Annotated in this window: 62 protein-coding genes and 3 pseudogenes (1 of these 65 cut by a window edge); 38 read left to right on the forward strand and 27 right to left on the reverse strand. The window is 70.7% G+C overall.

The genetic code is table 11. The annotated features are described in order from the left end of the window. Nucleotides 1-498 carry the 5' portion of an NADP-dependent oxidoreductase gene (locus ACX28W_RS23140; protein WP_459001084.1) on the reverse strand. It extends 525 nt beyond the left edge of the window, so only the first 498 of its 1023 coding nucleotides appear in the window; its start codon is at nucleotides 496-498; the stop codon falls past the left edge of the window. A 141-nt stretch (nucleotides 499-639) separates the two neighbouring features. Here ACX28W_RS23140 and ACX28W_RS23145 point away from each other — a divergent pair, with 141 nt between their 5' ends. After that, entirely contained in the window at nucleotides 640-1095 is a 456-nt protein-coding gene (locus ACX28W_RS23145) for a MarR family winged helix-turn-helix transcriptional regulator (RefSeq protein WP_459001086.1), read from the forward strand. Between the two features lie 56 nt (nucleotides 1096-1151). On the opposite strand, the gene ACX28W_RS23150 is transcribed toward ACX28W_RS23145, so the two are convergent. After that, nucleotides 1152-1424: a hypothetical protein gene (locus ACX28W_RS23150; protein WP_459001088.1), complete on the reverse strand. Its 273-nt coding sequence runs from the start codon at nucleotides 1422-1424 to the stop codon at nucleotides 1152-1154. After that, a complete protein-coding gene (locus ACX28W_RS23155) occupies nucleotides 1412-2197 on the reverse strand; it encodes an SCO2400 family protein (protein WP_459001090.1) in 786 nt (261 codons plus the stop codon). The genes ACX28W_RS23150 and ACX28W_RS23155 overlap by 13 nt, the downstream gene beginning before the upstream one ends. A 265-nt stretch (nucleotides 2198-2462) precedes the next feature. On the opposite strand from ACX28W_RS23155, the gene ACX28W_RS23160 reads away from it, so the two are divergent. From ACX28W_RS23160 to ACX28W_RS23200, 9 genes are all read left to right on the forward strand, one after another. Then, a complete protein-coding gene (locus tag ACX28W_RS23160) occupies nucleotides 2463-3620 on the forward strand; it encodes a mandelate racemase/muconate lactonizing enzyme family protein (protein WP_459001092.1) in 1158 nt (385 codons plus the stop codon). Next, nucleotides 3617-4621 (forward strand): zinc-dependent alcohol dehydrogenase, encoded by a 1005-nt coding sequence (locus tag ACX28W_RS23165; RefSeq protein WP_459001094.1) that lies wholly within the window; start codon nucleotides 3617-3619, stop codon nucleotides 4619-4621. Before ACX28W_RS23160 ends, ACX28W_RS23165 begins: the two co-directional genes overlap by 4 nt. A 128-nt stretch (nucleotides 4622-4749) precedes the next feature. Continuing rightward, entirely contained in the window at nucleotides 4750-5718 is a 969-nt protein-coding gene (locus ACX28W_RS23170; RefSeq protein WP_459001201.1) for a hypothetical protein, read from the forward strand. A gap of 142 nt (nucleotides 5719-5860) precedes the next feature. Next, the gene (gene chvE / locus ACX28W_RS23175; protein WP_459001096.1) at nucleotides 5861-6973 is read left to right on the forward strand and encodes a multiple monosaccharide ABC transporter substrate-binding protein; all 1113 of its coding nucleotides are present in this window, start codon (nucleotides 5861-5863) and stop codon (nucleotides 6971-6973) included. A gap of 32 nt (nucleotides 6974-7005) precedes the next feature. Beyond that, on the forward strand, nucleotides 7006-8556 hold the full coding sequence (mmsA, locus tag ACX28W_RS23180) for a multiple monosaccharide ABC transporter ATP-binding protein (RefSeq protein ID WP_459001097.1): 1551 nt from the start codon (nucleotides 7006-7008) through the stop codon (nucleotides 8554-8556). Next, complete coding sequence (mmsB, locus tag ACX28W_RS23185; RefSeq protein WP_459001099.1) at nucleotides 8553-9800, forward strand: multiple monosaccharide ABC transporter permease; 1248 nt, start codon at nucleotides 8553-8555, stop codon at nucleotides 9798-9800. Before mmsA ends, mmsB begins: the two co-directional genes overlap by 4 nt. A gap of 136 nt (nucleotides 9801-9936) precedes the next feature. Continuing rightward, on the forward strand, nucleotides 9937-11085 hold the full coding sequence (locus ACX28W_RS23190; RefSeq protein WP_459001101.1) for an aldose epimerase family protein: 1149 nt from the start codon (nucleotides 9937-9939) through the stop codon (nucleotides 11083-11085). A 137-nt stretch (nucleotides 11086-11222) separates the two neighbouring features. Beyond that, complete coding sequence (locus tag ACX28W_RS23195; protein WP_459001103.1) at nucleotides 11223-12917, forward strand: pyridoxal phosphate-dependent aminotransferase; 1695 nt, start codon at nucleotides 11223-11225, stop codon at nucleotides 12915-12917. 214 nt (nucleotides 12918-13131) lie between these two features. Beyond that, entirely contained in the window at nucleotides 13132-14397 is a 1266-nt protein-coding gene (locus tag ACX28W_RS23200; protein WP_459001105.1) for an extracellular solute-binding protein, read from the forward strand. On the opposite strand, the gene ACX28W_RS23205 is transcribed toward ACX28W_RS23200, so the two are convergent. After that, nucleotides 14309-14854, reverse strand: coding sequence for an ATP-binding protein (locus ACX28W_RS23205; RefSeq protein WP_459001107.1), 546 nt, complete (start codon nucleotides 14852-14854; stop codon nucleotides 14309-14311). The genes ACX28W_RS23200 and ACX28W_RS23205 overlap by 89 nt on opposite strands. Before the next feature lie 130 nt (nucleotides 14855-14984). Between ACX28W_RS23205 and ACX28W_RS23210 the strand changes: the two are divergent. Both ACX28W_RS23210 and ACX28W_RS23215 read left to right on the forward strand, forming a co-directional pair. Then, nucleotides 14985-15820 (forward strand): annotated as a pseudogene (locus tag ACX28W_RS23210) (helix-turn-helix domain-containing protein). After that, on the forward strand, nucleotides 15817-15999 hold the full coding sequence (locus ACX28W_RS23215) for a DUF397 domain-containing protein (RefSeq protein ID WP_459001109.1): 183 nt from the start codon (nucleotides 15817-15819) through the stop codon (nucleotides 15997-15999). Before ACX28W_RS23210 ends, ACX28W_RS23215 begins: the two are co-directional and overlap by 4 nt. A gap of 1190 nt (nucleotides 16000-17189) precedes the next feature. On the opposite strand, the gene ACX28W_RS23220 is transcribed toward ACX28W_RS23215, so the two are convergent. Further along, on the reverse strand, nucleotides 17190-17327 hold the full coding sequence (locus tag ACX28W_RS23220; protein WP_459001111.1) for a hypothetical protein: 138 nt from the start codon (nucleotides 17325-17327) through the stop codon (nucleotides 17190-17192). A gap of 83 nt (nucleotides 17328-17410) precedes the next feature. Between ACX28W_RS23220 and ACX28W_RS23225 the strand changes: the two genes are divergently transcribed. Beyond that, nucleotides 17411-17578: a hypothetical protein gene (locus ACX28W_RS23225; RefSeq protein WP_459001113.1), complete on the forward strand. Its 168-nt coding sequence runs from the start codon at nucleotides 17411-17413 to the stop codon at nucleotides 17576-17578. A 63-nt stretch (nucleotides 17579-17641) separates the two neighbouring features. Next, on the forward strand, nucleotides 17642-18409 hold the full coding sequence (locus tag ACX28W_RS23230) for an intradiol ring-cleavage dioxygenase (protein WP_459001115.1): 768 nt from the start codon (nucleotides 17642-17644) through the stop codon (nucleotides 18407-18409). A gap of 230 nt (nucleotides 18410-18639) precedes the next feature. Here ACX28W_RS23230 and ACX28W_RS23235 read toward each other — a convergent pair whose 3' ends face one another. The 4 genes from ACX28W_RS23235 to ACX28W_RS23250 all read right to left on the reverse strand — a co-directional run bounded on the left by ACX28W_RS23235 (nucleotide 18640) and on the right by ACX28W_RS23250 (nucleotide 22460). Then, nucleotides 18640-19671 (reverse strand): LacI family DNA-binding transcriptional regulator, encoded by a 1032-nt coding sequence (locus ACX28W_RS23235; RefSeq protein WP_459001117.1) that lies wholly within the window; start codon nucleotides 19669-19671, stop codon nucleotides 18640-18642. 68 nt (nucleotides 19672-19739) lie between these two features. Next, the gene (locus ACX28W_RS23240; protein ID WP_459001118.1) at nucleotides 19740-20762 is read right to left on the reverse strand and encodes a GNAT family N-acetyltransferase; all 1023 of its coding nucleotides are present in this window, start codon (nucleotides 20760-20762) and stop codon (nucleotides 19740-19742) included. A 137-nt stretch (nucleotides 20763-20899) separates the two neighbouring features. Further along, nucleotides 20900-21811 carry a sulfite exporter TauE/SafE family protein gene (locus tag ACX28W_RS23245; protein WP_459001120.1) on the reverse strand — a complete coding sequence of 304 codons (912 nt, stop codon included), beginning with the start codon at nucleotides 21809-21811 and terminating at the stop codon, nucleotides 20900-20902. Between the two features lie 190 nt (nucleotides 21812-22001). After that, nucleotides 22002-22460, reverse strand: a complete 459-nt coding sequence (locus ACX28W_RS23250) for an RrF2 family transcriptional regulator (RefSeq protein ID WP_362073234.1) — start codon at nucleotides 22458-22460, stop codon at nucleotides 22002-22004. Nucleotides 22461-22527: 67 nt separating this feature from the next. Here ACX28W_RS23250 and ACX28W_RS23255 point away from each other — a divergent pair, with 67 nt between their 5' ends. Further along, nucleotides 22528-25437 (forward strand): beta-galactosidase, encoded by a 2910-nt coding sequence (locus tag ACX28W_RS23255; RefSeq protein ID WP_459001122.1) that lies wholly within the window; start codon nucleotides 22528-22530, stop codon nucleotides 25435-25437. 5 nt (nucleotides 25438-25442) lie between these two features. Here the strand turns inward: ACX28W_RS23255 and arfA are convergent, their stop codons facing one another. The 9 genes from arfA to ACX28W_RS23300 form a co-directional block, all read right to left on the reverse strand. Continuing rightward, a complete protein-coding gene (gene arfA / locus ACX28W_RS23260; protein ID WP_459001125.1) occupies nucleotides 25443-26948 on the reverse strand; it encodes an arabinosylfuranosidase ArfA in 1506 nt (501 codons plus the stop codon). A gap of 23 nt (nucleotides 26949-26971) precedes the next feature. Continuing rightward, nucleotides 26972-27937, reverse strand: coding sequence for an arabinan endo-1,5-alpha-L-arabinosidase (locus tag ACX28W_RS23265; protein ID WP_459001126.1), 966 nt, complete (start codon nucleotides 27935-27937; stop codon nucleotides 26972-26974). 20 nt (nucleotides 27938-27957) lie between these two features. Continuing rightward, on the reverse strand, nucleotides 27958-28821 hold the full coding sequence (locus ACX28W_RS23270) for a carbohydrate ABC transporter permease (protein WP_459001128.1): 864 nt from the start codon (nucleotides 28819-28821) through the stop codon (nucleotides 27958-27960). Further along, a complete protein-coding gene (locus ACX28W_RS23275; protein WP_459001130.1) occupies nucleotides 28818-29759 on the reverse strand; it encodes a carbohydrate ABC transporter permease in 942 nt (313 codons plus the stop codon). Before ACX28W_RS23275 ends, ACX28W_RS23270 begins: the two co-directional genes overlap by 4 nt. Beyond that, nucleotides 29756-31126 carry an extracellular solute-binding protein gene (locus ACX28W_RS23280; protein ID WP_459001132.1) on the reverse strand — a complete coding sequence of 457 codons (1371 nt, stop codon included), beginning with the start codon at nucleotides 31124-31126 and terminating at the stop codon, nucleotides 29756-29758. The genes ACX28W_RS23275 and ACX28W_RS23280 overlap by 4 nt, the downstream gene beginning before the upstream one ends. A 180-nt stretch (nucleotides 31127-31306) precedes the next feature. Continuing rightward, a complete protein-coding gene (locus ACX28W_RS23285) occupies nucleotides 31307-32164 on the reverse strand; it encodes an SMP-30/gluconolactonase/LRE family protein (protein WP_459001134.1) in 858 nt (285 codons plus the stop codon). Beyond that, nucleotides 32161-32937 carry an IclR family transcriptional regulator gene (locus ACX28W_RS23290; protein ID WP_459001136.1) on the reverse strand — a complete coding sequence of 259 codons (777 nt, stop codon included), beginning with the start codon at nucleotides 32935-32937 and terminating at the stop codon, nucleotides 32161-32163. The genes ACX28W_RS23285 and ACX28W_RS23290 overlap by 4 nt, the downstream gene beginning before the upstream one ends. A 160-nt stretch (nucleotides 32938-33097) precedes the next feature. Beyond that, on the reverse strand, nucleotides 33098-34315 hold the full coding sequence (locus tag ACX28W_RS23295) for a helix-turn-helix domain-containing protein (RefSeq protein ID WP_459001193.1): 1218 nt from the start codon (nucleotides 34313-34315) through the stop codon (nucleotides 33098-33100). 29 nt (nucleotides 34316-34344) lie between these two features. Next, entirely contained in the window at nucleotides 34345-34497 is a 153-nt protein-coding gene (locus tag ACX28W_RS23300) for a hypothetical protein (protein WP_459001137.1), read from the reverse strand. Nucleotides 34498-34735: 238 nt separating this feature from the next. Between ACX28W_RS23300 and ACX28W_RS23305 the strand changes: the two genes are divergently transcribed. From ACX28W_RS23305 to ACX28W_RS23350, 10 genes and pseudogenes are all read left to right on the forward strand, one after another. Beyond that, the gene (locus ACX28W_RS23305; RefSeq protein ID WP_459001139.1) at nucleotides 34736-35713 is read left to right on the forward strand and encodes a DUF3068 domain-containing protein; all 978 of its coding nucleotides are present in this window, start codon (nucleotides 34736-34738) and stop codon (nucleotides 35711-35713) included. 288 nt (nucleotides 35714-36001) lie between these two features. Further along, entirely contained in the window at nucleotides 36002-37198 is a 1197-nt protein-coding gene (locus ACX28W_RS23310) for a glycosyltransferase family 4 protein (RefSeq protein ID WP_459001141.1), read from the forward strand. Then, complete coding sequence (locus ACX28W_RS23315; protein WP_459001143.1) at nucleotides 37195-37956, forward strand: class I SAM-dependent methyltransferase; 762 nt, start codon at nucleotides 37195-37197, stop codon at nucleotides 37954-37956. The genes ACX28W_RS23310 and ACX28W_RS23315 overlap by 4 nt, the downstream gene beginning before the upstream one ends. Then, nucleotides 37953-42575: an alpha-(1->3)-arabinofuranosyltransferase gene (locus ACX28W_RS23320; RefSeq protein ID WP_459001195.1), complete on the forward strand. Its 4623-nt coding sequence runs from the start codon at nucleotides 37953-37955 to the stop codon at nucleotides 42573-42575. The genes ACX28W_RS23315 and ACX28W_RS23320 overlap by 4 nt, the downstream gene beginning before the upstream one ends. Further along, on the forward strand, nucleotides 42572-43993 hold the full coding sequence (locus ACX28W_RS23325) for a condensation protein (protein WP_459001145.1): 1422 nt from the start codon (nucleotides 42572-42574) through the stop codon (nucleotides 43991-43993). The genes ACX28W_RS23320 and ACX28W_RS23325 overlap by 4 nt, the downstream gene beginning before the upstream one ends. Further along, entirely contained in the window at nucleotides 43990-44724 is a 735-nt protein-coding gene (locus tag ACX28W_RS23330) for a class I SAM-dependent methyltransferase (RefSeq protein WP_459001147.1), read from the forward strand. Before ACX28W_RS23325 ends, ACX28W_RS23330 begins: the two co-directional genes overlap by 4 nt. A gap of 15 nt (nucleotides 44725-44739) precedes the next feature. Further along, nucleotides 44740-45645 carry a hypothetical protein gene (locus ACX28W_RS23335; RefSeq protein WP_459001197.1) on the forward strand — a complete coding sequence of 302 codons (906 nt, stop codon included), beginning with the start codon at nucleotides 44740-44742 and terminating at the stop codon, nucleotides 45643-45645. Further along, complete coding sequence (locus tag ACX28W_RS23340; RefSeq protein ID WP_459001149.1) at nucleotides 45642-45869, forward strand: Trm112 family protein; 228 nt, start codon at nucleotides 45642-45644, stop codon at nucleotides 45867-45869. The genes ACX28W_RS23335 and ACX28W_RS23340 overlap by 4 nt, the downstream gene beginning before the upstream one ends. After that, nucleotides 45866-46697: pseudogene (locus ACX28W_RS23345) on the forward strand (FkbM family methyltransferase). Before ACX28W_RS23340 ends, ACX28W_RS23345 begins: the two are co-directional and overlap by 4 nt. Next, nucleotides 46666-47262, forward strand: a complete 597-nt coding sequence (locus ACX28W_RS23350) for a hypothetical protein (RefSeq protein WP_459001151.1) — start codon at nucleotides 46666-46668, stop codon at nucleotides 47260-47262. Before ACX28W_RS23345 ends, ACX28W_RS23350 begins: the two are co-directional and overlap by 32 nt. Here ACX28W_RS23350 and ACX28W_RS23355 read toward each other — a convergent pair. The 6 genes from ACX28W_RS23355 to ACX28W_RS23380 form a co-directional block, all read right to left on the reverse strand. Continuing rightward, nucleotides 47246-47518 (reverse strand): hypothetical protein, encoded by a 273-nt coding sequence (locus ACX28W_RS23355; protein WP_459001153.1) that lies wholly within the window; start codon nucleotides 47516-47518, stop codon nucleotides 47246-47248. The two genes, ACX28W_RS23350 and ACX28W_RS23355, sit on opposite strands and share 17 nt — an antisense overlap. A gap of 193 nt (nucleotides 47519-47711) precedes the next feature. Beyond that, entirely contained in the window at nucleotides 47712-48638 is a 927-nt protein-coding gene (locus ACX28W_RS23360) for an ATP-grasp domain-containing protein (protein WP_459001155.1), read from the reverse strand. A gap of 42 nt (nucleotides 48639-48680) precedes the next feature. Further along, nucleotides 48681-50117 (reverse strand): FAD-dependent oxidoreductase, encoded by a 1437-nt coding sequence (locus ACX28W_RS23365; protein ID WP_459001156.1) that lies wholly within the window; start codon nucleotides 50115-50117, stop codon nucleotides 48681-48683. After that, nucleotides 50114-51331 carry an MAB_1171c family putative transporter gene (locus tag ACX28W_RS23370; protein WP_459001158.1) on the reverse strand — a complete coding sequence of 406 codons (1218 nt, stop codon included), beginning with the start codon at nucleotides 51329-51331 and terminating at the stop codon, nucleotides 50114-50116. The genes ACX28W_RS23365 and ACX28W_RS23370 overlap by 4 nt, the downstream gene beginning before the upstream one ends. Before the next feature lie 6 nt (nucleotides 51332-51337). Next, on the reverse strand, nucleotides 51338-51964 hold the full coding sequence (locus ACX28W_RS23375) for a toxin-antitoxin system, toxin component family protein (protein WP_459001160.1): 627 nt from the start codon (nucleotides 51962-51964) through the stop codon (nucleotides 51338-51340). After that, nucleotides 51961-52587, reverse strand: a complete 627-nt coding sequence (locus ACX28W_RS23380) for a transcriptional regulator (RefSeq protein WP_459001161.1) — start codon at nucleotides 52585-52587, stop codon at nucleotides 51961-51963. The genes ACX28W_RS23375 and ACX28W_RS23380 overlap by 4 nt, the downstream gene beginning before the upstream one ends. Nucleotides 52588-52917: 330 nt before the next feature. Here ACX28W_RS23380 and ACX28W_RS23385 point away from each other — a divergent pair, with 330 nt between their 5' ends. Together ACX28W_RS23385 and ACX28W_RS23390 are read left to right on the forward strand one after the other, a co-directional pair. Next, nucleotides 52918-54435: an acyl-CoA synthetase gene (locus tag ACX28W_RS23385; RefSeq protein ID WP_459001162.1), complete on the forward strand. Its 1518-nt coding sequence runs from the start codon at nucleotides 52918-52920 to the stop codon at nucleotides 54433-54435. Then, complete coding sequence (locus tag ACX28W_RS23390) at nucleotides 54428-55771, forward strand: carboxyl transferase domain-containing protein (protein ID WP_459001163.1); 1344 nt, start codon at nucleotides 54428-54430, stop codon at nucleotides 55769-55771. Before ACX28W_RS23385 ends, ACX28W_RS23390 begins: the two co-directional genes overlap by 8 nt. Nucleotides 55772-55829: 58 nt before the next feature. On the opposite strand, the gene ACX28W_RS23395 is transcribed toward ACX28W_RS23390, so the two are convergent. Further along, nucleotides 55830-59468, reverse strand: a complete 3639-nt coding sequence (locus ACX28W_RS23395) for a S8 family serine peptidase (protein WP_459001165.1) — start codon at nucleotides 59466-59468, stop codon at nucleotides 55830-55832. A 230-nt stretch (nucleotides 59469-59698) separates the two neighbouring features. On the opposite strand from ACX28W_RS23395, the gene ACX28W_RS23400 reads away from it, so the two are divergent. From ACX28W_RS23400 to fxsT, 10 genes are all read left to right on the forward strand, one after another. Next, entirely contained in the window at nucleotides 59699-60067 is a 369-nt protein-coding gene (locus ACX28W_RS23400; RefSeq protein ID WP_459001167.1) for a CU044_2847 family protein, read from the forward strand. Beyond that, nucleotides 60064-61725 carry a VMAP-C domain-containing protein gene (locus ACX28W_RS23405; RefSeq protein ID WP_459001169.1) on the forward strand — a complete coding sequence of 554 codons (1662 nt, stop codon included), beginning with the start codon at nucleotides 60064-60066 and terminating at the stop codon, nucleotides 61723-61725. Before ACX28W_RS23400 ends, ACX28W_RS23405 begins: the two co-directional genes overlap by 4 nt. Nucleotides 61726-61769: 44 nt before the next feature. Next, nucleotides 61770-62792 (forward strand): AAA family ATPase, encoded by a 1023-nt coding sequence (locus ACX28W_RS23410; RefSeq protein ID WP_459001171.1) that lies wholly within the window; start codon nucleotides 61770-61772, stop codon nucleotides 62790-62792. Continuing rightward, nucleotides 62782-67746: an SAV_2336 N-terminal domain-related protein gene (locus tag ACX28W_RS23415; RefSeq protein WP_459001173.1), complete on the forward strand. Its 4965-nt coding sequence runs from the start codon at nucleotides 62782-62784 to the stop codon at nucleotides 67744-67746. The genes ACX28W_RS23410 and ACX28W_RS23415 overlap by 11 nt, the downstream gene beginning before the upstream one ends. Before the next feature lie 138 nt (nucleotides 67747-67884). Beyond that, on the forward strand, nucleotides 67885-68922 hold the full coding sequence (locus ACX28W_RS23420; protein ID WP_459001175.1) for a rod shape-determining protein: 1038 nt from the start codon (nucleotides 67885-67887) through the stop codon (nucleotides 68920-68922). A 41-nt stretch (nucleotides 68923-68963) separates the two neighbouring features. Next, on the forward strand, nucleotides 68964-70484 hold the full coding sequence (locus ACX28W_RS23425; protein ID WP_459001177.1) for a sensor histidine kinase: 1521 nt from the start codon (nucleotides 68964-68966) through the stop codon (nucleotides 70482-70484). A 424-nt stretch (nucleotides 70485-70908) separates the two neighbouring features. Beyond that, the gene (gene fxsBH / locus ACX28W_RS23430; protein WP_459001179.1) at nucleotides 70909-73080 is read left to right on the forward strand and encodes a radical SAM/SPASM protein FxsBH, inactivated beta-hydroxylase extension form; all 2172 of its coding nucleotides are present in this window, start codon (nucleotides 70909-70911) and stop codon (nucleotides 73078-73080) included. A gap of 58 nt (nucleotides 73081-73138) precedes the next feature. After that, entirely contained in the window at nucleotides 73139-73837 is a 699-nt protein-coding gene (locus ACX28W_RS23435; RefSeq protein WP_459001200.1) for an AAC(3) family N-acetyltransferase, read from the forward strand. Nucleotides 73838-73957: 120 nt separating this feature from the next. Continuing rightward, nucleotides 73958-75292 (forward strand): TIR-like protein FxsC, encoded by a 1335-nt coding sequence (locus ACX28W_RS23440; protein ID WP_459001181.1) that lies wholly within the window; start codon nucleotides 73958-73960, stop codon nucleotides 75290-75292. Beyond that, complete coding sequence (fxsT, locus tag ACX28W_RS23445) at nucleotides 75289-79233, forward strand: FxSxx-COOH system tetratricopeptide repeat protein (RefSeq protein ID WP_459001182.1); 3945 nt, start codon at nucleotides 75289-75291, stop codon at nucleotides 79231-79233. The genes ACX28W_RS23440 and fxsT overlap by 4 nt, the downstream gene beginning before the upstream one ends. A 253-nt stretch (nucleotides 79234-79486) precedes the next feature. On the opposite strand, the gene ACX28W_RS23450 is transcribed toward fxsT, so the two are convergent. Then, nucleotides 79487-80377, reverse strand: coding sequence for an alpha/beta fold hydrolase (locus ACX28W_RS23450; RefSeq protein ID WP_459001184.1), 891 nt, complete (start codon nucleotides 80375-80377; stop codon nucleotides 79487-79489). A gap of 311 nt (nucleotides 80378-80688) precedes the next feature. Beyond that, nucleotides 80689-81051: pseudogene (locus ACX28W_RS23455) on the reverse strand (SDR family oxidoreductase); the annotation flags it as partial. 704 nt (nucleotides 81052-81755) lie between these two features. Here ACX28W_RS23455 and ACX28W_RS23460 point away from each other — a divergent pair. Then, entirely contained in the window at nucleotides 81756-82811 is a 1056-nt protein-coding gene (locus ACX28W_RS23460) for a glycoside hydrolase family 5 protein (protein WP_459001186.1), read from the forward strand. The last annotated feature ends 328 nt before the right edge of the window (nucleotides 82812-83139 follow it).

Raw genomic sequence — 83139 nt, forward strand, 5'->3', positions numbered from 1 at the left:
ACCCACGGCACCGGCGGCACCGGACACGAAGACGGAGTCGCCCTCCTTGAAGGAGGCGGTGCGCAGCAGACCGGCGTAGGCGGTCAGGCCCGTCATGCCGAGGACGCCGAGGTACGTCGACAGCGGCGCGGCCTGCGAGTCCACCTTGACGGCCTGCTTGGCGTCCACGACGGCGTACTCGCGCCAGCCGAAGAAGTGCAGGACGTGGTCGCCGACCTCGATCCCCTCGGCCTTGGAGACGACGACCTCGCCGACCGCGCCGGCCTGCATGACCTTGCCCAGCTCGAAGGGGGCGACGTACGACTTCGCGTCGCTCATGCGGCCGCGCATGTACGGGTCGACGGAGACGTACTTGTTCCGCACCAGGACCTGTCCCTCGCCCGGCTGCGGGATCTCCGCCTCGACCAGGGCGAAGTCCTCCGGCTTGGGCCAGCCGACCGGGCGGGCGACCAGGTGCCATTCGCGGCTGACGGCGGGGAGCTGAGGGGTCTCGGACATGAGGGGGGCGCCTTTCGTGGTGACCGGCGAGCGGCTCGGACTGCTCCTGATACTTCCAGATACCTCAAGATACTTCAGTACCTGAAACAACCATGCGTCTTAATATTTCATGGTGTCAAGTAACACGGTAGCCTGGAGTCCATGGCCACGCAGAAGACACCTCGGACACCTCGGAAGACGCCGCACATAGACCCGCTGACCCTGGAGGTCGTCGATCTCATCGGCACGGTGGTGGCCCGCTACCACGAGGAGTACGAGGACGCCGCCGCCGAGCACGCGCTGACCGGGGCGCAGGCGCGGCTGCTCAGCCTGCTGTCGCTGGAGCCGCTGCCGATGCGGCGGCTCGCGCAGAAGCTGAAGTGCGAGCCGTCGAACGTCACCGGGATCGTGGACCGGCTGGAGGCGCGCGGCCTGGTCGAGCGCCGGCCCGACCCCTCCGACCGCCGCGTCAAGCTGGCCGCCGCGACGGAGGAGGGGCGGCGCGTCGCCCGATCCCTCCGCGACTCCCTCCGCTTCGCCCGCGAGCCGCTGGCGGGACTCTCCCACGAGGAGCGGCTGTCCCTGCGGGGGCTGCTGCTGCGGATGCTCGACACGTAGGCGCAGAGGCGGAGAGATCGACGCCCCTTGGGCCCCGGTCCCCTATTCGCTATGCGCTATTCGCTATGCGCTTGTTCGCTGAAGTAATGGCCCGCTTCGAGGTCCGGGACGAGCCCGGGCTGCTCGGGATGCCGGCCCAGTTGCTTCTGGGTCAGGGCGCTCGACGTCGGATTGCCGAGCGGCGACGCGGCGGCCCGGACGAGTGCCGCCGTGGCCGTCGAACGGGACTGCTGTGGCCAGGCGATGACGAGGGCCGCGTTGCGGCGCGTCCTCGACCGGCCGGTGGCCCCCCAGGTGCACCACCAGCCGTCCCGGCTCAGGTGCACCACCACAGGAACTTACTGCACGTCTCCGACGGCGTGGGATCCGCGGTCGGCGTGGGTGTGGTCGGCGTGGTGGTGGCGGGCGCGGATGTTTCCGGGGCCGAGGTGGAGGCGGGGGCCGACGTGGAGGTGTCCGGCGCTGTGCCCGTGGTCGCGGACTGTGCGTCCTGGGTCTTCTTGTCGTCCTCCTCGGAGGCGGACGCGGAGGCGGACGCGGAAGCGGAAGCGGAGGGCGATGTGGAAGAGCCGGGAGAGCCGGAGGCGGACGCGCTGCCCGTGCTCTCCGTGTCGCTCAGCGGCTGGCCCGTCTCCGTGACCTCCGAGTCCGCCGAACCGTCGGCCGACTCGCCCCCGGCGGCGGCCGGTTTCGGAAGCAGCCCGGGCCCGTCCATGCCGAGCTCGGCGAGGCTCAGTCCCCCCGCCGCCAGGACGAAGCCCGCGGCGATGAACAGCGTCCGGCGCCGTCGCCGACGGTGCGCCGCGGCCTTCCGGTCACGCCGGCCCACACTCGGGCCGGCCGGACCGACCGGCTCCTCGGCAGCGGCGGCCGTCCCGCGTGCCCGGCCGCGACCCCGCTCCCGTCGCCGGGCCCGTCCGGGGCGTTCGTCCTCGGCCCCGTCGTCGTCATCCTCGTACGGCGCGTCGGTGTCGGCCGCGTCCGATTCGGGAGGCGTGTCGGTCCGCTCCGCATGTCTGCGGAGCTCTTCGGCTGATGTGCCGCACCCCGGGCAGGCAAGGGCGCCATTGAGGTGCCTTCGGCACGGGTCGCAGTAGTCCATGACGCCGGAAGACTAAGTTCCTCACAGGTAACGTTCATAGTCACATCTGTGAAAGTTATGTGCTGAACAGCCTGTTCCGGCGTGCCGGACCCGCTCTTCGCACGATCGCGCGCGCGACGACTCGAGGCATACCGGCAAAATCCGTCGCCGACCGTTGTGTTCGACCCATTGACACCCCCGGCGCCACGTCCTTACTGTCACGCCAGCATTTCGAACGTGTGACGAAATTTCGAACAGAGCCGCAAGAGCACAGGGGGCAACTGCCGTGCGCATCACGGGAATCAGCACGCACGTGGTCGGGACGCCGTGGCGGAACCTGACGTACGTCCAGGTGCACACCGACGAGGGCGTCACCGGAGTCGGCGAGACCCGCATGCTGGGCCACACCGACGCGCTGATCGGCTATCTGCGAGAGGCGGAGGCCAATCACATTCTCGGCTCCGACCCGTTCGCTGTCGAGGACTTGGTGCGCCGGATGAAGTACGGCGACTACGGGCGCGCCGGCGAGATCGTGATGTCGGGCATCGCGGTCATCGAAATGGCCTGCTGGGACATCAAGGGCAAGGCGCTGGGCGTACCGGTGTGGCAGCTGCTCGGCGGCAAGGTCACCGACAAGGTCAAGGCCTACGCCAATGGCTGGTACACCACCGAGCGGACCCCCGAGGCCTACCACAAGGCCGCGCAGGAGGTCGTCGCCCGGGGTTACCAGGCCCTCAAGATCGACCCCTTCGGGACCGGGCACTTCGAGCTCGACCACGAAGCCACCCTCTACTCCGTCTCCCTCATCGAGGCTGTCCGCGACGCGATCGGCCCCGAGGCCGAGCTGATGCTGGAGATGCACGGCCGGTTCTCACCCGCGACCGCCATCCGGCTCGCCCGCGAGCTGGCCCCCTTCAAGCCCGCCTGGCTGGAGGAGCCGGTCCCGCCGGAGAACCTCAAGGCTCTGGAGAAGGTCGCCGCCAAGGTGGACATCCCCGTCGCCACCGGTGAGCGCATCCACGACCGCATCGAGTTCCGCGAGCTGTTCGAGAGCCAGGCGGTCGACATCATCCAGCCGGACGTCGGTCACATCGGCGGCATCTGGGAGACCAGGAAGCTGGCCGCGACCGCCGAGGCGCACTACGTGCTCGTCGCGCCGCACAACGTCGGTGGGCCGGTCCTGACCGCCGCCTCGCTCCAAGTCGGCTTCACCTCACCGAACTTCAAGATCCTGGAGCACTTCAACGACTTCGCGGACGCGGAGATCAAGAAGGTCGTGAAGGGCGCCCCGCAGGTCGTCGACGGCTACTTCCAGCTGTCTCACGAGCCCGGCCTCGGGGTCGAGCTGGACGTCGACGCGGCGGCCGAATTCCCGCAGCAGCAGGCCCGGTTCGACCTCTGGGCGGACGGCTGGGAGCAGCGCAAACCGAAGGGGGCGCAGTGAGCAGCGCGGTCGTCATCGAGGCGCCGGGCGAGCACCGGCTGACCGATCACGAGCCCGCGCGGCCCACCGCCGGCGAGGCCCTCGTCCGCGTCCACGCGGTCGGCATCTGCGGCAGCGACCGCGAGGTCTACCAGGGCAACCGGCCCGATGGTTACGTCCGTTACCCGCTCATTCCGGGCCACGAGTGGTCCGGGACGGTGGAGGCGGTCGGCGCCGGGGTGCCTTCAACTCTTGTAGGGCGCAAGGTGGTCGGGGAGGGCTTCCGCAACTGCCAGGTCTGCGACCGCTGTCACGCGGGCGAGACCACGCTGTGCACGGCGGGGTACGAGGAGACCGGCTTCACCCAGCCGGGCGCCATGGCCACCACCGTGACCCTCCCGGCCCGTCTCCTGCATGTCCTGCCGGACGACGCCGACCTGACGGCGGCGGCCCTGCTCGAGCCCGCCGCCTGCATCGCGGCCGCCGCGCTCAAGGCGAACGCACGGCCCGGCGAGCGGGTCGCGGTCGTGGGCACGGGCACCCTCGGAATGTTCGCCATTCAGTTCCTGAAGGCAGGCTCCCCGGCGGAGCTGCTCGTGGTCGGCACCCGCCCGGACCGGGCGGCGCTCTCCAAGGACTTCGGCGCCAGCGACTTCCGCACCAAGGACCAGGAACTCCCCGACGACTTCGACGTCGTGATCGAGACCGCCGGGTCCGCGTCCGCCGCGCGCACCGCCGCCTCCCTGCTCAGGCGCGGCGGGCGCCTGGTCCTCACGGGGATCCCGGCGCCGGGCGCCGAGGGTCTCGACCCCACCGATCTCGTCGTACGGCAGTTGGAGGTGCACACCGTGTTCGGGGCGCCGCCGGAGGCCTGGGCGCACACGGTGCGGGTGTTCGGCGCCGGGCTGCTGAGTCCGTTGCCGCTGGTCACGCATGAGCTGCCGCTCGCCGAGTTCCCCCAGGCCATCGAGCTGGTGGGGTCCGGTGATCCGAAGGTCGGAAAGGTCCTGCTGAGGCCGTAACTCACCCGAGCCGTACGCCGGTACGGGGTTCCTGACGACTCCGTACCGGCGTACACCCACCGACACGAACTCTGTTCGAGATATCGAACGCATCGCATTGCACCGCCAACGAACGCGAAGGACAGCTAGTGACCGACGCCTCCCCTACGGCAGCCCGTCGACCCGGTGAGCAGGCGCTCGCCGCGCTCGGCCTGGGCGCGCCCGCTCTCTCTCCCGCCGACGCCTCGCCGCACACCTTCCCGGGGGGCGGCCGCTGGCGCACCGAGGTCCCGTCCGTCGAGGGGCCCGAGGCCCTTGCCGTGGTCCTCAAGGAGTCCTCGCGGCTCGATGTGCCGATCCACCGGATCAGCCAGGGCAGCGGTGTCTGGATGCTGACCGACGCCGAGATCACCGAGATGGTCGAGGGGACGGACGAACACGACATCGAGCTCTGCCTGTTCACCGGCCCGCGTGGCACCTGGGACATCGGCGGCTCGGTGCGCTCCGACTCACGCGGCGCCGGGTTGCGCGCCCGGGGCCACGACGCGGTCGCCGGCTGTGTCGAAGACGCCGTCCGGGCAACGGAGTTGGGCGTCAAGTGCCTGCTCGTCGCCGACGAGGGTGTGCTGTGGACGCTGCACCGGGCGCGCGTGGCCGGGATCATCCCGGTCGACACGACCCTCAAGCTCTCGGCGCTGGTGGGTCCCGTCAACCCGGCCTCGTACGCGGTGTACGAGCACCTCGGCGCGGACTCCCTCAACGTGCCGAGTGATCTGACGCTCGATCACCTCACCGAGATCCGGCGGGTTTCCGCCGCACCCATGGACATGTACATCGAGGCCCCCGACGATCTCGGCGGGTACGTGCGGATGTACGAGGTCGCCGAGCTGATCCGGCGCGGCGCACCGCTCTATCTGAAGTTCGGTCTGTCCAAGACGCCCGGGATCTACCCGTACGGACACCACCTGCGGGACCTGACCCTGTCCACCGCACGGGAAAGAGTGCGGCGCGGCCGGCTCGCCCTGGACCTGCTCGCACGGCACGGAGCGGACGGTGACATGGCGCCGCTCGGTTCGCGGTTGCCGGGCGCGCTGAAGCGGTTCGGAACGCCCTCATAACGTTCCGCCGAATCCCCTTCACAAAAGACGACGCAGCCGCACACAATCCCACACGCCTCTTCTCGGTCTCACCTCGCACCGCCCTTCGGGAGCGTCCCCGCACCGCCAGACCGAACCGGCCCACACATCAAGGATGATGATCATGCGTAACCGCAGAGCCGCACTCGCCGCCATAGCCGGAGCCGCTTCCCTCGCCCTGACCCTCTCCGCCTGCGGGCAGAGCGGTGAGGGCGGCAGCGAGGAAGGCGCGGGAGACGCCAAGGACGCCACCGTCGGCATCTCCATGCCCACCAAATCCTCCGAGCGCTGGATCGCCGACGGCGCCAATGTCGTCAAGAACCTGGAGTCCAAGGGCTTCAAGACCAAGCTGGTCTTCGGCGAGGACGAGCCGGACCAGCAGGTCTCGCAGATCGAGAACATGATCACGCAGGGCGTGGACGCGCTGATCGTCGCCGCGATCGACAACAAGTCGCTGAACAACGTGCTCCAGCAGGCCAAGGACGCCGACATCCCGGTGATCTCCTACGACCGACTGATCCTCGGCACCGAGAACGTCGACTACTACGCCTCGTTCGACAACGAGAAGGTCGGCGAGCTCCAGGGCAGCTACATCGTCGACAAGCTCGGGCTGAAGGACGGCAGCGAGAAGGGGCCGTTCAACCTCGAGCTGTTCGCGGGCTCGAACGACGACAACAACACCCGGTACTTCTTCCAGGGCGCGATGAACGTCCTGCAGCCGTACATCGACGAGGGCAAGCTCGTCGTCAAGTCCGGCCAGACCGAGCTGACCCAGGTCACCACCCTGCGCTGGGACGGCGCCACCGCGCAGCGGCGCATGGACGACATCCTCACCAAGTCGTACAAGAGCGGCAAGGTCGACGCGGTGCTCTCGCCGTACGACGGCATCTCCATCGGCATCCTGTCGGCGCTGAAGTCGGACAACTACGGCTCCGCGAGCAAGCCGCTGCCGATCGTCACCGGCCAGGACGCCGAGGTCGCCTCGGTGAAGTCGATCATCGCGGACGAGCAGTCGATGACCGTCTACAAGGACACCCGTGAGCTCGCCAAGGTGGCCTCGAACATGGTCGACGCGGCGCTCAACGACAAGGAGCCGGAGACCAACGACACCAAGACGTACGACAACGGCTCGAAGGTCGTGCCCGCGTACCTGCTGGTGCCGGTGAGCGTCGACAAGGCCAACTACCAGAAGGTCGTCGTCGACTCCGGTTACATCAAGGAATCCGACCTCAAGTAACCGCCCCACCCTAGGGATTGGAAGGCACGACCATGGCGGGACTCGTCCTGGAAATGCGCTCGATCGTCAAGACCTTTCCCGGCGTCAAGGCGCTGTCGGACGTCTCACTGACCGTCCGTCAGGGCGAGGTCCACGCCATCTGCGGGGAGAACGGCGCCGGCAAGTCGACCTTGATGAAGGTCCTCTCCGGCGTCCACCCGCACGGGAGTTACGAGGGAGACATCCTCTTCGAGGGAGAGGTCTGCTCCTTCAAGGACATCAGGGCCAGTGAGCAGCACGGCATCGTGATCATCCACCAGGAGCTGGCCCTGGTGCCGTACCTCTCCATCGCGGAGAACATCTTCCTCGGCAACGAGCACGCCACGCGCGGGCTCATCAACTGGAACGAGACCCTGCGGCACGCGTCCCAGCTGCTGCGCCGGGTCGGTCTCGACGACCACCCGGAGACCCGCGTCACCGACATCGGCGTGGGCAAGCAGCAGCTCGTGGAGATCGCCAAGGCGCTGTCGAAGAGAGTGAAGCTGCTCATCCTCGACGAGCCGACCGCGGCGCTGAACGACGAGGACAGCGGCAAACTCCTCGATCTCATCCTGGAGTTGAAGAACCAGGGCATCACCTCGATCATCATCTCCCACAAGCTGAACGAGATCCGCAAGGTCGCCGACTCAGTCACGATCCTGCGCGACGGGCGGTCCATCGAGACCCTCGACGTGAAGGCGGCGGAGACCACCGAGGACCGGATCATCAGCGGAATGGTCGGCCGCGACCTCGACCACCGATTCCCCGAGCGCACCCCGTACGAGGGGGAGGTGGGCGCGGCCCCGGCCCTGGAGGTCCGCAACTGGACCGTGCACCACCCGATCGACCAGCAGCGCAAGGTGGTCGACGATGTGTCGATCACCGTCAAGCGCGGCGAGATCGTCGGCATCGCGGGCCTGATGGGCGCCGGGCGCACCGAGCTCGCGATGAGCGTCTTCGGACGCGCGTACGGCCGGTACGCGGGCGGCACGGTCCTCAGGGACGGCAAGGAGATCCGTACGAAGTCCGTGCCCGAGGCGGTCGGACACGGGATCGCGTACGTCACCGAGGACCGCAAGCACTACGGCCTCAACCTCATCGACACCATCAACCGCAACATCTCGCTCAGTGCCCTGGGCAAGGTCTCCAAGCGCGGTGTCGTCGACGAGCACGAGGAGCGGCAGGTCTCCGAGGGCTTCCGCAAGTCCATGAACATCAAGGCGCCGACCGTCTTCGAGCCGGTGGGCAAGCTGTCGGGCGGCAACCAGCAGAAGGTCGTCCTCAGCAAGTGGATCTTCGCTGGGCCTGAGGTGCTGATCCTGGACGAGCCGACCCGCGGAATCGACGTGGGCGCCAAGTTCGAGATCTACACGGTGATCGACAAGCTGGCCGCCGAGGGCAAGGCGGTCGTCTTCATCTCCTCCGAGCTGCCCGAACTGCTCGGCATGTGCGACCGCATCTACACCATGGCCGCCGGGCGGCTCACGGGCGAGGTCCCGCGGGCCGAGGCCACGCAGGAAGTGCTGATGCGCCAGATGACGAAGGACAAAGAGGTATCCCGATGAGCACGGATGTGACCGCCAAGACCCCGGCCCCGGCGCCGCCCGGGAAGTCCGGCGGCTCGGCCACCCGCGGCGGCCTGCTCCAGTTGATGCTGGACGGCCTGCGCCGCAACATGCGCCAGTACGGCATGCTGATCGCCCTCGGCCTGATCGTCGCCCTCTTCGCGGTCTGGACCGACGGCGACCTGCTGCTGCCGCGCAACGTCTCCAACCTGGTCCTGCAGAACAGCTACATCCTGATCCTCGCGATCGGCATGATGCTGGTGATCATCGCGGGCCATATCGACCTGTCGGTCGGCTCGCTGACGGCGTTCGTGGGCGCGTTCGCGGCCGTACTGACGGTGCAGCACGATGTGCCGTGGCCGATCGCCGTGGTGCTGTGCCTGCTGATGGGCGCGCTGGCGGGCGCGGTGCAGGGATTCTTCATCGCGTACGGCGGCATACCGTCGTTCATCGTCACCCTCGCCGGCATGCTGATCTTCCGCGGTCTGACGGAGATCCTGCTGGAGGGGCAGACCCTCGGCCCGTTCCCGGGCGGGCTGCAGGATCTCGGCAACGGCTTCCTGCCGGAGACAGGTCCCGAAACCAACTACCACAACATCACGCTGCTGCTCGGCCTCGCCCTGATCGTCTTCGCGGTCCTGCAGGAGGTCCGCGACCGAAAGCGCCAGCAGGAGTTCTCGCTGGACGTGGTGCCCAGGAACATCTTCCTGCTCAAGCTCGTCTCCATCGGCGCCGCGATCCTGGTCGTCACGATGCTGCTCGCCAGCTACAAGGGCGCGCCGATCATCCTGCTGGTCCTCGGTGTCCTGGTGGTCGGCTACGGCTACGTCATGCGCAACGCCGTCTTCGGCCGCCACATCTACGCGATCGGCGGCAACCTTCCGGCGGCGAAGCTGTCCGGCGTCAGGGACAAGAAGGTCACCTTCCTGGTCTTCCTGAACATGGGCGCGCTCGCGGCCCTGGCGGGTATGGCGATCGCCGCCCGCCTCAACGCGGCCTCACCGAAGGCGGGCCTGAACTACGAACTCGAGGCGATCGCCTCGGCGTTCATCGGTGGCGCGTCCATGAGCGGCGGTGTCGGCACCGTCCTCGGCGCGATCATCGGCGGTCTCGTCCTCGGTGTGCTGAACAACGGCATGAATCTCCTCAGCGTCGGCTCCGACTGGCAGCAGGTCATCAAGGGCATGGCCCTGTTGGCCGCGGTCGGCTTCGACGTGTGGAACAAGCGCAAGGTCGGTTCGTAAGTCAGCGAGGACGCTCCGCTGGGAAGCCGTATTCACGCTGCGGGCCGTACGAGGCTGGTCGCGCAGTTCCCCGCGCCCCTTTGGGGCGCGGGTGCCCAGCGGGGCTCCCTTCAACCCACTTCTCGGGAGCCGCTACATGGAACTGAACAGACGTACGGTCATCGCTGGAGCCGCAGCAGCGGGAATGGCCGCCACCGCACTCGGCGGCACGGCACACGCCACGGGAGGCAGGAAGCCGGTGAAGTCGCTCTTCGGCAAGCTCGCCGACGGCACCAAGATCTACAGCTGGTCCCTGGCGAACGGCGGGACGAAGCTCAAGGTCCTGACGTACGGCGGAATCGTCCAGTCCCTGGAGATCCCCGACCGGCACGGCAAGTACAAGAACGTGTCGCTGGGCTTCGACAACATCGAGGACTACGTCGCCTCCAGCCCGTACTTCGGCGCGCTCATCGGCCGCTACGGCAACCGCATCGGCAAGGGTCAGTTCACCCTCGACGGCAAGAGCTACCAGCTCTCCGTCAACGACGGCGCGAACAGCCTGCACGGCGGCGCGAAGGGCTTCGACAAGCGCGTCTGGGACATCGAACCCTTCACCAAGGGCTCCGACGTCGGCCTCTACCTGTACTACACCAGCGTCGACGGCGAGATGGGCTACCCCGGCACCCTCAAGGTGAAGGTCACGTACACCCTCACCAAGGCCGGCGACTGGCGCATCGACTACGAGGCCACCACCGACAAGGCCACCGTCGTCAACCTCACCAGCCACGTCTACTGGAACCTGGCCGGCGAGGGCAGCGGATCGATCTACGACCACGAGCTGAAGATCGCCGCCGCCCGCTACACCCCCGTCGACTCCGGCCTGATCCCCACCGGTGAGCTGGCCAAGGTCGCGGGCACCCCCTTCGACTTCCGCCGCACGAAGACCGTCGGCGAGGACATCCGAGTCGCCCACCAGCAGCTCCTGTACGGCAAGGGCATCGACCACAACTGGGCCCTCGACAAGGGCATCACGGCGAAGCCCGAGCACATCGCGACCCTCAAGGACCCGTCCTCGGGCCGCACGCTGAAGATGGCGACGACCGAGCCGGGCCTGCAGTTCTACTCCGGCAACTTCCTCGACGGCACCCTGGTCGGCACCGGCGGCGCCATCTACCGCCAGGGCGACGCGCTGTGCCTGGAGACGCAGCACTTCCCGGACTCGCCCAACCAGCCGTCGTTCCCGTCGACGGTGCTGCGTCCCGGCCAGACGTACCGGTCGACGACGGTCCACTCGTTCGGCGCCTGACGCCGCCGAGGCCCGTTCGGTTCCCGCCGAAACAGAACTCTTACTAAAGTCACACGAGTTGAACAGCGCCACCTCCGTATCCGTATGGAAGGGCGGCCCGTGCTCCCCCGCACGGGCCACCCAGAGACGGAGGTTCCATGGCCGACAACGTCACCTCGCTGTTCCGCGGCACTGCGGCGCACAGCCCCTCGATGGCTGCGCTGGCACGCGAGAGCGACGGAGTCGGCCCGGTCGACTTCTGTATCCCGTGCAACCCGTACTTCCCCACGCCCGGCATGTTCGACGAACTGTCGGGCCGGCTGCGCGAGATCATCACGTACTACCCGAGTAGCGCCGACACCATCACGGCCGAGCTGTGCGCGCTGCTCCAACTCCCGCCGAGCTGCGTGGCGATGGGCAACGGCTCCACCGAACTGATCACCTGGATCGACCACTTGCTGGTCCGCGAGTCCCTCGCCATCCCCGTCCCCACCTTCGGCCGCTGGACCGACCAGCCGATGGAGACCGGCAAGCGCGTCGACATGTTCCCGCTCCAGGAGTCCGCGGGCTTCGCCCTGGACCCGGCGCAGTACATCGAGTTCATCCGCGCCCGGGGCACCCGTGCCGCCGTCATCTGCAACCCGAACAACCCCGACGGCGGCTTCCTGACCCGCCGCGCCCTCGTCAACTTCATGGACCAGCTCCAGGACCTGGACCTGATCGTCATCGACGAGTCCTTCCTCGAATTCGCCGACGCCGAGAGCGACCCGAGCGTCGTCGAGGAGGCCGTACTGCGGCCCAACGTCATCGTCCTGCGCAGCCTCGGCAAGAACTTCGGGCTGCACGGCATCCGCTTCGGCTACATGGTCGCCAACCCGGCGCTCGCCGGCAAGGTCCGCTCCATGCTGCCCAAGTGGAACCTCAACTCCTTCGCCGAGTTCGTGGTGTTCATGCTCAAGAACCACGGGCAGGAGTACATGGAGAGCCTGCACCTGGTGCGCCGCGACCGGCTCGACATGGCCCGACAGCTCACCGCGCTGCCCGGTCTGACGGTCTACCCCTCGCAGGGCAACTTCCTCTTCGTACGCCTTCCCGTGGGCGCCGAAGGCACCGTGGTCCGGGACCGGCTGCTCACCGAGCACCGGATCCTCGTCCGCGAGTGCGGCAACAAGATCGGCTCGTCCAGTCGCTTCCTGAGACTCGTGGTGCGCCCCCAGACGGACGTGCGTCGCCTGGTGTCCGGCATGGAGCAGGTGCTCTACGGGACCAGGAGGGGAGCCGCCGTACCCGAACTGGGCAACGGGACCAGCTACAGCTCGGGTACGGCGGCCGTCGACAGACTGGTCAGCGAGACGAACGGGGCGGGCATACCGGGACTGGCCGCGCAGGCCGCCGCGATGCAGAGCCTCCCGCCCGCGCAGACCTGGCCGGGTCCGGCCCCGGCCCAGGCCCCCATGGGCATGCCGGGTCTGGTCCCGGCCCCGGCTCCGGCCGCCGCGGCACCGCCCATGATGCCGCCGCAGCCCGCGGCACCCATGCCGATGCCGATGCCGGCGGCCGCGCAGATGCCACAGGCGCCCATGCCACAGGCGCCGATGCCCGCGGCGGCCCAGATGCCGGGGTCGCCGATGTCCGCGGTCGCCCAGGCGCCGGCAGCGGCACCGGCCATGCCGCCCGGTATCGCCCCCGCCCCGGCCGCCGGACTCGGGGCCTTCCAGACCGGCATGCCGGGCCTGCGCAACGGCGGCCTGACCGCCGCCCAGGTCCGGGGCCGCACCCAGCCGGAACCCCAGCCCGCATCCCAGCCCACGGGCTGGCCGGCGGCGGGCGCGGCGTACAACCAGGTCGGCTGAGGCAAGGACTTGCGGTCGAGTACGGCGGTACTCGACCGCAAACCATCCCCCACCCAACTCCCGTCACACGCCTGTGACTTCAGGCCACTCGCGTCACATCCCCGGAACCAGAACGCAACGGCGGCAGCCCTGCGACCCGCCCCCTCCCCCACCTACGATCGAAGCGCTTCGTCTACGCGCGTCATCGCGAGTGGCTGGAACAGAGGTGGGAACCATGCACCGCAGATCCCGGATCATGAGGACGATGACGGCCGCCCTGGCTCTCACGATGGGTGTGAGCGGCTGCGGCGCGGACTCGGCGACGGAGTCGTCGGGCGTGACCCTCACCGTCGTGGCGACGAACTACGGCGACAGCGTCCACAAGAACTCCAGCGGCTACTGGGACCGGGTCGCCCTCGCCTTCCAGGCCGCCCACCCCGACATCCGCGTCGAAACGAAGGTCTACCCCGCCGACACGGTCGACGAGAAGGTCGCCGAGCTGGTGAAGCAGGGCAGGGCACCGGATGTCGTACAGACCGACAGCTATGCCGAGTACGCGGCGAAGGGCCGGCTGTACAGCGCGGACGAGTTGCTGTCGATCTCCGTCCAGGGCGGGTTCGTACCGAGTCTCGCCGAGGCCGGGCAGGTGCGCCGGGTCCAGTACGGTCTGCCGTTCACCGCGAGCACCCGCCTTCTCTACTACAACAAGGACCTCTTCACGACGGCGGGCCTCGAACCCCCCACCACCTGGGACGAACTCGTCGCCTCCGCCCGGGTGTTGAAGGCGCAGGGCGTGCGGTACCCGATCGCGGTGCCCCTCGGCCCGGAGGAGGCGGAGGCCGAGACCCTGATGTGGCTGCTGGCCGGAGGCGGCGGCTACACCGACGACACCGGCGGCTACGCCCTCACCTCCGACGAGAACATATCGACGCTGGAGTGGCTGCGGTCCGCTCTCGTCGCCGAGGGGCTGACCGGCCCGGTCCTGCCCGGCAAACTGAACCGCACCGAAGCCCTGCAGGCCTTCATGGACGGCAACGCCGCGATGGTCAACGCCCCGCTCTCCCTGATGCGCCAGATCGAGGACTCGACACTGAGCGTCTCCTACGGCACCGTCCCGCTCCCGAGCCGTACCGGCCGGGCCGTCCCGACCATGGGCACCACCGACTGGACCATCGCCTTCCGGGAGGCCGGGCACCGCGAGGAGACGGGCAAGTTCCTCGACTTCCTGTACGGCGACAAGTACGTCACCGAGCAGGCAGCCGAGTACCAGTTGCTGCCGGTCACCACATCGGCGAGCACGGCCCTGCGCGCCGACAAGAAGTACCGCCCCCTCTGGAACGGCCTCGACACCCTCGACAACATGGACCTCTACCCCCTCTCCGAGACCAGCTGGTCCCGGGTGACGGAGGCGCTCAGGGCCCAGATCGGCACGTCGGTGGCGCCGGGCGGGGATCCGGCGGCGGTGCTGTCGTCGATCGCGCAGGCGGCGGGCCGAGCCTGACCAGGGACAGCCACCCCGGCAGATCGATCTCGGCCCGGACGGTCTTGCCGGGCGGCTCGCGGTCCAGCACCTCCCAACGGTCGGCGAGCGCCTCGACGAGGACCAGCCCCCGGCCGCTGTCGCCGAGGGGGTGCGGAGGCGGTACGTCACCTGGCCCCGGCGGACGCGGCCCACTGCGGGTGTCGGTCACCTCGATACGGAGGCTGCCCGTGACGAGGGAGAGCCGCAGCTCGAAGTCCCGGCCGGGCACCCGGCCGTGGGTCACCGCGTTGGCGGCCAGCTCGGCGACGATCACGGCGGCGGCGTCGGAGGCGTCCGTGCCGTGCGCGATACCCCAGGCGTCCAGCTGGTTCAGGGCCAGGTGACGGGCGAGGCGGGCACCGCGCGGGGTGGCACTGAGACGCTGAGTGAACGTACGTACGGTAACCGGGTGGTGGGGGGTGGATGGTGCGGTCATGCGTCCAATCTGGCGGTCCGTACCGGGACTTCACCAGGTCGGCGCCGCGTACGCTACTTCGGCGTACACGGTAACGGGGTGGACGGTACTCGTCACTGGGCGTGACCATTGCGGGTGGGAGGTGACCGTGGTGGTCGATGGCGTGGTGGGCACGGGCGGGGAACCGGAGTCGTCCGACAGTCTGCGGACGTTCGGTGCGGTGGTGCAGGCATTACGGGAACACGCGGGCCTGAGCCGCGAGGAGTTCGGGGACCTGGTGCGGTTCTCCAAGCACACGGTGGCGTCCGTGGAATTGGGGCGGAGGATGCCGGATCCGGCGTTCGTGGAGCGTGCGGAGGAGGTGCTGGGGAACACGGGGGCGTTACGGAGGGCGGCGGGGCATCTCGCTCGGCAGCCGGGGTTGGCGGCTTGGTTTCGGCAGTGGGCGCGGTTGGAGGCGATTGCGATCGCCCTGTACACCTATGAGTGCCGGTTGATTCCAGGGCTATTGCAGACCGAGGCGTACGCGCGACAATTGTTCGTCGACGAGTTGCCTCCGCTGGACGACGCGCAGATCGAGGCCCAGTGGGCGGCACGGGCCGAGCGGCAGCGGTTGCTTCGGGAGCGCCCGAACACCGCGTTCAGCTTCATCCTGGAGGAGTACTTGTTCCTTCGGCGCACCGGCGGAGTGCAGGTCACACATGAACTCATCGATCACGTACTGGAGATCGCGCAGTTGCGGCACGTCGAGATCCAAATCATGCCGTTGGTGCGCGAGTCTCACGCCGGGCTGCACGGCCCCATCCGTCTGTCGGAAACCCCTGAGAACAAGTGGTTCGCCTACAACGAAGGCCAGGAGAGCGGGCAGTTGATCTCTGACCCGAAAGTGGTCAGCGTGCTTCAGAGGCGGTATGCCAGGATGCGTCGCAGGCTCTCACCATCCCGGACTCCGTGAGCCTGTTGGAGCGCATGCGAGGAGACCTATGAACACCACCGAACTGACCTGGTTCAAGAGCAGCTACAGCAGCGGCTCCGGTGACGACTGCGTCGAGGTAGCCACCCGCCCCCACACCATCCACGTCCGCGACTCCAAGGACACGCAGGGCCCCCAGCTCACCCTCTCTCCCTCCACCTGGGCCGACTTCATAACGTACGCCGCCAAGTGACCGTCGGGGCCGCCCGCTTCTTTGTCAGTGTCGTGCTTCCACGACCCGAGTAAAGGGCGCTCCGCGTCGGCTACGCCGATCGGCCTGCGGCCGACCCTTGACTCGGCTCGCTCCAGCACGGGTGAGAAGCGAGCGGGCGGCCTGGGGAAAGCGGGGCCCGGGCGGGGTTTGCCGTGAGGCTAGTTGCCCTGCCGGCGGGGGTTGACGGCCGCGATCGCGCCTCGGCGGCACGCCGGGTGGGCTTAGCGACAGACGGCAAGTGGTGGTGCGCGTCGGCAGGGCGGCGGCACGCCGGGTCGGCTCAGCGGCAGACGGCCGGTGGGACTGCGCGATCGCGAGACGGCGGCACGCAAGGTGCGCTTGGGGGCAGACGGCGAGTTGGGGGGTGCGCGCCGACGGGGTTGCGGCACGCCGGGCGGTTCGCGACAGACGGCCGGCGGGGGTGGCACTCCAGCAGAGTGGCGGCACGGCGGGCCCACTTGGCGACTTGCAGCCGGTGGGAAGCTGCGCACGGACGGACGGGCGGCACGCCGGGATGGAGTGGCGGCGGATGGCAGGTGGTCGGGGTGGGCGATGCTCCGGACGGCCAGGAGTCCCCTCCGGGGTACGGTGAGCGGCCCATGTCCCAGTAATTGGCAGATTTGGGCCAGGCCCCGCGAGGAAAACCCCAGGTCAGCAGCCATAGGCGTGGCCCAAATTCCCCAATTGCCCCCCGAAGGCACGGTCAGTGAGGCCGGTGTGGCAGATGAGGGGCCACATCCCTCGTGCTCCAGTCCTCCGCGTGCACCCCGCCCCCCTCGAACCCACCAGCCGCAAGCGGGCAAGCCCACTCGGCGTGCCATCACCCCGCCGACGCGCACCACCCACCGCCCGTCCACCGCCAAACCGCCCCGGCGTGCCGCCACTCTGCTGCAGCGCCGCCCCCACCGGCCGTCCGCCGCTAAGCCCGCCCGGCGTGCAGGCGAGGCGCGACCGCGTCTCCCGTCCACCCCGGCCCGCAGCCCAACCCACCTCACCCGTCGGCAGACCTGGGCCACCCGTCTCTCCGGGCCGCCCGCTCGCTTCTCACCCGTGCTGGAGCGAGCCGAGTCAAGGGTCGGCCGCAGGCCGATCGGCGTAGCCGACGCGGAGCGCCCTTTACTCGGGTCGTGGAAGCACGACACTGACAAAGAAGCGGGCGGCCCCGACGGTCACTTGGCGGCGTACGTTATGAAGTCGGCCCAGGTGGAGGGGGAGAGGGTGAGCTGGGGGCCCTGCGAGGCCAGTTCGGCGGCGTTCATCGCGGCGGGTTTCGGACTGGTCCACGGGCCGGCGTTCGTCTCGCTCATCGGCGACCTCGGCCCGGACCGGCGCCTACCCCGCGTTCCGCATCGGGCCGGCCCTCCTCGGCCCGCTCTTCTCGACGTCCTGGATGCTGGAGCGCGCGACGCTGACCGCCTCCGACCCGTTCGAGGGCGTGCAGTCGTGGCTGGTCGGGCACCCGCTGCTGGTCGCCGTCGTGGTCGCGGTACTCGCCGCGTTCGCCCGGGGCGTCGCTCCACGGGCCGCGGCGCATCAAGCTGTCTCACAAGTAACTTGACGGCCTGTCACTTTGCCGAACTGACAGCCTGCCGACAGCATCCCTTCCTACGGTGCCGTGTCCATGACAGACACTTCGAGAGCAGCACACCCGGTCGGACGCCGCACCGTACTGATCGCCACGGGCGCCACGGCCGCCACCCTGGCCGTGGGCGCCGCCGCGCCCGAAGCCCCCACATCCACCGGGGCGGACACGACGCCCGTCGCCGCGGCGGCCGTCTGCACCCTCACCAAGGAGATGACCGAAGGCCCCTACTACCTCGACGGACAATTCGTCCGCGCCGACATCACCGAAGGCAAGGCGGGTGTCCCCCTCAAGCTGGCGCTCACCGTCGTCGACGACGACACCTGCGCTCCCCTCAGCAACGCGCTCGTCGAGATCTGGCACTGCGACGCGCTCGGCGAGTACTCCGGGTTCGTCGGCAACAACGGCCACGACGAGCCGGACAGCGGCACCTTCATGCGCGGCGGCGTCCTGACGGGCACGGACGGGGTGGCGAAGCTGACCACCATCTACCCCGGCTGGTACCGAGGCCGCTGCATCCACATCCACCTCAAGGTGCACACCGGCGTCACCCTCACCTCCGACGGCTCCTTCACCGGCGGCCAGGAGCTGCACACGGGCCAGCTCTTCTTCAACGAGACGATCACCACGGCGGTGGCCAAGATCTCCCCGTACTCCACCAACACGGTCACCCGCACCACCCTCGCCCAGGACTCGATCTACGACGAAGGAGGCGCCGCCTCCGGCCTCCTCACCCTGACAGCCCTGGGCAGCTCGGCGTCGTCCGGCTACGCGGGCACACTCACCGTCGGCGTCGAGACGAGCTGACCCCGCGCACCTCCCCCCACGGAGACAGGGGCGGCCCCACCCCCATACGGCCTCACCAACCGCCGTACTCGGTAGGGTCGCCCCGCCCCCCAGGCGCACAATCGGCGGACCCGCATCGGTCCCGGTGACCTCGCAGTGGTCCGCAGCATGACGGACCGGATCGCCGACATCCTCGACGTGGCACAAATCTGCCAATCGCCGGTCCACCCGTCCCCGGCCCCCGGCCCGGGTCAGGTGGACTGGCGTACCACCAGGTGAGGTTCGAAGATCACCTTTTGTTCCGGGACGGGGTCGCGGCGGAGGCGGGCGATCATGAGGCGGGCGGTTTCGCGGCCCATCCTCTCGATCGGCTGGTGGACCGAGGTGAGCGCGGGCTCGGAGGCGACGGCGATCGCCGTGTCGTCGAAGCCGATGACCGCGACGTCGCCCGGGACATGCCGCCCGGACTCCCGCAGCACTTCCAGCGCGCCGGCCGCCATGAGGTCGTTGGCGGCGAACACGGCGTCGAGGGTGCCGTCACGGGCGAGCAGGTGCCGCATGGCGGTGACGCCGGAGTCACGGCTGAAGTCGCCGTGTGCGACCGGGCCCTGCGCAAGCCCCGCCTCGGCGAGGACATCGCGGAAGCCCGTCCAGCGGTCGATGCCGGACTGGATGCCCAGCGGGCCGGTGATCACGGCCATCCGGCGCCGCCCGCGCTCGATCAAGTGCCGGGCGGCGTGCCGGCCGCCGTCCTCGTTGTCGAGGTCGACGCCGTAGTCGGGCGTGTAGCCGGTCGGCATCCCGACCATGACCGTGGGCATGCCGGAGGCGTTGAGCCGCTCGGGCAGCGGATCACCCTGGTGCAGCGAGCTGAGCAGGACCCCGTCGACGTGACGTGCCGTCAGGAAGGCCGTCAGTTGCGCGTGTTCCTGTCGGGACTGCGCGATGGCCAGGAGCAGCTGGATGCCCTCGGCGGCCAGCACCGACGTGGCGCCGCGCACCAGGGGCGAGTAGAACGGGTCGTCCCAGAAACCCCGGTCCTCGCTCACGGCCATGACGAAGGCGACGGTGTCCGTGCGCTGGCGCACCAGGGCGCGGGCGGCTTGGTTCGGTACGTAGCCCAGTTCCGCCACGGCGCGCAGCACTGCCTCGCGGGTGGTCTGGCTGACGGGTCCGGAGCCGTTGATGACGCGGGAGGCCGTTCCCCGGCCGACGCCCGCGCGTGCCGCGACTGCCTCAAGAGTCGGCCTGTGCCCCTCGTGCCCGTCGGGTCCCTCCACCATCCAGCCCCCTGCCCCAGTCGTGCCCACCGCCACAAGCTAATCCATACCGACCCGTCGGCACGAGCCCTTCACTGGCCACTTGGCGCATCACCCATGGGGTGGACCGGGCGGATCAACTCCCAGGTGTCGACCGCGAAGTCGAGGGTCATGCCGTGCCGTTCGTACAGAGCGAGGGCGCCGCTGCTGTTGTCGGTGTCCACGCCGAGGCCGATCCGTCGGCGGCCCAGGTCCGCGTAGTGCCCGAAGGCGTGGCGCAGCAGGAAGCCGCCGAGGCCGCGTCCTCGGGCCCGGCTCAGGACACCGAGGTTGCCGATCCAGGCCGTGGTGGCACGGTCGTTGTGGGTGCGCAGCACGGCGGCGTCACCGAGACCGTCGACATGCGCGATCCAGATCAGTGACCAGTCGGCGCGTTCGGCGTCGATGTCGTGCAGCCACTGTTCGTACGTGCGCGGCTGGAAGTCGAAGTGGTCGGCGAAGGATTCCTGGAGCAGTGCGTGGGCGCGTCGGCGGTCCGGTTCGGTCAGACAGGGGCGCAGTGTCACGCCCGGCGGTGGGGGCGGCGACGGGTCGGCGGGGGCGGAGAGGGGACGGGTCATGACGTTGTAGCGGCGGACCTGGCGCCAGCCTCGTCCGCGCAGTGCGTCCAGGTCCGTCGTGGGGGCGATGTTGAGGTGCAGGTGTGTCACCGCTCGCGCCGCCCCGTTGGCGGCTGCCCGCTCGGCGGCCCGGGTCTCCATCAGGTCGAACAGGTGCAGCGCGCCTTGCGGCTGGTCGGGCAGCGCGTAGTGGTCCATGTCGATCCGCTCGCCGCCGGAGTCGTCCCACAGCAGGCCGTACCCGATCAGCCGGTCACCGTCGAGCAGCAGCCAGGAGTCGCGCTCCAGGTCCACCTCGGGATGCTTCAAGTCGGACTGGATCTCGGTCAGTTCGGTTTCCTCGCGGCCGATTTCCAGCAGGTCGATCTCGTTGAGCAACGTGCACACCGCCGCCGCGTCGTCGAGCGTCGCCGGGCGCACGGTCAGGCCGGGAGGAAGAGGAACGGGAAGGGGAAGGGGGATGGCGGGCGTGGCGGGGATCGTCGGCGTCGTCATGGGGCCACTGTCCGGCGCCGCGTGCCCCGCCCGCAACGGAATTCCCGGGGGCCGCCCTCAAGGACGGCACTCTGGCCGAGTGCCCCCTAGGTGACCGTCACCGCCCTGTCCGCGGCGAAGCCCGCCCGACCCGCGCCTCAGGCCGCCACCGGCTCCCGCTCCTCGACAGCGCTCGACTCCTCCGCCTTCTCCTTGCGGTACGCGCGGATGGAGTACGTCAGGGCGGCGGCCCACAGGGCGTAGAGGAGGACGTAGACCGGGGTGCTGACCGCCCCGGACGCGTCGAGCCAGTCGCTCTTGAGGAGCGTACGGACGTTGGTGACGATGATGACGCCGCCGACGGCGGAGCCGAGAACGCGCGGCGGGACCAGGCGGACCAGCCAGGCGGCGACGGGCGCGGCGACCAGGCCGCCGAGGAGGAAGGCGAGAACCCAGCCCCAGTTCAGGCCCTGGGAGCCGAGGGAGAAGAGGAAGCCGAGGCTGGCGGCGATGGCGACCAGGAACTCACTGGTGTCGATGGAGCCGATCACCTTGCGTGGCTCCATCCGGCCGCTGGCCAGCAGGGCCGGGGTGCCGACCGGGCCCCAGCCGCCTCCGCCGGTCGCGTCCAGGAAGCCGGCGACCAGGCCGAGGGGCGCGAGGAACCGCTTGCGCAGCGGCTTGCCCAGGTTGCCCTTGGGCATGCCGCGGAAGGTGAAGCGGGACATGACGTACAGGCCGAGGCCGAACAGGATCAGGGACATCGCGGGCTCCGCGACCTCCGTCGACAGCTTGGAGAGGACCGTCGCGCCCAGGAAGGAGCCGACCGCGCCCGGTACGCCGATCTTGGCGACGACCTTCCAGTCGACGTTCCCGAAGCGCCAGTGCGAGGCGCCGGACATCAGCGTGGTGCCGATCTCGGCGAGGTGGACCGTGGCCGAGGCCATGGCCGGGTTGGTCCCCATGGCCAGCAGCAGGGTGGTGGAGGTGACGCCGTAGGCCATGCCCAGGCTGCCGTCCACCAGCTGGGCGCCGAGGCCCGCGAGGGCGAGCAGTATCAGCGTGCGCATGGGATCCGTTCCGTCGCTCCTGGATTCCCTACCGGTCCGGTAGGGATGAACGGGAGGTGACGGTAGGCGCCGAAACTGAGGACAGCCTGAGGATGGGATGAGGAACGTTCACAGGCGGAGCGAGATCGTCCGCAGAAAGCCGCTGTCCAGGAAGCGGTACGGAAAGCTCTACGCCAGCTCTACGGCAAGACTACGGGTTCTCCCACGACGCCGGCTCCGCCGCCAACTCCCGTACCGGCTCCGGCAGCGCGTCCGCCGCGATGTCCGCGAGCGTGACGCCCTCCAGGATCCGCCGCACATTGGCGCGCACCGCGATCCACAGCGGCAGCAGCGGTTCGGCGGGGCCGGTGTAGGTCAGCTGGGTGGGCCGCTCGCCGCGTACCGAGACGATGGGCCCGTCGACCGTACGGATGACATCCGCGACGGTGATCGTGTCGGCCGCCCGCGCGAGCAGATAGCCGCCGTTGCCGCCCCGTCGGCTGGTGACCAGTCCGCCACGCCGCAGATCGCCCAGAATTCCCTCCAGGAACTTGTGCGGAATGGACTGCGCGAGGGCGATGGTCTCCGCCTTCACGGGCTCCCCGTCCTGTCTGAAGGCGAGCTCCAGAACCGCCCGTACCGCGTAATCCGCCCGCGCCGAAATCCTCATACGACCATTGTGAACGTATCGCTGTGGACAATGACCACACCCGCGCCGCTGTCCCTGGGAGCCCCGCATGGTGTTGAGCAGACGTACCTTCAGCGCACTCGCCGGCACCGCCGCGCTCGGCATCTCCCTCGGCAGGAGCGGGGGCGGAGCAGGCGGGGGCGGTAGTGCGTACGCCGCCGACCGGCACACCGTCGGCTTCGACAAGTACTCGATGCTGATCGACGGAGAGCGCGTCGTCCTGTGGTCCGGCGAGGTCCACCCCTTCCGCCTGCCGAGCCCCTCCCTGTGGCGGGACGTGCTGCAGAAGCTGCGCGCCCACGGCTACAACGCGATCAGCATCTACGTGTCCTGGAACTACCACTCCCCCGCCCCCGGACAGTACGACTTCACGGGCGTCCGCGACCTCGACCTGTTCCTGCGCACCGCCGCCGAGACCGGCCTCTACGTCATCCTGCGTCCCGGCCCGTACATCAACGCCGAGGTCGACGCGGGCGGCTTCCCCGGCTGGCTGACCGTCACCAAGGGCACCGCCCGCACCTCCGACCCGACCTATCTGTCGTACGTCGACGAGTGGCTGACCGCCGTGAACCGCATCGCGGTCCGGCACCTCCACACCGACGGCGGCGGCACGATCGTCCTCTACCAACTGGAGAACGAGTACGGGAACCACATCACCAGCCCCCTCGGCCTCGACTACATGGCTCACCTCTACGCCAAGGTCCGCGCCGACGGCATCGACGTGCCGCTGTTCCACAACGACAAGGGCCGGAACGGGCATTGGACACCCGGCACCTTCGACACGGGCGGGGAGAGCGGGCGTTATCTGTACGGCTTCGACGGCTATCCCTCGCCCTTCGCCCCGCCGCCCGACTGGGGGTACTTCGGCATCGGCGGTACGAAGGGCGGGTCGACGGCGAGTCCCGACACCCCGGGTTTCGTGCCCGAGTTCGGCGGCGGCTGGTTCGATCCGTGGGGCGGAGTGGAGTTCGACGGGAAGGGGTACGCCGAGTCGGCCCGGACCCGCGACGCGGCGTACGAGCGGCGTTTCTACCTCACCAACCTCGCCAACGGCATCAAGGTCCACAACGTCTACATGACCTACGGCGGCACGTCCTGGGGCTGGCTGCCCGCACCATGCGTCTACACGTCGTACGACTACGGTGCCGCCCTGGACGAGGCCCGCAGGCCCACCCCGAAGCTGGTCCCGATGCACCAGATCGGGCAGCTCCTGCACTCCGTGCCCGACCTCGCCAAGCTGGACCGGGCCGAGGACGTGGCGGCGACGGACCCGAACATCAAGGTCTACCACCTGGTCAACCCGGACACCGACGCGCATGTCTACGTGCTCCGCAACGACGGTACCCAGCAGGCGAGTTCGGCTCTCCCCTTCTCCGACCTGCCGGTCACGCTCCCCGGCCTCGACGCCCGGCTGCTCGCCACGGGGATCACCCTCGGCCGGCGAAAACTGCGCCACTCCACCGCGCAGCCCATGCTGTGGCTGGCCGCGGGGCGCCAGGACATCGCCGTACTCACCGGCCCCGCGGGGACGACGACGGAAACCGCCCTGGAGTGCGCGAACGAGCCGACGGTGACCGTGCTGGAGGGGTCCGCGACGTGCACGTACAAGGGTGGGGCGCTGCGTGTCGTGGCCCAAGTCGACGGACTGACACGGGTGTTGATCGAGGGCGGCGGCGCCTCCGCGCCCCTTCTGCTGCTGCTCGCCGATGACGAGACCTCCGCGCGGCTGTGGCGGTACGACACCCCGTCGGGCCCGGTGCTGGTGTTCGGCCCGGCGCTGCTGCGCACGGCCGCCCTGCGCGGCACCACCGTCCACCTCACCGGGGACACGGTCGAGGCGGCGGACCTGGAGGTCTGGGGGCCGCGCGGGATGAGTGAAGTGGTCTGGAACCAGGGGACGTCGCGGACCCGCACCACGGCGTCCGGGAGCCTTCGGGTCGAGCAGCGGCTGCCCGGCGTGCCGAGCGTGCCGCTCCCCGCGCTGGGAAGCTGGCGCCACCGCGCCGAAAACCCCGAGTCCGCCGCCGACTTCGACGACTCGGCCTGGAAGGTCGCAAACAGGACGTCCTCGTACAGCACCACCCCCGTACCGGCCGGGCAGCCCGTCCTCTTCGCCGACGACTACGGCTTCCACTACGGCGACGTCTGGTATCGGGGGCACTTCGCGGACGCGGGCGGCGCCGAGTCGGTGTCCCTCTCGTATGTCTCGGGTACGCAGGGGCTGCTGATGGCGTGGCTGGACGGGAAGCCGCTGGGCACGCACCGGATGCCGGTGCCGGACAAGAAGACGGTCCGGCAGGGGACTTGGACGGGTACGGCCACCTTTCCCGTACAGGACGGGGACGGGCCACGCGTTCTCTCCGTCCTCGTGCGCCGTATGCAGCACGACATGGACGGCGCGGTGCGGGACACGCACAAGGCGGCCCGCGGACTGACCGCCGCGACCTTCGACGGCGCCGCCCCCGAGGTCACCTGGCGGATCCAGGGGGCGGCGGCGCCCGATCCCGTGCGCGGGCCGCTCAACCACGGCGGGCTGTACGGGGAGCGGCACGGCTGGCATCTGCCGGGGTTCGCGGACGGCGGCTGGCAGATCGTCGACTTCCCGCGGGCGGCACGGGGGCAGGGCGTGGCCTGGTACCGGACCGGGTTCCGGCTCGCCGTCGACCCGGCCGTGGACGCGTCGATCGGGCTCACGTTCACCGACGATCCGGGCCGCGCCTACCGCGTCCAGATCTTCCTGAACGGCTGGAACATGGGTCAGTACATCAACGACGTGGGCCCCCAGCGCACCTTCGCCCTGCCGAACGGCATCCTGAACACACGGGGGCTCAACACGCTCGCTCTCGCCGTCCTGTCCGACGGAACCACGCCCTCGGGTCCGGGCGGGGTACGGCTGACGCTGATGGGCAGCGCGGCCGGAGGAGTGCCGGTGACGGCGGTGGACTCCCCCGGCCGATGACCCCTTCAGCCGAGCCTGATCACATTCCAGGACAGCGGCTCCAGGACGGCGGTCAGGGTGCCGTCCTGGAGGGTGGTTCCCTCGACGGGGTGCGGGGTGACCCGGTCCTGGTCGTCGAGGGTGTTGGTGGCGTCCGGGTCGGCGTCGGCGAGCGCGCTGTGTTCGACGACCGTCGTCAACCCGAGCCGGTTCAGCGCGACTTCGAGTGGCAGCGGCTCGGTCTGGCTGCGGTTGACGGCGAAGACGGTGACCGAGCCGTCGTCGGCGCGTACGGCGGTGGCGTGCAGCAGGTCCGTCTCGCCGTACTTCTTCGTCTCGTACGTCGGTGACTCGACGCGTACGTCGAGGACCTGGCCCCGGCCGTACTTCGAGGCCTGGGAGAAGGGGAAGAACGTCGTCTGGCGCCAGGCGGGGCCGCCCGGCTCCGTCATGATCGGGGCGATGACGTTGACGAGCTGGGCCAGGCAGGCGACGGTCACCCGGTCCGCGTGCCGCAGCAGCGCGATGAGCAGGGAGCCGAAGACCACCGCGTCCGTGACGGAGTAGACGTCCTCCAGGATGCGCGGGGCCTCCTGCCAGTCCTCGACCGGGTGCGGGTTGGGGCGGCTCTGGTACCAGACGTTCCACTCGTCGAAGGAGAGGTTGATCTTCTTCTTCGACTTCAGCCGGGCGCCCACGTGGTCGCAGGTCGCCACCACGTTCTCGATGAACGACTCGGTGTCGACGGCGGAGGCGAGGAAGGAGTCCCGGTCGCCGCCTGTCTCCTCGTAGTAGGCGTGGAGGGAGATGTAGTCGACCAGGTCGTACGTCTCCTGCAGTACGGTCGCCTCCCACGCGGCGAACGTCTCCATGTTCTGACCGGAGGAGCCGCACGCGACGAGTTCGAGGTCCGGCTCGATCTGGCGCATCGCCCGCGCGGTCTCGGCGGCGAGACGGCCGTACTCCTCGGCGGTCTTGTGGCCGGTCTGCCAGGGGCCGTCCATCTCGTTCCCGAGGCACCACAGCTTGATGCCGAACGGATCCTTGTCACCGTGCGCCACCCGCAGGTCCGAACGGGCCGTTCCGGCGGGGTGGTTGGCGTACTCCTGGAGTTCCAGGGCCTCGGCGACTCCGCGGGTGCCGAGGTTGACGGCCATCATCGGCTCGGCCTGTGGGCCGACCTTGTTCACGAAGGCGATGTACTCGGACAGGCCGAAGCGGTTCGTCTCCGTCGAGCGCCAGGCGAGGTCCAGGCGGCGGGGGCGGTCCTCCACCGGGCCGACCGAGTCCTCCCAGTTGTAGGCGGAGACGAAGTTGCCGCCGGGGTAGCGGAGGGCGGTGACGCCGAGTTCGCGGACCAGCTCCAGCACGTCCGTGCGGAGGCCTTCGGCGTCGGCCGTCGGGTGGTCGGGCTCGTAGATGCCGGTGTAGACGCAGCGGCCGAGGTGCTCGACGAAGGAGCCGAAGAGACGGGGGTTGACCTCGCCGACCGAGAAGGCGGGGTCGAGGGTGAAGCGGGCGGTGCGGGACATGGGTTCCTTTCCGAAGAGGTCGGTCACTTGAGGACGGGCCAGCCGTCGCTGCTCCAACTCAGCTTGTTCAGCCCGAGCTTGGGGGTGCCGTTGTCGTCGCCGTCGTAGTAGTGGTACGCGAGCCAGTCCTGGCCGTTGGCGCGGAACACCGACTCCCCGCCGGTGCCGAAGTACTTGCCGTGGCCGGCCAGGAGGAGGTCGCCGCCGCCTTGGAGCAGGGGCGTGCCGGTGCTGTCGACGTACGGGCCGGTCACCGACGTCGACCGGCCGACCTTGATCTTGTAGGTGGAGTTCACGCCCGCGCAGCAGGCGTCGTACGAGGCGAAGAGGTAGTGGTAGCTGCCGTGTTTGACGATGTACGGGCCCTCGACGGCGTACGGAGCGTCCGGGCGCGTCGCCAGGTGGTGGACCGTGGCGCCCGCGACGGCCTTTCCGGTGCTTTCCTTCAGTTCGACCATGCGGATGCCGGTCCAGTACGAGCCGAACGTCATCCACAGCTTGCCGTCCGCCCTGATCAGGGCCGGGTCGATGGCGTTCCAGGAGTCGGTGGTCTCGGACGTGAAGACCTTGCCGTGGTCGGTCCAGGTGCCGGGCATACCGGTGGTGGAGGTGGCCACGCCGATCGCGGAGTGGTTGGTGCCCCAGGAGGAGACGGCGTAGTAGAGCCAGTAGCGGCCGTCGCGGTACGAGATGTCGGGGGCCCAGGGGTCGCCGGTGTCGTTGTACTCGTACCACCAGGAAGGCGGCTCGGCGAAGGCGTTGCCCGCGTCGTCCCAGTGCCGCAGGTCCTTGGAGAGGCGGGCTCCGATGATGCCACCGGTGGAGTACGCCACGTAGTCGCCGGACTTGAGGTGGATGACCGTGGGGTCATGGATGATCTGTTGGCCGGTGAGGGGCAGCGGGTCGGGGTGGTCGGCGGCCTGGGCGGTGGCCGGGAGGAGGGCGAGGAGGGTGGCGGCCAGGACTGCTGCGAGTCTGAAGCGCTTCAACTGCGTATCTCCTGACGAAGTTACTGGCCCGCGAGGCCGGTGTGCGCGACACCGGCCACGATCTGGCGCTGGAAGAAGACGAAGACGATGATCAACGGCAGGCCCGCCATCAGGCCGCCGGCCATGAGCTGGGCCCACTGGATGCCGTAGGAGTTCATGACGGTCGCGATGCCGTTGGGCATGGTCATCAGGTCGGGGTTGTTGGTCACCATGTACGGCCACAGGAAGTTGTTCCAGGACGCGATGAACGTGAAGATGCCGACGGCGGAGAGGGACGGGCGCGACAGCGGGACGATGATGGTGAAGAAGACCCGCCAGCGGCCCGCGCCGTCGATGAAGGCGGCCTCCTCCAGCTCCCTCGGAATGCCCTGGAAGAACTTGTAGAGGATGTAGACCATGGCGGCGGGCGCGCACTGCGGCAGGATCATGCCCCAGTAGGTGTCGACCATCCCCATCTGCTGGACCGTGGTGAAGAGGGGCACGCCGAGGACGGCGGGGGACACCATGAGCCCGGTCATGACGAGGCCCATCAGAACGCCCTTGAAGCGGAACTCGGTGCGCGCGAAGCCGTATCCGGCGAGTGCGCTGACCAGCAGCACGATGGCCGTGACGCAGATGGAGACGACGAGCGAGTTCACGAACCAGTTGGTGATGTTGCCGGTCTCGAAGATGGCCTTCCACCCCTGTACCGTCCACACCTCCGGCAGCCAGTGCGGCGGCACCTCGACGGCCTCGGTCTCCGACTTGAGGGAGGTGAACAGGGCCCAGGCGAGCGGTGCCAGAAAGACGACGGAGACGGCGACGCCGAGGAGGGTGAGGACGATCTGGCTGGGCGTCCACGCCCTGCGGGGCTTGGTACGTATCTGCGCTGCGGCGGTGGTCATCGGCCACCCTCCTCACGGTTGCGCAGCAGCCACATCCGCGCGAGGGCGACGGCCGCGATGATCACGAAGAAGATGATGGAGATCGCGGAGGCGTAGCCCACGCGGTAGCTGGTGAAGCCCTCTTCGAGGGTGTACTGCACGAAGGTGCGGGTCGATCCCTCGGGGCCCGGCCCGAAGTCCTGGATCACGACGGCCTGGTCGAAGACCTGGAGCGAGGCGAGGATCTGCAGCGCGATGACGAGGCCCGTGATGTTGCGCAGCATCGGCAGGGTGATGTGGACCATGCGGTGCCAGGCGTTCGCGCCGTCCAGCTTGGCGGCCTCGTAGAGGTGTGCGGGGACGCCCTGGAGCGCGGCGAGGTAGAGCAGAAAGCTGAAGCCGACCGTCCACCACAGGGTCGTGATGACGACGGCGAGCATCGCGTACGACTTGTCGGTGAGCCACGGCGTGTCGACGCCGAAGACGTAATTCACCATGCCCGTACCGGGGTTGAACAGCCACTGCCACAGGTTGCCCGCGACGGTGGACGGCAGCAGGAACGGCATGAAGAAGCAGAGTCGCCACAGCCATTTGCCGCGCTCGATGTGGTGGGCCAGCATCGCGAGGAGGAAGGCGAGCACGGTGATGCAGGGCACGACCAGGAGCGTGAAGTACGCGCTGTGGCCGAGCGAGTCCCACATCAGCGGGTCCTGGAGGGCCTCGCGGTAGTTGTCGAGGCCGATGAAGCTCGCGCCGTCGCCGGAGATGTTGGCGTCGGTGAAGCTGAGGTAGAGGCCGCGCAGCAGCGGCCAGATCACGAACAGTGCGAACAGCACGAGGAACGGGGCGACGAACCAGCCGCCGTGCTGGAAGCCCTGCTTGCGGCGGACGGTGGCGCTCTGCGCGGCGGTCTTCGTCCGCGCAGGTGCGATGACCGTCTCAGCGCTGGTCGTCGTCATGCGACCGCACCTCCCTGCGCGGCGGTCTTGCCGTCCATCGGGTTCTTCATGGTGAGCAGTTGGGCGAGCGCGCCCTTCATGCGGCGGGCGGCGGCCTCCGGTTTGGCGGAGCCCATCGTCGAGGAGACGACGATGGGGCCGACGCGCTGGGCGAGGATGCCGGTGGACCCGGCGAACCACACCTTGGGCTCGGTGGCCTGGTGGTCCATCGCGGTGACGTACTCGTTCTGCGGGGTCAGCTTCTTGTACGCGGCCGTGGACAGGGTCGAGGTGTACGCGGGAATGTGTCCGCCGGCCGCCCACTGCTGGGCGTGCTTGACGACGTAGGCGGCGAGTCGGTGCGCGGCCTCGTTGGCGGCGCCGCCGCGGTCGGACTGGTGCGGCAGGACGAAGGAGTGCGACTCGGCGTGGGTGGCCTGTTTACCGAAGACGGGCGGCAGCGGGGTTGCGCCGTAGTCGAGTTTCGCGCCGGAGTAGACCGGGACCGACCAGTTGCCCTCCCAGGCGAAGGGGGCGCCGTTGATGAACTGTTCGGCGCCGGCGGTGCCCGCGAAGCTCGGGTTGGCGTACCCGTCGGTGATGTGCCGGCGCAGGAACTCCAGGACCTGGGTGGCCTTGTCGGTGTCGAAGGTGACCTCGGTGTTGTCGGCGTTGAACCAGGTGCCGCCGAGCTGGGTGTAGAAGGCGACGAAGAACCACCACTGGAAGTTCTGGTCGTTGACCCACAAGCCGATGGTCTGCAGCCCCTTTTTCGTGGCCTTCTTCGCCTTCTTCAGCACGTCGAACCACTCGTCGACGGACGCGACCGGCGCCATCCGGCCGTCGTCGTCGAGCAGGCCCGCCTTCTTCAGTACGTCCTTGCGGTAGAAGCAGAGCTGGACGTGGATGTCGAGCGGAAGGGCGTAGAGCTTGCCGTCGATGACGGCGCGCTTCCACAGGGCGGGGTTGAAGTCGGCCTCCCGTACGCCGTACTTGGCGAGCAGGTCGACGTCCCAGGGGTCCAGGAGGCGGCCCGGCGAGAAGCCGGTGACGCGGCCGAGGTGCATGACGCCGAGGTCCGGGGCGCGGTTGCCCGCCGCGGCCATGGCAAGTTTGGTGTAGAAGGGGCTGCCCCACTGGAGGGTCGAGTCCTTCACGTCGATGCCGGGATTCTCCTTACGGAAGGCGTCCAGCATCGCGATCATGTTGTAGCCGTCGCCGCCGCTGAAGAGATTCCAGTAGCGGACGCGGGTGCTCGCGCTGGAGGCGAGCGCGTCGGCTCCGGTGCCGAGCGCGGCGAAGCCGAGGCTGCCGGCCACCGTCAATCCGCCCAGCCCGGCCAGGATGTGCCGACGGTTCAGGTGTCCGTGTAGGTCAGGTCGTCCCATGCCCTGCCCTTACTGTCGAGAGGTTCGAGTTGTTCGAGTCGTTCGATATTTCGTTGCATGCTCGTAACTTCGAACGGGACCGTAGATAGGAAGCGCTTTCTAGTCAATGGTTTGCGCAAAAATCGAAAGTCCCCGTCCAGCGACCGGCAGCTGGACGGGGACTTCTGACAACGGGAGTCGCTAGCCGGCGAACGCGGGCTGCGCCAGCCCCTTCCCCGCGCCGGGTACCACCAGCACCGAGCCGGAGAGCGGGTGCGGTGCCTCCAGGCCCGTACGGGCCGTGGTGATGTACAGGTCGGTCAGGTCGGCGCCGCCGAACGCGCAGGCGGTGGGGCGGCGGACGGGGAGTGCGAGCACGCGGTCGAGGTCGCCGTCCGGTGTGTAGCGGCGGACCGCGCCGCCGTCCCAGAAGGCCACCCAGACGCCGCCTTCGGCGTCGACGGTGAGGCCGTCGGGGTAGCCGTCGCCGTCTGCGACCGCAGCCAACTGCCGCCTGTTCACGGGCAGTTGATCATCACCGACGTCGAACACGTCGATCCGGCGCGTCGGCGTGTCGATGTAGTACATCAATCGGCCGTCGGGGCTCCACCCCGTGCCGTTGCTGACGGTGACGTCGTCGAGGAGGGCGTGGACGGTGCCGTCGGGGGCGAGGCGGGACAGGGTGCCGCCGCCCGGCGCCTCGTCGTAGCGCATCGTGCCGGCCCAGAGCGTGCCGTCGGGGGCGATGGCGGCGTCGTTGCCCCGGCGGCCGGGGACGGGGTCGCGGTGCAGCCAGCGGAAGCCGTCGGGTGAGCCGCTGGGGCCGTAGAGCCCCACGCCGTCCCGGAGGTTGACGACCAGTCCGCCGCCCGCGCGGGGCTTCGCCGCGCCCACGTGCTGCTCGGTGGCCAGCACCGTACGGCGGCCGGAGGCGGGGTCGTAGGTGTGCACCCGGGAGCCGAGTATGTCGACCCAGATCAACCGCTGCTCGCGCGGGTCCCAGGTGGGGCCCTCGCCGAGGGCGGCTTCGGCGCGTACCGCGACATCGACGGCCGTCACTTCACCACGCTCCGGTAGCCGAGGCGCTCGGACAGTTCGACGGCGCCCTTCGCGGCGAGCTGCTCCAGCTCGACGCGGCGCTCGTCGCTCCAGCGGATCATCGGTACGGAGATGGAGAGCGCGGCGACGACCTGCCCCGTGCGGTCGCGCACCGGGGCGGCGACGCAGCTGACGTCCGGGTTCGACTCGCGGCTCTCCACGGCGACGCCGCGGCTGCGGATCTCCGCGAGGGCCTCGCGCAGGGCGGACGGCTCGGTGATGCTGTTGGGCGTCATCGCGACCAGGTCGGCGTCGTCGGGGATGCGGGCGGTCAGCTCCGGGTCGGGGAGCGCGGCGAGCAACATCTTGCCGACGGAGGTGCAGTGGGCGGGCAGGCGCCGGCCCGCCGCCGACACCATGCGCACGGCGTGCGTGGAGTCGACCTTCGCGATGTAGATGACGTCCGTGCCCTCGAGGATCGCCACATGGACGGTCTCGTCGCAGGTCTCGGCGACGGAGCGGGCGACCTGCTGGCCCTCGGCGGCGAGGTCCAGCTGCTCGGCGTACCGGCTGCCGAGCTGGTAGGGCCGCACACCGAGGCGGTAGCGTCCCGGCTGGCTCGGCACCTGCACGATGTACGAGCGGGCGGCGAGCGTGGTGACCAGCTCGTGCACCGTCGTACGGGGCAACTGCAGCCTGCGCACGATGTCGGGGGCGGAGAGCGTCCCGTCTCCGTCGAGGAAAAGCTCCAGTATGTCCAGAGCTCGGGTCACGGCAGGTACGAGGCGTCCCACAACCGGCCCCCTCCCTTGTGTCTCAGTGCCTGTGTTCGAACAATACTCGTGTTCGAAATTTCAACAGACGATCGGCATGACGAACACAGGCTAGTCATAGTGGTCTTGCGGGGGCAATGGGTGGGTAACGGTTAGGTGTCGGGGCTGTGCTTCCGGCGGGTCAGCGGCGGGCGCGGGGGTCGCCCAGTTCACCTCGGAGTCGCTGCGCGCGGAGCACCAGCTCCAGCTCGAAGCGCCGGTCCGGATCGTCGATCTCGTCGCCCCACAGTTCTCGGATCTGGCGGAGGCGGTAACGGACGGTCTGGGGGTGCACACCGAGCCGCGCCGCGACCTCCGGCGCGCCCCCGCGTGTTTCCAGCCAGGCCAGCAACGTCTCCGCGAGACGCCGCCCGTGTGTGGGTCCGCAGTGGGCCAGCGGTGCCAGACAGCGCAGCGCGAGGTCGTCGATCAGCTCCTCGGGCTGGAGCAGCACCAGGGCCTCCGTGTGCTCCGTACAGTGCAGCACCTCCCCGCCCGGCAGCAGCCGCCGCTCCATGAGCCGTACCGCCGCGACCGCCCAGCGCAGCGACTTCGCCGCGTCGGCGAGCGGCACCGGTGGCCCGATCGCGCCGGACCAGCCGGTCAGCGCCCGGTGCAGCAGCTCCGGGCGCCCCGCGGCGTCCGGCTCGGGCACGACCATCCGCGGCTGCTCGTACTCCATGTCGAGCAGCACCCCTTGCCCCACGGCGGGCGCGACCGCCTCCCGGGCCGGGCGCAGCAGTACCCCGACGGCGACCTTGTCGGGCAGCGGCCAGCCGATGCGGGCGGCCCGTTCGACGAGCGCCTCGGCGGGGTCGCCCCGGTGCTGGTGCTCGGCGAGCAGCAGCTCCATCAGACGGCGCTGGAGGCGCAGGCGCTCCCCGGCCTGTCGGGCGGCGGCCTCGGCGTATCCCCGGACCGACTGGTTGACGAGGCCGTCCAGATACTCGTATCCCGCGTCGACGAGCTCGTACATCGCCGGTGGCGGGATGTCGACCCGTTGCCCGATCTCCGCGAACCGGCGCCAGGCGAGGCGGACGCCCAGCCGGTAGATCGCTTGGAGTGAGTCGAGGCTGCGCCCGTTCAGGCCCTCGCCGCGGCCGAAGTCCTGGAAGACCTCCGGGGGGACGCGGGGTCTGCCCTCCGCCGTCTCCAGGTGCTGCACGAAGACCTCGATGGCCCGGCGGATGCCGACGAGGGCCATCGGCTCGCCGGAGTCGTCGAGGACGACGGGCAGCTGCGGGTACTCGCGGCGGATCTCGCGCAGGATCTCCTCGGCCAGCGCGGGCGCCTCGGCCAGGGCGATCGCCGCGAACTGCCGCACCTGGAGGCGGGGAACGTCATGCCAGGCCGAGCGCATGGCGACGGTTCCCTGGCGGGCGCTCACGGTCACCGGACCTGGTCGGCATGCTCGTAGGTGATCAGTGGTGTGTTCGGCTGGTCGGGCCTCGCTTCGAGCAGCGCGACGATGCCGAACGCGGCGCCCACGGCGAGTGCGGCGGCGGCCACGACGGTCAGTACGGCGGCGAGCAGTCTGGACATCGCAGGGTCAGCCTCTCTGTCGGAGGTCGTCCCCACCGTCACCCGTCACCGTTTCGCCGGTCCCGCCCGGCAAGTCCTCAGTCTCGACAATGCGTTGACACTCCGTCAAGGGTGCGCCTACGGTTTCCGGCCCATACCGCACGTGCACTTTCCCTCCTGGTGTCGACGCACCCGTATCACCGCGTATCAGCCCGTATCACGTGTGCGTCGAGCCTCCTCACGCCCCTGGAGTGCCCGGATGCGCCGGAAAGCCTCACCCCTCGCACTGGTCCTACTGGGCCTCGGCACCTTCCTGCTCGTGCTGGCCCCGATGCTCGCGTGGTACGTCGCACCACGCGCCGCCGTGAATCCCATCGACATCGACACGACCGCCGTCTACTCCGGCGAAGGCGCCTATTTCGACGCCGCCGAGGTCCGGACCCTGCACGACAAGCGCATCACCGTCACCCAGCGGGTCCGGGGCGATGTCGCCGACAGCGAGCGCAGCGGGCGCGCCGTCTGGGACGTCACGACGACGGTCGACACGGACAAGTCGCTGCCCGCGGCCGATCCGCACGACGCGCTGCTGTTCTCCCCGCACCGCTGGGTCACCGACCGGAGGACCAACAAGCCGGTGCACTGCTGCCAGGAAAACCCGTACTTCGCCGGCGACGCCTACCTGAAGTTCCCCTTCGACGTGCAGAAACACGCGTACCGCTGGTGGGACAGCTCCCTCGGCGCGCCCATCACGCTTGCCTACCGCGGCACCAAGAAGATCCAGGGCTACACGGGTTACCGCTTCACCGGCACGGTCGCCCCGACGAAGGTCGGCACCCGGATGGTGCCGGGCGGCATCGTCGACCAGCCCGAGCGCAGCCAGGTGCTGGCCGAGGAGTGGTACTCCAACCACGGCATCGAGCTGGTCGTCGACCAGCGCACCGGCCGGGTGCTCTACGCCCAGGTCGGACCCCGCAGGACGCTGCGCGCCCCGGAGGCCAAGAACGACGCGGTGCTGCTCCTGGACGCCGACAAGCTGGCCTTCACCACGGCGACACAGAAGTTCGCGGTGAAGCAGGCGAAGAAGGAGAGCGGTCAGCTGCGCATGGTGGGGGAGACGTTGCCCATAGGTGCCGGCGTGCTGGGATTCGTCCTCGCCGCGACGGGAGGCGTTTTGGTGGTACGCGGGCGACGGGATCCCGGTTCGTCCGGTGCGTCCCCTTCACCGCTCACGATGTGATGCGGCGTCAGCTCCACAAACCCCGAATTTGTCACCTCGGTGAGTAGCCGCATCGAACCACCGGGCGAAAACTATCCACCCCCACCCGAGCACAGCCCACCCACAGCACCGTTGCAGCCGATACCCGAATCCCCCACAATCGGCAGATTTCCCGCACGATCGACTACCGGATACCAACCAGCAGATACCGGATATCGGATACCGACCACCGGATCGACTACCACTTGAGTTGTTCCACGCCCCGCCCCCCACGCTGAGTTCCGCACCCTGAGACGAGTTGGAGCACCCATGCCCCAGCACGTGCCCTCCCCGCTGCGCGCCGCGCTCCCGCGCTCCGCGCAGTCCGTGCAGTCCATGCAGTCCATGCAGTCCTTCCCGGCGCTTCTTCCCCCGCAGCCGCGCCGCATTGTCTTCCTCGCCCATCGGGACCTCGGAAACCCGTCCGCGGGCGGCTCCGAGATCCTCGTCGACCGGCTCGCCGACGGGCTGACCGGGCTCGGTCACCAGGTCACGCTGCTGTGCGGCGGACCCGCGGCCTGCCCCGACCATCGGGAGCGGGCCTACCGGGTCGTCTCGGCCGGCGGCGACCTGGGGCACTTTCTGCGCGCCCGTTCCGCCTTCCATCGTCAGGTCGGTGACTGCGATCTCCTGGTCGAGGTGTGCAACGGCATGCCGTACCTGGCGCCGATGTGGCACCACGGCCCCACGCTGTGCCTGGTCAACCACGTCCACACGGACATGTGGAGGATGCGGTTCGGCGGACCGCTCGCGCCCGCCGCCCGGATCGGCCGAAGACTCGAACACTGGGCGCTGGCGGGCCCGCGGCGCAGCAATCTCCTGGTCGCCGTCTCGCCGTCGACGGCCCACGCGTTGCGCGCGATCGGGGTGGAGCGGGAGCGCATCCGGGTCGTGCACAACGGGGTCGAGGAGCCGGGGCCGCGGGCCGAGCGCTCACCGGAACCGCTGTTCGTGGCGGTGGGGCGGCTCGTCGAGTACAAACGGATCGATCTGCTGCTGCGGCTGTGGGAGCGGGTCCGCCCGGTCACCGGCGGCCGGCTGGTGATCGTCGGGGACGGTCCCGAGCGGGCGCGGCTCGAGCAACTCGCGGGAGCTGATGTGGAGTTCGCGGGTCATGTCTCCGAGGCCGAGAAGCACCGTCTGCTGTGCGCCGCCTGGCTGCTGCTGCATCCCTCCGCCGTCGAGGGCTGGGGCCTGGTGGTCACGGAGGCGGCGGCCCGGGAGACCCCGGCGGTCGCCTTCGACGTACCCGGGCTGCGCGACTCGGTGGTGGCCGGCGAGACGGGCGTACTGGCCCGCGGCGAGTCCTCCTTCGCGGCCGCGTGGTGCGCCCTGGCCCTGTCCACCCACCGCCGCACCCTCATGGGCAAGGCCGCTCGCGAGCGTGCGGCCCAGTACCACTGGAACAACACGGTCCGCCAGTTCAGAGCGGTGGCCGGGGAGGCGGTGAGGGGCTGGACGCCATGACCGCCCCCCAGGGCGAGGGGACCGGCACGGGTCTCAAGGACCCCTCCGTACGTCGCTCCCTCACCCTCTTCCGTGCCTTCCGGCGTGAGCAGGACGACCCGGAGACCTGTTACTCGCTGCTCGCTCGTGACGCCGCCGATCAGGTCGAGGCCTACGACGGTCCGGTCGGCGGCCGTACCGTCGTGGACGTCGGCGGCGGCAGTGGGTACTTCACCGAGGAGTTCCGACGGCGCGGCGCCCACGCATACCTCTTCGAGCCGGACGTAAGGGAGTTGGGGCCGAAGCCGCCGGTTGCGTCCGTGGTCGCCGACGGATATCTGCTGCCGCTGGGCGACGGGGTCGCCGACGTCACCTTCTCCTCCAACGTGCTCGAGCACGTGGCCGATCCACAGACGTTCCTCAGTGAACTCGTGCGGGTCACCCGGCCCGACGGGCTGATCTACGTGTCGTTCACCAACTGGCTCTCCCCGTGGGGCGGTCACGAGTGGGCGCCCTGGCACTACTTCGGCGCCGAGCGGGCGCGGGCCCGCTATCACCGCCGTACCGGAAAGACCGCCAAGCACACCCTCGGCGAGAACCTCTTCGCCGTGCACATCGGCACCACCCTGCGGCAGGTGCGCGCCCGCGACGACATCACGGTCGTCTCGGCGCGCTCCCGCTACTGGCCGTTCCTCGCCTCCGCCGTCACGAAGACGCCGGGGCTGCGCGAGTTCGCCACCTGGAACCTCCTCCTCATCCTCCGGCGGTGTCCACCATGACGACCACGGTCCAGGCTCCTCCCCCGGCAGCCGCCCGCCCCGTCAGGGCCACCTCCGGTCCGCCGGAGAAACCGCGGTCGCGGCGCTGGCTGCTGGGGTTCTGGGCCGTGGTGTTCGTGCTGTTCCTGGCCGTGCACCCCGGGCGGACCACCTTCGACACCAAGCTCGGTGTCGTGCTCGATCCGTGGCAGTTCCTCTCCGATCTGGGCCAGTTGTGGCACGACCGGGGTGGATTCGGCGGCATCCAGGACCAGTACGTCGGCTACGTCTGGCCGATGCTGCCGTTCTACGGCCTGTGCAAGCTGATCCAGCTCCCGGTGTGGCTGGCGGAGCGGCTGTGGCTGTCGCTCGTCGTGTCCGTCGCCTTCTGGGGCGCGCTGCGGCTGGCCGAGCGGCTGCGGATCGGCACTCCGGCGTCCCGTCTCCTCGGCTCCGTGGCGTACGCGCTGTGGCCGGTGTTCACCGTCGTCATCGGCTCGACCTCCGCCGCCGCGCTCCCCGGCGCCTTCCTCCCCTGGGTGCTGCTGCCGCTGGCCGACGCGCGCTACAGCGCCCGCGTCGCCGCCCTCCGCTCCGCGCTGATCATCCCCTTCATGGGCGGCGTGAACGCGGCGGCGACCCTGGCGTCGCTGCTCCCGGTCGGGCTGTATCTCCTCTCCCGTCCGCGCGGGCCCCGGCGGCGCAAGCTGATCGTCTGGTGGGTGCCGGGCGTGATCCTGGCGACGGCCTGGTGGGTGGTCCCGCTGCTGATGCTCGGCATCTACGGCGAGAACTTCCTTCCGTACGTGGAGACTTCACAGACCACGACCGACACGATGTCCGCGGTGGAAAGCCTGCGCGGTGCGGGCAACTGGGTCGCCTATCTGCACTTCGGCGAGGCCTGGCTGCCGGCCGGCTGGACCGTGGCCGCCTCCGTCGTCGTGATCGTCTGCTCGGCGCTCGCGGCCGGGCTCGGCCTCGCCGGGCTGGCGCGACGGGACATGCCCGAGCGCCGCTGGCTCGTTCTGACCGTGCTGTCGGTCGCACTCATCACCCTGGCCGGGTACGGCGGTTCGTTCGGGGCGCCCTTCCACGGCGTGGTCCAGGACTGGCTGAACGGCTGGCTGGTCCCCTTCCGGAACATCTACAAATTCCAGCCGGGGCTCGCGCTGGCCCTGGTGTTCGGGCTGGCCCATCTGGTGGGCATCGCCGCCACGGAACGCGGGGCCCGTCCCGTACGCGGCCGCCGCTTCGCCCCGCTGATCGCCGCCGTCCTGGTGCTCCCGGGGCTCGCCTGGCCGTATCTCAACGGGTCGATCCTGAACCCGGGGTCGTTCCAGGAGCTGCCCAAGTACTGGCAGACCACGGCCGACTGGCTCGAGAAGTACTCCCCCGACTCCCGCGCGCTCGTCGTCCCCGCCACCGCGCACGGCATCTACACCTGGGGCTCCCCCATCGACCAGCCCCTCGACGTGCTCGCCGACTCCCGCTGGGCACAACGGGATTACGTCCCGTTCGGCACCCCGGGCAACCGGCGGGCCATGGACGCGGTCGATCAGGCGTTGCTGACGGGGAGTGAAGTCCCGGGTCTCGCAGATTATTTGAGCCGCTCCGGCCTCTACTACGTCGTCGTACGCAACGACCTCGACCCCGACCAGCTCGGCCACGCCCCGACCACGACCGTGAAACGGACCCTGGAGCAGTCGGGCTACCGGCGTGTCACCGGGTTCGGTCCTGTCATGACCGGCGGACGCATCCCGAACGACACTCCCTTGCAGGTCGAGGGCCTGTACCCGCGTCAGCGCGCGGTCGAGATCTACGAACCGGCGAGCCAGGACGTGCCGCGGCCCGGACAGGCCGGGCTCAGCGCGATCGCGGACACCGCGGTCGTCTCGGGCGGCCCCGAGGCCCTGCTGCCGCTGGCCGCCGACCCGTCGATACGGGGCCGTGCCACCGTCCTCACCGGCGACAACCATCCGGGCCTCGGTACCCCGGAGGTCCAGGTGGTCGGCGACGGGCTGCGACGCGCCGACACCCGCTTCGGGCTGGTCAACTCCAACACCTCGTACACGTACACACCCGACCAGCGCAATGACAGCGACAGCGCGCAGGACCCGGGCGCGAAGCCGCACCAGATCCTGCCCACGAAGGGCATCGAGCACCAGACGGTGGCCGCACTGCGCGGCGCCCGCGAGGTGACCGCGTCCTCCACCGGCAACTGGCTGTTCCATCTCCCGCAGTACGACCCCGTGAACGCCTTCGACGGCAACCCGGACACCGCGTGGGCGGAGGGCGCGGCCGGTTCGGCGAACGGACAGTGGCTGCGGATCCGCTTCGAGGGGTCCGTGGACATACCGTCGTCGTTCAAGGTCACTCCGCTGCCGCAGGACGGGGTGCGGTCCGCGGCGACACGGGTACGGGTGGAGACGGAGAGGGGGACCGTCACCAGCCACCTCCAGCCCAACGGCATGAGCCAGTCCATCAAGGCCCGGGCGGGGTCGACGAGTTGGATGAAGCTGACGATCGTCGGCTCGACCGAGCAGCGCGCCGGGCTGACCGGCGCCGGCTTCTCCGAGATCGATCTCCCGGACGTCCAGGTGACCCGCCTGCTGAAGCTCCCGACCGACGCCGCCGGCTCGGACGCCTCCGCCGAGGTCATCTCCCTGCACCGCACCGCCGACCCCACCGGACTCGCCCCGACAGGCACGGAGGCGGGCCTGCACCGCACCTTCTCGACCTCGACGGCGGGATCGTACGAGGTGAAGGCGAGCGCGGTCGCGATCACGGGCGAGGATCTCGACAAGCTGCTCTACGACGTCGCGCCCGAGCAGCAGAGCCGCATCACCGCGACGGCGGACTCGACGACGCGGCTCGGCCCCGGTCTGTCGGCGCGCAGTCTCACCGACGGCAACCTGACCACGGCGTGGATCGCCGGCGACAACCCGACCATCCACCTGAGCTGGCCCGACAAGCAGCCCGTCTCGTCCATCGTGCTGGCCCCGGCGGGCGGGCTGTCGACCCGCCCGACGAAGATCGACATCCGCACCCCGGACGGGGACACCGTCGCCGGGGTCGACGAGAACGGCTGGGCCCGCTTCGAGCCGATCACCACCGACCGCCTCGACATCACCGTCACCGAGACGGCTCCGCTGACCGTCCACAACCCGGTCGCGGGCGCCGACCTGCAACTGCCGGTCGGCCTGACCGAGGCGTACATCCCCGCCCTCGACCAGTACCGCAGCCCGCAGCCCCCCGACACCCAGGAGTTCTCCCTCCCCTGCGGGAGGGGACCGGTGCTCGCGGTCGACGGAAAGCTGTACGAGACGAGCGCGCAGGGGACGGTACGGGATCTGACGGAGCGGCGCGAGATCGATCTGACGCTCTGCCAGGATGGTCGTACAGCAACGGCGTTGGACCTCGGCTCCGGCTCGCACCGGGTCGAGGCGGGCGACGCCGGGCCGCTCTCCGTCACGGACGTGACCCTCACCCGCGGCACGGTCACGGCGGCCGCCGGTGCCGGGCGTGAGCTGCGGATCGTGGACTGGCTGGGCGACCGCCGCGAGGTGACGGTCGGCTCGGGCGCCGCCTCGTACCTGACCACGTACGAGAACTACAACGACGGCTGGCAGGCCACCCTGGGCGGCAAGAAACTGTCGCCGGTACGGCTCGACGGCTGGCAGCAGGGCTGGCGGATCCCGTCGGGCGCGGGCGGCACGGTCACACTGTCGTACGAGCCCTCCACGACGTACGAGGCCGGGCTGATCGGCGGCGGGGTCGGCGTGGCGGCTCTCGCGGGCCTCGCGCTGTGGCGCCGCCGCGAGCCCGACCCCGACGCGTCGCAGCCGGTGCCGGCGGTGCCGGGGCCCGGGCTGTGGCTCGGCACGGTGGCGCTCACGCTGGTGGCGGTGGTGATCTGCGGGTTCTTCGCCCTGCTGGTCCCGGCGCTGGCCCTGCTCGCCTGGAAACGGCACGCCCTGCTCGTACCGCTCGCGTTCCTCGCGCTCGCGGGGGCGGGGATCGTCGCGGCCACGGGTAACGGGTCGGCGCCGGCCTCGGGCGAGGGGGCGTTCGGGCCCGCGGCTCAACTGCTGGCGTTGATCGGCCTGTTCGCGGCGCTGGTGAGTGTCGGGGAGGCGCCGTCCGGACAGGGCGCCGCACACCCCGGCGCCCGGGGCTCCGGCCCGGGGACCTCCGAAGCGCCACTCCCCTTCCCACAGGCCCCGCCGGGACCGCTGCCGCGCCGGGTGCGAGGGGAGAACGGCGGGCCGGGGTCCCTCGAGGAGGAGCCGGGCGCCGAGTCCGGACGCGGCGCGCGAACCACCGGGGCCGAACCCACCGCACAGGCCCCGGGGACCGGACCCGCCTCCAGCACCACCATCTCCGCGCGCGGCCCTGGCTCCCCGCCACCCGAGGTCGCCGCCGACCCGCCGACCGCCCGTATCGCCTTCCGCAAGCCGAGGTTCCGGGCGACACCGCCGGGGGCCACGGGGAACCCGGCCGGCGCGGACACAGGGAAAGGCGAGGGCACAGGAAGGGGCGACGACGCAGGAAGGGGCGAGGACACAGGGAAGGGCGAGGACACAAGGAAGGGTGAGGGCACAGGGAAGGGTGAGGGCACAGGGAAGGGCGAAGCCACATGACCGCCATCGAGCACCCGGCACGGGACGCGGGCGACGGACCGCCAGTGCCCCGGCCCCCCGCCCGCGTCCCGTTCCCCGTCGTCGACGAAGTCGCCCGGCACTGCCTCCAGGAGGAGGAGCCCGAGACCGTCCACATCGAGGTCCACCTCCCCGGCCGCCTGGACCCCGCCCGCCTCACCGCGGCCTTCACCGAGGCCCTGCACCGCCACCCCCGCGTCCTGATGCGTGAGGCCGCGCGCCCCTGGTACCGGCGCCGCTACGAGTGGGAACTCACCCCCGACCCGGACGTGCCGGTCGTGTCCTTCCCGCCCCCGGACCGGGACGCCCTCCAGCACGCGCGGACCAGAGCCCTGGTGAACGCCCCGTCGCTGTCCGCCTCGCCTCCCATCCGACTGGAGATGGTCGAGGGCGCGGGCCCGCCGGTGGGCAGCGCGGCGACGGACTCGGTGGGGGTGCGTACGACCGGGACCGGCACGTCGACCCCGAGCCGCGCACCCCACCCGCACACCCACCTCGGCACCGTCCTCTTCCTCACCGTCAACCACACCGCCCTCGACGGCCCCGCCTGCCTCCGCATCCTCGCCACCGCCGCGGAGCTGTACGGCGGCGAGGACAACTCCCCGGCCGCACCACCCCTGCGTACGCCCTCCCCGGCGCCCGCGACCGGACCGGTCGACACCCCCTCCACGTGGACCCCGCCCGCCCGAGTCGCCCACGGCACCCCCGAACCCTCCCCGGGCAACGGCCTGCTCGTCACCGAGTTCGCCGTCCCGCGCCGCCCCCAGGGCTCCCCGTACACCGTGAACGACCAGCTCATGGTCACGACGGCGCTCATGATCGCCCACTGGAACCGGGAACACGGCGCCCGCCCGCGCCGCCCCCTGCGCATCACGATGCCGGTCGACGACCGCCCCCGGGGTACGGACATGCCCATCGGCAATGGGACGCGGCTCGTCGAAGTCCCCTTCACCCCGAAGGAGTTGGACCAGGACCGGCTGGGCGAGCTGTTGCGCCGTACGGCGGACCGCACCCGCGCGCTCAAGTCGCTCCCGCGCCCCCAACTCGGCCACGGGGCGGCCGTCCTGACCGCCCCCGTGGTCCCCGTCGCCTGGCGCGCCGCCCTCACCCGGGGACTGCGCCGCGCGGCCGCGCCCTGGACGTCCACCACACTGCTGAGCAACATCGGCCGCATCCCGTACGCGCTGGACTTCGGCGGGGAGGCGGGCCGCGCGCACGCGGTGTGGTTCTCGGCGCCCGCCCGTATGCCCCGCGGTCTGACCGTGACGACCGCGTCCACCGCGGGCCGCCTGCACGTCGCCCTGCGCTGGTCGCGCACCCTGCTCAGCCACGGCGACGGCGCCCACCTCCGCGACCTCTTCGAGCACTATCTGCACAGGACGCAGGAGGACCCCGGATGACGACAACGACCCCCGCCCGCACGGAACTTCGTGACTTCTACGAGGATCCGGCCGTCCCCGTCGCCTCCGGCACCCCGCGCAGCCTGCGCCAGGCCCGGATGCTGGCCGCCGCGCTCGGCCCCGCCACGGACGGCGCCCGGACCGTCCTGGACATCGGCTGCGGCGACGGCACCGCGGCCGCCACCGCCGCGCCCCTCCTCGTCGGCCACCGTCTCGTCGGCGTCGACTGGTCGCAGGACGCCCTCCGACGCGCCCATGCCCGGCTGCCGTACACGATCCGCGGCGAACTCACCGACGGCGGACTGCCGTTCGCGTCCGCCCACGCCGACGCGGTCCTGTTCAGCGAGGTGATCGAACACCTCGTGGACCCGGACGGCGCCCTCGACGAGATCCGCCGGGTCCTGCGCCCCGGAGGCCACTTGATGCTCTCCACGCCGAACCTCGCCGCCTGGTACAACCGCGCCCTGCTGCTCGCCGGCGTCCAGCCCGTCTTCTCCGAGGTGAGCCTGCGCGCGATCCACGGGCGCCCGGGCAGGGAGGTCGTGGGCCATCTGCGGCTCTACACCGCCCGTGCGCTACGGGAGTTCGTGTCGGCGGCGGGCTTCGAGATCGTAGAACTGCGCGGGGCGCCCTTCCACGGCGTACCGCGCCCGCTGCGCCCCCTGGACCGGCTGGCCTGCGCGGTCCCGTCGACGGCCTCCATACTCCTGCTGCACGCCCGAAGGACGTAGCCCATGTGGTGGGGAGTGGCCGCGGCCCTGCTGGCGAACGTCCTGTACAGCACCGGATTCGTCCTGGAGAAGCGCGCGCTCGCCGCTCTCCCCGTGGTGGACATCCGCCGCCCCGCCCACCTGCTGCGGCTCGTCCTGGGCAGCCCCCTGTGGATCGGCGGCTCGCTCGCCCTCGCCGCCGGGTTCGGCGCCCAGCTCGCCGTCTACCGCACCCTGCCGATCGCCGCCGCCCAGGGCATCTTCGTCTCCGGACTCGTCCTGCTGGTACTGCTCTCCTCCCAGCTGCTCGGTGAGGAGACGACCGGCCGCGAGCGGTATGCGCTCGGCGCGATCCTCCTCGCCCTGCTGATGGTGGTCCTCTCCCTGAGCGAGGGCTCGGACACCGTCGGCCGCGGCGCGCCCGCCCCGCTCGTCCTCACGGTCTGCCTGCCGACGCTGGCGACGGGCGTGTGGCTGTACCGGGCCGCCGAGCGCCGCGCGCGACACCGGCACCGGATGCCGACGACGGGGGTCGAATACGGCGTGGCGGTGGGCCTGTTGTACGGGGTGAGCTCGCTGGCCATCAAAGGCGTGTCGAGCTATCTGACGACAACCGACCTGGCGGGGGCGGTCGTTGCCGTCCTCCGCTCCCCGTACCCCTATCTCCTCCTCTTCACCGGCGCGTTCGGCCTGGTCATGTCGCAGGCGGCGTTGCAACGCTGCCGGGCCTCGCTGATCGTGCCGGTCTGTACGACAGTGACGTGTCTGTTCACAGCGGTGCTCGGCACGCTCGCGTTCGGTGAGGCGCTGCCGCAGGATCCGGTGCGGCTGGCGCTGCGCCTGGCGGGCACCGCCCTCGCGGTGTCCGTACTGCTCGCCATGCCCAAGCACGACACGGCACCCCAACCCCCCATCGCGGCCAAGGAGTTGACGCCCCCATGAACCCCGACGACCCACTGCTCAAGATCCTGGCCTGTCCCCTGGACAAAGGCCCGTTGCACCTGCTGGTCCCGGACGATGCCCCGAGTTCCGAGGAGGCGCTCTACAACCCGCGCCTGCACCGCCGCTACCCGATCGTCGACGGCATTCCGCAGCTGCTGCCGTCCTCCGGGGAGCAGGTCACGGAGGACGAACACGAGGAACTCCTCAAGCGGATGGCCCCATGACCGGCCGCGCGAGGAGAACCCTGGCCGCCCGCCTCGCCCCCTTCCTCCCCACCCGCCTGGTCGCCGCCACCGCCCGGCTCGTCTACCCGCGCTTCGAACCCGAGCTGGCCCGCCTCGCCGAACTCTGCCCGCCCGGCTGCGGCACGGCCGTGGACGTGGGCGGCTGGTACGGCCCCTGGACGCACCGTCTGTCGCGCCGGGCCCACCGCGTGGTGACCATCGAACCGGTCCCCCACCTGGCCGGGCTCCTCGCCTCCGGCACCCCCGCGAACGTCCGCGTGGTCCGCGCCGCCGCCTCCGACCAGCCGGGCACGGCCCGCCTCTGGCTGCCGCCGGGCGACGCGGGCGACCGGGGCGTCTCGTCCCTGGTCCGCCGGGACATCCACGCCCGCGCCCTCGAAGTCCCCTGCGTGACCCTCGACGGCCTGAACCTCCGCGACGTCGGCTTCATCAAGATCGACGTGGACGGCAACGAGCTGGCGGTCCTGCGCGGCGCGGACGCCTTGCTGGCCCGCGACCGCCCCGCCCTCTTCATCGAACTGGAGTCCCGCATCCAGCCGATCGCCCCCGTGATCACGTACCTCTCGGAGCGCGGCTACACCGGCTGGGTCCTCCCCAGCACCAGCTGGCTCCCGCTCGCGTCCTTCCCCCTGGAGGCCCACCAGGCCCGCACGTCCCACGTGGTCGCGCAGGGTCTACTACGCCGGGTCCTCCCCCCCGCCCGGCCTCCGCTACGTGAACTCGGTCCTCTTCCTGCCGGACGGCCGCCGCCCGGGCGCCCACCCGATACGCGAGCATGGACCCCATGCCCGCCAAGCGACCCGCTAGCCCCTTCACCCCGCTCGACTTCCAACTCGTCCTGCTGCGCCGCATGGCCGACCACAACCCGGACCTGGTCGAGGACGCCCGCCACGAGCTGGGCGTCTCCATCGCCGAGATGCGCGAGGCCAACCGCCGCTGGCAGGCGATGCTGCACGCCCCGCGCTCCCGCGCCGCGACCTCCCGCTATCGCTCGATCCTCGGCCCTCCGGAGTCGGTCACCCCCCGCCAGATCGGCGACCTCGCCTGCGAGGCCCACCTCTGGCCCGTTCCCCTCTGGCCGGACCTCCGCTTCGAGGTCCTCGTCGCCCCGAACGGCGTGGCCTGGAACGAGTGGCTGGTCCGCGCCCCAGACGCCGAAGGCCCCGTCCTGAAGACCCTGGACGACCTCCGCCCCTGGTCCTGCACGGTCGACGAGGTCGCCCACGCCTTCGCCCCCGCCCGCCCCCTGGAGGGCACCGCCCCGACCCGCTGGGGCCTGGCGTTCACGGCCCCGGACGAGTCGGGGGTACGGCGGGAGTGCGCGGCGGAGTTCACCTGGGGGCTGTTGCAGCGGGTCAGTCCCACCAGTTGAACAGCAGGTCGCTGAGCACCTCCGGGTGCCAGTAACGGATCTGGGCGAGCTCCGCTGTCGACAGCTCGCTCAGGTCCACCCGGGTCATCGGCGTACTCAGTTCCTCGACCGGCAGTATCCGCAGGCCCGCGGCCTCGAACCCGCCCGCCCACGACGGCGGGTCCACGAAGCCCGACACCGGCTTGCCCGGCATCGGGGGCGTCTCGATGAAGGCGGCGACCGGCAGGTGAGCGTGACACAGCACTATGTGTGACACAGGGCCTTGGGCGATCGTGACCGAGTGAAAGGTGTGCGCCTCGGCGGAGACCAGTTCCCCGACCCGGGCCCGGCTCCCTCGTGCGGCTTCGGCGCAGGCACGCCGAAAGGACGCCACATCCGTGGTCGGAAGTGGCTCGTCATCACGGCCCCAGAACCCAGTGGCTCCCGGGCAGGTCGTATCACCGCAGTCCCTACCGCTCGTCCGCTGCCCGCAGGATCGCCTCGACGACACTCGGTACCGACTCCGGGTGCAGCCACAGGAAGAGATTCGGCTCGACGAGCTCGAGTTCCATGACGCAGGGCTCCCCGTCGTCGCCGTCGACGAGATCGACGCGGGCGTAGAGCAACTCCGGTGCGTCGGGGCCCTGGGGTACGGATGCCAACGCCTTGTTCGCCACCGAGAGTTCGGCCGGAGTCGGCTCCCACACCTCCAGCCGGGGATGCGCAACCTTGTCCGCGTCGTACGCCGTCCCGGGCGCGAGCACGGCGCCCTTGCGACTGGCGTGCAGGAGACGTCCGCCGAAGAACTGCAGTGCGCGCTCCCCGGCGGTGTCGATGTTCGTCAGATAGGGCTGGACCATCGCGGTCAGCCCCTCCTCATGCATGCGCGCGAGCTGCCGTACGGCGGTCTCCCGCTCCTCGGGCGTGTAGCGGGCGGCGAACCGCGCACCCGCGCCCGACGTGGGTTTCACGACGAACTCGTGGCCGTCGGGAAGATCGGCGAGACTCGCGGGGTCACCCGGCGCGAGATACCTGGTCGGTACGGTCGGCACCCCGGCCTCCGCCAGCTCCCCGATGTAACGCTTGTCGGTGTTCCACCGCACCACCGCCGCCGGATTCGCCAGCCGCGTGACCTTCCCGCACCGCTCGGCCCACGCCACGAACTCCGCCACCCGCCAGCTGTAGTCCCAGGTCGACCGGATCACGACGAGGTCGAACGCCCCCCAGTCGACCTCCGGGTCGTCCCAGAACTCGACCGAGGCCGCCGCCCCGGCCTCCTCCAGTGCCGCCTTCAGCACGGGCAGATCCCGGTCCGCGCTGACCTCGCCCTCCTCCGGACGGTAGGTGGCAAGTGCGACTCGGGCACGGGCGGCTGTGCGGGCCACGGCGGACTCCATCCTCGTAACGGCTGATGCCCGGCGAGGCTAACAATCGCCGCTTCAACCGTTGACGGTCGGCCCGTCGGCCGCCTTCCACTCCTCGTGGGTGAGGGGTGGCTCGGTGAGCTGGGGCTTGAGGGGGCCGCGTACGGCGGCGAGGAGGACGCCGGGGGTGAGGAGGACGTGGGCGCCGCGTTGGAGGGAGGAGACGTCGGTGAAGCGGCGGGCGATGCGGCCGTTGCCGGTGGCGGTGTAGAGGAGACGGTCGACGTATCCGGCGAGGATGCGGTCCCGGAGGGTGGGGCCGGTCTTCGTCGCCCCGGGGTAGAAGACGTCCTGGCCGGTGGCGAGGTCCCAGGCTGCGTCGACCGGGCGGGCCGCCGCCTTCTGGACGGCGCGGGCCAGCCCGGGGGTGCCCCAGCCCCGGCGGCGGATCGTGGCGCGCAGCGCCAGCGCGCTCTGGGCCGCGACCGACATGCCGTGGCCGTAGACCGGGTTGTACGCGGCGAGCGCGTCGCCGAGGACGACGAAGCCGTCGGGCCAGCGTCGGGCGCGCTCGTAGTAGTGGCGGCGGTTCGCGGTGGTCCGGGTGAGGGCCACACCGGTCAGCGGTTCGGCGTGGGCGATGAGCTCGCCGATGACAGGGTGGCGCAGCTCCTCGAGGGCGAAGCGGTGGAAGTGCGTCTCGTCGGCGGTGGGCTCGCCGCCGCGGGTGCCCGACAGGGTGACCAGCCAGCGGCCGTCCTCGATGGGCACCAGGACGCCCCCCTTGCCTGGCTTTCCGTCGCGCGGGACCGGCTGCACGTTGATGACGGGGAAGCCGTGCCGCGCCTTCTCGGGGGCGCGATAGAGCCGACTGGCGTACGCGAGGCCTGAGTTGACCTCCCGTTGTCCGGGGGCCGGGAGGCCCAGGGCCGTCAGCCACTCCGGGGTGCGGGAGGCGCGTCCGGTGGCGTCGACGACCAGGTCGGCCGGGAGGGTGCGCTCGGCGTCGTCGTGGCTGCGGACGCGGACGCCGGTGACGGCGGTGGCACTGCCGGCGAGGCCGAGCGCCTCGGCGCGTTCGACAAGCTTGATCCGGTCGTCTTCGAGGACCTTCGCCCGGAGGGTCGCGTCGAGCAGATCGCGGCTGCTGAGGATCATGAAGTGGGACTCGGTCCAGCGGCGGAACCAGCCCTGGGACGAGAGTGCCACCATGTCCGTCGGCACCGGCAGGCGGTGCGCTCCGGCCGCGGCGAGCAGTTCGGTGACGCCCGGCACGAGTTCCTCGACCGCCTGTACGCCGCCGGACCACAGCGTGTGCACGTGCTGGGCCTGGGGCAGGTTCTTGCGCCGCTCGGGTCCGTCGGGCAGGACGTCGCGCTCGACGATCGTGACGACGTCCGCGAACTCGGCCAGGGCGCGGGCCGCGAGCATGCCGGCCAGGCTGCCGCCGAGGACGACGGCGGATCTCAGGGGCCGGGCGGGGACACTCGTGGGGCTGGGGCTGGCACTCATGGGGCTGGCACGCTCTCTGCTGCGGCGGCCGCTGCGTCGCGGACCGCCCTGATGTCGTCGGTGTGGCGGAGGGTTCGGGACACGGCCTCGATGTCCGCCAGCAGGCTCTCCGTGTCCGGACTGTTGAGGGGAGCGGTGATGTCCCCCTCCCGGGTTCGTTTCCTGGTCTCGATGGCATCCTTGATCGTCACGACGTGGGCGAGCGACCGGGCCCGGCCCGCCTCGAATCCCAGGCCATCGGCCGCGTCGTACGCCCTGCGCCACAGGTCCTCGTCGATGAACCGGGCGAGATGGAGCAGCGCGTCGCGGATGAACGTCTCGCGGCGCGTCAGCCGCAGCTCGGGGGTGGCCCGGAGCTTGAGCGGGATACGGCCGCCGGTGACGGTCCGGGTCAGCCGGTACAGGGGGCGCAGGTGCCAGTGGGAGAGCCGGGTGCGCGCACGGCGGTGCAGGTACTGGCCGGCGTGCGGCAGGATGAAGCCGACCGCGATCAGGATGGCGGAGACGGCGGCGACCGGCGGGGCCAGGCCGGTGCTCAGCCAGTCCAGGTCGTGGCCGGTCCAGCGGGCGACGACCGCCGCGATCTTCGCGCTGTCGTAGATCAGGTTCATCGCGTAGCCGACGCCCAGGGACTTCAGACCGCTGCGCAGCCATACGTCGAGTCCGTCGGTGCGGATCCAGTTCCAGATCAGCTTGGACGTGATCACACAGGCCACGGTGTGCGCGAGCAGATAGAGCACGATCTCTTCGCGCATGAAAGCGGTGCGGGCGTAGTACGTGTCGAGGTCCCGCACCCGTTCGACGTCCGCGTCGGCGAGCGCGAACAGCACCCACAGGGCGACGATCACGCCCGCGTAGACGGTGACCACCCAGCGGGTGGCGCGGCGGGTGGTGCGCGAACGGTCGGAGATGCCGTTGCGCCAGGCGGTGATCAGCAGCAGACAGGACCCGCAGAACGCGGTGATGAGGCTGTAGACCAGGGGCGCCGCGATGTTCGGTACGCCGGTGACGCGGTTGGTCCAGGCGATGGTCTGCGGCGCCGCGAAGACGAAGACCGCGCAGGCGAGGACGAGGAGGCCGCCGACGGCTCGGAGGAGCGGGTCCTTCCAGAGCTTGACGATGCTGGGCAGTTTGATCGCCAGGGCGGCGGTGAGGACCGCCGTCGGGATCCAGAACGAGATGTAGAACCCGGCGAAGAAGCGGGAAGGATTCATCGCCGGTCAGTCCTGGGGTCCGCGGTAGCCCAGGGCGGCCTGGATGGCCCGTCCGACCGGGTCGACCGGTCCCTGGGTACGGGACCCGGTCACCCAGGACCGGAACACACTCGCGAGATGGAGGCCGAAGTCCTCCGCCTCGGCCTCGTCGGCCTCATGGGAACCGTTGCGGGCGGCGACGGTGAGCGCGATCTCCTGCCAGCCGGGGTCGTCGGAGAGGGCGCGTGCGGCGGCCGCGCCGGCGAAGTGGTGGTGCGAGTGCGAGTGCCCCGCTGCCATGTGCCACAACTCATGGCCGAGGATGACGAGTTGCTGCACGGTCTCGGCGCGCTCCTCGACGACGACGAGGTCGAAGTCGTGGAACTCCATCCACAGGCCGGTGACCTCGATCTCGTCGGGGAAGCGCTCGAAGCGCAGCTGAATGGGCCGCCCGTCGCGGCGGGCACTCATCTCCTGGCACAGCGCCTGGGCCAGCTCCCGTACGTCGACCGGAGCGTCGAGCCTCTTCCGCAACGTGCGGGCGAGCTCCACGGCGAGGCCGCGCATCTCGGAGTCGGCCTGGCGGGAGAACAACGCGGCCGTACGGGCCCACACCCGGCCGGCACGCTGCGCCGCTCCCCTCCCCCTCCTCATCGTTCCGTCTCCTCGCCGCTCAGCAGGCCTTCGAGCATGAGGGCGAGCGCTTCCTGCTTGCGGGGAGTCAGCCGCCTGCCCCGCAGGGCGAGCGTGACGACACCGTGCTTGATCGTGAACCTGAGCAGCGGCCCGTCCTCCACCCCGCCTTCCAGCTCCCTCAGAACGCGCTGCAGCGCCCCGTTCAGGACGACGGGGGCCGGGTCGGTGAAGAACTTCGTGCCCTGTTCGATGTGGAAGAACTCCGCGAGCCGGGTGAGGTCCGGCACGTTCGGCATCTTGTCGCCGCTGAGGAGGCTACGGGCCCACTTGTCGCTGATCCCGAGCCCGGAGGCGACATCCCGGCAGACATCCGCGGGCCGCCTCCCGCTCTCGGCGAGATACGCCTCGTACAGCGCGCGCACCCGCCCCCGGATCCGGTCGCCGACCCCTTCCTCACGAGCCGACCCGCCTTCGAGCAGGCCCCGGACGTCGTCCTGCGCGAGAGCCGTCGCCCGCGACAGCGCTGCCACGTCGAGGACTTCGCCGCGCTCGAGGCCCTTCTCGGCGATCTGCGTGTCGAGTCGCGCGAGTGTCTCGTGAAGCGGAGGCAGGGACGACTCACTCACCAAGAACCCACTCACCAAGGCACTCCCGGTAGTTGACTCGTCACATTCTCGCCCCGTGGGCCGAGACTACGGGCCGGGGCCGACCCGCGCCACGTTTTCCGAACGATCGTTCCCGGTTCAAGAACGATCGTTGACGGCACGGGGCGGGCGCGGCCACCACACCAGGCCGGAAACGGGACCGCCCGCTTCCGGAGCGTCCTCGTGTGATGTGCCTCCCGCTTCCGTCGATCGATCCCGTGTTCCGGCGGGTTTCCATGGCCCTGGTGTAGGAACGGTTCTGTCTGTCACCCGCAGAACGTCCCTACGGGCGCCCACCGGCGTCCCCACCGGCAAGGAGTACCCCACGTGTCCTCCCTCTTCCCGGCCCTGGTCAGTGCTTCGACCGCGGCGCGGCCCGCCCTGCGCTTCGGCGACCGGTCCCTGACGTACGCGCAGCTCGCCGCCTCGGCGGGTGAGCTGGCCGCGCGGCTCGACGGGCGGGGGAGGGTCGCGGTGTGGGCGACGCCGTCCCTGGAGACGGCCGTCGGAGTGGTGGCCGCGCTGCTCGCCGGGGTGCCGGCCGTGCCGCTCAACCCCAAGTCGGGGGAGGCCGAGCTGGGGCACATCCTGTCGGACAGCGCGCCGTCGCTGGTGCTGGCCGGGGCTGGGGACACACTCCCGGGCCCGCTGGGTGAGTCGGAGCGGATCGATGTGGCGGTGGACGCCACCGGCCCGGTACCGCCGGAGGTGCACGCCGAACTCGACCCCTCCTCCCCCGCCCTCATCGTCTACACCTCCGGCACCACCGGCCCGCCCAAGGGCGCCGTCATCCCGCGGCGCGCGATCGCCTCCACCCTGGACGCGCTGGCCGACGCCTGGCAGTGGACCGGCGACGACGTGCTCGTGCACGGGCTGCCGCTCTTCCATGTGCACGGGCTGATCCTGGGTGTGCTCGGACCGTTGCGACGGGGCGGGTCGGTGCGGCATCTGGGGCGGTTCAGCGCGGAGGGCGTGGCGCGGGAGCTGGGCGAGGGGGCGACGATGCTGTTCGGGGTGCCGACGATGTACCACCGGCTCGCCGAGTCGCTGGCTCAGGACGCGGAGCTGGCCAAGTCGCTCGGCCGGGCGCGGCTGCTCGTGTCCGGCTCCGCCGCGCTGCCCGTGCACGACCATGAGCGGATCACGGCCGCGACCGGACGCCGGGTCGTCGAGCGGTACGGCATGACGGAGACCCTCATGAATACGAGTGTGAGGGTGGACGCTCAGGCGCGGCCCGGGACCGTCGGCGTACCGCTGCCCGGCGTCGAGCTGCGGCTCGTCGAGGAGGACGGGACGACGCTCGCCTCGTACGACTCCGACGGCACCCCCACCGGTGGACGCGACGCCGACGGCAATCCCACGGTGCCGTACGACGGTGAGACGGTCGGTGAGATCCAGGTGCGCGGGCCGAACCTCTTCACCGAGTACCTGAACCGGCCCGACGCGACCGCCGCCGCGTTCACCGGGGACGGCTGGTTCCGCACGGGCGACATGGCGGTGCGCGACGCGGACGGCTCCGTACGCATCGTGGGCCGCAAGGCCACCGACCTGATCAAGAGCGGTGGTTACAAGATCGGCGCCGGTGAGATCGAGAACGCGCTGCTCGAACACCCCGCCGTGCGCGAGGCCGCCGTCACCGGTGAGCCGGACGACGACCTGGGCGAGCGGATCGTGGCCTGGGTGGTGCCGGTGGAGCCCGCGGGACCCGGCCTCGACCGCGAACTCTCCGACCACGTGGCCCGCCGTCTCGCCCCGCACAAGCGCCCACGTACCGTGCACTTCCTCACGTCCCTGCCCCGCAACGACATGGGCAAGATCCTTAAGCGAGCCCTCCAGAATGACTGAGCGCTTCTCGGCCCGCGAGGCCATCGCCCTCGCCTGCGACGAGTTCACCGAACTCCCCGTACCCATACGGCACTTCGCGCCCGACGGCCCGCTGTCCTGGCAGGGTTACGACGACTCGCGCGCCCGCGCCGTCGCCCGCACCGGCGAGGACGAGTCGGTCGTCTGCGGCAGCGCGGTCATCGGCTCCACCCGCGCCGTGCTGATCGCCTTCGAGTTCGGCTTCCTCGGCGGCTCGCTGGGCGAGCGCACCGGCGACCGGCTGGAAGCGGCGTACACCTACGCCCGGGAGCACCGGCTGCCGGTCGTCTCGCTCGTCGCGACGGGGGGCAGCCGGATGCAGGAGGGCATGCTCGCCCTCACCCAACTCCAGCGTGTGGCACGGCAGTCGGCGCTCACCCGTGAGGCGGGGCTGGCACAGATCGCCGTGCTGCGGGATCCGACGACGGGCGGCGGCTGGGCCACGCTGGGCGCGGGTTCCGACGTGACGTTGGCGCTGTCCGGCGCTCAGGTCGGCTTCGCGGGCTCCCGGGTCCGGCCGCCCGATGCGGACCCGGCGGCGTACACGGCCGAGGCCCAGGTGGCGGCCGGCGCGGTGGACGCCGTAGTGCAGGAGGATCATTTGAGCGAGACGATGACACTTTGGCTCGAACTGCTCACGCCTTCGTCGACCCCGCCCCACCCCCCGGCCGCGGCTCCCCCGTTCGCCCTCGGCGCCCCCGACCTCCCCGGCACCGGCTGGGACGCCGTGCGGCGTGCCCGCTCGCCCGAACACCCCCGCGCCGCCGCCTACTTGGACGCGTACTTCACGCGACGTGCGGCGATCAGCGGTGACCGTTGCGGCGGTACCGACGACGGCATGCTGTGCGGTTTCGGCTTCGCGCACGACGGGCGGACCGTCGCGTACGCGGCGCAGTGCGGGACCGCGACCCGCCCCGCCGGATATCGCACCGCGGCCCGGCTGATCCGGCTCGCCGGCCGGCTCGGCATCCCCGTTCTCACGCTGGTGGACACCCCGGGCGCCGCGAACGACGCGGACGCCGAGCGAGGAGGCGCGGGCTCCGCGATCGCGGACCTGTTCGCCGCGGTGGCCACCGCCCGTACGCCCGTCACCACGCTGGTGATCGGCGAGGGCGGCTCGGGCGGCGCCCTCGCACTGGCCGCACCCGGCAACACCTGGGCCACGCCGGACAGCTACTTCTCCGTCATCGCGCCGGAGCTCGCGGCCGCGATCCTCAAGCGCCCCACGAGTGAGGTGCGGGCCACGGCGGACCAGCTCCGCATCCGGCCCCAGGATCTGGTGGACCTGGGCGTCATCCGGGGCATCGTGAGCGCGTAGGCGTGCGTCGGCTCCCCTCTCCCAAGGGGAGCCGACGCCGCCTGCTCGGAAGGGGCGGCTACCGCACGCCCACCGCCCGGATGATCTCCTGGCTCACCGAACCGCCCCGGTCGTCGGTCGCCGACGCCCGCAGCGAGATGAACTCCGCGTCACGCGGCACGCTCAGCGTCCCCTTCCAGGACGCCTTGCCGCCCGAGAGCGGGACCGCCTGCCATGTCGTCCCGTCGTCGTACGACACCTCCAGCTTGCCGCCGCCGATGGTTCCGGTGTCCGGCGCGCCCTTCACGTACTCGGCGTAGATCCCCATCGACACCCGGCTGCCGCCGCGTACATCGCCCGCGAGGTCGGTGTCGACGTCGTAGCCGAGGTTGAGGAGCGGCAGGTAGGTGTAGTGGTCCGCGGGGGTTGCCGCCGACTTGAAGGTCCACTCGGAGTGGCCCTTCGTGGACAGTTTCCAGCGGTCGGGGTCGAGGGTGGTGTCCGTGGCGACCTTGTAGGTGTGCTCGTCGGCGGGCGCGGCCCTGACATAGGCGGCCGAGCTCTTGCGCCGGTCCACCCGGACGCCGTCCTGGTACACCTCCGTGTACTGGGTCATTCCGTTGTCGGTGCTCCACACGTCGCCGAAGCCTGTGTGGTCGGGCCCGGAGTCTCCCCATCCAGGGGTGTTGAACTGCATCTGGTTGCCCGCGCGTTCCTGACCCCAGCCGAGGCCGGTGCCGAGCCACGGGTGCCAGACGGGCTTGAACCAGTTGAGCGTCGGATGCGTGCCTCCCTTGTACTGGACCAGGCCGCTGCGCTCCTCCAGCACGCCGGGCCCGGAGCTCACGGACTCGTGCCACAACTGTCCGGCGCCCGTGGAGACGTAATCGGTCCGCTCGACCGGGTAGTCGATTTTCTGCTGGAAGCCGATGCCGATGGAGAAGGTGTCGGTGATCGAGTACCGGAACTCGCCACCCGCGACGGGCTTCACGGCGTGGAACTTGGCATCCACAGCGGCGAGTTCGTTCTTGCCCGGCTTGTAGGTCAGATCGCCGTGCGGGACGGATCCCTTGTGACCCTGCGAAAGGTCGTACACATAGGGCGTGTTGAGCGTTCCGGTCATGTCCACTCGCCCGGCCGCCCGCAGCCTGGCCGCGTCCGCCGCGTTCACCGTGGCGATCTGAATCGGCTGGTCCGCGCCGTCGCCCTTACCCCACCAGGCGTTGAGCCGTCCCGCGGTGTCGTCAGTCACGAACAGGGCCTTGGCGCCCGCGGCCTGGGCGGCCTCGGCGAGCGCGGCGGGTTCGACGCCGTCGGCGAGCCGCGCCAGTACCGCCTTGCCCTGTACGTCCTTACCGGTGAAATCCCCGTCCCCGACGTCGACGAGCGGCAGCTTGCTGTGCCCCTCGGTCAGTGTGCTGCCGGGCTGGACCACCGCCTCACCGATGCCCTTGACCTCCAGCAGCGGCTTGCCGAGTCGCCACACCGTCCGGTACTCGAAGCTGCCCTGGGTGACCTTCGGGGTCGGCGCGGCGAAGATGCTGTCGTACTTGACGGGCACCTGCACGGCTCCGAAGAGGTCAGAGCCGCCCGCGTTGCGGTCGTACTCCATGAGCAGCTGCCGGGTCTCGGTGCGCTGGTCGACCTTGGCCTTGATTTCCTGCAACTTGCTCCCGTCCAGGGTCACTTCACGATCCTGGTCGAGCGTGATCTCGGGCGCCGCGAGGAAGCCGAGCCCGAGCGAGTCCGCGCCGTGGCTGCCGTGCACGTCGAGGAAGGACGTGAGGCTGTACGTCCCCGGCTTCAGCCGGAGCTCCAGGGTGCCGGATTCGCCGACCGACGCGGTGGAGGCGTCGACGCCCTCGGCGAGCTGCTGAAGCACGAGGTAAGCCCCCGTGGGGGCACCGTCCCGGTCCTTGACGTGGACGGTGAGCGTGTACCGCTCCTCCTCCTTGACCAGCCCGAACGCGGTGTGCGCGACCGGTGTGCCGGCCACGGACGCGACGATCTGCCCCGAGGTGTTGCCCACAGGTGCCTTCGAGCCGTCGCCCGTCACCGTGGTGGAGGCGGTGCCGTGCGCGGGCACGGTCAGCGTGGAGTCGGCGAGGGTCACGACACCGTCGGCGGCGCCCTGCGCGGCAAGGCTCAGCTCGATGTCGGAGTCGGAGGAGTTGGTGTATGTCACCGTCTTGGTCACGGGCTGGTTCGCGTCGTACGGCCAGCTGTAGAAGCCGAGGTCGGCGCTGCCGGTGGCGGTGATCTTCGCGCCGATCGCGTCCGGCACGCTCACCCGTCCCGCGCCCAACTGGTACACCGAGGCGTCGAGTTGCTTGGACGTCGACATCAGCGCGTCCTTGAGCTGGGCGCCGGTCCAGTCGGGGTGCTTCTCGGCGAGCAGCGCGGCCACGCCCGCGACGTGCGGTGTCGCCATCGACGTACCGCTCATGGAGGTGTAGTAGCCGCTGCCGCTGATGAGCTGGGAGCGGGCGGCGAGGATGGAGACGCCCGGGGCGGAGAGGTCGGGCTTGAGGGCGTTGTCGACGTAGCGCGGTCCGGCGCTGGTGAAGTAGGCGGCCTTGTCGGCGGAGTCCACCGCGCCGACGGTCAGCGCGGAGTCGGCGGCGCCGGGCGAGCCGATGGAGGAGGCGGCCCCGGTGTTGCCCGCGGCGATGACGAAGAGGGCCCCGGTCTCCTTGGACAGCGTGTTGACCGCCTCGGCCATGGGATCGGTGCCGTCGCTGGCCTCGCTCGAGCCGAGGCTCATGGAGATCACCTTGGCGTGCACATCGCGCGCGGCCCACTCCATACCGGCGATGATCTCGGAATCGCTGCCCGAGCCCGCGTCGCTGAGCACCTTGCCGACGGCGAGCGTGGCGCCGGGGGCGACGCCCTGCTCCTTGCCGTCGGAGGCGGCGCCGCTGCCGCCCACGGTCGACGTGACGTGCGTGCCGTGCCCGTGGCGGTCGGCGACCTCCTCCCCGTCGATGAAGCTCTTGGTCTGCGAGACCCGGTCGGCCAGGTCGGGGTGACTGGTGTCGACGCCGGTGTCGAGGACGGCGACCGTCACCCCCTTGCCGGTGAGCCCGGCCTCCCAGGCCTGCGGCGTACCGATCTGCGCGTTGCTCGCGGCCATGTCGGCCTTGACCTGCCCGTCGAGCCAGACCTTGCCGATCCCCTCCTGGTGGGTGACGGCCCGCCAGAACGTCCGGCCCTTGTCCGCGTCGACGGCCGCGCCGCGGATGCTCGGCAGCGCGCGCGTCTTCTCGGCTCCGCGCGGAGTGGCCGCACCGCTCCTCGTCTCGTACGCCTTCTTCTCGTACGTGACGATCAGGGGCAGTTCGTCGGTCTTCTGGTCGGTGAGCCCCTGGCTGATCAGTTCGCTCACGTCGAACAGCCGCCGGTCGAGGGTGCCCGCCCGCAGGTAGGGCAGCGCCTCGTCCGGTATGACGGTGACGGTGCCGTTCGCCACCTGGGTGCGCACGGCGCCGGTGGCCCCCTTGGGGCGCTCGACGGCGACCGTCTTCTTGCCACCGCCGAGGTCGGTGACGGTCACCTTGTCGCCGGTGACGAGGGTGACGGTGTGGGCGGCTGAGGCGGCGCGCGTCGACACCGGGGTAACGGTGCTGTTCTGCGCGCCCGCCTGCCCCATGGGCAGTACGGCGAGCACGAGCCCGGCTGACAGTAGCGCCGCCCCGCGTCTCGCTGGTCCTCTGGTCATCGGTGCCCTCTCTGTGTTGCCGACAGACCTTGGTGCTGCGATGAGTCTCAGGGGGCCTGTGTTGCAAGGAAGTTGATCCGCCCTGGCGGAAAGGCGCCCTGGCGGCTTCCCGCCAGGACACGCCAAGGCACGCCAGGACAGACGGGCGCGAGCCGCGGAAACCGGGACAGCCCCAAGCACCGTCCGTAACAATGAAGATGCTCAAGGGGCACGGATGACGGGGGTGTCATATGGACGGCCTGGTGGAGTTCAAGACCGACGACGGGGCACTGGTCGTCGTCGAGGGCATCGAGGACGGGTCCGGTTCCCGACTGGTCGCCCGCGCCGACGGTACGGTCCAGGCCGCGCGCACCTTCGAGGGCTCCCTGGAGGGCGTACGGGCCGCCGCGGAGTCCGCGCTCAGCGTGTTCCGCGACGGGAGCCTGCGCCCCGACTCGGTGGAGATCGAGTTCGGCGTCAAACTCACCGCGGAGGCCGGCGCGCTGATCGCCAAGAGCGCGGTCGAGGGCCATCTGGTGGTCAAGCTGTCCTGGTCGCCCGAGCGGTCCGAGTCGCCCGGGCGGTCCGACGGCTCCCCGGAGACCGCCGCGCGGTCATGAGCAGCACGTCCTGGCATGCGCGAATCGTCTGCGGGAGCGAGGTCGGCGCGGGCTTCCTGGTCTCCGGCCGCCGGGTCCTGACCTGCGCGCATGTCGTCCGCAGAAGCGGGGCGTCGACGGTGACGGTCTCCTTCCCGCAGGACCGGTCGCTCGGCGAGCTGACCGCCACGGTGATCGCGCGCGGCGACTGGGCCGGGGGCCACACTGACCCCGGAGACCTCGCCGTCCTCGAACTGGACCGTGAGGTGCCGCTCGCCCCGGCCGTCTTCGCCCCGCCCGGTGACGCGTACGCCGACCCGTACCCCCGGCTCATCGCATACGGCTTCCCGAGGGGCTACGACGAGGGCACGCTCGCCGAATACCGGGCCACCTCCGATCAGTTGATCGCCGACGAGTGGGTGCAGCTGGAGGCGTGGAGCGCACACGGCCAGCCGCTGGCGGCCGGGTTCAGCGGCGCGGCGGTGACCCTCGCGGACGGCAGGGTGGTCGGCATGGTCTCGGCGGCCTCGGGCGCCAAGGACGTACGCAACGGCCGGATGCTGCCCAGCCATGTCATGGCCCGCTACTGGCCGGGGCTCGGCGAGCTGATCCCCACCCCCGAGCACCGGCCGGTCTCGAAGGAACGGCTGCGCACCCTGGTGCAGCGCGCCGAGCGGGTGCGGCTCGGCTGCGACCCGAACCGGCTGTACGTCGACGCCGTGGGCCCCTTCGGCCCGCCGCTGCCGGAGGAAGGGTTCGCCTCCCTGTGGGCGGCGGCCTGGTACGTGCTGTGGGAAGTGGCGGACCCGCAGGCCGTCGCCCGGTTCGCGGACCGGCTGGCGGAGCTGCTGGACGCGCCCTCAGCACCCTCAGCACCCTCCCGTGCCCCTTCGTGGTCCCCCATCCTCATCGAGATCGACCACAGCGGGGCGGGCGGCGACCAGGTCAACGTCGTGGTGTCCGCGTACCGCGCCGGAACGCGGCGGCCGGTGGGCGCGCGTCGGCTGCCGCGTTCCGGTGTACGGGCGTACGTCCAGGAGTGCATCGACGACGCCTTCGTCCAACTGGAGCCGGATGCCGAGGAACTGATCGCCTTCGTGTTGCCCCGCGCCTGGCTCGACGAGCCGGTCGCGCACTGGGCGCGCGGCGCGGACGACGACACCCCGCTGGGCTGCGCGTACCCGCTCGTCGTGACCGACCGGACGCGCCGCCGGGGTGGCGTGCGGCATCAGCTGTCCCGTAAATGGGAGGAGTTGGAGAGACGGGCCGGCGCTCCCCTGCACCGCATCGACTGCGCGAACGACGAGAAGCCGACCAAGCTCCGTTTCCGGCTGCGGCACGAGGACGCCCAGCTGGCCGCCTTCTCCCTGCCACCCGCCCGCGCCGGACAGCGCTTCGACGTGACCCTGAACGCCCCGGTCCCGGTGCTGCTCTGGTCCCGCACGGGCTGCGCGGGCGGCCCCGGACACGACGGGAGCTGCGGCTTCCTCGACGAGGTCGACGCGTACGTCGCCGGGCTGCCACCGGTCGAACTCCCCCGCCATATCCTGGCGTTGCGCGAGGCGGTGGAGGCGTCGGACGATCCCGACCGGCACTGGGCGAAGGACGTGCAGCTCCTGTGGGACGACCCCCGCCGCTTCCCCGAACCCGCCGCCCCACTGAGCTCGCCCCTCGCCTGAAACCCGAACGTCCCTCGATCCACGGAGAACCGGAGAGCCCTCACATGCCCTTGTGGCCCGTCTACACCGGCACGAACGAGCCGCACGACGGCATCACCCAGCTGCCCTCACCCCCACCCTGGCGGGCCTTCGACGGCGGACCGGCCCTGGACACCCCGGCCGAGGGCGACGACAGCGCGGCCGCCTCCCCCGACCGCAGGCACCGCGCCCGCACCTACCAGGCCACCGAGCGCAGCGTCCAACTCGTCAACGCCGCGCTGTACTTGCGCCGCCCACTGCTGGTGACCGGCCCGCCCGGCACCGGAAAGTCGTCCCTCGCGTACGCGGTCGCCCGCGAGCTACGCCTCGGGCCGGTGCTTCGCTGGAACATCACCAGTCGCAGCACGCTGCACGACGGCCTGTACCAGTACGATCCCTTGTCGCGGCTGTACGCGGCACGCGGCACGCGCAAGACGCCGAACCCGAACGGGGAAGCGGAGTCGGGCATCGAGGACCACCTGCGGCTCGGCCCCCTCGGCACCGCCCTCCTCCCCTACGCCCGCCCTCGTGCCCTCCTCATCGACGAGATCGACAAGAGCGACCTCGATCTGCCCAACGACCTGCTGAACGTGCTGGAGGAGGGCCAGTACGAGATCCCCGAGCTGGTCCGCGCGGCACGGCACACGCCCGACGCGCTGGTGATGGTCGACGGAACCGACGAGCGCGTCCCGGTGACCCGGGGCCGGGTGCGCTGCCGCGCCTTCCCCTTCGTCGTGCTCACCAGCAACGGCGAGCGCGAGTTCCCGCCCGCCTTCCTGCGCCGCTGTGTCACCCTGCGGCTGCGCCAGCCCGAGGACGACCATCTCGCCGGGATCGTCCGCGCCCACCTGGGCGAACCCGACGACTACGCGCGCACCCTCATCACCCGCTTCCTGTCCCGGGCGTCCGGCGGCGACCTCGCCACGGACCAGCTCCTCAACGCGATCTACCTGGCCGGCGCGTCGGGGCTGGCCCCCGAGTCCCTCGACGAACTGGCGGAGGAGTTGATGCCGTACCTGAGCGAGGCACCGGAGACCGATGCGTTCTGAGCCGACCGGTGCGCGGTTGCTGGGCCGCCTGGCCGAGATCCTGGCCGAGGTGGGCGACGGCACGCGCCCGACACCGGTCGAACTGGCCGAACTGCTGTGGCTGGCGGCACAGATGGCGGACTCGGGCAGCCCCGCCACCACGCCCGGTCCCGTCCCCGAAGACGTACCGGAACCGAGAACCCCGGCCCCGCCTCCCGCCGACGAGAAGAACGAGAAGCCGGAGGTTCCCGGGAAGGAGCCAGGGGGTGTCGAGAAGAAGCCAGGGGTTGTCGAGGAAGACCCGGAACTCCCCGCCCATCCCCGCGACGACAACCGTGTCCCGCTCCACCTGCCCAGCCTCTCGGGCCCGGGGACGGGGACGCCCCGCACGTCGCTGCTGGCCCCCGCACCCCCGATGCTGCGCCGCCCGCTGGCGCTGCAACGAGCCCTGCGCCCGCTCAAACGGCACAGCGCCGCGCCCGTCGGCCACGAACTCGACGAGTCGGCGACCGCCCACCGCATCGCCCGCCTGGGTGGCGACCCGGAGTGGTGGCTGCCGGTCCTGCGCCCCGCACGGGAGCGCTGGCTGAGCCTGCGCCTGGTCCGCGACACCGGCCCCACGATGCCCGTCTGGCGCCCCCTGATCCACGAACTCCACAGCATCCTGGCCCAGTCGGGCGTCTTCCGCACGCTCACCACGCATCGCGCCCACCCCGACGGCACGGTCTCGGGCACGGGCGGCGACACCCCCGGCGACGGACGCACCGTCACCCTGCTGGTCAGCGACTGCATGGGCCCGCAGTGGTGGGCGGGCCCCGCGGGCGACCGCTGGTACGCCACGCTGCGGCGCTGGTCCCACCGGATGCCACTGGCCCTGGTCCAGCCCCTCCCGGAACGCCTGTGGGGTGATACGGCACTGTCCACGACCCCCGGCCTCCTGTCGGCCCCGTTCCCGGCGGCCCCGCTCTCGTCGCTGGCCTTCACGCCGTACGAAACCTCCGGCGAACCCGGTGCCGCCGACGCCGTTCCCCTCCCGGTCCTGGAACCGGACGCGGCCTGGCTGGCGCACTGGTCGGCACTGGTGGCGAGCCCGGGAGGCAGCCAACTCCCCGGTTCGGTGGCCCACTTGACCTCTCGCCCCGCCCCTCCGGACGCGTCCACGAACCGGAGCGACGTCACCCGGCTGCCCGCCGAGGAGCTCGTTCTCCGGTTCCGTGCGAGCGCATCCCCGGAGGCGTTCCGGCTCGCGGGACACCTCGCGGTCGGGCGTCCCGACCTGCCCGTCATGCGCCTGGTCCAGGCGGCGGTCGAGCCGCGTCCGCGCCCTCAGCACCTGGCCGAGGTCATCCTCAGCGGCATGCTCACCACCGTGCCGGGGCCCGAGGGGTCGTACGCCTTCCGGCCGGGCGTGCAGGAGTTGCTGCTGCGCAGCCTGCCGCGTACCGCCCGCGGGCGGACCTCCCGGCTACTGGCCCGGATGGGGGCGGCGATCGACGAGCGGGCGGGGGCGGCGGCCGGGGAGTTCCGGGCGAGTACGCCGACGGCGACCGGTACGGAGACGGCGGGCGGGGGCGAGCCGATCGCGACGGTGCGTCCGGAGAGCGTACGGAGGCTGCTGGGGACGGCGGCGGAGCGTACACGGGCGCCGCGCCGCACACCGGCGCTGCGCGACCGCTACCGCTTCGTCGAGCGGCTCGGGCCGAGCGGTTCCCTGTGGCGGGCCGAGGACACGGAGCTGAGGCGGGAGGTGGTGGTGCGGCTGTATCCGTCGCGGGTCGACCCGCAGGCCTTTCTGCGGGACGCACGCGCGCTGGCGGGCATCGACCACCCGAACGTGGTGAAGGTCCACGACTACGGCGTCGAGGACGAGAATCCGTACGTCGTCATGGAACACCTGGACGGAATCGCGCTGAACTCCCTCGCCTCAGCGGGTGGTTACCGTCTCCCGGCTCCGCTGCTGGTGTCGCTGGGGCGGCAGGTGGCCGCCGCCCTCGCCGCCGCCCACGGGGCCGGTGTCGCGCACGGCGGCCTCGACCTGACGAAGGTCCTGATCCTGCCCGACGGGACGGCCGAGCTCACGCTTTTCGAGCTCGGCCGGGCCCAGGGGGAGGACGCGCGCGGGGCGGATCTGACGGCGCTGGGCCGGCTGATCTTCCATCTGGCGTCGGGGGGGCCGTGGCAGCCCGATAGTTACGTGGTGCCCGAGCGGCTCGCCGCCCTGCCCAACCAGCTGCGCCCCCCGTACACCTCGGCCCTGCGCCTGCTGCTGACCGAGGACCTCGCCCTGCGGCGACAGGGCGCGGCCCTGCTCAGGAGCCCCGACCTCCGCGAGCTGGCCGAGCGGGCCTACACCCCGCTCCGCCACTCCCTCCTCGGCCCGCCCCGAGCCGACCGCGGCACCCGCCCCCTCGCCCTCGGCTCCCCCCAGGAGCAGGCGATGCTCTGCATGCTCCTTTTCCAGCACGGCCGCAAGGTGACCTCGGTCAAGCTCACCGACGGCATCTGGGGCCGAAAACCCCCCGCCCGCGCCCAGGCCCTCCTGGGCACCTACGCGTCCCGGCTGCGCAACGCCCTCGGTCCTGGCGTCCTGGCCACCCTCTCCGACGGCTACGCGCTGCACACCAGCGCGGACTTCGTCGACGTGGTCCACTGTCAGCACCTGGTGTCGAGGGGGGAGGAGGAGCGTGCGGCCGGGGGCATCGCATTCGCTCGCTCCCATGTGAACAGCGCCCTGGACCTCTGGCAGGGCACCGCCCTGGACGGCGTCCCCGGGCCGGCCGCCACCGCCGCCCGCACCCGCCTCCTCCAGCTCCGCCTCTCCCTCTTCGCCACCCGCGCCGAACTCGACCTGGAACTCGGGGAGTTCGCGCGCGCCACGACCGACCTCGCCGACCTCGTCCGCGCCCACCCGTCACGCGAGGACTTCCGCCGACTGCATGTGACCGCGCTCCGGCGCCAGGGACGTGTCGAGGAAGCCCTGGAGTCGTACGAGGAGTACGTGGACTCCGGCGGCCGGAGTCTGGAGCTACTGCTTCTGGGGCGCGAGTTGCGGAACTCCGGCGAACCACAGGACGGGGAGCGGCCGATCACGTACGACAGCATCGCGGAGGTGGAGACGCCGTACGGTCTGGCCGCCGGGCTGGACGAGTTGCTGCAGAGTCCCATCGTGGAGGACGATCCCTCACTCGTGGTGGAAGGGCCCGGCGACGTCCCCACGTCGGGCCATCGGACGCAGCCCGACAGCGCGTATCGCACCTGCGTCTTCTTCGACTTCGCGGACGGCCCCCAGGATTCGGACACGCTCGCCGCGCTGGGGCGGGCGGTCACGCGGCTGCTGGGGACGCGAGGCCGGGAAGGGGAGGAATACCGGCTGCTCACGCGCCGCGAGGGCTGCACCGTACTCACCGACGAGGGTGTCTCCGCGCTGGGGCTGCTCGTCGACACACTGCGCGGGCTCCCGGACACCGTCGTCGAGGTGGGCGGTGCCCGGCTGTGCGTGACCTTCTGGCGTGCCGATGCCCTGGGTCATGCCGAGCGGCCCGATCTGCAGGCCGTCCGGCGGACACTGGCCGAGTCGGAGGTACACGGCGTTTCGGAGGCGCACGGCATCGTCGCGGTAGCCCCGTTCTTCCGCGATGAACTGTTCTTCCTGAACCAGTCGGCCGAAGAATCCGAGCCCACCCCCGCGTTGGAGCCCCTCGAACCCGGTCCCGAAGGGGGCCCGCCCACGGGCTGGTACCGCCTCTACCCCCGGCCACGCACGCTCGTCGACAACACCCGTCCCCCGTCCGCCGTGCTCGGCCCCTACCCCCTCCCGCCCGCCCATCGCCCCCTGCCCCTCCCCCTGGGCAGGACAAGGGCTGTCGTCCACGCGCTCCCCGACGGCGGACTCAGCCCGCGCCCGCACCCCACCGCGACGAGCTACTACGAGGTGGATCTCACCGAACGCCGTATCGAGCTCGACGTACCCGGGCCGGACACGGACCAGGCACCTGTCTTCACCGCGCAAGGGGAGGTGACCTGGCGGGTCACCGACCCGGTCGAGGCCGTGCGGCACCGCGCGGTCGACGTACCCGTCGAACTACGGCACCACCTGCTGACCAGCGTCCACCGGCTCGCCCTCGACTACCCGCCCTCACACGTGTCCGAGGCGGCCGCCGTCCTCGACGACCGGCTGAGCCGATGGCGGATGCACGGGTACGTCGTCCACTGGAGTGTCCACCTGAGCGCCCCCACGCGGGCGGGCACCCCAGCGCCCCGGCACGCCGACAACTTCGTGGGGGAGGCCCTCATGGCGGCCGAGGGCGTGCTCCTCGGCTTCGACGGCCCCCTGGCCCAGTTGTACGGGGAGGGCGACTCGGCCACGGCGCTGCGCGAGCTCGCCGCGCTCCTCATGGAGCGGCGCGACCCCGAGGCCGCCCTGTCGGGGCAGCCGCTGCCGCACGGTGACCCTCCGGAGGGGTACGCCAACCCGCTCGACCTGCTCCGCACCTTCGCCCGGCACGAGCTCGCGGACGAGCTGCGGACGCGGCTCGACGCGATCGAGACCCGGGCAGCCCGCACCGCGCGGCCCCGGACCGGGGCGGACCTGCTGGTCCGCGCCCTGGAGTCGCAGGGCGTGGGCCTGGCCGTGGTGACGGACACCTCGACGACCGCCGTCGAGACCTATCTGCGCAGGCGCCGACTTGACACGTCGGTGCACGGCGGCGTCCACGGCCGTCACACCGACCTCGGTCTCCTCATGCCGCATCCGCACAGCCTGCGCGAAGCCCTCAACCGGTTGGGCGTCCATGCCCGGCGCTGCGTGATGATCGGCTCCACCGTCGCCGAACAGGCCGTGGCACGCTTCGTCGGCGTGCGGTTCATCGCCTTCGCACCCGACAGACAGACGAGACAGCGGCTGCTCGCGGCAGGGGGCGAACAGCTCATGGTGTCGCGTCTCACCCCCCTCCTCGACGCGGTCCGGTCCCGCTGAACAGGACCATCATGTGGCGGCACCCGGCGCCCCACCCGGCCTCCCTCGAAATGCGCCCCCGCCGCGATGCCCGCACGATGCGAGAGAGGACCGCCGCCCGGCGGAGCCCCACGGTCTGCGCTCTCGGGAGGACCCGCCATGACCGCCAGTCTGGAGCAGCTGCGCCGCTGCCACTTCGCCGTCGACCTGGGCGCGGCCAGGACCCGTGTCTATGTGAAGGGCGCGGGACTGGTCGTGGACCAGCCGAGTGTCGCCGCGATCAACACGAAGACCGGCGCGCTGATCGCGGTCGGCGAGTTCGCGGAGAAGATGACGGGCCGTACCCCCGACTACATCCGGGTCATGCGGCCGGTGTCCGGCGGCACGGTCGTCGACATCGACATGGCCCAGCGCATGCTGCGCCACCTGCTCGGCGACAAGGTACGGCGCACCCTGCGCCGCAAGCCGCGATTGCGGGCCGCGGCCTGCACGCCGCACGACGCGGACCCGTTGGCGCAGCGCGCCGCGATCGAGACACTCGTGGGACTGGGGGCGCGGCGGGTCGAGCTCGTCGACACGCTCATCGCCGCGGCGGTGGGCTGCGGGCTGCCCGTCGAACGGCCGGAAGCCACCATGATCATGGTGTGCGGGGCCGCCGCCACCCAGGTCGCCGTGCTGTCGCTGGGATCCATCGTGACCGCCGCGCGCCTTCCGGTGGGCGGTGAGGCGGTGGACCATGCGATCGTGCAGCACCTGCGTCACGAGCACGAGCTGATGCTGCCGTCGCAGTCCGTACGGCCCTTGCAGCTCGCCCTCTCCGGGAACGGGCTCACTCCGCACGGCCCGGCGTCGACGGAGATCCACGGGCGGGACGTGGCGACCGGCCTCGCCCGTTCCGTACAGGTCGACACCGCCGCCGTGCGCGACGCCATCCAGACCCCGCTGACCGCCGTACTCGACGGGATCGGGAAGGTGCTGCGCGCCTGCCCGCCCGACCTGGTGGCCGACCTCGCCGACCGCGGGATCATGATGGTCGGGGGCAGTGCCCTGCTGCCGGGGCTCGACCAGATGCTGCGGCAGGCGACGGGCATGCCGGTGCACATCGCCGAACGGCCCGACGTGTGCGCGGTGCAGGGCCTGGGCTACATGTTGGAGGGCAAGATCGAGCCGCTGATCCTGGACCCGCTGACGGAGTGACATCCAGGCCACGCAGGACACCCAGGACGCCGGGGCCTCGTATGACCGACCCCACCGACCCCGCCAGCCCCAGCAACCCCACCGATCCCCTCCCCCGCCTCCCGTCCCTCCTCGAGGCCGTCCTCAACGTCGGCACCGACCTCGAACTGCAGGCCACGCTCCAGCACATCGTGAAGGGCGCTGCCGAGCTGACGGGGGCGCGGTACGCGGCGCTCGGGACGGCCGACCCCGGGCACGAAGGCCTGGTGGAGATCCGTACGGCCGACCTGCCCGCATCGGTCTCGGTCTGCCAAAGGCCTTTCACCGGACGGTCGGAGAACATCCTGGGCGTCCCGATCCGCGTCGACGACGAGGTGTTCGGGAACCTTTATCTCGCCGACAAGCGCGGCGGTCCGTTCACGGACGAGGACGAGCAGCTGCTACGGGTGCTGGCGAACCAGGCCGGCAGCGCGATCGGCAACGCCCGGCTGTACGAGGCGGCCCGGCAGCGCGAGCGCTGGCTCGAGGGCGCCGCTGCCGTCACCACCGCACTGCTCACCGGCGAGGCCGCCGCCGACGCGCTGACGACCGTCGCCGACCGGGCCCGTATCCTCGCCGACGCCGCGGCGGGCATCATCCTGCAGCCCACCGCGGAGGGCGGCATGACGTTCGTGACGGCCTCCACGCTCGACGATCCCGGCGACATCGTCGGCACCACGATCGCACCGGGCAGCCCTCTCCTCGAACAACTCCTCGGCGGCGAAGCGGTGTTCATCGACGACGCGGCGACCGATCCGCGGATGACCACCCATGTCCGGCACCGGTTCGGGCCGAACATGCTGCTGCCGCTCGAGGCGGACGGCTGTCTCATCGGCACGCTCTCTCTTCCGCGCCGACGCGGTGGCCGCCCGTACAGCCCGGTGGAACGGCTGCTCGCCACCCAGTTCGCCTCGCAGGCCGCGCTGGCACTGGTCCTCGCGGACGCCCAGCACAGCAGGGAGCGGCTCGCCGTGTACGAGGACCGCGACCGGATCGCCCGCGATCTGCACGACCTGGTCGTCCAACGGCTGTTCGCGACCGGCATGATGCTGGAATCCACGCAGCGCAGGAGCACGGGCGGGGAGGACGAGGGCGTACACCGGATTCTCGGCCGAGCCGTCGACGAGTTGCAGTCCACGATCCAGGAAGTCCGCACGGCTATCTTCGCGCTCCAGCAATCGCCCGCCGACGCCCCCACCACCGTCCGTGGCAAGGTGCTCCGCGAGACCGCGGGCGCGGCGGCGGTGCTGGGCTTCCGGCCGTCCGCCCGGTTCACCGGCGCGGTGGAGAGTCGCGTCTCGGAGCCAGTCGCCGCCCAGCTCCTCTCCGTACTGCACCGCGCGCTGGACGCCGCCTCGCGCCGTGCCGGGGTGTCCCGCATCGAGGTCACGGTCGACGCGACGGCGACACTTCCCGACGGCCGGTCCGGTGTCCGGCTCACGGTTCATGACGACGGTGCGGTGGAGGACCGTGGGCCGGACGAGGACAGCGGGACGGGCGAGAACGGTGCGGGTACGACGGTCACCTGGCAGTCGCCTCTGTGAGCGGTCGGCGCCCACCGAACCGCCCCGATCCCAGGATGTGGCCGGGATTCGCCCAGGCGGGCATCGCCCCCATTGCCCCGCACCCGGGCCCGGCGGTATGTGTGGGATCAAGCGGCCCTTTGAAAGCCCCCGATGAAAGCGGTGAAATGAATCTTTCGGTGACGTCGACGACGCGTTCCTCGTCCGACCCCCGGCGCACGCGCAGGCAGCACACACCTCTTTCGGCCATCGACCCGCTCGGAACCACCGCGGTGCGGTCCGCCGAGCGTGCGGCGGACCTCCCCGGAAAGCGCCCGATCAAGCCAATCACCTTCAACTCGGCTGTGTAAAGTCGCGCCCACTGTGGAAACGGGTGGCCAACTCCCTTAAATAATCATGGAGTTGGCTACCACGGCATCCTTCCGCAACCGTTACCCTTCGGCACGTGAACAGCGATACCTCGCTACGGCAGCTCATTCTCAAGGTCCACAGCAGATGCGACCTCGCCTGCGATCACTGTTATGTGTACGAGCACGCCGATCAGAGCTGGAAAGGGCGCCCGACCTTCATTTCCGGGGAAACGCTCGGAATGGCCGCCCATCGATTCGCCGCGTATGCGGAAGCGCGTGAACTCCCGACCGTTTCCGTGATCCTTCTCGGCGGTGAGCCCCTTCTCGTGGGTCCCACCCGCATGAGAAGTATCTGTGCGGAACTCACCCGCGCTCTTTCCCCGGTCACCACTCTCGATCTCCGCATTCACACCAACGGCGTGCGATTGAACACCCGCCATCTCGACGTGTTCAGGGAATTCGACGTCAAGGTCAGCGTCTCGCTCGACGGTGACCGCGCCGCCAACGACCGGCACCGGCTCGACCGCGGGCGCCGCAGCAGTTACGACCGGGTGCTCCGGGCGATCGACCTGCTGCGCACCCCCGCGTACCGGCACCTCTACAGCGGCCTGCTGTGCACCGTGGACGTCGCCAACGATCCCGTCGCCGTGCACGACGCCCTCGCAGCGCTCGAACCGCCCCGGATCGACTACTTGCTTCCGCACTCCACCTGGGACACCCCACCGCCCAGACCGCCGGACGCACCGACCGCGTACGCCGACTGGCTGCTCAAGATCTTCGACCACTGGGACCGGCAGGGGCGCACGGTGCCGGTGCGGACCTTCGAGTCCGTGCTCAGCACCCTGCGCGGTGGCCCGAGCTCGACGGAGGCCCTGGGGCTCGCACCGAGCGACCTCGCGGTGGTGGAGACCGACGGCAGCTTCGAGCAGGCGGACTCACTGAAGGTGGCCTACGAGGGGGCCCCGGCGACCGGGTACGACGTCTTCCGGCACAGCTTTGAGGAGTTCGCGCGGCACCCCGGTGTACGCGCCCGACAGCTAGGCATCGACGGCGTCAGCGACACCTGCCGCCGCTGCCCGGTGGTCGCGTCGTGCGGCGGAGGGCTGTACGCGCACCGGTACAGCGGTGAACGCGGCTTCGACAACCCGTCCGTCTTCTGCGCCGACCTGCGCGCCTTCGTCGACGGCGTCGCCGAGCGGATCACGGAACACGCCCTCAGTCCGGCTGTGTTCAGCGCGGAGGAACTCCGTTTCGCGCAGGTCGAGTCGGACCGTCACACGCTCTCCCTCATAGCGGCCCGGCACACCGGAGAACCGGACTGGGACGGGGTGTGGCGCGCGCTCCTGGACCTCGACGGCGCGCAGGGTGCCGCGCCCTCCCTCGACGTGATCCTCACCCATCCCTATCTGCACACCGCCCTGAAGCACTTCCTGCACGGCCGGGCCACCACGCCCGCGTACCTGGCGGCGGCGGTCGTCGCCGTGGCGGTCCGCGCGCGTGCCGCCGTGCGGCTCGGCTGGGACCAGTCCGCCCCGGAGCTGCACCTCCCGACCCTGGGCACCCTGAGACTGCCGAGGCCCGGCCGCGTCGAGGCCACCGTGACGGCGGGCCGCGCACGGGTACGCGCCGAGAGCGGTGAGGTGTACATCCCTGAGGACGGACCCGCCGCATGGCGCCCCCTGAGGAGGGTGGCCCTCGCCACCGGCGCGCCCCTGGTCGTCGACGACGCCGATCCGCTGCGGGACTGCTACCCCGCGCCCGTCACCCCTCCGCTGGCCCCCACCGACCTGGCCCGTTTCTCCGAACGGCTGCGGACGGCGTACGAGATGCCGGCCGAGCGCGCGCCCCACGGGGGGCTCTATGTCGACGCCCCCCTCCCCACCACGATCACCCCGCTCGCGCCGGGCACGGGAGTACGGCTCGGCGCGCACGGTCTCGGCGCGCTGGGCGTGGCCGTGGACATCGAGCCCGAGGAGTTCATCCGTGAACTGCCGCGCGCCGCACGCCTCGCCCGGCTCACCGCACTGCGGGAAGCAGCCGATCTGAACGTTCCGGGCAACCGGGCCGGACAGCTCCTCGACAAGGCGAGCGCGGAGCTCGGCAACGCCTCCTCCTGGGCCGGCGACCCGGACGCGCGGGCCCGGGCACTGGAACGGGCGGGCCGCGCCCTGGCGGAGCTGGCCGCCGCACCGGAGCACGAACTGACCAGGACCGGCGCGGTGCTGGCCGAGCAACTGCGGGCCGAGTGGAAGCGGCACCGTGTCTGATCGCGTCCACCTGGCGGATCTGTTCGTGAAGTCGGGCGTGCGCCGCGGGGGTGTCCTGATGGTCCACGCCTCGCTGAGCGGTACGGGTCTTCGCCCCACCGAGGTACGGGACGCGTTGCGCGACGCGCTCGGCCCCGAGGGCACTCTCGTCGTCCCCACGTTCACCCCGGAGAACTCGGACACCTCCCGCGCCCACAAGGCGCTCACCGAAGGCATGACCGAGCGCGAGAAGGCGATGTTCCGGGAGTACATGCCGCCCTTCGATGCCCACACGACGCCCTGTCCCACCATGGGGGTGCTCGCCGAGTGCGTACGGACCACACCCGGCGCCGTCCGCAGCGCCCATCCGCAGACCTCACTGGCCGGGCTGGGCCCCCGGGCCGTGGAGCTGCTGAGCGATCACGATCTGTACTGCCATCTCGGGGAGAACTCCCCCATGGCCCGCATGTACGAGGCGCAGGCCCAAATCCTCTTGTTCCGCGTGGGGTTCGAGGTGTGGAGCGCGGGCCATCTCGCCGAGTACCGGTTGCCCGCGCCGCCCGTGCGGAGCTATCGCTGCGTGATGGGCACGGAGCGTCGTTACTGGATCGAGTACATGGATGTCGCGCTGGACGACGGGGACTTCGCGGCGATCGGGGCCCGGTTTCCGCGTGATCTCGTGGCGGAGCGGGAAGTGGCAGGGAAGGCGGTGCTGCTGTTCGGAATGCGGGAGGCGGTCGACTGGGCAGCCGGGGCGATGTCCAGATATCGCCGCTGATTGACGTGAAACAAGCCACCCGTGGCGGTCGGTGGTCGGGAACATGGTTGGTTCCCACCGGACGACGACGTCCGCGCGGGCGGGGTGAGGGTCCATCCACGGGCAGGGGGACATGTGGACATGCCCGATCGGGTCTCGGACAACCGGCCGTACTTCTACCTGAGTCATCCGCCCACGCCTGGACGGGGTCCGGGCGGTGGGGACCCCGATCACTGGGTGCGCGCGTTCTTCACGGATCTGTGCGACCACGTCATGGCGCTCACGGATCTTCCGGCCGGCGCCCCCGCGGGTTTCATGGACCGGGAGACCCGGCCGGGCGAGGGCTGGCCCAGGAAACTCCGCGAGAATCTCGCGACCTGCCGGGTGTTCGTACCGCTCTTCTCACCTCGCTACTTCACGAGCGAGAACTGCGGGCGGGAGTGGTTCGCGTTCAACGAGCGCAGGGCGTGGGCACGGGCCACCGCCGGTTCCGGAGCCGTCCCCGTCCTGTGGACGCGCATCGAACACGACCAACTCCCCGACTTCTTACGGCACATCCGCGTCGACCACGCCGCCTTCGGGCACCGCTACGCGGACGACGGGATCTACGGGCTGATCAAACTCGCCCGGCTGCGGGACGAGTACGAGGAAGCCGTACTGGGCCTGGCCCGGCGCATCGTGCGGGTCGCGCACGACTCACCGCTGCCACCCGGCCGTCTCCCCTCGTACGAGGGGACACGGAGTCTGTTCGAGCCGCGCGGCACGGGTCCGCGGCGCATGGACACGGTTCCGCGGCACATCGACACGGCTCCGCGGCGCATCCATCTGACCGTGGCGGCCCCCACCCGGCACAGCATCCCCAAGCACCGTGACGACCGCCCGTACGGCGAGGACGCCCGGGACTGGAACCCGTACCACTCGGAGTCGACCCGCCCGCTGCCCGCGCTCGCCGAGGAGCTGATCGGCTCCCTCGACTACCTGATCACGGTGTCCGCCTTCGACGACGACACCGGCGCGGACCCGCTGCCGGACGGCCCCGGCCCTCTGCCGCCGAGCCGCCCGCGCATCCTCCTGATCGACCGCTGGGCACTCGCCGACGCGGAACGGCAGTGCAGGCTCAAGGCGTTCGACGCGAGCGCCGACCCCTGGGTCAGCGCGATCGTCCCCTGGAACCGGGGCGACAGCCAGTGTCACGGCGACGAGGGCCGGCGGCTCGCGGAGGAGCTGGAGCGCACCCTGCCGCTGATCCTGGACCGGGGCCGGCGCACCGACTGCCGGGTCGCGGTCGACGGCGTACCCACCCTGAAGGCATTCACGGACGTACTCCCGGCCGTCGTCGCCCACACGACCCGGCAGTACCTCAAGCACGCCGAGGTCCATCCACCCCCGGGCCCGCCGGTGCGCAGGCCCCGCCTGACGGGCCCCACCCATCTGCCGTACCGCGAAGGCGGACCCGACCTCGGAGGAGAAGCATGACCGCCGCGCAGGACGGACGCATCATCACCTTCTACTCGTACAAGGGCGGCACCGGCCGGACCATGGCGCTGGCCAACACGGCGTGGATACTCGCCGCCAACGGCAAGAGCGTCCTGGCGGTCGACTGGGACCTGGAGGCTCCGGGGCTGCACCGCTTCTTCCATCCCTTCCTCGACCCCAACGCGCTCGCCGCCACCACCGGCGTCATCGACCTCATCAACGAGTACGCCTGGGCCGCGACGACCGCGACGACCGCGGCCCAGCGCTCCGGCGCCTGGCACCTCGACTACGCGCGCGTCGAGCGGCACGCCCTGTCGCTGACACCCGAACGCCTGGGACTGCGTTTCGCGGACGGCGGTTCGCTCGACTTCCTCTCCGCGGGCCGCCAGGACCGTTCGTACTCCGCGACCGTGTCGTCCTTCGAGTGGGACAACTTCTACGAGCGGCTGGGCGGCGGCCTCTTCCTCGACGCGCTGCGCGACGACATGAAGGCCTCGTACGACTACGTCCTGATCGACAGCCGCACCGGCCTGTCCGACAACGCAGACATCTGCACCATCCAGATGCCCGACGTGGTCGTGGACTGCTTCACCCTCAGCGACCAGGCCATGACCGGCGCGGCGGCCGTGGCCCGGAGCATCGAGGACGGCTACCGCAAGCGCAGGATCCGCGTACTGCCCGTGCCGATGCGCATCGACGAGGGCGAGAAGGAGAAGGCCGACGCCGGACGGGCACTGGCCCGGCTGCAGTTCGACGGACTGCCCAAGGGGCGCGACGGCGAAGACCTCGGCCCCGAGGAACTGGCGGCGTACTGGGGCTCCGTCGAGATCCCGTACCGGCCGTACTACGCGTACGAGGAGACACTCGCCACCGTCGGCGACGAGACCGGGATCTCCAACTCCCTGCTGTCCGCCTTCGAGCGGCTCGCCTCGGTCATCTCGGACGGCGAGGTCAACACACTGCCGACGGTGCCGGAGCCGGTGCGGCTGCGCTGCCGCGACGCGTTCGTGCGGCGGCGGCCGACGACGAACCCGGCCCGTGTCGTCATCGCCTACGCGGCGGAGAACCGCATGTGGGCCGACTGGATCAGGTCGCTGCTCAAGCGCGTCGGCTGCGACGTCACACCGCACGACATCTCCACCGGTCCTGTCGAACGCTCCGATGCCGGCGTGAGAACCCTCGTCCTGTTGTCGAACGGCTTCCGCAAGTCCCGGTACGCCGACGCCGCCTGGCGCGCCCTCACCGACTACGACCGGGACTCCCCGCACGGCACCGTGATCCCGCTGCGGGTCGAGGAGGTCCGGCTGTCGAAGACCTACCTGGAGCACAACCCGGTCGACCTGCACCGGCTCGGCGAGGAGAGTTGCGTCAGCGCGCTGCTGAGGGCCTTGGAACTGCCGGTCCGGCCCGTCGACAGCGACCCCTCGAGTACGCGTTTCCCCGGCAGCACCCCGGCGATCTGGAACGCGCCCCAGCGCAACTACGCCTTCACCGGCCGGGGCGTCGTCCTGGACCAGGTCCGCGAGCAGCTCGGCAGCGGCATCTCCGTGGTGCTGCCGCAGTCCCAGGCGCTGTTCGGGCTCGGCGGTGTCGGCAAGACACAGGTGGCTCTGGAGTACGTGCACCGGTTCATGGCCGACTACGACCTCGTGTGGTGGATCTCCGCCGAGGACACCGCCAACGTCGTCGCCTCGCTCGCCGAACTCGGCGCCCGCATCGGCGCACCGGGCGGCGAGGACATGACGGTGGTCTGCCAGGAGGCCGTGCGGATGCTGGCGAGCAGCGTGCCGACCAACCGCTGGCTGCTCGTCTTCGACAACGCCGACGACCCGGCGCAGCTCCTCCCCCACTTCCCTGCCGGAGGCGGCGGCCACATCCTCGTCACCTCGCGCAACCAGGCGTGGGCGCAGGAGGTCGAGGCCCTGCCCATCGATGTGTTCCGGCGCGAGGAGAGCGTGGATCACCTCACCCGGCGGGCCCCTGGGCTCAGCGGCGCGGAGGCCGACCAGGTGGCGATCGCGGTGGGCGACCTGCCGCTGGCGGTGGAGCAGGCGGCGGCCTGGCTCGCCGAGACGGCCACTCCGGTCGAGGTCTATCTGCGGCAGCTGGACGACCAGACCACCGCGGTACTGGGCATCAACCAGCCCGTCGGCTACCCGGCGCCGGTGGCCGCGACCTGGAACGTCTCCATCGACCGGCTGCGGGAACGCTCCCCGGCCGCCGTGCGGCTGCTCCAGCTGTGCGCGTTCCTCGGGCCCGAGCCGATCTCCACGCAGCTGCTCTACAGCAAGGAGATGATCGACGCCCTGAAGCCGTACGACCCCGCCCTCCAGGAGCGGCTGGTCCTCGGCCGGGTCATCCAGGAGATCGGCCGGTTCGCGCTCGCCAAGGTCGACCAGGCCAGCAGCAGTATCCAGGTCCACCGCCTGGTGCAGGCGGTGATCCGCTCGCAGCTCTCCGAGGAGGAGCAGCAGCAGTCCCGGCACGTCGTGCACAGGGTGCTCGCGGGTTTCCGTCCCGACGCCGACGAACCCATCGACGACCCCGGGACCTGGTCACGGTTCGATGTCATCTGGCCCCACCTGGCCGCCTCCGACGCCCGCGACTGCGCCGAGCCCGAGACCCGCCGACTGCTCATCGACCGCGTCCGCTATCTATGGAAACGTGGCGACTTCAGCGGCGCCCAGCAGCTCGCCCAAGACCTTCTCGAGCAATGGGGGCCGCTCCTCGGCGAGGACAATGTGCAGTACCTGTATCTGCACTTCAACCTCGCCAATGTGCTGCGCTCTCTGGGGCGCCACGTCGAGGCCCGCGCGATCGACACCGCGGTGCTCGAACGGCAGCACGAGGTGCTCGGGCCCTCGCATCCCCACACGTACCTCACCACGTCCAGCCTCGCCGGCGATCTCACGGCGCTCGGCGAGTACCGGTCCGCGGTCGAACTGGCCCGCGAGGCGCACGAGGGCTTCCGCGACATCTTCCACGAGTCGCACCCGCGCACCCTCAGCGCGGCCAACAACCTCGCGCTCGCGCTCAGCATGGTGGGCCGCTACCACGAGGCCCGCGAACTCGACCAGGACACACTCGACCGGCGCACGGAGATCCTCGGCCCCGACCATCCGTACACCCTGGGCTCGGCCGCGCGCCTCGGCATCGACCTTCGCGACGTCGGCCGGTACGCGGATTCCGTCACCCTGCTCTCGCGCACCTACGACGCCCACAAGCAGGTCCTGGGCAGGACCTTCCCGGGCACGCTGAGCTGCGCCAAGTCCCTCGCCGTGGCGCTGCGCCGGGAGGGCCAGTTCGAGGACGCCCGCCGGCTGACGACCGCGACCCGCGCACGGTACCGGGCCCAGTACAAGGCTTCGACACCGGACTCGCTCGCCTGCGATCTGAACATGGCTGCCGACCTGTTCGCCGCCGACGAGCGGGAGGCCGCCCGCGATGTCGCCCAGGAGGCGCTGGTCGAGTACATGCTGGTTCCCGGCGAGTCCCATCCGTACACCCAGGCCGCGCTCAACAACCTCGGGATCTACCACTGGGGATGTGGGGACCTCGACGCGGCGGAGTCGGTGTTCCTCCAGGTTCTGCGCCGGATGGCGGAGATCCTCGGCGAGCAGCACCCGTACACCCTTTTCACCCGCGTCAACTACGCCAATGTCCTCGCCGACCAGGGACGCCTCGCCGAGAGCCTGAAGCTGGAGGAGAAGACCGCGGCCACACTTCGCGCGGTCCTCGGCGCACATCACCCGGACACGTTGGCCTTGGCCGGCAACTGCGCCCTCACCCTGCGCGCGTTGGGCCGCGACGACGAGGCCGGGCGGATGCGCGACGAGGCGCTGACGGAGCTGCGCACCCTGCTCGGCGACAAGAACGGCCTCACGCGGCTCGCGATGGACGAGCGGCGCGTCTACCGGGACTTGGAGCCGCTGACGGTGTGACCGCCGTTAGGCCCTGTCGTCACATTCCCGCCTGCCTCCCTCCGGGCGGACGACGGGAATGTGACGACTGGACCTAGGGGGTGTCGTTTGGATCACCTCGGATCAGGCCGCGGCGCATGGTGCGGCGCATCGCAAGGCGGAGCATGACCCGCGTACTGGGCGTACTCGGGTGATGCGACAACGCGGCGAGGTGCCGTGCCAGGCGTCGCGGACCCGGGGTGATCCAAACGACACCCCCTGGGGCCGGGCGCGTTCACCGCGGCGCCGGCCAGGCGGGCGAATCCGCGAGAAGCCAGTTCAGTACCTTCGGCAGCACGGGCAGCGCCCCGAAATGGGCCGCGGTGGGTTCGACGGCGACCGTCGCCCGGGGGATGCGCTCGGCGAGCCAGGAGGCATGGGACGCCGGCGAGAAGGCGTCCATCGCCCCGTGCCACAGCAGCACCGGTACCCGGATCTCCGCCAGGTCGAATCCCCAGTGGCCGGTCAGCGCCAGTACGTCGTCTATCCAGCCGTACGGTGAAGTCCGTAACGCCTCTTGGTAGTTGCGCAGCAGCATGGAGCGGATCCCGGTGTCCGAGACGATCTGCCGGTCGTCGTCGGTGAGATCGCAGCGCAGCTCGTCGAGCAGCCGGGCCGGGTTCCTGCGGATGGCGGCCGAGCGGGGAATCAGCCCGGCCTCGAACCGCTCGGGATCGGTGAACGCGGTCCGGAACTCACTGATATTGGACTGCGCCATCCCCGCGAACCAGTCCAGGCCTTCCGCGTCCCGCGGCGCGAGCCCGACCAGCGCCGCCGCCCGTGTGACGCGCTCCGGCAGCAGCGCGGCGCAGGCCAGTGCGTGCGGTCCACCGCCGGAGCGGCCCACCACCGCGAAGCGTTCCACCTCGAAGGCGTCGGCGACGGCGGCCACGTCCTGCACGACGTCGACGACCCGGCGGCCGGGCCGGCGGTCGGACCCCCCGTACCCGGGGCGGTCGTAGCTGATGAGCCGGGTGCCGCGCTGATACAGGAACATGGGCCGCGGTCTCGGTCCGATCCGGCTGCCGGGCGTGCCGTGCAGCAGGAACACCGGGCGTCCGGACGGATCGCCCGAGACGTCGACCCGCAGGAGCCGCCCGTCCGCCGTCCGCACCTGGTCAGACACCGCGCTCGCCCCTCCCTCCGTCCGGCGGACCGGGACAACGCGACAACGCTGCCCGAACCCTGCCCACGAGCCCTCACCACGAAACGATCACGCGGGTCAACCAGGCCCCGCCTCAGGCTACTTGACGGTGTGCCCGCGGCCTCCGTGGCGTCACGCTCCTTCTGCACATATGACCGATATTCGTACGCGAGGACATCGGCGCGGAGCGGACGGGACCGGAACCGGGTGGTGCCACTCGGCCACCGCGGGGGCGCGCCGATGAACTCCCGGGCCGTGTCGACCTGTTCGGAGGCGGCGACACCGCCCGATGCCGACAGGTACGGGAGCGCGGCGCTCGTGACCAGCGCCGCGCCGATCACATTGGTGTCCATGGCCCGGCGCCAGGTGTCGGCGTCGAGTTTCTCGATCGGCGCGAGGGGACCTGTGCCGGTCGCGTAGACCAGCGCGTCCACCCCGCCCATCCCGGCGGCGGCCTCCTCTATGGCCGCCCGGCACGACGACTCGTCGGTCACGTCGCAGGCAAGGGCGAGCGCGTCCGCACCCGCCTCCTTCGCCGCGTCGACCAGCCGGTCGTGCCGACGTGCCAGCAGGGCGACTTGGTCGCCACGGCGCCCCAGGTCGACCCCGATGCACCGGCCCAGACCACTCGACGCGCCGACCACCACAGCCCTCATGGCCAGAACCTCATTCTTGCCAGTCGACAATCCCCTTCCGCCGCTTCTATCACGACTCCGGACCGATGGGCAGACACCGCGCGAGGTGCGTCGCCGACGGCGGAAGCCGCTCAGGGCAGTCGGCCGGACCCGCCGATCACCGGCGAAAACACTGAGCTCCCACGACCGGTGTGCGCGCCTTCAGGCGAGGGTCGCGGGCGGAGGGCAGGCGCTCGCCGCACGACGGCACGTTCGAGGCCTGGTCGAACTCCCTGGGGAAGAACGCGCCGGTGACCCTGAGGTTGTCGTCCATCCACCACAACTCGGCTGCGTCCTTACGGACGTTACGTGCGCGAAACCTTGACGATCTCCGTGCCGGATGCCACGATTCCGGCGCCGCAATGTTTACGTAAACATCACCACGGATCCCCGCCTCGGCCGACGTTTCTTCCGAAGCATGTTTACGTAAACACCGTACTGCGGTCGGTGGAGCAGGGAGGAGCGGAACGATGGTCTCAGCGCCGCAGGCGAGGGAGGCCGCCCCCATCACGTAGGGCCCCTACTCCTCACGCCAAGCCCACCGGTGCACCACGCCACCGGTCATCACCGGGCCCCCGACGGCGAGCCGACACCAACCGTCAAGCCCGGCACACCTTCCGACGGCCACTCAGCCACGCGCGGGCTCCGCCATGCGCCGAGTCGTCATCTTCCGAAAGGGCACGCTGATGCGCAAAACCTCCGCCGGCACCCGCTTCACCCCCCGCCTGCGCGCCGCCGTCGTGGCGATCCTGATCGCGGGGACCAGCGGCACGACCCTCGCCGCCAGCCCCGCCTACGCCGCGCCGAGCACCGACACGACCCAGTTCAAGGGCGTGAACTGGGCTGATCCCCGCGACAACTTCGCCGACGACCCCATCGTGCTGTCCGGTCTGTCGACCTCCGACAGTTACGCCCAGACCTACGCCAAGGCGAGCCGGATCATCTCGGCCTTCCGCGCGAACCTCGGCGCCAACACCGTACGACTGCCCATCAACCCGTACACCGTCAACGGCTCCTACTGGAAGTCGTACCGCGGAGTCATCGACGCGGCGTCGGACAAGGGCTTCAAGGTCATCGTCTCCTACTGGGAGGGGACGGGTACCCGCAAGGACGGCTTCATCGACGACACCGCCACCTACTGGCCCATGTGGAACACCGTGGTCAAGGCGTACAAGAACGACAAGCACGTCTACTTCGAGCCGATGAACGAGCCCCACGGCTACACCGACACCGAGTGGGCCGACATCGCGGCGACGTGGCTCGAGACCTACCCGTCGGTCCCCCGCAACCGGGTGTTCGTCAGCGGTGCCGGCTACAACGACCATGTCACCTCCGTCTGCGCCGACCCGCGCCTGAAGGGCACCTACCTGTCGCTGCACCACTACGGGTTCTGGAAGGAGTACGCGACCTACGACCAGTGGGTGGCCGACCTGAAGGTGCGCATCGGCGACTGCGCGAACCGGACCGTCGCGGATGAGTTCGGCGCCCCGATGACCACCGGCTTGGACTACAACAAGCCGGATGCCTCCAACAACTTCGTCAACTACGTCCAGGCCGTCACCGACACCTTCCGCGAGCTGAAGATGGGATCCGTGTACTGGCCCGGCCTGCGCACCGACGACACCTACACACTGCAGACCCTGACCGGCGACCCCGCCCGCCCCTGGCTGGCCACCACCAACCAGTCCGGCGCCGACCGCCTCGCCTGGGCCTGGGGCCGCGGCAAGCCCGTCCAGCGCTGACCCGGTCTCCGGCGTTCCCCCGACGCGTAGAGGCTCCGCACATCTGACGCTGTTCGCCGATCCGCTGCCGGGGACCCTTCTCGGAAACCGCCAACACTTCGGGCCGAAGTGTTGGCGGTTTCCGGCACCCATGGGGTGGGGGGAGACACCGCCGACCGCGCCCGCAACCCCAACTCGACGGACAGGACTCCGTTTTACGATCCGGGTCCAGGCGGCGGGGCGGCAGGCGGCGGGGCGCGGCTAACTGATCGTTTCAGAATGAAATGTGTTGTGGGGCTTGGCAGTTGGGTGTTGTGTCGGCAGGATCTGTTGGATGCCTGCTGATCTT

The sequence above is a fragment of the Streptomyces sp. SD15 genome, from assembly GCF_054462255.1.

What these genes read in the sequence shown, in the direction of transcription:
- ACX28W_RS23320 (WP_459001195.1), top strand. Translation starts at nt 37,953, where the DNA reads ATGACGACCACGGTCCAGGCTCCTCCCCCGGCAGCCGCCCGCCCCGTC.
- ACX28W_RS23235 (WP_459001117.1), bottom strand. Translation starts at nt 19,671, where the DNA reads ATGGTGGAGGGACCCGACGGGCACGAGGGGCACAGGCCGACTCTTGAG.
- ACX28W_RS23305 (WP_459001139.1), top strand. Translation starts at nt 34,736, where the DNA reads ATGCGCCGGAAAGCCTCACCCCTCGCACTGGTCCTACTGGGCCTCGGC.
- ACX28W_RS23410 (WP_459001171.1), top strand. Translation starts at nt 61,770, where the DNA reads ATGCCCTTGTGGCCCGTCTACACCGGCACGAACGAGCCGCACGACGGC.
- ACX28W_RS23250 (WP_362073234.1), bottom strand. Translation starts at nt 22,460, where the DNA reads ATGAGGATTTCGGCGCGGGCGGATTACGCGGTACGGGCGGTTCTGGAG.
- ACX28W_RS23205 (WP_459001107.1), bottom strand. Translation starts at nt 14,854, where the DNA reads ATGACCGCACCATCCACCCCCCACCACCCGGTTACCGTACGTACGTTC.
- ACX28W_RS23270 (WP_459001128.1), bottom strand. Translation starts at nt 28,821, where the DNA reads ATGACCACCGCCGCAGCGCAGATACGTACCAAGCCCCGCAGGGCGTGG.
- ACX28W_RS23215 (WP_459001109.1), top strand. Translation starts at nt 15,817, where the DNA reads ATGAACACCACCGAACTGACCTGGTTCAAGAGCAGCTACAGCAGCGGC.
- ACX28W_RS23440 (WP_459001181.1), top strand. Translation starts at nt 73,958, where the DNA reads ATGCCCGATCGGGTCTCGGACAACCGGCCGTACTTCTACCTGAGTCAT.
- ACX28W_RS23220 (WP_459001111.1), bottom strand. Translation starts at nt 17,327, where the DNA reads ATGAGCGAGACGAACGCCGGCCCGTGGACCAGTCCGAAACCCGCCGCG.
- ACX28W_RS23245 (WP_459001120.1), bottom strand. Translation starts at nt 21,811, where the DNA reads ATGCGCACGCTGATACTGCTCGCCCTCGCGGGCCTCGGCGCCCAGCTG.
- ACX28W_RS23325 (WP_459001145.1), top strand. Translation starts at nt 42,572, where the DNA reads ATGACCGCCATCGAGCACCCGGCACGGGACGCGGGCGACGGACCGCCA.
- ACX28W_RS23225 (WP_459001113.1), top strand. Translation starts at nt 17,411, where the DNA reads ATGCTGGAGCGCGCGACGCTGACCGCCTCCGACCCGTTCGAGGGCGTG.
- ACX28W_RS23365 (WP_459001156.1), bottom strand. Translation starts at nt 50,117, where the DNA reads ATGAGTGCCAGCCCCAGCCCCACGAGTGTCCCCGCCCGGCCCCTGAGA.
- ACX28W_RS23340 (WP_459001149.1), top strand. Translation starts at nt 45,642, where the DNA reads ATGAACCCCGACGACCCACTGCTCAAGATCCTGGCCTGTCCCCTGGAC.
- ACX28W_RS23255 (WP_459001122.1), top strand. Translation starts at nt 22,528, where the DNA reads ATGGTGTTGAGCAGACGTACCTTCAGCGCACTCGCCGGCACCGCCGCG.
- ACX28W_RS23200 (WP_459001105.1), top strand. Translation starts at nt 13,132, where the DNA reads ATGCACCGCAGATCCCGGATCATGAGGACGATGACGGCCGCCCTGGCT.
- ACX28W_RS23350 (WP_459001151.1), top strand. Translation starts at nt 46,666, where the DNA reads ATGGACCCCATGCCCGCCAAGCGACCCGCTAGCCCCTTCACCCCGCTC.
- ACX28W_RS23460 (WP_459001186.1), top strand. Translation starts at nt 81,756, where the DNA reads ATGCGCAAAACCTCCGCCGGCACCCGCTTCACCCCCCGCCTGCGCGCC.
- ACX28W_RS23300 (WP_459001137.1), bottom strand. Translation starts at nt 34,497, where the DNA reads ATGTCCAGACTGCTCGCCGCCGTACTGACCGTCGTGGCCGCCGCCGCA.
- ACX28W_RS23390 (WP_459001163.1), top strand. Translation starts at nt 54,428, where the DNA reads ATGACTGAGCGCTTCTCGGCCCGCGAGGCCATCGCCCTCGCCTGCGAC.
- ACX28W_RS23395 (WP_459001165.1), bottom strand. Translation starts at nt 59,468, where the DNA reads ATGACCAGAGGACCAGCGAGACGCGGGGCGGCGCTACTGTCAGCCGGG.
- ACX28W_RS23435 (WP_459001200.1), top strand. Translation starts at nt 73,139, where the DNA reads ATGGTCCACGCCTCGCTGAGCGGTACGGGTCTTCGCCCCACCGAGGTA.
- ACX28W_RS23360 (WP_459001155.1), bottom strand. Translation starts at nt 48,638, where the DNA reads ATGGAGTCCGCCGTGGCCCGCACAGCCGCCCGTGCCCGAGTCGCACTT.
- ACX28W_RS23280 (WP_459001132.1), bottom strand. Translation starts at nt 31,126, where the DNA reads ATGGGACGACCTGACCTACACGGACACCTGAACCGTCGGCACATCCTG.
- ACX28W_RS23405 (WP_459001169.1), top strand. Translation starts at nt 60,064, where the DNA reads ATGAGCAGCACGTCCTGGCATGCGCGAATCGTCTGCGGGAGCGAGGTC.
- ACX28W_RS23145 (WP_459001086.1), top strand. Translation starts at nt 640, where the DNA reads ATGGCCACGCAGAAGACACCTCGGACACCTCGGAAGACGCCGCACATA.
- ACX28W_RS23310 (WP_459001141.1), top strand. Translation starts at nt 36,002, where the DNA reads ATGCCCCAGCACGTGCCCTCCCCGCTGCGCGCCGCGCTCCCGCGCTCC.
- mmsA (WP_459001097.1), top strand. Translation starts at nt 7,006, where the DNA reads ATGGCGGGACTCGTCCTGGAAATGCGCTCGATCGTCAAGACCTTTCCC.
- ACX28W_RS23155 (WP_459001090.1), bottom strand. Translation starts at nt 2,197, where the DNA reads ATGGACTACTGCGACCCGTGCCGAAGGCACCTCAATGGCGCCCTTGCC.
- ACX28W_RS23230 (WP_459001115.1), top strand. Translation starts at nt 17,642, where the DNA reads ATGACAGACACTTCGAGAGCAGCACACCCGGTCGGACGCCGCACCGTA.
- ACX28W_RS23240 (WP_459001118.1), bottom strand. Translation starts at nt 20,762, where the DNA reads ATGACGACGCCGACGATCCCCGCCACGCCCGCCATCCCCCTTCCCCTT.
- ACX28W_RS23190 (WP_459001101.1), top strand. Translation starts at nt 9,937, where the DNA reads ATGGAACTGAACAGACGTACGGTCATCGCTGGAGCCGCAGCAGCGGGA.
- ACX28W_RS23370 (WP_459001158.1), bottom strand. Translation starts at nt 51,331, where the DNA reads ATGAATCCTTCCCGCTTCTTCGCCGGGTTCTACATCTCGTTCTGGATC.
- ACX28W_RS23275 (WP_459001130.1), bottom strand. Translation starts at nt 29,759, where the DNA reads ATGACGACGACCAGCGCTGAGACGGTCATCGCACCTGCGCGGACGAAG.
- ACX28W_RS23330 (WP_459001147.1), top strand. Translation starts at nt 43,990, where the DNA reads ATGACGACAACGACCCCCGCCCGCACGGAACTTCGTGACTTCTACGAG.
- mmsB (WP_459001099.1), top strand. Translation starts at nt 8,553, where the DNA reads ATGAGCACGGATGTGACCGCCAAGACCCCGGCCCCGGCGCCGCCCGGG.
- fxsT (WP_459001182.1), top strand. Translation starts at nt 75,289, where the DNA reads ATGACCGCCGCGCAGGACGGACGCATCATCACCTTCTACTCGTACAAG.
- ACX28W_RS23195 (WP_459001103.1), top strand. Translation starts at nt 11,223, where the DNA reads ATGGCCGACAACGTCACCTCGCTGTTCCGCGGCACTGCGGCGCACAGC.
- ACX28W_RS23315 (WP_459001143.1), top strand. Translation starts at nt 37,195, where the DNA reads ATGACCGCCCCCCAGGGCGAGGGGACCGGCACGGGTCTCAAGGACCCC.
- ACX28W_RS23375 (WP_459001160.1), bottom strand. Translation starts at nt 51,964, where the DNA reads ATGAGGAGGGGGAGGGGAGCGGCGCAGCGTGCCGGCCGGGTGTGGGCC.
- ACX28W_RS23415 (WP_459001173.1), top strand. Translation starts at nt 62,782, where the DNA reads ATGCGTTCTGAGCCGACCGGTGCGCGGTTGCTGGGCCGCCTGGCCGAG.
- arfA (WP_459001125.1), bottom strand. Translation starts at nt 26,948, where the DNA reads ATGTCCCGCACCGCCCGCTTCACCCTCGACCCCGCCTTCTCGGTCGGC.
- ACX28W_RS23400 (WP_459001167.1), top strand. Translation starts at nt 59,699, where the DNA reads ATGGACGGCCTGGTGGAGTTCAAGACCGACGACGGGGCACTGGTCGTC.
- ACX28W_RS23420 (WP_459001175.1), top strand. Translation starts at nt 67,885, where the DNA reads ATGACCGCCAGTCTGGAGCAGCTGCGCCGCTGCCACTTCGCCGTCGAC.
- ACX28W_RS23295 (WP_459001193.1), bottom strand. Translation starts at nt 34,315, where the DNA reads ATGCGCTCGGCCTGGCATGACGTTCCCCGCCTCCAGGTGCGGCAGTTC.
- chvE (WP_459001096.1), top strand. Translation starts at nt 5,861, where the DNA reads ATGCGTAACCGCAGAGCCGCACTCGCCGCCATAGCCGGAGCCGCTTCC.
- ACX28W_RS23425 (WP_459001177.1), top strand. Translation starts at nt 68,964, where the DNA reads ATGACCGACCCCACCGACCCCGCCAGCCCCAGCAACCCCACCGATCCC.